The organism is Saccharomonospora sp. NPDC046836 (genome assembly GCF_040645195.1).
Lineage (GTDB): Bacteria > Actinomycetota > Actinomycetes > Mycobacteriales > Pseudonocardiaceae > Prauserella_A.
The window spans coordinates 173,015-288,357 of sequence record NZ_JBEYXW010000005.1 but is presented as its reverse complement, the minus strand read 5'-3'; the positions used below and the strand labels follow the sequence as shown (position 1 = coordinate 288,357).

Here is a 115,343-nt window from a genome sequence, read left to right as displayed (position 1 = left end):
TCCCGGCCAGGGGCGGCCGTGTCCATCTGCTGTGGCTGCTGCACACGATGCTCGCGGCACCGCGGGCCGCCGACGGCAGCGGAACCACTCCCCTCGCCCCTGCTCTGCACGGGCTGCATCGCGGACTGCGCAGGCGCGGGCTCGTCGTCGTGGTCTCCGACTTCCTCGACGACGGCGACTGGGCGACGCCCTTGCGCAGGCTCGCCGCGCGGCATCAGGTGATCGGTGTGGAGATCACCGACCCGCGGGAGCTGGAACTGCCCGACGTCGGGCTGCTCACCGTGCTCGACCCGGAAACGGGGCGGCGCCGCGAGATCGCGACGGGCAGTCGCGCGGTGCGGGAACGGTTCGCCGCGGCGGCCGCCGAGCAGCGCCGCACCGTGCGCGACCGGCTGCGCGGTGCGGGAGTGGCGCACGTGGCGCTGCGTACCGACCGGGACTGGGTCGCCGATCTGGCCAGGCACGTCCACCGGCAACGGCGACTCGCCAACGCACACCGGAGACGGGCATGAGCTTCCTCGCTCCCGGCCGGTTGTGGCTGCTGCTGGGTGTCGCCGCCCTGCTGGGGGCCTACCTGCTGCTGCAACGGCGGCGCAGCCGCTACGCGATGCGGTTCACGAACCTGCCGTTGCTGGAACGGGTCGCCGCGGCGACGCCAGGCTGGCGCAGGCACGTTCCCGCTGGGCTGTTCCTGTCCATGCTCGCGCTGCTCGTCGTCGGCTTCGCACAGCCGACCGACGAGGTCCAGGTGCCGCGAGAGCGCGCGACGGTGCTCGTGGCCGTCGACGTGTCGCTGTCGATGCACGCCACCGACGTCCAGCCGGACCGGCTCGCCGCGGCCCGCGCGGCCGCCGCCGAGTTCGTCGGCTCGCTGCCCCGCGAGTTCAACATCGGGCTGATCGCGTTCGCGGGCAACGCCACCGTCGTGGTGCCGCCCGTGACCGACCGGGACGCGTTGCGCGCCGGGCTGGACCGGCTCGACATCGACAGCACGGGTCTGGCCGGAACCGCGATCGGCGAGGCGATCGCGGCCTCGCTGGAGGCGGTGCGGACCCTGGACGCGCAGGCCGCCGCCGAGCCGCCACCCGCCCGGATCGTGCTGCTCTCCGATGGCGCCAACACGGCAGGGCGCGCACCCGACACGATGGCCGCGGAAGCGGCCGCCGCAGAGATTCCGGTGGACACGATCTCGGTCGGCACCGAGGACGGCGAGGTCGCCATCGGCGGCCAGTGGCAGGGCGTTCCCGTCAACGGCGAGACGCTGCGCGCCGTCGCCGAGCTCACCGGTGGCGCCTACCACGAGGCGGGCACCGCCACGGAGCTGCGCGACGTGTACGCCGACATCGGCAGCTCGGTCGGCTACCGCTCCGAGCAGCGCGACGTGTCCAGCCGGTTCATCGGCTTCGGGCTCGTGCTCGCCCTCGCCACGGCAGGCAGCTCGATGCTCTGGTTCTCCCGGATCCCGTAGAGCGCGTCTGAGGATTGTCCTCCGTGCGAGCGGTGATCCAGATGGATGCATCGCAAGGCGGAGGAGGGAGGCATGACGGAGTCATGGTGACCGACGACAACGCAGCGAGGCGCCATCTGGGCACCGCGCAGCCGGTACGCGATAGTCCTCAGACGCGCTCATAGGAGGCTTGATGACCACGCACCCCACGGGACTCGGCCGGCCCAGCGGGCCGGGGTTCCTGCCCACACCGGCCCCGCCTCCACCGGCCGACGACTCCCCTGACTATCCGTTCGTCCCTCCCCCGCCCGGCGGCGGCCGGCAGCGGCGGTGGCCCCGGCTCCTCGGCGCCGGGCTGCTGGTCGTCGCCGTCTCGGCGGGCACCGGTGCGGTCGCGGGGCGGGCGGCCGCCCCGGACGGCGAGCCCGTCAGCTTCCCGCGCGCCGCGCTCGATCCCGGCAGCGGCGAGGGCCTGGTCGGTATCGCCGAGCAGATCAGGACCGGGGTGGTGTCCATTGCCGCGCCCGGCAGGGGCGGTGTCGCCGGCGGATCGGGGTTCGTGCTCGACGACCGCGCGCACATTCTCACCAACGACCACATCGTGTCCGGCGCCAGGTCGGTCACGGTGACCGGCTCCGACGGCAGCAGGCGGCGCGCGGAGGTCGTCGGCCGCGACCCGCGCAACGACATCGCCGTCCTGCGCGTGGATCCGAGCGGCGCGCTGACGCCGCTGCCGCTGGGCCGGTCCGGCAACGTCCGGGTCGGCGAACAGGTGCTCGCCGCAGGCTCGCCGCTGGGCCTTTCCGGAACGGTCACCTCCGGCATCGTGAGTGCCGTCGAGCGACAGGTCCGTCTCGGCGGGAGCACACAGACCGCCGTGCAGACCGACGCCTCCATCAACCCCGGCAACTCGGGTGGACCACTGGTCAATGCGCGCGGCGAGGTGATCGGGGTCAACACCGCGATCGCCACGTACGAGGGCGGCGGCTCGATCGGCATCGGGTTCGCGATCCCGGTCGACCGCGCCGCCGACGTGGCAGAGCGCCTCATCGCCGGCGGGTGATTGGGATGCGGCTACTGCTGGTGGAAGACGAAGAGGATCTGGCCGAAGCCGTCCAGTTAGGACTGCAGCGGGCGGGGTACGCGGTGGACCACGCGGCGACAGTGGCGGCGGCAGGTGAGCGGCTCGCGGTGAACGCCTACGACCTGCTGCTGCTGGACCTCGCGCTGCCGGACGGTGACGGTTTCACGCTGTGCCGGGCAATCCGCAGCGGTAACGTCGCTGTCGCCGGCGGCACGGACCTGCGTGTGCTCATGCTGACGGCACGCGGGGCGCTGCCCGACCGGGTCCGTGGTCTCGACGACGGCGCCGATGACTACGTGGTGAAGCCGTTCGCGCTGGACGAGCTGCTGGCGCGGGTGCGCGCGCTGCTGCGCAGGGAGACCAGCGGCGCGACGGCGGTGCTGCGGGTCGGCGAGCTGACGCTCGATACCGCACGGCACCGGGCGTGGCGCGGCGAACGGGCGCTGCCGTTGTCCCCCAAGGAGTTCGGCGTGCTTGAGTACCTGATGACCAGGCCAGGGCACGTCGTGTCGACCGAGGAGCTGCTGGAGCATGTGTGGGACGAGAACGTCGACCCGTTCACCCACACCGTGCGCGTGACCATGGGCACCCTGCGCCGCAAGATCGGCAACGGTGACGAGCACGCGATCATCCAGACCGTCGTCGGCCGGGGATACCGGTTACGGGAGGAGTGAGGCGCATGCGCCTTCCGTCGTTCATGCACTCGATCCGGTTCCGGCTGACCGTGCTGTACTCGACACTGCTGTTCGTGCTCGCCGGGGCAGGGCTCGCGGCGACCTACGTGGCGGTGGAGCGCAGCACCAACCCCAAGCCGGTCACCGAGCGGTACGAGGCGGAACTGGTCAAGCGCAAGGCCGATGGCAGCGAGGTGCTGGTCGGCACGATGGAGGTCGCGGCTATCGAGCAGATCGAGTCGGAGGTGAACCTGCGCACGCTGGAGGCCATGCGCAGCTACTCGGCGGCCGCGGTCGGCGGATTGTTCGTCCTCAGCCTCGGTATCGGCTGGGTGCTGTCCGGCCGCGCCCTGCGCCCGGCGCGCTCGATCGCGCATGCCGCAAGGGAAATCCAGGCAACCGACCTGTCCCGCCGGATCCGGCTCGACGGCGCGAAGGACGAACTGCGGGAGCTGTCCGACACCATCGACTCGATGCTGGACCGGCTCGACAAGGCGTTCGGCGCGCAGCGGCAGCTGATCGACGACGCCTCGCACGAGCTGCGCAGCCCGCTCGCGATCATCCGCGCGCATCTGGACGCTTCGCTGAAGTCGCCGCAAGCCACCGACGACGAGCGGGCGAGGGCGGTGGTGGTGATCGACAGGGCGACGGACCGGATGTCGCGGCTGGTCGAGGATCTGCTCGCGACCGCACGTCGGGACACAGAGTCACTCGCCGACACCGACGTCGACCTCGCGACCGTGGCACGCGAAGCCGGTGAGGACTTGGCGGTGCTGGCGAGTGAGCGCGGGCTGCGGCTGACCTTCGCGCTGCGCGGCGGGCTGACGGTGATCGGCGACCACGACGCGCTGCGCCGTGCGGTGGGCAACCTGCTGTCCAATGCGGTGCGGCTCTCGGGTCCGGGCACCGACATCACGATCGGCTGCGGACGCTCGGGTACCTGGCTCTGGCTGGCCGTGGCCGACGCTGGGCCCGGCATCGCCGAAGCCGACCGGCCACGGGTCTTCGACCGGTTCTGGCGCGGCGAGCCGAGTGGCGTACGTGAGCAGGACCGGCACAGTGGCCTGGGGCTGGCGATCGTGCGGCAGATTGTAGAGTCGCACAACGGCAAGGTGGCCCTGTTCTCCGAGCTGGGTACGGGCAGCACGTTCGTGCTCTGGTTCCCCGCGCGCCACAGTGGACAGAACGGAACGCCGCCCGACCTCAATCCTCTGCTGTGACCGCATTGGCTCCCCGCCGGGATCTCTAGCCGGGGGCCGGTGTCAGCACCACGTCCACGAGACGCCGGGGCCGCAGGAACACCGGGCCGATCAGCCCGGACTCGAGCGCCTGGCCGCGTGCGTTGGCGCCGGTGTTGGTCACCCGGATCCGGACCACGTTGTGGCCGGCACGCAGAGCCTGCGTCACATCGGCCCGGTAGGGCGACCACAGCCGGGACCCGGCTTCCACGCCGTTGATGACGATCTCGGCCACCTCGTGCACCTCGCCGAGATCGAGATCCCAGCCCCTTCCTGCCAAGTCCTCCGGATCGAGCGCGATCTCCTTCTCATACCTGGCCGATCCCGAGTGATTGCTGTCCACTTCGGTCCAGGAACCCAGCGGGCGCGCCGTCACCGGCGCTCCTGCGCGGTCGAAGCCGAACGTCCATTCTCCGTCGAGCGGAATCGGGTCGAGCGGGTCGCTCACCTCCACGCTCCCCCGGTACCGGCGGCGGCCGTCCGTCGCGATGACGGTGACAGGGCCGGGTGCGTCTACTCGCACCGTCGCGACCACCTGGCGGCCCTCGGTCCGCACCCGTTCCACCGGCGCCGAGGCCGACACCGCATGCACCGGTTCCCGGGCCGCGCGCAAGACGACCAGCTGCGTGGCCTTCGGTTCAATGCGCAGCGACACGGCGGTGCCGCCCTCACGCCGCCCTGGAAACGCCGCTGACCGCCACACCCCGGCCGGCGCCACGGCGCCGGTGTCCGGGTCCCAGATCTCCGGAACACCCGTCCCGGGCAACGTGGCCGTGACCTCGACGGCCTCCGAACGTTCGTTCATCAGGACGAACGCATCGTCGCCGCCGCGCTCCAGTCGAAGTACCCGCACGTCGGCCATCCGCGGAGTCAGCATCGCCGCAGCGCCTCCCGCCGTCACGACCGCGGCGGCGGCAGCCGCCGGATCGGGCGCCCGATGCGCGGACCCCCGGCCGCCGAACAGCTCGGCAAGCGCGCGACGAAGACCGGCGTGATCACCACCGGCCTCCTGGGTCGGCAACTCGCCGATGGCCACCAACGTGCCACCTCCACGGACGAACCGGCTCAGCGTCTCGACCGCACCGAGCGCCAGGATGGGAGTCTGCGGCAGCACCACGATCCGGTATGCCTGTCGCCCCACCACCAGCCTCGGTCCGCTCGGCCTGGCCGAGGCCACCAGTGCCGGGTCCGCGTCGAGCGCACCTTCGTCGAGGAAGTCGAAATCGACCTGAACGTCTTCGAGAGAATGCGCGGCGCCCCGGAAAGCGTCGTCGATCTCGGCGATCACCTCGGTGTCCTGATAGGTCTCGGCAGCCCGCTGCGGTTGGACGAGCACGGTGCGGGCCTTGGCGGTCGCCCGGCATGCCTCCATGAGCCGCCCAATCCACTCGTTCAGCGGCGCTGAGACCTCCCACCACGGGTTCACCGGCTGGAATGGCGGTGGATACACGATTTGCTTCTCGTCGGTGAAGCTCGCGTGCAGCAACGTGTGGTTCGCCCCGCGCACCGCGAACGCGCCGACCACCTCACGGGTCAGCGCCGGGGTGACCTGCCACCCCGTACCGCCCATCGCCTCCAGATACACCCGCTCGAGTCCGAGCTGGTGTGCCGTGCTCGCCGGCCATCGGGGCAGTGTGCGGTGGTACCCGCGCTGGTAATGGTCGAAGATCAGGTCGGTCCCCGGCACCTGCGACCACTGGTTGGTCGTGTTCAGGTTGCCGGCGCTGCGCACCTGCTCACCCGGGCCGTACTCGTCCCACAGCGGGTTGGAGATGAACTTCAGCCCTCGCTGGGCCACCCATTCGCCCTGGCGGCGGTGGTATGCGGCGGCGAAGCGGTCGGACACCGCGCGCCAGAATACTCCCCGCAGCCGCAGCCCGTCCGCTCCGAGGTCCTCGTGTACCGCGGTGAGCGCGATTCCCGGCCGTGTCCGGAGCCGGTCCAGTTCGTCGTCGAGCGACGGCGACCATGGCACGGTGTTGAAGTGAGCTCTGGCCGAGGCGATGAACGGCTCGTCATCGGCGAAACCGCGCAGCACACTGCCGACGGCCCACGGAAACCGGCGAAGGTACTCACCCGGCACGATGTCGAGGAACTGGCGGACCGCCTCGTCGTCGAGCAGATCCAGATAGTTGCGCCCGAAGCCTCCGCCCTGGGCCAGCTCGCGGAGCGGAAACAGGTCCACTCGCCACTGTCCATCAGGGACGGTCCACATGCCACCGGCGCGGGCGATCTCGGTCAGGTCCACCAGGGAGGCGAGGTCGGACGAGCCTTGCGGCCGGGCCGCAGCGGCGATCAGCGGCGATGGTTCAGCGAGGTCGAATCCGTCCAGCGCCGCGTCAGTGCCGAACTCCTCGGCGTAGAGCACGGCGCCGTCGGCGCCATGCACGGTCAGGCTGTCCCAGGACGAGCGCTGGGACGCCGTGCCGCGCACACCGACCCTTCCCGCGACGAAGACGCCGTCCTCGATCGGCGGCAGCGCTACCTCGTCCACCGACACGTCGATGCGTGGGCCACGGACCGAGACCGTCAGCAGATGGTCGGCCGCCGGGTCGAACCCGTCGACCGGCCGGCCCTTGCGCAGCAGGCTGAACCCGCCGCCCTGCTGCCGCCACACGTCCACTTCGCCGTTGCTGAGCAGGTCGACGAGCAGGCCGTTGGCCGCGTCGGGGCTGCGCACCATCAACCCCGCGGTCGCCCGTTCCACCCGAACCTTCGCCCGCACGTCGTAGTCACGCCACTCGGCACCCGCACGAAGCAGGCGGATGCCGTCGAAGGCAGCCGCATCCACGATTAGCCGTCCCTGCGACACCGAGAGTGCGCGTGCTGCCAACCTCACCGAGCTGCCGCCCACGACCTCGAGGTGCTGATGGCCGACGCCCTTCACACCCAGCTCCGGCCGCGGCGGGTAGACCCGGTCGCCGACGCGTCCGCCGGCAACGACGAATCCACCGGCCCGGCCGCTGGGAAAGTGGCTGTCGTTGAACAACCACACGTGCATGCCCTCGCGCTGGGCCTCGCGCAGGGTGAACTCGATGAGTGTGAACCAGCCTTCGCTGAAGAACTCCGGCCGCAGCGCCGCCGTTTCGAAGGGGAACACCAGCACCTCGTGCACGCCCTTGTCGCGCATGTCGGCAAGCTGGGTGCGGATCAGCTCCTCCGTCACCGTGCCGTTCCAGAACCACAGCACAGTGGGTCTGCTGTCCGGGCGCGGTTCGGCGAACCAGTCGGCCACGAACCCCTCGGGCCGCGCCGGTGTCGCACCGGCCGTCCCAGGCCCGGCAGCGACCGACACCCCCGCGGCAAGCGCGGCGGCGCCTACGAGGGCGAGCACACTCCGCCGGGAGAGTCCGAGATCCCCGCCTGTCGTCACGATGTGGATCCCACCGTGGTCACTGTTGCCGTTCATCGTTCCTCCGGGAAGTGGTTGAGCGCAGAGCGCGGCGCTGCGCACCGCTTGAAACGATTTAAGCCGCCCGCGTGCTTATCCGCAGATCATTCAGGGGCGAACGGGGTGGCGTGCCGTCGGTGTCTAGCCGTCCGAAACGGTGTCGGCCGCGCCTGGACCGGTCTGGCGTTCTCCCTGATACGCGCGGAACGTGTACTGCCCGGAGCCGACCTCGACCCGCACGACACCGTCCACTTCGGAGATACGGCCGATGCCGTCGGCCCGCTCGAGCGACAGGCCGCGTTCGGTGACGGCGTGTCGATCGCGTGCGGGGATGTGGACCGTCGCCGTGGATCCGACGGGAATGGTGACGTTGAGGGTGAGTGTGTTGCCGGTACGTCGCCAGTCGCTGCCGACCACCCCGTACGGCGTCCGCGTCGTCGCCTTGGCCCAGCGAAGCTGTTCGGTGACCGCGGGCGCGATCGTGATGTCGCGGTACCCGGTCTGCTCGGACGCCTGAATACCGGCGACGTGCTGGTAGAACCAGTCGTCGACGGTGCCGAGGAAGTAGTGCCCGCGCGAGCGCGCCTCCAGTGCCCAGTGTTCCCACATCGACGTGGCGCCGTTGTCGATCATGTAGCCCCAGCTCGGATACGCCGTCTGCACGGCGAGTTCGTAGGCCACATCGGGGTAACCGTAGTCCGTCAGCACCGGCAGCAGGTACTTCGTGCCGAGCACGCCGGTGTTGAGCGTCGTGCCCTTGGCACGGACGTCGGTCACGATGCTCGCGGCGACCCGGTCCGCGGTCTCCTCGTCCGGCGCCAGGCCGAATGCGAGTGCGAGCACGTTGTGCGTCTGCCGGTAGCCTCTGTCACCGTCGCCGCGGTAGTACCCCGCGGTGTGGTCGAGGAAAGCGTTGTTGAACGCCTCCTTGACCACGGCAGCCTGTTCGGCGAACCGGGCCGCGTCCGCATCCTTGCCGAGGAAGTCGGCGCTGCGCCGCATCGAGGTGAGCATCGCGTACAGGTAAGCGGTACCCGAGACACGCAGATCCTCGGGAGCGTTGCCGCCGGCCGGGCTCGCCTCAGGGCTCACCCAGTCGCCGAGCCGCGAATCGGGCACGATCCCCGCGGCGGACCGGGTGAACTCCAGCTCCACATAGGACTTCATGCCGTCGTAGTTCTCGCGCAACACCCGGCTGTCCCCGCCGTACTGGTACAGCCACCACGGGATCATCACGTACGCGGAGTGCCACGGCGGCGCCACGCCCCACCGGCCCCAATCGCCGGAACTCGGGGCGATCACCATCGGCCTGCCCTCGACGTCGCGGGTCTCGTGCACATCGCGCATCCACTTCGCGAAAAGCTCGCTCACATCAAGGTTCGTCAGGAACATCTCGGTACCCACGGCGGCATCGCCGGTCCAGCCGTTCTTCTCGAACATCGGCGTATCGGTGGGAATCCCGTGGATGTTGTTCTTCAATGTGTCCACCACCGCACGATGGGTACGGTTCATGATGTCACTGGAACTCTCGAACGAGCCGATCTCCGCGGCGTCGGTGTGCACAACTCTGGCAGTGAACGCGCGCAGCGGAGGTCGCCGATCCCCCGGCCACTCAGTGACCTCGATGTACTGGAATCCCTTGTAGGAGAACCGGGACTCCCACGATTCGCCCCCGGCCACACCGGCCAGGATGAACCGGTCGGTCTGGAAACCTGCCTGGAACCCGCCGTTGTTGCTCGTGTCCACCCGGCCGTCGGCCGTGAGCTTCTCGCCGTAACTCGCGCGAATCGTCGTCCCGGCGGGTCCGGTCGCGGTGAACCGCACCCAACCGGCGATCACGCGGGGGAACTTCACCACATAGGTTCCGGGGACGGGCTCGGTCATTTCTATGGCGGGCAGAGACTCGGTGACACGAATGGGCTGCTGGCGCTGATTGACCAGGACACCACGAGGCCCTGGCACCACGCTCGCCTTCGCCCATGAGCTGTCATCGAAACGCACGGTGTCATAGCCCTGCTGGGCAAGTCGCGCGTCGTACGTCTCACCCGCGTAGAGATCGTCGGACACCGTCGGACCGTCGTCTATCCGCCAGGAGTCGTCGGTCACGAGCCGCTCGACGCGGCCGTTGGCGTACTCGATGTGCAGCAGCGCACGCACGACCGGATCGTCGTGCCACGGCGGCGATTCCCAACGCCACACGTTGCCACCGGTCATGCCGTAGAAGCCACGTCCCAGTTCCATCCCCAGTGCGTTCGTTCCCGGCCGCAACGCCCGCGTGAGGTCGAGGGCGGTGTACTGGACGGTGTCGTCGTAGTCGGTGAACCCGGGAGACAGCACCTCGTCGCTGGCCGGTTTGCCGTTGAGTGAGACATTCGCATAACCGCCCGCGGCGACGTAGAGGGTGGCGTCCTTGACCCGTGAGTCCACTTCGAACACACGCCGCAGCAGCGGCGCGGGACGCGGCTCCCGCGTCGGACGCCGAACCCCTTGCCCCCACGGACCGCTGCCGTACTGTGCCAGCGCCGTGGCCTCCGCCCAGGCGGAGTCGTCGAACGCCGGCTGTGCGAACTCGGCGGGAACGGTCATCGCCGCCTTCCAGTCGGCTCCGGTGGTGAACGTCGAGGTCGTTCCGTCCACATAGGTCATACGTACCACCGCGATCAGACCGGCCGGGCTGCCGGCGTCGTTGGTCGACCGCACCGCGAACACGTTGCGAGCAGGCTCCAGCTCGACCTCGTGGTAACGCGACTGCTGCCAGCCGTTGTTCACGGCGTCGGTCTCCCCGGCCTTCGTGCCGTTGACCCAGAGCTGATACGAGTCATCGGCGGTAATCAGGATCTCCGCTGTGGCCGCGGTTTTCCCGTCCGGGCTGACCCGGGTGGTCCGGAACGCGCGCTCCCCTGCCGGCGCGCCCGACGTCGTCGCGTCCGACGTCCAGATCCACGACGCACCGGCAAAGGTCAGATCCGTAAGCTCGTCCGGCAGTCGCTCGTTGCCGATCCACCTGCTGCCGGCCCAGTCCTGCTCCTCGTACAACCCGGTCCGGAACGTGGAACTCGCCGCACTCGAACCGTGCGTCGTCACCACGTCCACCCGCCAGGTGTAGTCGGTGATTGCTTCCAGCGCCGGACCTTCATAGTCCACATTGGCCGACTCGCTGGACCTGACGACGCCGCTGTCCCACACCTGCCGGCCGGCGTCGGTGACCCGGAGCCGGTACGACACCTGCTCGACTCCTCGTCCACCCGACTCGATGGTCCACGAGAACCGCGGTCGCTCGACGTCGATGCCGATCGGCTGGGCCTTCTTCTCGACAAGGAGGCTGCCCAACCGGACTCCCCTCGCACCGGGATCCTCGGCCACCGCGGGCGAGCCGGTCGCCAGCAGAACCAACGACAAGACGGCGGCCAACCCGGCCCGCCTGGTTCGATGGGCATGGGTTCGGACCGGCAGCGCTGCCGTCACGGGGGCCTCCTCGATTGGAACGTTTCACATCGAGTGTATCCCACAGCGTGTGACGAGCGCCACGAAAAACTTGGGCGAGATCGCCCCGGTCAACAGGCGGTAACCAACTCTAGGGATCAGCTCGATGCAGCCGGGCGATCGGCGTAGACACCGTGCAGCATCCCAGTGGCCTGTCCGATCTCGATGAGATATCCGTCCGGGTCACGGATGTAGCATCGCAACTCGGCCTTGCGGTCGATGGGCTCCGTGAGAAACTCCGCGCCTTTCGCGCGAGCGTCGGCATAGAACGCGGCGATATCGGCCACCCGGATGTTGATGAACGCCGAGACCGGGTCCTCGGGCCGGGGCGGGGTGAGGACAACGTCTGGTTTGTCTGGTGTCGGCCCACCGCCCGGGTTCATGATGATCCAGCTGTTGGCGACCCGGACGACGGCGGGGTTCTCGGCCAGCACCACCTGGCCGCCGAAGATGCTGGCGTAGAACTCTCGCGAGACCGCAACGTCGCGCACGGTCAGGAAGTGCGTCACAACCAGCCCCTCCTGTGGTGCTGGAAAGTCGTCATGGTCCGTCACTCGTGCCTCCTTACGATCGTGTGGCCGCGAGCCGCTGATCGTCCCAGCGGTGTGGATCGACCTCCAATGCGGCGCGGTCCCAGCCGCCAAGGTTCGCGGCGGCTACATAGGTCGTTTCCAGGAATTCGGTCAGCACCTGGTCCGGGTTCGCCGCGTCCGCGACCGTCTCGTATGGCAGCAGGAACTGGTTGAAGTCCCGGCTGTAGAACACCTCGGACGGGCCGACGGGACGCTCGGCGTAGCCGGTGGGTTCGGGGTAGGCATAGGCGTAAAAGGCGCCCTCCTCGCCTCCGCCGGGCCAGAACCCGCAGCTGGCCACCTCGTGCGAGTAGCCCTCGAGATTCACGAACGGTGGGCAGTTCGGGGCGCCACCGGGGTGTGATGGGGCCTTGCGCCCGGAGAACCGGGAACAGGCGAGGTCCATCGCGCCCCAGAAGAAGTGCACCGGGCTGACCTTGCCGGCGAACCGGGACCGGAACTGGACCAGCACGCGGTTCGCCTGCAGAAGCTGCCGCCAGAACAACTGCGCCGCGTTCGGGTCGTAGCTCGTGTGCCGCTGGTCCTCGGCGAACGGGATGGCCCCGGGGACCTCGTTGGGGCTGGGCCATATCGTGGTCCGAACGCCGAGCTCGCTCAGCGTTTCCATGACCTCGGTGTAGAACCTCGCCACCGGTTTCGCCGCCAGGGCCAGCTCTCGCGCATCGCCATCGCTGGTGCGGATGTGCAGCCGATGATCGATGAAGTCGAACTCGATGTCGAATGCCTTGTCCGCGTAGGGAATCGTCGACGTGGTCAACCCCCGCGGGGTGACATACAAGGTGACCTGCCACCAGTGATTGAGCAGTGGCGCGTTGACCAGCCGTACCTTGCCGACGATCTGGGTCCACATATGCAACGTGTCCCGCGTCTCGACCCAGTCCGCGACCCGCAGTCGTGGCCACCCGGTCCGCCGCGTCTTCTGGTCAGTCATCTCGGCTCCCATCAACGACAGCCGGTGCCTTCCACAGGCCATTGTGCTATCGGCTCGCGTGGCAGGGAACCCCTCGCCGCCCCGCCAAACCGCGGGTGAATAAGCCGGCGCATTGCGTGGTGGTGCGAGGCGCTCGCGCGCGAACTGCTGGCCTGAGCAAACGAATCGCTGTGAGATCGTCGTCGTTCAGTGAGCTGAGCGACGACCAGGTCCCGGCACAAGGGCAGCGAACAGGACAGCCACCACGCCGAGGCAGCCGCTGCCCTGCCCGTTGCTGCGCCGGATCTCGAAGTCGCCGCCCGGCTCGATGCCGGGGTGCCGCCGCAGGTAGTGGCGCCCGAGCCGCTCGGCGCCCTCACCTTCGCCGAGCCACGGCGTCTTGTAGCCGCACTCGCCGCACCAGTACCTGAACTTCGCCGGCATCGTGATCCTCTCGTTGCCAGCAAAGTCTTGCCGTTGTCGCCGGTCATCGACCAGGTAGCCCACCGGCCATTCGTGGCCGGTCACGGATCACTAAGATCATCCGGGTTCTACCCCCTGCATGGAGGAACCCCTACGTGGCCAACCGTTTCGGTGTCCTCCTGCGCGATGCGCGGCGGCGAGCCGGCATGACCCAGGACGAGCTGGCCGCACGGTCCGGTGTTGGTGTGCGGACCATTCGCCGGCTCGAGACCGGCAGCGGCACCGATCCGCGCATCGGCACGGTGACGTTGCTCGCCGACGCGCTCGACGTCACCCCTGGTGAACGCCGCGACCTCCTTGCCGCAGCCGATGGCAGGCAACAGGCGCCGCAGTTGGAGTCACCGGAGCCCGCGCCGTCCGTCACGACCGCGCGGCCGCCCCGGCCAGTCGAAGCGCCGACTGTCCCGGCGCCCGGCAGCCTGCCCGCCGTCCCGGCGGAGGTGTCGGAGGCGGCTGACCACCTGGCCAGGGTCATCGCCGCCCGGCTCCAGCGCGAAGAGGAACTGCGCCGCGTGCACGACCCGTTCCCGCTGCCCGTGCGGTGGCGGCAGGCGTCCGAGCACCTTGCCGACCACTGGGACAACATCTGCCGTGTCCCGGTCGGCGTGACCGCCACCCCGCTCGACCTCTCCGGCGAGGTCGGCGACATCGCGAGCGCCTACCGGCGCGTGCCATCGCGGCGGCTGGTGGTGCTGGGCCGCGCGGGCTCGGGCAAGACCGTGCTGACCCTGCGGTTCGTCCTGGACACGATGGCAACGCGGACGCTGGGCGAACCGGTTCCGGTGATCTTCAACATCGGCTCGTGGAACCCGGTCGCGACGCCGTTGCGCACCTGGCTGGTCAAGATGTTGAAGCGCGACCATCCCGGTCTCGCCGCCGCCGCGCCCGGCGGGGCGACGCTGGCGGCCGTGCTGGTCGACACCGGGCGCATCCTGCCCGTGCTCGACGGCTTCGACGAGATCGCCGAGGGCCTGCACCGTTCCGCGCTGGAAACGCTCAACTCCCTGTCCATGCCGCTGCTGCTGACCGGCCGCTTCGACGAGTACGAGCGGGCCGTGACCGCGGTCGACGTGCTGACGTCGGCTGCCGTGGTCGAGCTGACCGACCTCACGCCTGACGACCTCGCGGGCTACCTGCCTCGCACCGCCCGCCGCGTCACCTCCGACGACGGCAGCGGCACCGCGTGGGACACCGTCATCAGCGCATTGCGCGACCACGACAACGCCGAGGCGAGCCCGGCCGCGAACCTTGCCGCCGTGCTCGCGACACCGCTCATGGTCGGCCTCGCCCGCACCGTCTACAGCGACTCACGCGACCGAGACCCGACAGACCTGCTGGACACCACCCGGTTCCCGACGCCGCAGTCCATTGAGGAGCACCTGCTCGACACCTTCGTACCTACCGTCTACAACGGACAGTCAGCAACCGGCCGCTGGAAGTGGGACGCCGACCGCGTGCGACGGTGGCTCGGCTTCCTCGCCAACGACCTCGACCAGCGAGGTACCGGCGACCTCGAATGGTGGCGGATGGGCGGTTCGCTCCGCCGTTCTTCACGTGTCCTACTGGTGACAGCCTTCGTGTGGTTGACGACGGCACTCGTCGACTGGCTGGTCTTCACCCCCATGTTCGCGCTTGTTTTCGGGGCACCGCTGCACTGGCAGCTCGTCGTACTGGACGGGCTTCTCCTCGGCCCGGTCATCGGCGTTCCCTTTGGCCTGCTGTACCTGCTGATGGTGGCCCGCAAGGGCAGGGTCCTCGAACCGACGCGAGTCCGGGTGCGGCTGCTCGACCGATCAAGTCGGCAGCCCGGCTTCCGGCGGAAGGTCGTCACCCGGTTCGCAGCCGGAGCGCTGGGAGGCGCCGCCGCAGGCATCGGCTACGCGTTCGCGCGCGCCTTGATCAGGGCGCTGACCCCGAACTGGACCTCCGCCGTCGACTCCGACCTGTTCGTGCTGGCGACCATCGTCGACGCCGGCATCCTTGCCGTCGTGTTCGGCCTGGCCGCCGGCTTGGTACTGGGACTCGCAGCCACGCTGGAGGCGCCTGCCAACCTCACCACCGCCACCAGCCCTGCGGATCTGCTCGCGGCGAACCGCGCAACCGCACTGCGCCTCACCGGTGTGCTCGCGCTGGCCCTCGCGCTCGCGATCGCCTTCGGCGGCCTGGTCGCCATCGGCGCGCTACAGGCCATCGTGGGGCCGCTGCCCTGGGAGCTGCACTGGAGCCTGGGGTCCGGCCTGCTGATCGGCCTGATGTGTGGGCTGAGCGCCGGCCTGGCCTACCTCGTGACCTTCACCGCGTGGGGGCAGTGGCTTGTCTTCACCCGCTTCCGCCTCCCGCTACTCGGCAGGCTGCCCTGGGCCGTCAGCACACTCCTCGACGACGCCTACCGGCGGGGCGTGCTACGCCAGTCCGGCGCCGTCTACCAGTTCCGCCACGCACGCCTCCAAGAACACCTCGCGAAGGCTCACCGCGCCGGCCACTGAGGCCTTTTCCCTGGTCAACACCACCGGCCACGAATGGCCGCCGCGTGCCCTTCCCAGCTGTCGCCGAGCGCCACGAACATTGGCGAGGCCGACGAAGGCCGGCGAGGCGGAAAGGGGAATCCGGGGTGGCGAGCGAGACGGCAGGGGCACAGCCAGGGGCACAGCCGGAGCCGGTGTCCATGGCCGAGGCATCGGCCGGCATGTGGGACGTGTACTTCGGTCAGCCTGCGCCGCCGGCAGGCGGCGTGAACTGGGAGGCGTACAGCCACGAAGAGCTGTACCAGATGTTGTGGCAGGACGCCGACGTCGCCGACGTCAGCACCATCGCCGCGGAGTGGTCCGAGCACCGGGCCGCGTTGTTCAACCACGCCGAGGTCCTGCGCGAGCAGCGGGCCGCGTTGCTGGAGAGCTGGCAGGGAACGGGGGCCGAGGAGGCCGCGCGCCGGCTCGACGTGCTCGCCGACCGGGTGGAGAAGATATCCGAGCTGGCCCACGCGGGCGAGCAAGCCGCGGAACAGGCGGCTGATGCGCTGGCGAGGGCACGGGGCATGATGCCGCCACCGCCAGGGGACCCTGCCGCGCCGATGACCGACGCGGTGACGAACTGGGCGAACGTCATGGCGCCGCTGGCGAGTGCGCCGTCCTGGTCGAGCCAGCCTGCGTCGCCGCAACCAACCGCGAACCGCACGACGCCGAGTACGTCCACCTCGGACACGAGCAACGCGTTCGGAGCGGTGGGCGGCGCCGGGTTCAGCTTCTACGTCGGTGCCGACTCGACGGACATGCAGAAGCAGCAGGCGATCCGCGCGATGCAGACCTACGAATCCAGCCTGACCAACTCGAGCCAGTTGATCGGCCAAGCGCAGGGCACGATCCCCGCGGCCGCGACCATGCCGAGCAGCGCTACCCGCTCTACCAGCGCGACCGGCAAGACCGCGCGCCGAGACCAGTCGTGGCAGAGCCTCGTCGGTTCCAGCGACGGTGGCCGCGCGACCAACGGCCTGGCAGCGGGCGCTGCCGTTGGCGCGCTCGTCGGCGGGGCCGTCACCGCCGGGATGAGCCCGGGCGCCGGGCTCGGCCCCTCCCCCGTCAACCAGCTGGCACAAGGCATGCGGTTCGGGGCGATGCCGATGCAGGGTGCGCCTGGCGCGATGGCAGCGCAGCTCGCAGCCGAGTCTGCTGCGACGCGCGCGGGTGCGCCCGGCGGGATGGTGCCGCCCGCCACCGGCGCACGCAGCGGATCGGACGACGAGGAGCACGAAAACAACATGCCGACGATCGACCACGAGCTCTTTCCGGCCGAGGAACCGGACAGCGAGGCGGTCATCGGCCTTCCGCTGGAGGACCACCGATGAGCAAGGGGCGCGGAATCGAGATTCAACTGGATCTGCTCGACACGCGGATCACGACGCTGGCCGATCTCGGCGACCTGACCGGCGAGCTCGTGGCCACCGCGAGCCGGCTGGCCGAGCGGCTGCCGATGCTCGGCACCGCGCCACCAGCCGTGCACCTGGCGATGCGGTTGCGTGAGGCGGCGGGCAGCTCCGGCCTCGCAGGCGAGGTCAAGGCCACGGAGCGGGAGGTGCGGGAGTTCCAGCAGCTGCTCGCCGAGGCCAAGAGGAGGTACCAGGATCACGAGACCCAGTCCGGCGAGGACCTGCGTGGCAAAGAAGACTCCGCCGAGGTGTCAGGGCGATCCTCATGACTGTCGAGTTCGGCTTGGCAGAACTCGATCTCCTCGGGGCATACGCGGGGACGAGCTTCCCGTTTCCGCTACGGGTGCCCTCGTTCGGCCGGATCGAGGGCGAGCGCAACGCGTTGCTCGCCGCCGCGGGCCAGGCGTTGTCCGAGCGGGGGCTCGCCACGGACCACGGACCGCTCGGCGTCGCGGCGGACCTGGTCACCGCGCTGCGCGAGCACCGGAACACGGTCGACCTCGTGGTGGTCGGCCCTGACACGGTGATCGGCGTCGTGGCCATGGTCCACGGGCCCCGAGCGGTGGTATGTCGCCAAAAGATTGGTGGCACACCGGGTCCGGTCACCGTTACGCGGGTCGCGGCCGCCGACCTGACCGACGAGTTCGCGAACCAGATCCCGCAGGCCGCGGCCGCGCCGGCAATGCCGATCACGTTGCCTCCCAGAGTTGTCGGTGACGCGACGCGGCTGCTCGAGAACACGGCAGGTACCGCCGCGCCTCGTAAGCGGGTGCGCACCCTCGTCCGGGAACGCGGCGGCGACGAGGCCGCCGTCGACGCACTCGTCAACTTGTTGCCGTCCGTGACCGGGCGCGGGCAGCTCGGTGCCGCGCTCCGGTCGACGGCCGGCGCCGTCGAACGCCCCCTGGAACTGTCCTGGCTGGACAGTCCTCAAGGGAGAGTCAGGGTCGACGACGACGCCCGCGGCTGGGTGAGCATCAACCCGTTGCGGCACAGCGAACTGGTCCGGGTGCTGGGCGAAGCCGCAACGCTCGCCCGCAGCTAGACCCGCAGCTAGACAGAGAGAAGGGACGAACCATGGATCCAGCACAATGGTTGGCCGACTACCGCGACCGGCTCGAACGGGCGGCGCACGGCGCGCGCCAAGCACGCGAGAGCCTGCAGCAAGCCGGTGTGACCGCGAGATCGCCGCGAGGTGAGGTCACCGTGTCGGTGAACGCCGCCGGTGTGCTCGAAGGCGTCGGTCTGACGCCGATGGCGCGCAAGTTCGAAGCCGACGCGCTCGCCGCACTCATCGTCACCACCGCACGCGAAGCCCAGCGACTGGCAGCTGCGCAGATGGCCGAGATCATGGCCGGCTATCTCGGCGACAACGCGGCACTGACGCAGATCACGCAGCATCTGCCCGCGGAGGTCGTGCGATGACCACCCAACCGTCGTACAACGTCGAGCCCGAGCAGTTGCGCGGGCATGCCGGCAGGCTGGCCGCGCACGCCGACCAGCTGTCCTCGATCGGCATGGCATTGCCGGGCGAGATGGGGACATCATCGCTTGGCTCGTTCGCACAGTTCATCACAGTAGGTCTCGAAAACGCGATGACCGAGACCATGGCCGCATTCGAGCACGCCGCATCCACAGTGGACAAAGTGAGCGACGGGATGCGGCGAGCTGCCGATCAGTACCAGAACTCCGACGACGACCACGCCGCCGCCCTCGCCCGCATCGGGGAGGGCATCCGATGAACACGACCACGCCGCAAGCCGATCCCGATGCTCGTGAATCCGAGCCGTCCGTGGTGGAGATCAACACAGCGCTGGCGAACCTGCGGCTTGCCGGAGACTCCGTCGGCGACAAGCAATGGCTGTCGGCCGAGCTCGCGGGAGAGCCCGTCGTCTCGCTCGGCATGCTGGGTTCGACGGCGAGCCCACTGTCCGCCTTGGCCAGTGCGGGGTGCGAGTTCCTCACCCCGATGATCTCGTTCCTCGAGGAGCCGCTCGGCCAGTTGCGTGGCGACCCGGACTCGGTGTCGGGACCCGCCGGTGAGCACGACGGTGCGGCGCAGGGCGCCAACTCTGTTGCCGACGACTATCGCTCCACAGTGGAGAGCGAGACCAGCGAGTGGTCTGGTAGTGCCAAGGACGACTACACCGAAACGGCCACCAAGCTGCTCGACGGCATCCAGTCGATTGCGGAGACAGCCGCAACCAATGCGAAGGCGATGATCGCCGCTGGCGAAGTGGTCGCGCAGGTCGTCGACATCGTCACCCGGCTGATCACCGAGGCCGTCGGTAAGATCGTGCCGATCATGACCGAGGCCATCGCCGCGGCGCCGGCGACGTTCGGGGCGAGCATCGCACAGGCGATCCCGCAGTGCGTGGCGATCGCCGTCGACTACGGCGGGCAGATCGCGGAAAAGCTGGGCGCGCTGCTCGCCAGCGGCGAGAACCTGATGAAACTGATCGAGGGCGCGATCGGCGTACTCGACATCGTCAAGGAAGGGCTCACCGTCATCGGTGACCTGGCAGGCGGCGACTCGTCGGGTTCGCCCTCTACGGAAGCCAGCGATTCCTCCGTGCCAGTAGCGAGCGGCGCCGTGGACGAAAACACGCGCCCGGACGACGAGCCTGGAGAACTCACGAACCCACTGGACGGTGAGTGGACGCCGGTCACGAAGGACCAGACATGACTCGAACACGTGACGGGCTCGGCGTGTTCAAACTTCCCCTGTCGTGTGGCGTCGTGGCGTGGGGGCACGACGGCATGTTGCCGACAGGACACGCGTCGATCACGATGGTCACCGACGACGGCCGGTTCGCGCCGGTAGTGACCAACGCCAACATCGGCGCGCAGAACCCGGCTGCCGTCGACGTTGTCAACGCCGGTCTGTGCGAAGCATGATGACGCGACGGATGAGGCTGGCGGCGCTGGGTGTCGCCTTCGCACTGGTGGGCGTGCTCGGGGTCACCCGTGCGGCGCCGGAAGCGCAGGCGGCGCAGGCAGCGCAGACCTTGACGGCGCCGCCGGTCTTCACCGACAGCCACGGACTGACTGTCCTCGAACAACCGTCGTGGGTGGACGCGAACGAGCGCACGTTCACGTTCGTCATGACGACGAACGAGGTGCCCCGCTACTCGGCGATGGCGGGTCAGGTCTCCGGCGAGCACGTGATCATGGTGACGTTGCCGGAGGGTTACGACTCCTCCGGCGTCACCCGCTATCCGGTGCAGTACCACCTCCACGGCCACCCCGACCGTCCGGACACCCAGCTGAACCAGCAGATGTTCGAGGAGTCCACGGCCGGTGGGGTCCCGCTGATCACGGTGGCGCCCAACGGTTCCGGCCGCGGCTGGTACACGAACTGGGTCAACCCGCCCACCGAGCTCGGTCAGCAGAACTGGGAGAACTTCCACCTCGACCAGGTGATCCCGTTCATCGACGCGAACCTGCGGACGATCGCGACGCGCGACAGCAGGGCGATCTCCGGGCACTCGATGGGCGGCTTCGGGGCGTTCCGCTACGCCGAGAGCAGGCCGGAGCTGTTCGGTTACGTCGGCAGCTTCTCCGGCGGACTCGACCTGCTGAACCAGGGCCAGCGACTGGCGGTGGTCGGCAGCACCCAACTGCCCGGCAGTGGCACGCCGACGGTTCCGCCGGACGCGATCTTCGGAGTGCCAGTGTGGCCATTGGACAGAGTGTGGAACGCGGAAAGCCCCGCACAGCATGTGGAGTCGCTGCGCGGAATGGGCGTGGCGATGTACACCGGCGACGGCGGGAGCCTGGCGGACAACCTCCCGCAGGCCGTGATCGAGAGTGTGGCGCGCGAGACCAATCTGGTCACACGGGACAACCTCGCCGCGGCCGGTATTCCACACACGTTCGTCGACTACGGCGACGGCAGCACGTGGGCGGAAGGTTGCACCGGCAAGCATGCGCAGCCCGCCTGCCTGAAGGCCGACATGAAGCACTTCGTCGGCCTGCTCATGGCGGGACTTCCCACCCGTAGTCCCCATCAGCCCCTGTTCCTGCGACAATGTGGACGAACCTGACGCAGGGCAAGGGGGCAACATGGGGGTTGCGGGTAGGACGATCGTGCTGGTCGCGGCGCTGGCGGCGGTGGTGGCCGGCTGCGACCCGGACACCGGGACTCCGGCACCACCGGCGTCACCGACGCCAACGCCGGTGACACCCGGCACGAACATCGCGCCCGCCGCGTTCGCGCCGGACCACCCCGTGCCGTTCGCCTACGCCCGCGAGGGTGAGCTGACGGTACGGAAGTCCGGCGACTCCGTGGCCAAGATCGATCTTGGCGACGGGGAGACCGTCATCGACACCGGCTGGTCGGCGGACACCACCCGGTTCGTGGCGTTGACCACGAACCGGCTCCTGTCGATCGACACCACGTCCGGCGCCGTGGCGACCGCCGACTGTCCCTGTTGGAGGGTGGCCGTCGCGGCCGATCGCGTGTACGCGCAGCGCGGCTACGGCGCCCGGGAACTGACCGTCTACGACATCGACGACCTGAAACCCGTGGGCACGCTGCGCCCCGACAAGGTCGGTGAACGCGGGATGCTGCAGATCGCCGGCGCGGGCGACCGGCTCATCGCGTTCGCCATCACCGCGGACGGCGCCCGCCCGATGACCGACGTGCTGGTGGTCGATCCCGCGTCCGGAAACAGCCGCACCGTCGGCAAGACCGACCAAATCGGACCACCCGGCGCCGTCGCCTACACGCCGCAGGGCTGGCTCGGGCACCCGATGGTCGCCTACGTGACCAACGCGTCGGCTGGCGCGGACTCCAGCAAGGCGTCCCTGGTCTGGTTCGACCCGGCCAGGGGCGGTCAGCACGTGGTCGACGACACCGCGCTGCGCGCGGTGACCGGCGCCGGCAAAGACGCGAACACGACGTTCGAGCACCTGTGGTGGGGCCGGGACGGCACGCCGCACGTCACCGCCCAGGTGTGGACACCCGATGGCGGCGAGGTCGCCCCGTTGGCGTCCTGGCGTCACGACGGGACCACGTGGCTGCGGACGTCGGAACGGATCTCCGACACCCACTCCTCCAGGACAACGAGCGCTGACATCGCGGAGACGCGGGACATCGACGGCGGCTGGGGACTCGTGTTGTCCCGGGAGGGTACACTGCGCACTGTTCGCGGCGACAAGAACTTCGGCGTGGCCGATGACGTCGAGGAGGTCTGGACACCGCCCGTCACGGTCGCACCCGCCGCGACGTCCGTCACGGTGGTGAACCTGAACGCCGCCATGGGATACCACATGGGCGCGGGTGACCCCGCCGGGACGGACGCCACCGCGGCGGACTTCGCCGACCTGGCCGACGACCTCCTGCGCCAGAACGCCGACATCGCCAACCTGCAGGAGATGGCGAAGCCCGCGGCCGAGCACGTGCAACAGCTACTGGCCGACCGCACCGGGCAGCGCTGGGCGCTGAACTGGGCCACATCCGGCAAGGCGACCTACTACGAGGGCAAGTCAGCCGGTGAGGGCCCACCGGATGGCTACGCCAACGCGCTGGCCGGCAACGCCCAGTTGATCCGCATCGGATACGGCGTCCAAACACAGTCGTCGACGACGGGGGACGCCGGCACGATGCTGGAGCCATCCATGCAGCAACCGGACGATCCCAAGGAGCCGCCCACGGGGCGCTCCTACTGCGGCGTCGCGCTGACCACGGCCGACGGGCGGACGCTGGAGGTGTACGTCACGCACCTCGCCAGGGACAAGGACGCCGAAAGCGTCAAACGGGTTGCCGATATCCGCCAGCTCCAGGAATTCCTGGCGAAGCGGACTGTGCCCGTGGTCCTCACAGGTGACTTCAACGAGAGCATGGACGTCCCCGGCGGCGGGCCGACTGAGTCGGTTATCCGTGCCCTCAACGAGTTCACGACCCGGCAGGGGTTCACCGACGTGGGCAGCGACCTGGGGACGACCAGCAACGAGAAGGGTCCCGCCGCGCAACTGGAGGGCACGCTTCGGATCGACTACATCCTCACCCGCGACCTGCCGACCGTGGACACGATGAAGTTCGTCAGTCACCAGTCCGACCACTGGGGACTCGTGACCACCCTCGTCCCGCCCCGCTAGTCCCACACGCAAGGCGAAACGGTCACCGACCTCACTGGACAGTCGAAGGCACACCTCAAGCGCTTCGGGTCCTGGTCACACGGCTCGAGCTGAATCATGGTCTCGCGCCGGGCGCTCGATGCCGAGGTGGTCGCGCAGGGTCGATCCGGTGTAGTCGCGGCGAAACAGGCCGCGATCCTGCAGAACCGGCACGACCATCCGGACGAACTCTTCGAACGCTCCGGGCAGGTGGGTGGCGGCGAGCACGAATCCGTCGCAGGCCCCCGACTCGAACCACTCCTGCATCTGGTCGGCGACCCCCTCCGGCGTCCCGACGAAGCGCGGCCCCTGCAGCAGCGTGGCGCGGTGCGCGGCGAGGTCGCGCACGGTGACCTCACGGTTCAGATGCCTGCGCACGCCCTCGGCGAGCCCGCGAATCCCGGAGCTGGCACCCATCATCTCATCCGTGACCGGGTCGTCGAGGTCGTGCTTGGCGAAGTCGTAGTTGAGCACCTCGGACAACAGGGCCAGCGACGCACGAGGATGGACGTAGGCGTTGAGGAACAGCTTTTCCTTCTCCTCGGCGATTTCCTGCGTCTCGCCGACCACGGCGTAGGCCATCGGCAACTGCTTGACCGACTCCGGGTCCCGGCCGGAGGCGGCGATGCGTTCCTTCTGGTCCTTGTAGTGCTGTTGCGCCACCGGCAGGCACGGGTCCCCGGTGAAGATCATGTCGGCCCAGTCCGCGGCGAACTGGCGCCCGCGACCGGACGAGCCTGCCTGCAGGATGACCGGGCGTCCCTGCGGGGTCCGCGGGACGGTGAGCGGGCCGCGCACCGAGAAGTACTTTCCGGTGTGGTTGACCTCGTGGACCTTCGCAGCGTCGGCGAACTCTCCGCTCGCCTTGTCCAGGATCAGTGCGTCATCCTCCCAGGAGTCCCACAGCGCAGACACGGCCTCGAGAAACTCGTGCGCGCGGTCATAGCGCTCGTCATGGTCCAGATGGGACTCGAGCCCGAAGTTCTGCGCTTCGGAGTCGTTCACGGAGGTCACCACGTTCCACGCGGCGCGCCCGCCGGACAGGTGGTCCACAGTGGCGAAGGTACGGGCAACGTGGAACGGGTCGTAGTAGGTCGTGGAGTAGGTGGCACCGACGCCGATCCGCTCGGTGGCGCCGATGATCCCGCCGAGTACGGCTGTCAGGTCGAGCTTGACCGGCCGGGCGCCGTAGCGGACGGCGTCGGCGACCGAGTTGCCGTAGACGCCGGGCATCGCGAGCCGGTCGTCGAAGAACACGCAGTCGAACTTGCCAGCTTCGAGAGTGCGTGCGATGTGCTGGTAGTACCCCATGGTCAGGAACCCGAGATCGGCGGACGGGTAGCGCCACGATCCGGAGTAGACAGTCACGTTGCCGGCCTGCATGAAGCCGACCAGGGTCATTTTCCGGGACATCGGTGTTCTCCTTTGTGGTCGATAGGTCAGCGGCCGAGTAGCTCGGCGGTGCGTGCCACTGTCGCGGCGTGGCGCAGGTGGGCGGCATCGACAAGCATCCCGTCGAGGCCGGTGGCTCCCCGGCCGGTGGCCTCGGCCTCGCGGTAGGCCGCGACCACACGGCGTGCGTGGTCGATTTCGTCCGCGGTGGGGGCGAACGCGGTGTTCGCCGGCTCGATCTGAGACGGGTGGATGGCCCACTTTCCCATGTACCCCATGGCAGCAGCGCGGTCGCAGGCCGTCCGGTAGGCGCCGGCGTCCCGGTAGTTCGGGAATGGCGCGTCGATCGCATCGATCCCTGCCGACCTCGCGGCGACGACCACCCGGGCCCGCGCGTAGTGCCAGATGTCACCCGGATACTCGACGAACGGCTCGAAGTTGGTGTCCACCCGCGCGCCCTGCGACGCCGAGAAATCCCCGGCACCGAAGATGATCGCCTCCAGCCGGTCGCTGGCGCGGGCGATCTCCCCCACGTTCTCCAGGCCCTCGGTCTCCTCGATCAACACCTCCAGCCCGATTTGTTTAGACGGCAGGCCAAGGGTTTCCTCGAGCTGCGTGAGCAATACGTCCACCCACCACACGTCCCTGGCCCGGCGCACCTTCGGCACGATGATCACGTCGAGCGCGGACCGGGCCTCGGTGACCACCTCGATCACATCCCCGTAGGCCCACCGGGTGTCCACCCCGTTCATCCGGATCGCGCGCGTCGTGGCCCCCCAGTCCAGCTCGCGCAACGCTTTCGCCGCCTTGCTCCTGGCCGCCCCTCGCTCGGCGGGCGCGCAAGCGTCCTCGAGGTCCAGGAACACCAGATCCGCGGCGGAGGCGGCCGACTTGGCGAACATCCAGTCGTTGCTGGCCGGGGTGGCCAGCTCACTTCGGCGGAGACGCACCGGTCGCGCCACGTCAGATCACTCCCTGCTCGTGCAGTTGCCGACGGCGGTCAGCGGACAGGCCGAGCAGACCGCCGTAGATTTCCTCGTTGTGCTCACCGATCCGCGGGCCCAGATGGCGGACCCGGCCAGGTGTGGCCGAGAACTGCGGGACCGGGCCCTGCACCCGCATCGAGCCCAACTGCGAGTCGGGCACGGACGGGAAAACGCCACGCGCCTGCAACTGTGGATCGGCAAGCAGCTGCTCGGCGTTGTAGACGGGTGCGGCTGCGACCTCGGCTTCCTCGAAGACCGCCATTGCGTCGTCGAGCGTGTGCTCGCCGATCCACTCGGCCATGATCGCGTCGATCTCGGCGGCGTTCTCGAGCCGCTGCTGCGTCTCGGCGAACTTCGGATCGGTGGTGAGATCGGGCCGCCCGACCGCCCGCAGCGCGCGCATCGCGATGGTCGGCGCGCTGCCCGACATCGCCAGCCAATGCCCGTCCTTGGTGAGATAAGTGTTGCGTGGCGCCGAAATATCCCAGCGGTTGCCGGTCCGGCCCGGGATCGTGCCCAGCTGGTCGTAGGTCAGCACCGGCTGCTCCAGCAGCCGGGCCAATGGCTCGATCAGGTTGATGTCGATGAGCTGCCCCGCCGCGCCGTGCACGTCGCGGTGGTAGAGAGCCATCATCACGGCATAGGTCGCGTTGAGGGCCGCCACGCCGTCGGCGAGCATGAACGATGGCAGCGTCGGGGGTCTATCCGGGCTGCCCGTCAGGTGCGCGAACCCGCTCATCGCCTCGCCGAGCGTGCCGAACCCGGGCCGGTCGGACTTCGGCCCGCCGGCACCGTAGCCGGTGATGTGCGCCATCACGAGCTTCGGGTTCACAACGGCGAAGCTTGCGTAGTCCAGGCCCCATTTCCGGAGGGTCGAGGGCCGCAGGTTCATGATCACGACGTCCGCCGCACGGGCGAGATCGCGCAGCAGGTCCCGTCCGGCCTCGTGGCGTAGGTTCAGCGTTGCACATTTCTTGTTGCGCCCCAGGCTTTTCCACATCAGCCCGACGCCGTCCCGCTGCACACCCCACTGGCGCAACGGATCCCCGCCCTCCGGTTGCTCGACCTTGATCACCTCGGCACCGTGCTCGCCGAGCCAGGTCGCCACCAGCGGACCGGCCGCGAGGGTGGCGGCGTCGATCACCCGGATGCCTGCCAGCGGCCCATCGTTCATGTGCGACTCCTTCGTCGAACCGGTGGCGGACGCTGCCCGCCGATGTCGGTCAGGGCCGTGCGGTACCGGGTGGACCCGTCGATCCGGCGAGCCGCAGCTCGGGCGCGACCAGGTGCGGCCCCTGGCTCAGGTCGGGGTCGGCGTCGAGCACGCGGGATAGCAGCTCCGCGGCCTTGCGGGCGAGCCCGGAGTAGGACACCTGGATGGTGGTCAGCGGCGGATCGCTGAGGACGAACCACGCCGGGTCGCCGTAGACGACGAGGGACAGATCGTCGGGAATCCGGCGTCCGCTCCCGTGCACTGCCTCCGCGGCTCCGACGGACAGGGCACCACCACTCACCAGCAGAGCCGAGGGACGCCCCGGTGTCGCGAGCAGCTCCTCCGCACCGATCCGGGCGTTCTCGCGCGTGGGCTCGAGCAGCCGCACCGGCATCCGCCCGGGATCCAGGCCCGCCCGCTCCATCCCCCGGCAGATCCCACGCCACCGGGTGGCACCATTCGACAGCTCACGGGGCGTGCCGAGGTAGGCGATGTCCGTGTGACCCAGCCCCGCGAGATGCAGGACGCCGTCGGTCATCACCTGCTCGTCATCGCTGAACACCCCCGGCGCGCGGATCCCGCAGGCGCGGTGCAACTCGACGACCGGCAGTCCACTGAGGATCTGCCGCGACTCGGCCAGTATCCCGGTGCTCGGCGAGATGATCAGGCCGGCGATCCTGCTGGCCACCAGCTCGCGAAGCTGCTGCAACTCGCGCTCGGGATCATTTCCCGTGATCGTGAGGATCATGTGCGTGCCGTCCCTGGACAGCAGACGCGCGCACTCCGCCGCGACCGCCGAGTACGCCGGCGTGTCGACATACGGGATCACGAACCCCACGAACGCCCGGGTCGTCGAGGCCGACAGCCCCCGCGCGAGCCGGTTCGGCACATAACCTCGCGACTCGGCGTACGCCCGGATCCGTTCCGCCAGCTCTGGACGGACCGATGCGCTGTTGTTGAGTGCCCGCGACACCGTCGCCGTCGACACCCCGAGATCACGGGCCAGATCGACAACCCCGACCGGGCTGCGGCGCGTTCGACCGCCCATGACCGGCTCCTCGTGAATGTAAAGCTTTACATTGCTACCGTCATCCAGTAGAGCACGTTGGTTTCGATTAACGCAACCGCGCATCCGCGTGACGAAGGAGGGTCGGGTCGCTGGTCAAGTCCACATTGGACGTGGCCCGTCAGAGTCGGCCGCCGGTGTGGGCGAGGATTTCGCGAACCCGTTGTTTGGCCAGTTCGCAGTAGGCGCGGGCCGATTCGCGGGCGGCGGGGCGGTCGGCGCGTTCGAACGCCTCCGTCAGGCCCCGTTGCACGTTGATGAACCTCTGCGAGGTGACAGGCGTCGAGCCGAAACTGCGGGTCATCACACTCTTGATGCTCAGACCGCCGAAGGTCGTCGTCAGCAGGCGGTTGTGCGCCAGGCTCACCAGGTACTCGTGGAACGCGTAGTTCGCGTCCAGGTAGCCGTCGAAGTCCACGAACCTGTCTCCCACGAGCAACGCCGCCATCCTCTCGAACCGGGCACGCAGCTCGGCCAGCTCGGCCGGCGTCGACCGGCCGATGCACAGCTCGATCACTCCCAGCTCGATCGCGAGGCGGGCGTCGAACGTCTCGTCCGAGGTCCTGACGTCGAACTGGGTGACGACATATCCCCGGTCCGGGTCGCGGCGCACCAGCCCGTCGGCGGCGAGCCGGGTCAGCGCGTAGAACGCGCCCGCCCGGTCCACCGCCAGCCGCTGCGCCAGGTCCTCGAGCACGATCACCTCGTCCGCCGGATAGACCCGGCTGAGCACCTGCTGCCGCGCCTTGCGGTAGGCGCTGTCGTCGCGGGCGAACTCGAAGCGGCCGAAGTCCCCGCGAAAGTAGGTCAGCGGTTGGCCCGCGCCCGCGGTCGCGGACAGCACGCGGCCGATGAAGACGGTGTGCGTCCCGCCGCCGAACTGCTCGACGACGTCGCATTCGAGGTGCGCCAAGGCATCGGTCAGCACCGGCACGCCCAGCTTTCCGGTGTGGACCCTGACGTCGCGGAACTTGTCGCTGCTCGGCACGGCGAACTGGCGCGCCAGCTCGCTCTGGTTCTCACCGAGCACGTTGACGACGAACGTCCCCGCGCCCGCCACCGCCGCAGCCGTCGGCACCGCGTTGTTGACGCACGCGAGCATCATCGGCGGATCGAGCGACAGCGAGGTCACGGAGCTGGCCGTCATGCCGAACCGCTGGTCGCCGTGTGCGGTGGTCAGCACCGTCACGCCGCTCGCGAGATGCCCGACGACGTGCCGGAACCGTTCCGGGTCGACCGGTCCCGCGCCGTTGAGTTCTGTTCTCTGCCCGCGCGTCATGATTGCCATTGAACAAACCCCGGCACGCACCCGCAGTGACGGTCACCGTGAACTTCGCGCATTCGTGGTGGCGGAGGGCGTTACAGGCCAGGGGAATGACGGAATCAGCCAAGCCGCGGCGGGAAGTTTCACGTCCGCCGACCGGGCCAGGAAACGGGCACATGCCGTTGACTCGGACAGATGATGAACGCAGCGGTCATCGGACTCGGCTGGTGGGGCCGGAAGGTCGTCGGCGACCTACGGGACAGCCCGCACATCCGAGTCTGTCTTGGCGTGGATCCCAGTCCTGACGGCCGTGCCGCGGCCGACGCGCTGGGTGTCGCGGCTGCCACCGACTTCGAGCACGCGCTCGCGGACGAGAAGGTGGATGCCGTCATTCTCTGCACCCCGCACAAGTTCCACGCCGACCAGATCGTCGCGGCCGCGCAGGCGGGCAAAAACGTGTTCTGCGAGAAACCGCTGACGACCACCGGCGCGCACGCCAGGAAGGCCATCGACGCGGTCACCTCGGCAGGCGTGCAGCTCGGCATCGGGCACGAGAAACGGTTCGAACCAGCGGTCGTGGCGCTGCTGAGCAGGTGCGCGGCGGGCGAGTTCGGCACCCCGCTGGTGTTCGAAGGCAACTTCAGCCAGGACAAGTTCCTCGACCTGCCCGCCGACAACTGGCGGCTGTCCGACACCGAGGCGCCGGTCGGCCCCCTCTCGGCGACCGGCATTCACCTCGTCGACCTCGCCATCGCACTGTTCGGGCGCCCGGTGTCGGTGTGGGCCCGGCTCGCGACCCTCGCCACCGGGTTCGCGAACGGCGACACGCTCACCATCACGCTGGCCTTCCCCCGCGGCGAGACGGCGTTGATCACCGCGGTACTCACGACGCCGTTCGCGGGCCGGATCGCGCTGCTGGGCTCGCGGGGCTGGGTGGAGATCCGCGACCGCAACCACCCTGAGCAACCCCAGGGCTGGGATGTGACGACCGTGCACCGCGGCGCGGAGCCGGTCACCACCTTCCAGCCGCCGCACCCGTCGGTGCGGGAGAACATCGAGCAGTTCGCCCGCGCCGCGGCGGGCGAGCTGACCTACCCGGTGACGCTCGACGAGATGCTGGCGAACGTCGAGACCTTCGAGGCCATCACCCGATCGGCCAGGTCTGGGCAGGTCGAGCGGGTCGGCTGAACCCTCGGAGGATGGCCGGATCCACCGTAAGGTGTGGCCGATGGGAGACGACATGACAACGACTGTCGGTGACGTCCTCGCGGCACACGAGTGCCCCTCCGGGCCGCCGGACACCTGGTTCGACGGCCGCCCGCTGCCCGAGTCGGTGCGCGACGCCGCCGACGACTTCGACGTTCCCGCCATGGTGGATGCCGTGGTGGAGCGGTGCAGCACAGCGGTGTTCACCAACCACCGCGACGACGAGGCGTTCATGGCGCGGCTGCGGGCGAGCGTGACGCAGAACGCCTATGCCCTGCAGGACGTGCTCGCCGGGCGCGTCGACCTCGAGGACGTGCGGCTCGACCGGGTACTCGCGTTCGCGACCGTCCAAGCGCAACTGCGCATCCCCCAGAAGTCGATGCAGCGGTCGTACCGGGTCAGCTTCTACACCCAGTGGGAGCTGTGGACCGCGCACCTGCGTGCCCGGATCGAACGCGATGACCTCGGCCGCAACGACGCCCTCGCCGCGCTGGCGCAGCTGACCAGGGTCATCCTGACCTACCAGGACCACGTCGCCTCGAAGGTCGCCGAGACCTACACCCGTGACTACGAGGCGCTGTCCCGAACCAGGGCGCACGTGCGGCAGAACCTCGTCCGCGACATCCTGCGCGGTGACGAGGCGGGGCTGACCGCGTCCGACCTCGCGATCCTGGCCTACCACCTCGACGGCCACCACGTCGCCGTCCTCCTGCCCGACATGGCCGAGGGCGCGGCCACCCAGCTCGCCGACGGGCTGCGGTCGGCCACCAAGGCCTACGAGACCCTGCCGTACCCGCTGGCACTGACCAGCACGGTCGTGTGGCTGTGCCGGCTGGAGCCATGGCATCCGTCCAATCTCGACGCTGTCCACAATGTACTCGACAAGGTCGGCGCAACCGCCTCGATCAGCGACCCGAACATCGGCATCGAGGGGTTCCGTGCCACGCTGCGGCAAACCAGCGAGACGGAACGGGTCCGGGCCGCGTGGGGCGTGCACAACGCGCCCCGGGTGATCAGGTACTCCGACGCAGGCCTGGAGATCCTGCTGCTGCAGAACACCGAACTGGCGCGCGGTTTCGTCCACGCGGAGCTGGGTTCGCTCGCCACCGACACGGCGGAGGCGACGAGGCTGCGCGAGACACTGGAGACCTCGTTCCGGCTCGGCAGTCACGTGGCCACAGCCGAGCACCTGCAGCTACACGAGCACACCGTCCGCAATAGGCTGCAGAAAGCCGAACAGGTACTCGGCCACTCCCTGCAGGAGCGGCGCACCGAGGTGCAGGTCGCGATCCGTCTTGTCCGCCTGCTCGGGAGTTAGGAGTCCAGAGCCAGGAACCGACGCAGCTCGGCGCCGAAGGCGGCGGCGCGCTCGAGGAACGCGGCGTGCTTCCCGTCGAGCCAGGCCAGTTCCGCGCCGGCAATGCGCTCGTGCAGCAGGCGGGCGCCGTCGGTGAACGGAGGAAGGTCCGCCGACCCGCAGACGACCAGCGTCGGCGCGGCGATCACAGCCCCGGTGGTGTCGGCGGTCGCGAGCGCCTCGCAGGCGCGCGCGTAGCTCTCCGGGTCCATCGCGAGGAACCACTCGCGGATACGCGCCGCGACCGGACCTGCCGCGAAGGGCGCCGTGAACCACATCGCGGCCATGGGGTCTGCCAGCTCGGCAAGGCCCCGGTCCCGGGCCATCGCCGCGCGCTCGCGCCACATCCGCCGCATCTGGCCGGGATAGACGGTGACGGTGTCCACGAGCACGAGCCGGTCGACCAGGCCGGGGTACTCGGCCGCGAGGTGCTGCGCGACCAGGCCGCCCAGCGATGCACCCACGACGTGGACGCGTTCGCCGTCGAGCGCGTCGGCCACCACGGCGGCGAAGTCGGCGACGTCCGCACCGCGCGGCAGTGCCGGGGCGCCGCCGTGTCCTGGCAGGTCGATCGCGAAGGACCCGGCGCCGAGGCGAACATCGTCCCAGCAGCGGCTGTCGGTGCCCAGCGGGTGCAGCAACACCGTGCGGCTCATGACGGCAGCTCCGGTGCGCCTGCCGGCGGCGGTGTGCGTGCGACGTTCATGATCATGGCCAATGTCGTGTAGTAGCCTGCCGTGCCCACGACCTCCACGACCTGCTCCTCCCCCAGTTCCGCGACCGCGGCGTCGTATACGTCGTCGGACACCCCGCCGGTCCGTTGCAGCTCGTCGACCAGGTCCCAGACCACACCGACGGCCGTCCTGCCCTGTGGCCTGCGACCCCGACCGACGCTGTCGACGACGTCCGGCGGCAGCCCCGTGGCGAGCGCGATCGGGTGGTGGAAACCCCACTCGAACTGCTGGTCCCACGCCCTGGCCACGGTCAGTATCACCAGCTCCACCAGGTCGTCGTCCACAAGCGAGTCGAACCGCAGGTACTCGCCGACGAGTTGCAGCCGGGTCAGCAGCTCCGGGCTGCGCAGCAGCGGGCCGAACGGCCCGGTCAGCTCGCCGCGCGGTCCGGCGATGAGCCGGTCCGCCGCTGTCTGCTGCGCGTCGGTCAAGTATTCGGGTGGCGGTAGTCGTTCGGTACTCACGCGGCGCCGATCGCGGCGTTCACGGCAGGCATGACCCGCTCGGCCATCAGCTCCATCGAGCGCCGGGCCAGGTGCGGGTCCACCCAGTCCAGTCCGGCGTAGACGAGTTCGCCGAAGTCACCGGTCACCTCACGCAACGCCACGATCTGCTCGGCCACCTGCTCCGGCGTCCCGGTGATGACCAGTTCGGACAGCACGTGGTCGAGGGTGATCTCGTCGTCCGGCTGCTCGCGGTGCGTCTTGAACAGGCCCAGCCTGCCGATCTTGCGCATCTTCGCCAGCACCTTGCCGTAGTAGTACCGGTACGGGCTGTTCTCGGCGTCACGGCCGTAGTCCTCGGCGACCGCCGGGTCGTCGGCGACGAAAATGGTGCGGGCGACCCGCCAGTCGGCGGTGGACACCGGCGCGCCTGCGGACTCCTTGCCCTGCACGTAGTTCGGCCAGTGGGTTGCCACCCACTGGGGCAGCAGGAAGTTCGCCGAGAGCGGGTGGAAGTCCCGCTGTCCCATTGCGACGACCCCCTTCGAAAACGGCGCCACGACGGTGCCGACGATCTCGGGGCGCGGTGACTGGAGCGGCTTGGGCAGCACGCCGACGCCGAGGTCCAGGTCGATCGTCGACTCGGTGGTGACCGCGAAGCGGTTGCCAGGCAGGTCCAGCTTGTAGGGAGGGTCGGACTCCCACACCGCGGTGATGATGTCGATCGCCTCGGCGAACAGCTGGTCGCGGTCCTCGTCGAGGATGCCGAGCACCTCGGCGTCCGACGGCAGCGCGCCGGGGCTGACCCCCAGGATGAAGCGGCCGTCAGCGAGGTGGTCGAACATCGCGGCGTGTGCGGCGACCAGCACCGGATGCTGGTGCGAGAGGTTCGTCGTGCCCGTGGCGAGGCGAATCCGCTCGGTGTCGGAGATCAGCGTGGCCAGGAACAGCAGGCTGTTGGTGATGTTCTCGTGCCGGTCGGTGAGGTGCTCGCCGATGAACGCGTCGTGGAAGCCCAGCCGGTCGGCGAGCACGACCGCCTCGCGGTCCTCTCCCAGCGTCTCCCGCCACGGGCGGCCCAGCGGGTGCAGCGGCATCGAGAAGTAGCCGAGGCGCATGGCATCTCCCTGTATCGTGCGGGGAATCGGTGGCACCAAGTTTTCGTGACCCCACCCCCGCACGCAGTGACGACGCCTGTGAAATCCGCGGGCGCGAGGTGACGCGAGGCAACAGTTCCGCAGGCACAGCCTGCCTTCCCGGGCTCGGGCGTTACGGTCTGCGGCACCGTTCACGACCAAAAATCACGCCACCCGACAGTGCGTCACCACGGCCCTCTATCTCTAATAAGTGACACGAGTCACCCTCCGTAGCGCAGGCAATGAAGCCTCGATGGCTCGCAAGAAAGGGAGGCAATCCCGTGAGAGTCACCAACGGACTGCGGCTCATCGCGGCCACCGTCGCGATCGGACTGATCGCGACCGGCTGCGGAACCGGGCCTGCGGCCAACGCCGGTGGCGAGGTCATCCGTTTCGCGTTCGCCCCGGATCCGGTGTGGGACCTGCTGAAGCAGTCCGGAACGATCCAGAAGTGGGAGGCGGAGCACGGCGTGCGCATCGAGACCAGCACGACGTGGGACGAGTTCACCTACTTCGCGGGCGGGCACGGGGACATCGTGTCGATGTCCACTCAGGAGACCCCGGTCCTCGAGACCGAGACGAAGATCAAAACGGTCACGTTCGGCAAGTACAACTACCAGCGGGTGCCGTTGTTCCGCCGCGCGGGCGACCCCTACGAGACGCTCGCCGACATCCCGAAGGGATCGAAGATCTGCGTGTCCGGTCCCACCTCGAACACGGCGTTCTGGACGCTGGCCGCCAAGGAGATGCACGACCTCGACTACCGCGTCGGCGGCGGCGACTTCCAGCTCATCGTCAACGACCACTTCGTCAACCCGACCAATCTGCTCCGCGGTGACTGTGAGGCGGCGGCGATCATCCCCGAGGCCGCGGTGCCGCAGCTGCGCAAGGGCGAGCTGGAGATCATGTACGACGGGAAGCTGCCCTTCCAGCTCTACCAGGAGTTCGCGCCCGACAGCGACGGAGAGAAACACGTACTGGGCAACAACTTCGTCGCAACCGAGAAGTGGTTCAACGAGAACACCGACCTCGCCGTGGCGTTCCTGGAGCTGTGGCAGACGGGCATCGACATGTGGAAGGAACAGAAGGCGCAGACTGTCGCCCGGTTCCCGCAGCACTTCTCCGTCGAGTCCGATGAGGACATCGAGTACATCACCGAGTTCGTCAGCGGCGACAAGGACTGGTTCGTGGACAACGTGTTCCTCGACGAGGACTGGATCGCCTCGGAAACCGCGATCTGGGAGCTGATGAAGGACCTGAACCCCGACAACCACAACTACCTGGCAGCCGACGCTCCACAGCCGCGATTCGTCGCACTCGAGCCGACCAGCGACTGACCGAGCCGAACGACCCCATCGTCCGGACCCGAAGGAGAGACCGTGACGACCGCAGTAGCCCCCGTGTCCACTGACGGGCCGCGCCGGGTCAGCGAAGAGGAGCTGGCCAGGAGGGCGCGCAGACGACAACGGTTCAAGACCTGGTTCTGGCGACTGGCAGGCTACGCGTTCTTCCTCGGCCTGTGGGAGTTCGCGTCCGGCCGGTTCATGCCCGAGACCCTCCTGCCCGGCCCGTCCGCTGTGTTCGCCACCTTCGGCGACCTGTGGGCGACCGGGAAGGTACCCGACGCGTTCGCCACCACGCTCACCAGGATCGCGATCGGGTTCGCACTGGCGTTCGTGGTCGGTGTGCTCGTCGGCATGCTGATGCAGAACAGGTTTCTCGCCGGGTTCTTCCGGGACGCGGTCACCATCGGCGTCACCACCCCCGGCCTGATCTGGGCGCTGATCACCGCGATCATCTTCGGCAACCGTGAAGCCGGGCCGCTGATCGCGATCGTGCTGACCACATTCGCGATCATCACCGTCAACGTGTCCGAGGGCATCAAGACCCTGCCGACCGACCTGATCGACATGGCCCGCTCGTTCGGCGTCGGTGTGCTCAAACGCAACCGCCACATCGTGATCCCGCACCTGGCGCCGTTCGTCTTCACCGGCGTCCGGTTCGGGTTCTCCATGGCATGGAAGGTGACCGTGCTGACAGAGGTGTTCTCCTCATCCAGCGGCATCGGGTTCGAGATGCGGACGGCGACCCAGCTGTTCCGGCTACCCGAGTTCCTGACCTGGATACTCGCGTTCTACGTGCTGGCCCTGTTCCTGGAGAAGGTCGTCCTCGAGGTCATCGAGCGGCGCTTCTTCGCGTGGCGGAAGACGATCCGGTCATGAGGGCGCGGCGGTTCCTGACCGGCCCGCTGTCCGGCCGGCTCGCCTTTCCGTTGGTGTGCCTCGCGGTGTGGCTGCTGACCGTCGAGCTGGTCACGGCGGTCTGGCCGTTCGCGGTGGACGTCCTGCCGACGCCGTTGCAGGTCGGCGAGTTCATGTGGAACGAGCTGACCGGCGAGACACTCGCTCCACACAACGTGTACGAGACGTTCTGGATCTCCTTGCAGCGCCTGGGGATCGGCATGCTGATCGCGATGGTGATCGGCAGCGTGATCGGCCTCGGCATGGGTCTGTCCACATCGGTCAACGCGTTCTTCAACGACTGGGTGGTCGCGATCCTCGCAATGCCGAACCTGGCGTGGGCACTGTTCTGCAGCCTCGCCTTCGGCTTCGGCGACATCGGCCCGATAGTGACCGTCGTTCTGACCGCAGTGCCATACGTGATCATCAACGTCCGGGAGGGCGTGCGGAACACCCCGAGCGAGCTCTACGACATGGCCGACGCATTCGGAGTGCCCCGCGAGCGGACCATCCGGCACGTGCTCATCCCGTCGCTCATGCCGTTCCTGTTCGCCGCCGGCCGATACGCGTTCGCGCTCGGCTGGAAGGGCCTGGTGGTCGCCGAGGTGTTCGGCGGACAGGACGGCGCGGGCTGGACCATCAAGTTCTGGTACGACGCGCATCGCGCCTACGGTGTGGTCGGCTACGCACTGCTGTTCGTCATCTTCGCCCTGATCTTCGAGAAGCTCCTGTTCGACAAGCTGTCCGACCGGTTCTTCCGGTGGCGGCCCGCCACGTCCGGCGAGGTCGTCGAGGAGCAGTTCACCGCCGCCGACACCGTGGAGGAGTCCCGTCGTGGCTGACATCCTGGTTCAGAACCTGCACAAGGAGTTCGGCGCGGGCGCCGACAAGGTCGTCGCACTCGACGACGTGAGCCTGGACTTCGGCGGGCACGTCTTCGTGTCGGTCGTCGGCGCGTCCGGGTGCGGCAAGTCGACACTGCTGAACATCCTGTCCGGTATCGAGACGCCGACCAACGGGACGGTCTCCATCACCCAGGACGGCAGGCCTGCACGGGCGGGCTACGTGTTCCAGGCGGCGCGGCTGCTGCCGTGGCGGACCGTGCTGGACAACCTGCTGTTCGTCCAGGACGACCGGTCGGCCCAGACCCGTGAGCGCTGCCAGCGGTACCTGGAGATGGTGCAGCTCGGTGACAAGGCGAAGAAGTTCCCCGGCGAGCTGTCCGGCGGCATGCAGCAGCGCGTCGGCATCGCGCGTGCCTTCTCGACCGAGCCGGACGTGCTGTTCATGGACGAACCGTTCAGCCACCTCGACGCGATCACCGCCAGGGTGCTGCGCGCGGAGCTGCACGCCATGTGGCAGGCCACGGGCAAGACGGTGGTGTTCGTGACGCACGACGTGGGCGAGGCGGTCGAGCTGTCCAACCGGATCCTGGTGTTCGCCAAGGGCGGTCGGCTCGCCGAGGACGTCCCGGTCGATCTGCCGTTCCCGCGGGACGTCTCCGACTCCGACGTCGCGCTCGCGAAGGCCGACGTGTTCCGCACCTTCGAACGGATCGGCGCACTGAACCCGGCCTGACGGTGGTGGGCGCGACCGGGTCTCGGCCCGACCGCGCCCCACCGGTCAGACCGCGCGGTTGGCCAGGGTGCCGATCCCGTCGACGGTGATCTCGATGCGGTCGCCCGGCCGCACGTAGCGCGGTGGGTCGAAGCCGATGCCCACACCGGCGGGGGTTCCGGTGGCGATCACGTCACCTGGTTCGAGCGCGACCGCCGCCGAGATCGTCTCGATCAGCGTGGGGATGTCGAAGATCAGGTCGGCGACCGGTGCGGCCTGGCGCTGCTCGCCGTTCACGGTGGTACGGACCCACAGCGCGGTGACGTCCTCGATCTCGTCCCTGGTGACCACGCACGGGCCGATCGGGCAGTACGTCGCCGCGCTCTTGCCGACGAAGAACTGCACATGCCGCTTCTGCAACTCGCGGATCGTCATGTCGTTGACGATCGTGTAGCCGTACACGTGGTCCTCGGCGTCCTCGGCGGCGATCCGGGTCCCACCCGCGCCGATGACGACCGCGAGCTCACCCTCGTAGTCGCTGGTAGCTGTCCGGTCGGCGGAGACGTCGATGTCCTCGCCCGGTCCGATGACCGAGGACAGCGCCTTGGTGAAGATGATCGGCTGGTCGGGTAGCGCCTGCCGCTGGGAGGCGTCGAAGCCGCTGCCGGAGAACTCCGTGGCGTGGTCGACATAGTTCTTGCCGACGCACATGACATTGTTCCTCGGGCGGATCGGCGCCAGCAGGGTCACCTCGGCGGCGTGCAGCGCCGCGGTCACCTCGACGGCCCGTGCCAGCGCCGCCTTGCCCTGTCCGACGAATTCCACCATTGTTTCCGGCAGCCCCGGATCGGCGGCGAAATCGATGACAGCCCCGTCCGGGCGCAGTGCGCCGATTCCCGTGCGATTGTCGTGCCGGAAGGTCACCAGCTTCATTTCTCGTCCTTTCCGAGCGGCGGAATTCCGGCCCGCTCTGCCTCGGTGTTGAGGGCGTCCAGTACGGCGGTGGGAACGTCTACTCCGGCGCGGGCGCTTTCGGCAACCTGGCGTGCCGCCTCGTCACCGGGCAGCCGCAGCGGGCTGCCGTCACGGCTGCCGGAGGACCGCAGCAACTCCAGGTGCCGGGTCAGCTCGGCGAGCACGTCGCCCATCGGGCGGAACAGGTCCGCGCGGAACGCGATGAGTAGCTGGCCGGTGTTGGTCGGCGTGCGCGGGTCGAGGCGGTGGTCGAGGACCTCGTGGGCGAACGCGGCGCCGCCCAGCACCCCGGCGAGCAGGCCGATGGCGATCGTGAGCCCGGAACCCTTGTAACCGCCGATGGGCACGAGGAAGCCGTCGTCGGCCCGGTCCGGGTCGGTGATGGGCTGACCGTCGGCATCCACCACCCACCCGGGCGGCAACGGTGTCCCGGCCTGCCGCGCAACCTTGATCGTCCCGTGCGACGCGGCGGTCGTGGCGATGTCCAGCACGAACGGCGGCCCCCACTCGGTGGGGATCGCGATGGCGAGCGGATTGGGACCGAGCAGTGGCGTGGTCCCGCCCCACGGCGGCATCCCGTTCGCGTTGGCCACCGCCAGGTACAGCCCGACGAGACCGTGCCCGGCGACCATCGCCGGGTACAGCCCCGCCGCGCCGGCGTGGTTGGAGTTGACCGTGCCCACGACCGCGACACCGTTCGCGGCCGCCTTGGCAACGGCCACCTCGGTGGCCAGCGTCATGGCGACCTGCCCGAGCCCGTTGGCGCCGTCGACCTGCGCGGAGACCGGCGTCTCCCGCCGGACCGCGGGCTCGGCGCGCGGGTCGATACCACCGGCCCGCAGACGTTGCAGGTAGGGCGCGGCACGGATCAGTCCGTGCCCCGTGCGCCCGCGCTGATCCGCTTCGACGAGCCGCCGTGCCGTGGTCTCAGCGTGGCGGGCCGGCACGTCCGCGGCTCGGAACAATGCAGCGCAAAAAGACACAAGCTGGTCGCTGGAAAAGCGCATCAGAATGCCCTTCCATCAGTTTCGGAAATTGTCTCTAACACACCTGGTGGTGGCCGGGAGTAATATGCAGAATGGAGGTCATGACTGATGCGGAATCGCCTGCGGAATGGTGGCCGGAACTGGCGCCGGCAATAACGCCCACCGCTGCCACGAAACCACCGTTTCGGGTCGTCGACGTCCACACGCACCTGTCGGTACCTGCGGCAGGCGCCATCGCCGCGCCGTTCTTCCGGCCCGAACTGGAACCGCGCACGCTCTACTCGTCGCCGGAGACCCTGCGCTACAACCGGGAGTACCGCGCGAGCGACCGGCAGACCGGGCAGTTCGAGGACGCCGAGGTCCGGCTGTCCGACATGGACAGACAGGGCGTCGACACGCAAGTGCTCTCCGTGCCGCCGACGGAGTACTTCTACTGGCTCGACGAGGAGCACGCCCTGCGGGCGTGCCGGGTGCAGCACGAGCGGTTCGCCGAGGTGGTCGCGCGGTACCCGGACCGGTTCGCCGCGGTGGCGAACGTGCCGATGAACCACCCGGAGCTGGCCGTCGAGGTCATGCGGGAAGCACGGCGGGACTTCGGTTTCACCGGATTCGAGCTGAGCGCCGACGTCGTCGGGCTCGACCTGGACCACCCGCGGTTCGACGTGGTGTGGGAGGCGGCAGCCGAGCTGGGGATGGTCGCGATCATGCACCCGCAGGGCTTCACGCATGGGCAACGGATGACGGACTACTACCTGGTCAACGTCATGTGCATGCCGTTGGCGTCCACATTGGCCACCACGCGCATGATCCTCGGCGGCGTGTGGGAGCGACACCCCGGCCTGAAGATGATCGTCGTTCACGGCGGCGGCTACCTCCCGTTCTACTTCGCCCGCACCGACCACGCGTTCACGGTGCGTCCCGAGCTGCGCAAGCACATCAGCCGCCCGCCGAGCGACTACCTGCGCGAGCTGTACTTCGACACGAACGTCTTCGAGCCCGGCATGGTGCGCCACCTCGTCTCCGAGTTCGGCGCCGACCATGTGCTGCTGGGCACCGACTACCCGTTCGACATGGGCACCACCGACCCGCTCGGCTTCCTGGCACGGGCCGGACTCGGCGAGGACGAGGCGCGGCAGGTGCTGGGCGGTAACGCCGAACGGCTGCTCAGGCTCTGATCGCCACGGCCTCACCCCTCGCCGCCGACTCGTCGGCGGCGAGGTACACCTCCATGGTCACCCGCGCGAGCCGCGGGTCGACCATGACCGGCCGGTCGTAGGCGACCGCCTCCAGGAAGTGGGTGGTCTCCCGTTCCATGGGGCCGGCGTACACGTGGTCGACGTACTCCCCGGGCATCGTCGACAGCGGGAACCGCACCCCGTCGGCGACCGTGTTGAGCACGATGTCGCGGTGGCTCGCGTCGGCGAGGATCGCGCCGTCGGTGCCGAGCACCTCGATCCAGGTCGTGGACTGGTTCGGATACCCAGGCGGCAGCGACATACCCGCGCCGACGGTGACCACCACTCCGTCATCCATCGTCACGACGAGGTACTGGGTGTCGGGCGAACCGAGGGTTTCCCGGCGCACGCCCCACGCGTTCTGGGAGTAGACCCGTACCGGCCGCCGGTCGCCCAGACACCAGAACGCGAAGTCCAGGTCGTGGGTGGCTTCCATCGCGGCGGGCGACAGCGGGGTCCGCGCACTGATCTTGGCGCCGAGCGAGCGGGTGATGTGCCTGCTCAGCAGAATGCTGGTGACGGTGCCCAGCGTGCCGTCGTCGATCGCCCGCTTGATCATCGCCTGCTTGCTGTTGAACCGCTGCGAGTAGCCGATGGTGAACTTGAGGCGCTGCGACTCGGCGAGCGCGATCAGCTCGTCGGCCTCGGCCAGTGTGAGCGCGATCGGTTTCTCCAGCAGCACGTGCTTGCCTGCCTCGAGCGCGGCCTTCGCCATCGGGTAGTGCAGCGTCTCCGGCGTGGCCGACACCATGATCGCGTCGATCGCCGGGTTCGCGACCAGCTCCGTCCAGTCCTCAGTGGACTTCGCGGGCCCAGCCAGCTCGGCCACCTCGGCCAGCCGCTCCTGGCGGATATCGGCGAGGTGCAGCTCGCCCACCAGCGGGCTGCGTGCGGACGCCACCGCGCGGATCCCGCCACACCACCCGGTGCCGATGACGCCGACGCAGAGTGGACCGGTCATGGGTTCCCTCGCAGTTCTTCCGGGGCGACCGGCAGCGTGACGGGTTTGCCGATGCGGGCGGAGTAATCCATCGCCATGGTAAGCAGGAGGTTCGAATGTCCGTCCCGGACAGTCGCATGTGGAGTACGAACACCCGTGGAGAGCCGGGAGAACCAGGACATGGTCTCCTCCCGCATCGGCCCCCACAGCAGGCCGTCGGACAGGTCGCCCGGTGGATAACTGCCGACGAAGTCGACATGCCGCGGCGCAGGCGCCTCGAACCCCCGGCTGCGGTACCCGGCCGGCTGCGGGTACTCGGAGGCGACGATCACGTCGCGGTGGGTGTCCTCGATGTCGATCGCCCCTGCGGTGCCGACGATGCCGATCTCCAGCCCATAGACCGCACCGGGCCAGACCGACGGCAGGGCCCAGTTGATGTTCATGCTGAACAACGTGCCGTCGTCCATCGTGAAGATGCCGAACGTGCCGTCCTTCGTGCCCAGCTCGCCGAGCACGCGGTCGATCGAGCGGGCGTAGACCTCGACCGGGGTCCTGCCCTCCAGCAGCCACATGCTCATGTCAAGGCTGTGGGTGCCGGAGACGACCATCGGGGTGAGGTTCGCGGTGTCCTTCACCTTGCGCAGCGTCGCCTCTGGCACCATCCGGTTCATGAACGCCCGTGTGGTCACCGAGGTCACCGCACCGATCTGCCCATCCCGCAGGCGCTGCTTGACCGCGAGGAAGCGACGCCGGAACCGCTGCGTGTAGCCGACGACCGCGTCGACGCCGGCAGACTCGATCGCGGCGAGCACGTGCGCCGACTCGACCGGGTCGGTGGCGAGGGGCTTCTCGATGAACAGCGGGTGACCATGCTCGACCGCGCGCAGGATCGGGTCGACGTGCTGGCTCTCGTCGGTCGCGACGATCACTGCCGTCACCTCGGGGTGCCGCAACAGCTCGGCCGTGCCGGTGGTGGCGAAGTCAGCGCGAGTGTCGGCGGCGAGCTGCTTCAGCGTCGGCTCGTGGACGTCGCACAGACCGAGCCAGGTGACCGCCGGATACTCGCGCGCGAGCGCGGCACGGATGCGGCCGACGGTGCCGCAGCCGATGATCGCGAGCCCGATGCCCATCACCGCACCACCCCGAGGAGCCGGGCGGCGTTGCCGCCGGTGATCAGGTCGACCTGCCGCTGGTCCAACCCCGGCATGGCGCCGATCAGCGCCAGCGGATCGCCCTCGCCCATGTCGTACGGGTAGTCGGTACCGAGCAGGACGTGGTCCGCGCCGTACTTGTCGACCAGGTACCTCAGCTGGTCGGGCTCGAACACCATGGTGTCGAAGTAGAACTTGCGCAGGTAGCTGCTCGGCAGCTCGGGCACCCCTTGCCGGACGTCGTCCCTGGCGCGCCAGCCGTGGTCGATCCGGCCCGCGTAGGCAGGCAGGTAACCGCCGCCGTGCACGACGACCAGCTTCAGGTCGGGATGCCGTTCGAGGACACCGTCGAAGATCAGGTGCGCGGTGGCGAGCGTCGCCTCGAACGCGTGCCCGATGATGTTGACGAAGTTGTGGCCCTGCAACCGTTGCGGGTGTGTGTGGCCCTGGGTGTGGATGACGACGACGGCGCCGAGCCGCGCCACCTCCGCCCAGAACGGGTCGAGCCGCTCGGCCGAGATCTCCTCCCCCTCCACGTGGGTACCGATCTCGATGCCCCGCATGCCCAGTTCGGTGACGAGATAACGCAACTCCGTCACGGCGGCCTCGGTGTCCTGCAACGGGACCGTGCCGAGCGGGAGGAACCGGTCCGGGTGGGCGGAGGTCGCCTCGACCAGCTCCTCGTTCACGATCCGCGCGACCTTGGCGCCCAGCTCCGGATCGGCCCAGTAGTAGAACTGGTACACCGCGACGGCGACCGCCTGGATGTCCACCCCCATCCGGTCCATGTCCGCGAGCCGCACATCCAGCAGGTCCATCTTGGGTCTGATCGTCGCGAGCTGTCGCTCGTTCACCGCCCGCGTGACGGCGTCACCGTGCCCGAGCGCCACCTTGCCTGCGGCACGCGCAGCGTCCCGCATCAGCTCGGCGGCAGGCCCGCACTCGCGGTGACAGTGGATGTCGACGACGGGCCCGTCGTCGCGGCGCACTGTGGTCATCAGCGTCCTCCCTGGTCAGCCCGGCCACACACCGACGCTAGAGAGATCGACTGGGGGCAACAATGTGCCTTTCCGTCAGTTTCCGCCGCGCCGGATGCCAGCCGACGCGGTTCAGTGCAGGAGTTTCAGCCCCACCACACAGGCCACGATCCCGCCGAGGAGCAGGATCTTGGCTACCGATACGGCTTCCGCTCCTGACCACATGCCATAGGCGACGGTCAGGCAGGCCCCAATCCCCACCCACACCGCGTATGCGGTGCCGGTTGGCAGCTCCCGCATCGCGTAGGCCAGACCCAGCATGCTGGCGATGAGCGCGACACCGAACACCAGCGATGGAACCAACCGGGAAAGCCCCGCGGACTTGCCCAGTGCAGTGGCCCATACGGCTTCCAGAACACCCGACACGACAAGAACTGCCCACGACATGATGTGCACCTCAAGCGCCGTCTTGTCGCTGACCGGGTACGGCACATCCTCGTCCGGGGTTCCTCTACGGAGGTACCTGGGTCCGATTATGGCACATCGCCGCGCGGCTTCCAGAAGTATCCTATTAGGACAAATAGTCGGCCTGCCCTGTCCGGTTGCTGCCAGCCCGACCGTAAGCTCGCCCATCCGGTCGATACTGTGAGCATGACTACGTCTCAGAACGGCGCCAGGCGGCGGGAGCAGGCGCGCGCCCGGGGATGGCTGTTCTCGCTGGCCTCGATCCTCCTCTGGGAGGCCGTGCTCACGCTGGTCGTCCTCGTGGCCGCCGGTCCTCCTGACCCGGATGGGCTCTACTACTCGTTTGGCCCCGCGCTTGTCATCGTCGCCCTGTTCGGCACTCCGCTGACCTACCTGGTCGGCTGGCGTCGTCCGCGGCCGTTCTATCAGCTGGTGTTGTTCGCGCTGCCGGTCTTCCTGATCTGCCTGGGACTCACCCAGTACGCGTGACGGCCTCCGCCGCATGGGCGGAGGCCGTCATCGGAGACCGTCACCCCATAGCGACGTGGCTGCCGGGGGCCGGTGCGGCCGGCCGCAGCCAGGCGTTGACGTCGGGGCGGAACAGGTGAACGATCACGAGCACCGCCAGGGAGATCCCGACGATGCCTTGGGGGGACCCCTGGACAAGCGCCACGACGCCACTGATCACTGTGAGCACCTCGAGCACCGTCACCACAGCCCTCGCCCCTGGCACACGCCGGCCCAGCAGCACCGCGGACACGATCACGACCACAGCGATGGCCAGCGATCCGTAACCCAGTAGGTACTGCAGCAGCGCCGCGGAGCGTCCGTGCTCGGCGGCCTCCGCCGCGAAGTACACCAGCATGACTCCGGTGGCGACGTTGGAAAGCACCTGAAGCGTCAGGATTCCCAGCGAGATCTTCAACGAGAACGGCATCCGCGGTCGCTGTGTGGTCTGTTCCATGTCTCAAGTCCTTCAGCTCGTGTGTCCGGTTGGTTCCACGATGCTGGGCGGCGGATGAGGTTTTGATGACACGTCGCGGTCGTGCGCTGCGCTAACCTCGCCCGGGTGCGCGTACTGGTGGCGGAGGACGACGAGAACCTGAGGGTCGCGGTAGAGGCGGCCCTGCGGGGCGCGGGGCTCGCCGTCGACACGGCCGCCGATCTTCCGGAGGCCGACGAGGCGCTCGGCGTCAACACCTACGACTGCGTGGTCTTCGACCGGATGCTGCCAGCCGGCGACGCGCTGCCCTACGTCGAGCACCGCAGGCAGGCGGGCTGGGCGGTGCCGGTTCTCTTCCTCACCGCACGTGACACGGTGCGCGACCGCATAGCCGGGCTCGCGTGGGCCGACGACTATCTGGTCAAGCCATTCGCGGTGCCGGAGCTCGTCGTCAGGGTGCGCAGCCTGTGCCGCCGAGGTGGCCTGCCCGCCCCGCCGCTGCTGCGGTGGCGGGATCTCGAGCTCGACGTCGGCCGGCACGAGGCCCGGCGCGGCGGCACCGGACTACGCCTGACTCGAAAGGAGTTCATCGTCCTCGAACGGCTCGTCGCCGCGGCGGGCGGCGCGGTGAGCAGGGCCGAGCTGATCGCCGCCGCCTGGGACGAGTTCGTGCCGCCGGCGTCGAACGTGCTGGACGTACTGATCACCCAGCTGCGACGGAAACTGGGCCCGCCGCCTGTGCTGCACACCGTGCGCGGCGTCGGGTACCTCCTGGGGGATCCGGCGGCACGCGCTCAGAACCGCTGACCGCTCTCGATAGCGGCGAGCACGTCGTCGGCGGTGAGCCTGCGCAGCTCGGCGGCGTCCGGTATCCGGCCGAGCCGGCGCAGCCGCCCGGACTGTTCCTTACGGATCGACTCGAACAACCGCCGCGCGTCACGGGCGTTACCGAAGCCCGGTTCGCCGGAGATCCGGCCGAAGTAGGCGGCGAGTGCGGGTTCGGACCGCGGGGCCAGCTCGTAGTCGCCGGCCGTCACCATCCGGCCGATGATGCCGACCAGTTCGTCCGGGCGGTAGTCCTCGAATTCGACGGTCTTCGCGAACCGTGACGACAGCCCAGGATTGGCCGCGAGGAACTGGCGCATCTCCACCGTGTACCCCGCGACGATCACCGCGATCTCCTCGCGATGGTCCTCCATCAGCTTCACCAGCGTGTCGATGGCCTCCTGGCCGAAGTCGCCGCCGGAGCCCGACTGCCGGGCCAGCGTGTACGCCTCGTCGATGAACAGAACGCCGCCAAGTGCCTGCTCGAACACCCCGGCGGTCTTCTCGGCCGTGTGGCCGATGTACTGCCCGACCAGGTCGCGTCGCGACACCTCGCGGAACTCGCCGCGGGGCAGCACACCGAGCTCACGCAGGAGCTTGCCGTAGGTGCGTGCCACCGTCGTCTTACCTGTGCCAGGCGCACCGGCGAAGATCAGGTGATGGCTGAGCGTTCCGGTCGCCAGCCCCGCTTGCGCGCGCCACGAGTTCACCTGGATCTCGTCGACCAGCGCACGTACCTCGGTCTTCACGCCGGGCAGCCCCACCATGCCGGTCAGCTCCGCGAGCAGGCCTTCGAGCGGTCCGGAACCGTTGGCGGCGCCGCTGGGGCCGACCACGACCTTCGCCGTCGCCGTGGCGGCGAGCCGGATGGCCGGCTCGGCGGTGCCGGTGACGTCGCATGCCTCGATCGTGCCTCCACAGTGGGGCCCCACATCGATGCCGACGCCGAGCGCGTCGCTGACGGACAGGTGACGCAGCACGGGCGCTCCGCGATGCGCCACCGCGATCCCGGACTGGCTCGTACGGGACACCCGGCAGTTCTCCACAACCGGGCGCGCGTGCTGGTAGATGTAGAAACCGCGCTGGCCGCAACCGGCGACCGTGCACGACCGGATCACGGGGTCGGCGCCGAGTCCGACGATCACGCCGTCCGCGGCGATGTCGCCGATCGTGACGTTCTCGACGACCCCAGAAGTGCCTTCCAGCACCAGCCCGTGTTCGGCTCCCGTGATGGTGACGTCCTTAATGGACAGCGGTCCCGGCCCGCGGACCGCCACCCCCGGCCCGCGCTCGGCGCGCACCGTGCAGCTGGACAGGATCAGCTCCGCGTTCTCAACCTGGATGGCCGCCGCGTCGCCCGCGCGCACCGTGAGGCCGTGCAACGCCAGCACGCCCCCACGGGCACGCAGCACGGGCACGTCGGCGCCGCTGCCGTCGAGGACCACCTCCGCGCCCGCGGCCGCGCGCAGGGTGAGGCTGCGGTCGAGCAGCTCGAGCGTCTCGGCGTACGTGCCCGCCGAGATGGACACACAAGCGCCGTCCGGCGCGCCGAGCACCGCGTCGCCGACGGTGGAGTAGGCGCCGTGCCCGCCGGGATCGACCAGGATGGTACGCCCAGTGGGCAGGGCCTTGCCCGTCGCGGTTTCAGTCATCGGCCTCCCCTTCCAGCCAGCCGCGGTCGGCGGCCTTGGCTCCTGCCTGGAACCGGCTGCGCGCACCGAGCCGGTCCATCAGGCTCGACACCATGCGGCGCACGGTGCGCACCGAAACGCCGAGCGCGGCCGCCGCGGACTCATCCGTACAGCCCGTCGACAGCAGCGAGAGCAGGTCCCGGTCCCGCCCGTCCAGCCCGGCCGGCCGTGGCCGCGGGTTCGCGGCCAGTGGCACGGCCGACGGCCACAGGCACTCGACGAGCTCGGTGATCGTCCCGACGACGCTCGGCAGCCTGAACACGGCGACGTCGTCGTGTCCGCCCTGCCGTTCGACGGGCACGATGGCGAATGCGCGATCGACGACCAGCGCCTCGACGGGAACAGCGGGCATCGTACGGATCTCCGCGCCGTCCTGCGCGAGTTGCGCGAGGCGATGCGCGACCCCGGCCGCGATCCGCGCCTGGTCGGGGAGCAGCATCCGGTACCGGACGCCGCGCCGCAGGTTGGCGTGGTCAATCCGGCGGAACGCCGCCACCGGATCGCCGGGTGCCCCGGACAGCGAGCTGACGACGAGCACCTCCCGCTGGGCGGCGGCCAGCTTCGCCGTCACCCGCGCATGCCGTGACACCGGCTGGCACGACGCGTGCCCCTGGAGGACCGCGAGCCGCGGTGGCGCCTCGCGCAGTTCAGGCGGCGACTGGGTCATCACGGGTTTCCTCCGATCGGCAACGACGCGGCGACCGCCGCGGCGTGTTGGTTGTCCATCCGCTCGAGGCGGATCCCGGGTGGCGGCGTCCGCAGCAGCCACCCGGTCGCCACGTCGACGGCCGCGTCGGTTGTCGCGGCCACGCGAACCACCGCGGCGTACTCGGGCACGGTGACCGAAACGGTGCAGGCAGTCCCGGGGACGGCCGCGAGCACGCGGTGCAGCAGGTGCACGCGGGCCATTGGTGAGCGCGGTCCGAGGCCGGAAAGGCGAATGCCGGCCTGCGCGATCGGCCCTGCGCGCCAGTACCGCCTGTCCTCGCGGATCGCTCCCCTGCCCGGCCCAGTGTGGGTCAGCGCCGCGAGGGTCGCGAGCACCTCGCGCTCGGTCAACGCGGTCAGTGTCCCGACCGCGATGCCCGTGCCTCTGATCCTGCGGTGCAGTTTGCGCACGGCGTTGCTCACGGCGACGAGCAGCTCCGCGTCATCCGCGAAACCCGGTTCGCGCAACGCCCTGACGACCAGCCACGCGCGGGCCTGGTCTGTCTGTTGTGGACCGCGGTGCACCACGAGCTGGAACCGGAGGGCAGGCTGTCCCGGCTCAGTCGCGCCGGTGGTGTCAGCGAGCGCGACGCCCGACAACGCGAACTCGGCGAGCGCGGCGGCACCCACATCGGCGGGCCTCAGCACGGCGACGAGCTCCTCGGCGCGGCTGACGACACCCGAGGGCGTTCCGGCGAGTACCGCGGTGCGCGCACTTGCCCCTCGGGCCAGAATCCGGAGCAGCATGCGCGCGCCGTCGGCGCCGGGCAGGTCACGCTCGCGACGGCGCAGCACCAGTAGCACCCGCTGCGCGAGCTCGTCGGACAGCCACTGTCCGCGCACGCGCACCGCCGTGCACGCCAGCAGCGCCACCGCCGCCGGCACGAGGACGGTGACCACCGGCCACGGCCTGCCGACCGCGAGGAACACGAGCACGAGGGCGAGCTGCCAGCAGACGATGCGGAGCACCGGAAGGTCGAGCGGTTCCCGGCGCGGCGGCCGCTCGCCCGGTGGCGATACGGGCAGCGCCTGCCCTGCCTGCTGGGCATGTTGCACCGGGAAGGGCGCCGTGGCGGCTTCCGGACGGTCCTGAACTGCCGCGGCCGGCCGCGCGACCGGTCGTCGCTGCGCGGTGGCATGGACCGCGGCGGCGACAGTGGCGACCGGTCGCTCCACGGCGCGCGTCTTACCCGTCGCGACGGGCTCCGGTCTCGTCTGACCGCCCGCCGCGGCGAGGTCCTGTTGTTCCCGCACGGTCATCGCCGGTCCCTTCACGCCACTCGCGCAGTGGGTTCGGGCAGGCTCGCCGGCGCGCACGTCCGGCATCGCGCGGCGGAGTGGCTCACGAGCCGGTGGCGGCCATATCGACCAACCGCGCGCGCGTCGAGCAGGCTCACATCGACGAGCGCCTCCAGCACGAGCCGCGCGGCCCCAGGCGCACGACCGAGCACTCGGGCGGCGGCGGCGAGGTCGAACTCGGCGGGCAGGCCGCCGAGCGCGGTCAGCGCCGACCGCTGCTCGCCGGGCAGGCCCTGGACAGTCACGGCCAAGGCCCGCCGGTAGCCGCTCGCGCACGCGAGTACCTGGCACGGGCCACCGCCGAGTTCCTCGGCCAGCGACCGCACCGACCACAACGGACGCGTGGCGAGCCGGTCCGCGACATCCCGGATCACCGCGGGAATCCCGCCGAAGCACCGCACGAGCGTCTCGATCGGTCCGCCCTCCACTTCTACGGCGCCCGCGACCGTCCGCTCCTCCACGGCCGCGCGGAACATCGTCATCGCGTCGGCCTGCGCGAGCGGGCCGAGCGCGATCCGCACCGCGCCGTCGACGTGCCAGTCGCGGTGACGGGTGGTGACGAGCGTCAGGCTGCCGGAGCCCGCGGGCAACAGCGGCGCGACCTGGCCGAGCCCGTCGGCGTCATCCAGCACCAGCAGCACGCGCCGGCGTGCGAGCTGGGACCGCCACAGTGCGGCGCGCTCGGCCAGCGTGTCCGGGACGAATGGGTCGGCGACGCCGACGCGGTGCAGCAGGCGGGCAAGGAGGTCCGCGGGGGCGAGGCCGTGCAGGTCGAGGAAGAACTGACCGTCAGGGAACGCGTCGGCGAGCCCGTGGGCGGCATGCACCGCGAGCGCGGTCTTGCCCACGCCGGGCATACCGTCCACGAGCACCACTCCCCCGCGGACTCGCCGGACGGCCGCGAGCTCCATGGTGCGTGCCACGAACCGGCCTGCGCCACGCGGCAGCTCGCGTCGCGGCTCGGTGATCGCGGTGGCTACGCCGGCCTCACCGAGTACCTCGCGGTACGCCGCGGCGAGCTCGCGGCCCGGGCAGACGCCGAGCTCCGTCGCCAGTACGTGCCTGGCGCGGGAATAGGCACGCAACGCCTCCGTGCGCCTGCCCTGCGCGTGCAGCGCGCACACCACGCCGGCCCACGCCCCCTCACGCAGCGGATCGTCGTCGATGAGCGCGGTCAAGGTGCGTATCGCCTCGTCGGTGCGGCCAAGCGCGAGCTGCGCCGCCCCGAGGTCCTCCCGCAACCGGCCGTGCAGCTCAATGAGCCTGCCCGACTCGTCCTCGGCACTCGGCACACCTTCGTACGGGCGACCACGCCACAACTCCAGCGCCGCGCCGAGCTCGTCGATCGCGGTGGCGAACTCGCCCTCGTCCGCCGCCGCGCGCGCCCGCGCGGCATGCTCGGCGACGCGGCTCGCGTCGAGCTCCCCTGGCAGCACCCGCAGCCGGTAGCGGCCAGGCGCGCTCTCGATGCGCGGCCGGCCGCCGTCCGCGGACAGCAGACGCCGCAGCTGCCACACGTAGGTCTTCAGGTTGGCTTCGGCGGAGGCGGGCGCGACCGCTTCGTGCCATGTTGCGTCTATCAGCGTGGCACTCGTGACCCACGCGTTAGGGTGCTGCAACAGCGTCGCCAGCACGGTCGTGGCCTTGCCACGGCCGAGCCGGTGGACGTCCCCGTCACGGCCGTGCACCTCCAACGGCCCCAGAACATGGAAGAACATGCGACCGACGATCGCGGCACGAACATGAGGTTCCGATGACAGCGACAACGCGAGTGCTGGTGGTCGAGGACAACGAGGACATGCGCGTGGCGGTGGCGGCGGAGCTTCGGGCGCAGGGGTTTCAGGTCGACGAGGCCGCAGACCTGGCAGCGGCCGAGGCCGCGCTCACCAGAGGAGACCCCGACTGCGCGGTGTTCGATCGCATGCTGCCTGACGGCGACGCGGTCGCCTACGTGGGACGGCGCAGACAGGATGGCTGGACGGTGCCCGTCCTCTTCCTCACGGCCCGTGACACCGTCGCCGACCGGGTCACGGGTTTCGAGCACGGCGGCGACGACTATCTCGTGAAGCCGTTCGCCGTCCCCGAGATGACGGCCAGGGTCACCGCGTTGTGCCGCCGCCAGGGCGAGCGTCGGTCGCCGGTGCTGCGCCACTCCGACCTCGAAGTGGACAGCGCGCGACGACAGGTCCGGCGCGGCGGTGTGCTGCTCACGTTGAGCGACAAGGAGTTCGCCATCCTCGAGTACCTGATGGCCCGCCCGGAGCAGGCTGTCACCCGCAGCGAGCTGATCGACCACTGCTGGGACACCAGCAACGATCCGATGTCCAATGTGGTCGACGTGGTCGTCCGCCGGTTGCGCGCGAAGCTGCGGGAGCCCGAGCTGATCCACACGGTGCGCGGTGTCGGCTACCGCTTCGGTGACGCGCGGAGCAGCTCGTGACCACGTCGGCCGCCGTCCGGTTGCGGCGGCTGCGCTGGCTGCTGACGGTGCTGTTCACAGCCCTCAACGCAGCCGGGCTGGTTGTGCTCGCGTGGCTGTTCATAGAGCAGGACCGCGAGGCGGGTGAGCTGCGGATGGACGCGGAGCTCAAGCAGGTGACCGCGGCGGTGCTGCGGCTCGTGCAGCGCACCGGCGACACGGGGATCACCACGGGGTACATCGGCAGCGACCAGATCGACACCAGCTGCCCCGAGTTCGCCGTACTGCCGGCCGGTGCCGGCGAGTTCGACCCGCATTTCAGCAAGCGTGACTGTGTCTCCGAGGACCGGGCGTATCTGTACGGACTCGCCAGGGACGCAGCCGCCAGCGGCAGGTTCATCGAAGGCTACGTGCCCGGCCGCGACGGCGACCTCGTGCGGGTCGTCGCCCAGCCCTTCCTCAACGCGTCCGGCCAGTACGCGGGGGCGGTCGTCGCGACGAGCGACCCGAGTGCGTCGCTGGCCCAGCACCGGAACGTGGTGCTGTGGGTGATCGGCGGCTGCCTGCTCCTGGTGAGTGCGCTGGCCGTGACCGGACATCTGCTCTCCGGCCGGGCGATCCGGCCCGCGGCGGCAGCGCTGGAACAGCAGGAGGTGCTGCTCGCCGAGACCGCGCACGACCTTCGGACACCGGTCGCGGCGCTGCGGGCGCTGGCCGAGACGGCGTGGCGCAACCCCGCTGCGCGGCCGGACCTGCTGCCACGCACGGTGCGGCTCGCGGCCAGGATGGGCACGATCATCGACGACCTGCTCGTGCGGGCACGCCTCGCTGCCGGCGTCGAGGTGCTCGCGATGCAACCGGTCTGGCTCGACCAGATCGTCACGGCCGTGGTCGAGGAGACCCCCGCCGACGGCGCGCAGGTCACGGTCATCGCGACGCCGACGAAGGTGAACGCCGACCCCGGTCTGGTCCAGCGTGCGGTCGGCAACCTCCTCAACAACGCGATCCGGTACGGTCGCCAGCCTGGCGCCCCCGCGATCGTGCACATCACCGTGGCAGGCGGGCGAGTGACGGTGGCCGACCACGGCCCGGGCATCGATCCGTCGGTCGCGGAGGAGAGCTTCGACCGGTTCAGCAGCGGCGGCGGCTCCAGTGGTCTCGGCCTGTCGATCGTGCGCTGGACCGCGCAGGCACACGGTGGATTCCTGCGCGTCTACAACGCACAACACGGCGGCGCCATCTTCGAGCTGACCTTCCCGCCGATCCCCTAGGTCCAGTCCTCCCGGTGTTCGTGTACCCAATCTGGACCCGAGATGTACCGGGATCTCCTATGCTGACTCCGTGACGGGGAGCAAGCTGCGGCATCGCCTTCCGGTGGCACTGCTCGTGGCCGCCACCGCGGCCACGGTGATGCTCGCGGTGTCGGGCGCCACCGAACCCGTGCGAGGGCTGGATTTCGCCCAGTCAGGGCACTGGGTCGCGAATCCGGATCTCGACATCGTCTTCCACGTCAACGGCGCCGCCAAGACAGTGGATGCGCAGGCGCCGATGATGATCGACCCGGGCGATTTGGTCTACCAAGGTGACACCAGCGCGTACGTCGTGGGTGACTCCCGGATCAGGGAGTTCGGCAAGTCCACCTTGGAAGTCGAGCGCACCATCATCCCGCCGACCGGCGAACGGCCGGTGGGCGTCGAGGCCGACGGCGGCCCGTATCTCGTCTATCGCGAGGCCGGAACCGTGATCCGGCTCGGCGAGCAGCCGACGAGGATCAGCGCGGGCCAGGGACTCGGAAACCCGGTCGTCACAACCGACGGCACCCTCTGGCTGCATCGGCGTGCCTCGGGCGTGCTGTGCAAACTGGCCAAGGGTACGGACCAGGTGTCGTGCCCCGCCGTCACCCCGCGAGGGCACAGCGGCGAGCTGACCGTTGTGGACGGGCAGGCGGCGTTTGTCGACACCACCGAGGACACTGTGCGTGCGGTGCTCGACGAGGAGCTCGGCGATCCCGTCAACATCGGCCTCGACGTGCCTGGCACCGCGGCGATCGGCACCACCGACGCGGGCGGACGCATCCCCATTCTCGATCCCGGCAAGCAGGAACTGCACCTCGTCGACGGCCGGGGCATTGCCACACCCGCCCCGCCGGCCACCCCGCTGACGATCGACCTGCCCGACGGCGAGTACGCGAAACCCGAGACCAGCGGCGACTCTGTCGTGCTGCTCGATCTCGAGAGCAACTCCGTGCGCACGTACACCAGCGACGGCAGGCAACAGGGCGTCACGCCGGTCCCACCCGAGACCGGGGAGCCGAGGCTCACGCGCGGTGAGGACGCGCGCGTGTACGTCGACGGCGACAAGGGACGGCACGTGATGGTGGTCGATGAGGGGGGCGAGACAAGTCAGATTCCCCTTGTCGGCGACGAGAACCCCGAGAGCCAGAACCCGCCGCAGGCGCCGCCGCCCGAGCGACCCGAGGACACGCGGGAAGAGAACCCGCCCCCCGCTTCACCGCCTCCCTCCCCGCCCGACCGGCAGGTGATCGCGGACGAGCCGACCGCGCAACCGGAACCCGAGCAGCCACCGCCTGCGCAACCCGAGCCCCGGCAGCCGAGCCCGCAGCCACCTCCCGCGCCCCCACCACCGCCGCCGCCCCTGCCGGCGAGCCCGCCCGGGGTCGCCGCCAACATCTCTGCCACCCACCAGACTGGCGGCGACACGGTACGGGTCACGTGGGGTGCCGCCGATCCCAACGGCGCACCCGTGACGGCGTACCACGTTGCGTGGCAGCCGGTCACCGGCGCAGGAAGCGAGACACTAGCGGGCAACGCACGCACGACTGTCCTTTCCGGACTACAGAAGGGCGTCACCTACACCGTCACGGTCGTCGCAGAGAACCGTGCTGGGCGCGGCGCCGTGGCGAGCACAACGGTCGTGATCCCGGCGCAGACCATCACGATCTCGCGCGGCGAGCCGAGTGAATACAACGGCTGTGGCCCTCCGTGTCACAAGATCCGCATCGTGGCGACCGGGCTCGAACCCAACACCAGGTACGACTTCAACCCCTATTCCAACGCCCCAGGCTGGGGAAACCCAGGCTCCGGCTGGGAAACCGACGAGGACGGCAACGTGGACTTCGAGAACATCGACTTCGGCGAACCCGGCTACGAGGTCTGGGTCGAGATCGAAGGGACCGGCCTGGTGTCCAACCGCTACCTCTGGCCGGACGAATGAGCACGCGGGCGAGCGAGGTCGGCAGGCTGATCTCGAACAATGTGCAGCAGGTCATCCGCGGTAAGCCCGAGCTGGTGCGCTTCGCGGTGGCCGCTCTGCTGGCCGAGGGACACCTGCTGATCGAGGACGTGCCGGGCCTGGGCAAGACGACGCTGGCGCGGTGCATCGCACGCAGCATCGGGGGCGAGTGGAGCCGCATCCAGTTCACCCCTGACCTGTTACCTGGCGACATCACCGGCGTCACCGTCTACCACCAGAAGGACGAGGAGTTCACGTTCCACCGCGGGAGCGTGTTCGCGAACATCGTGGTGGCCGATGAGGTCAACCGTGGCACACCCAAGACACAGTCGGCACTGCTGGAGGTGATGTCGGAACGGCGGGTGACCGTCGACGGCGTCACCCACGAGGCACCACGCCCGTTTCTCGTCGTCGCCACGCAGAACCCGATCGAAATGGAGGGCACCTACCGCCTCCCCGAAGCGCAGCTCGACCGGTTCCTGATGCGACTGTCCGTTGGCTATCCGGACGTCGCCTCGGAGGTTCTGGTGATCATGAGCGACTGCGCCGGGGTCACCGCCGACGACCTTCCTGCCGTGGTGGACATCGCGACGCTGCGCGGGGCCATTGAGGACGTTCGCCAGTCTCACATCGACCAGGCTGTCGTGGAATACGCCGCCAGGCTCACTGCGGCCACCCGCGACCACGTGGCCGTGCGGTTCGGTGCCAGCCCACGCGGCAGCATCGCGCTCGTCCGTACCGGTCAGGCGCTCGCCGCGATGGCAGGGCGCGGTTTCGTCACACCGGATGATGTCAAGAACGTCGCCAAGCCGGTACTCGCCCACCGGTTGATTCTGACGGCGGAGGCGGAACTGAGCCAGCGCACCGCCGACGAGATCATCGACGAGGTCCTCGCCGCGACGCCCGCGCCCGCGGTCAACGCGGCCACCAGGTGACACCGTGCGGCCGACCAGGCGAGGCATCGCGATGCTCGTTCTCTGCGTACTGTTGGTCGCGTTCGGACAGTGGGCGGGGTATCCCCTGCTGCGAGCGCTGGGCGGCATCCTGCTGGCGGCGGTGCTCGCGGCCGTCGCGCTCACCGCGCGCCCCGTACGCGTGACGGTGACGCGTTCCGTTTACCCGGACCGCGTCGAGCGCGGCAAGCCCGCGCTCGCGCGGCTACGCGTGCGCAACCCAACGTCCCATCGCCAACCGGCGTTCCTCGCCACGGACAAGGCGGCCGACGCGGCGCAGACCGTGCGAATCCGCCCGTCGCCACCGCGCGCGGAGTCGACCTATCACTACGAGCTTGCGACTCCGGTTCGCGGCGAGCTGACCGTCGGGCCGCTGTTGCTGCTCCGGGTCGATCCGTTCGGGCTCGCCACCAACCGGCTGCCCACGGGCGACACCGCGATCCTCAGGGTGTACCCGCGCCAGTTTCCCGCTCGGGCGCTCGTGGGCGCGCACCCCCGGCACCACCACGAGGGTGTCACCACCAACGAGACATTGCGCGGTTCGATCGACCTGCGTGACGTGCGGGAGTACGTGCCAGGGGACGAGGTCCGGCACCTCCACTGGAAGGCGACCGCCCGCACAGGCCGGTTGATGGTGCGCGATCTGGCCGACCCTCAGCAGCCGCGGTTCACCGTCCTGCTCGACACGCGGCGGGGCTCGCTGGAGCCGGACACGTTCGAGGAAGCCGTCGATCTCGCGGCGTCCCTGCTGGGCTCGTCGGCCAGGGCAGGACAGCACACCAGGCTCGTCACCTCCTCTGGGCTCGACATGCCGACTCCCGGCGGGAACCAGGCCTCGCGCAGCCTGCTCGACGAGCTCTGCGTGCTTCGGCAAAGCGGCGGCGTGCGCGACGCGGTCATGCCCCCAGCGCTGGCCGCGAGCCGCGGCTTCGGCGGCTGCATCGCGGTCGTCACCTCGCCGGGCCCCGAGCTGACGTCGATGGCGTGGCTGCGGCAACGCTACTCGTCGATCTTCGTGTTCGTGCTCGGCGGTAGCGGCCGCGAGGCTCACGCGGTGGCGGGAGCCCGGATGCTTGGTGCAGACAACGCCGCGCACGCCGTGCGCCGGTGGAACGAGGTGCTCGGTTGACGTCCTCCCCCACCTTGGTGCCCGGTCGAGCACCGCTGCCCACCGTGTTCGTCGCGCTGGCGGCCGTGGTCGCCGGGCTGCTGTTCGCCCCAGTCTTCGGCCTGTGGCCGCTGGTGGTCCCACTGCTCGTCCCGGCTGCGGTAGCACTCGCGATCGCGGTGCTCGCGTCGCGCCGCGAGGCGCTCGTGCCGTGGCGGCCGGTGCTCGCACTGCTCGGCGGCCTGCTCGGCGTTGTCGAGACGACGCTGCTGTCCACAACGGTCGCTGGCATTCCTACCGGTAGCACAGCACGCGCGCTCTTCTCCGGGATGACCGACTCGTGGCACCTCGCGCTCCAGTCGACCTGGCCTGCACACCCGGAGCCCGCGCTGATGCTGTTCGTGCCGCTGCTGGTGCTGCTCGCGTGCGTGCTGGGCGTGGAATTCCTGTACCGCTGGGGGACCTTTCCCGCGCTGGCACCGAGTTTCGCGGTGCTCGTGCTCAGCCAGTTCTACAGCGCCACAACAGGCGTGGCGGCGGCGCTGGCCGCGCTCGCCTACGCGGCCGCGGCAGGGGCGCTGTTCATCGCCACGAGACCTGAGCGCGTGTCCACGGGGCGGCGGCTGTCGTCGGCGCTGCTGGTGGCCACACCGCCCGTGGTACTCGCGGTGATCGGCGCAGTGGTCGGCGGTGTCGTCCTGCCCAGTAAAGAGGCCAGGTACACACTCCAGGATGAGCAGTTCGCGCCGCTGTCGGCCAGCAGTGTCACCAACCCGCTGGACCTGCTTTCCCACCGGCTGACCCATCCGGACATTCCGGTGTTCACAGTGGATGGAGCAAGCACCGTGGACCGGTGGCCGGTCGTCGTGCTGACCGGGTTCGACGGCGTGAACTGGACTCCGGGATCCGACTACCGCAAGCTCGGCTCGTCGCTGGCTCCCAGCTCCGAGATCACGGTCGAGGTCGAGCGGCACACAGCTCGGATCAGCGGTACCCGGCTCGACGGCCCGTGGCTACCGAGCCAGCCGTCGCCCGCCGGGGTCGCCGGGATCCGATCGCTGGTCGAGCAAGGACAGGGCTCGCTCCTGGCGCCGGACGTGCCACGGCCTGCCGCATACACGCTGAGCTGGTGGGAACCTCAGGTGAGCCGCGACGACCTCGCGGACGCGGCCGTCGACCGGGACCTCGCCGGGGCATCAGGCGGCGTCGGGCGGGTCCCGGAGGGCATCGCCGAACTGGCCGATCGGGCTGCGCCCGCGCGGCCGACCTTCCGGACCGCGGTGGCACTGGCGGACTTCCTGCGCACGGAGTACCGCGTGGCGACAGGGCAGAACCTGCCCGCCGGACATTCCTGGGTGCAGCTGCGAAAGTTCCTGCTCGACAGCAAGCGCGGCACCAGCGAGCAGTTCGCGGCCGCGTACGTCGCGCTGGCAAGGATGAAAGGCATTCCGGCGCGGCTCGTCGTGGGGTTCCGCGCGCCGGCGGACCGCGACGGCGGACAGTACACGGTCCGCAACGGCGATGCGCTGGCCTGGCCGGAAGTCGCCGTCGAGGGCGTCGGCTGGGTACCACTCGACCCGACCGGTGCGGCCACCCCGGCGGGCGCAGCGCCTGCCCGTAGCCTCGCGGGGACCGCCGAGGAGGTGCGGACGTCGTTGCCCGAGCGTGACGAACTCCGCGACGCGCCCGTGGCGCCCGAGATCGCCGCGACGAGTTCCGGTCACGGCCGCGCCTGGTCGATCCCGGGGTGGATGCTGCTCGCGGTACCGGCAGCCGCGGTGCTGGCCTGGTTGACGGGTGTGCCGCTGGCGAAGGCGTTGCGCGCTCGCAGGCGCAGGCGAAGGCCAGGCGCGGGTGCCGTGATCGGCGCGTGGGAGGAGGCGCGGGACGCGTTGCGCGCCCATGGGGTCCCCGTATCAGCAGGCATGACCGTGCGGGACCTGACGACGGCGGCCGCGGCCGAGCAAGCACTCGACGGCGAGGCAAGGGAGGGCCTGCGGTCACTGGGCGCCACCGTGGACGTCGCGCTGTGGTCTGGTACCGAGCCGCGGCCGGAAAGCGGGATGCTGGCGTGGGCGGCGGTCCGAACGGTGCGCAAAGGCCTCGCCCGACGAGGCCTGCGAGCGCGCATCCGCGCGGCGGTGAACCACGCTCCGCTGCGTGCGCCACGCTGAGCCGCTACATCTTGCAGGTGGCGTTGTGGATCGGCTTCGACTGGCTGGTGTACACCCCCGCGCTGTTCGCGCCCTGGATCTGGAAGCAGTACCCCTTCACCGGGTCGACCTCGATCCGGTACTCGGTCGCCCGCTGCACGAAGATCGTGCGCTGTTCCTCCCCCTCAGCCGCGACAACGATCGCGTAGTCGAGCGGTTCGCTGCTGCTCCAGGACAACTCGACGTAGTTGCCCTTGTCTACGGGGTCGGCGAATTCGAGATGCACGGGCGGGGCGCTGGGCGCGGCCGGGGCGCGTTCTTCGCTGCGTTGCGGAGCGCCGCGCACATCGAGCTGTGCAGGTTGGTTCAGCAGCAGGACGACCACCGCGACGGCCAGTACCGCCAGCGCCCCGACCGCGGCGAGCACGAGGCCGGTCCTCGGTGTCGTGCGTGGCCGGTCGTTCGGCCCGAACTGGACGAGCAGCTGACCGCGCGGCGGACCGGGCGGCATGGCAGAGACAGCGAGCGGGACAGGCGCCGCAGCAGGGACGGGAGCGCGCTGAGGCGGCGTTGACGCCGCGACGGCGCGCCCGAAGTCGTCGAACGCGGGTTCGGCATGCGCGGGCCCTGTCACGGCGCCGATCCTGGCGGCCACGGTCGCGGCGTCCAAGGGACGCGCGTCAGGGTTCTTCGCCAGCAGCGCCGAGACGAGCTGCCCGAGCCCGGCTGGCAGGTCGGGCCGCTGCAGCGGAGTCAGGTCACCACTGAGTGTCCGAAGCAGTCGCTCGTCCGCCTGTTCCCCGGGGCGTCCTTGGTACGGCGAGGAACCCGAGACAGCGAAGTACAGCACCGCGCCCAAACCGTAGAGGTCGGTCCGCTCATCGCGGGCACCGTCGCGCACGGTCTCCGGCGCGAGGAAGTCGGCCGCACCAGTGACGTCGCCGGCGAACGCGTTCCGCATAGCGAGTCCGAAGTCGGCGAGCACCGGCTCCCCCGAAGGGTGGAACAGGACGTTGCCCGGCGTGACACCCCCATGCACGATGCCCGCCGCGTGCGCTGCCGCCAGCGCGGTCGCCAGCCCGCTGCCCAGCGCCAGCGTGTCGGCGATCGTGAGCGGCCCGAACGAGTCGACCAGCTCCGGCAGTGACTGCGCGCACAGCTCCATCCGCAGCGCGCAGCGGCCGTCGGACAGTTCCTCGACGCGATCGGCCACGAGCACGTGTGCACGGGTGCGTACCTCGGCGAGGCTGCGCAGCTCGGCGTCGAGCTCACCACGCGTACGCCGGTCGATGCGCCCGGGATAGACCTTCAGCGCGAATGCCGTTCCCGTGTGTTCGTCAACGCCCGCGAAGACCGTGGCGACCGGGCCATCGCCAAGGGGAACCAGCTCGTCGCTTCCGGAAAGCATCGTCATCGCACTGGTCATTGTGGCATCCCGTCGTGTCCGCTAGCTGCCGTCCCGGTTCCGCCGCCGTCCTCGCGCGGTCATCGTAAGCAGCGATGACCTCCACGGTGGGTTCAGCGGCCGTTTGCTGCCACCGCCTCACTTCGCCGAAGGGACTCAGCGGATGACGACCACGCCCCTCGCCAGGGTGACCATCGACGCGCCTGCCCGGCGGATCGACCTCGCGCTGCCGGAGCGGTCGACCGTGGCCGAGCTCCTTCCCGGGCTGTTGCGGCGCGCGGGCGAGAACCTGCCCGACGACGGGGTGACCGACGGTGGCTGGCTGTTGCGGCGCACCGACGGCACCGCCCTCGAACTCGGCAAGACGCTGGGCACCAGCGCCGTGCGCGACGGCGATGTGCTGCACCTCGTACCGCGGCGTCTACATTGGCCGGAGCTGGAGTACGACGATCTCGCCGACACGATCGCCCAGGGCACCGGCCGTACCGGCCGCCTGTGGGGCCCGGCGCACACGCGAACCGCGGGGCTCGCGACGGGCGGGTTCGCTGCCCTGCTGGCGTTGCTGGCTGTGGCGCGGGCGGGACCACCGTGGAACGCGGCGGCGTGGGTCGCGCTCGGATTCGGCGTGGTGCTGCTGCTGGCCGGCACCGTGCTGGCGAGGGCAGTTGGCGACGCGAGCGCGGGTGCCGCCGTCGCCGCGCCGGCGCTGCCGTTCTCATTCGTGGGCGGCGCCCTGCTGCTCGGGACCGGACCACAACCCGCCTGGTTCGGAGCGCCGCACGTGCTCGCGGGCTGCTCGGCGCTCCTGATCGCGTCCGTACTGGGTTATCTGGGCGTGGTCGACCGTGCCGAACTGTTCCTCGCCGGCATCACCGCGAGCGCCATGGGTGCGCTCGGGTCGTGGCTGGCGACACTCGACGCGCTGGACGGCGTGGACGGCGCCGCCGTGGCCGCCACAGTGGTGCTGCTCTTCTCCCCTCTGTTCGGTCCGCTGTCGATCCGGCTGGGCAGGGTGCCGATGCCGGTGCTCCCCCGCACGACCGCCGACCTCGTGCGCGACGACCCGCAGCCATCACGCCATGCGGTCTACGCCGCCGTGCTCCGCGCGGAGCAGCTGCTGACCGGCATGATCACCGGTGCCACCACCGTCGCCGTGCTGTGCCTGTTCGTCGTCGCGCAGGAGGCGAGCACGTCGGTGATCGTGCTGCTGTCCATGCTCTCGGTGGGCTTCTGCCTGCGCGCCCGCCTGTACCCGGCGCTACGGCACCGGGCGCCGCTGCTGCTCACCGGGGTGTTCTGCGCGGGCGCACTCGCGGCGGGCCCAGTGCTGGCCGCACCCGGGAACGTGCTCGCCGTCACCGCGCCCGCGCTGCTGGTCGTGAGCGGCCTCGCCGTGACGGCCGGACTGACCCACAGCGGGCGGTTGCCCAGCCCCTTCTTCGGCCGGTACGCGGAGCTGCTCGAGGTGGCGATCGTGCTGGCCTGCGTACCCGTGCTGTGCGCGGTGCTCGGCTTGTACGGGTTCATGCGCGGACTCGGAGGCTGACCCATGACGTCCAAACGCGACCTACTGCAGGCGCACCAGTTCCTCGCCCAGCGCGCGATCTCGGCGCTGGTCACCCGCGACCCCGACCCGGAACAGCCCCCGTTTCGCCGGCCCGGCGGCGCCGCGCTCGGCAGCATCGTGCTCGGCGGGCTCGCCCTGGTCGCGGTCGCCGTGTTCGGACTGATCAACCCCGGTGGCAACTCGACGTGGCGCGACCGGCCCTCGGTGATCGTCGCCAAGGAGACCGGGGCACGGTACGTCTACCTGGACGGGGTGCTGCACCCGGTGACGAACTACGTGTCGGCACTGCTCGCGCTGGGCGAGCACGCCGAGACGCTGTCGGTGTCGAGCGACTCGCTGGCGGGCGTGCCACGCGGGCCGAGGATCGGGATCCCGGACGCACCCGACGCGCTGCCTGCCAAGGAGAATCTGCTCACGGGTGGCTGGAGCATCTGCTCCCGGCCCGTACCGGACGACACCGGGTCCACAACGGACGAATCCGTCCTGCTGGTCGGCGAGGGCGCGCGCGGCGGCAGACCGCTGGGCGAGGATGCCGTGCTGGTGGAAGTCACTGACAGCGGCGAGCAGTACCTGATCGCCGGTGGCTACCGGCACCGCATCGACCACCCCGACACGGTGGCCGCCGGGCTCTCGCTACAGGCCGAACCCAAGGCCAGGACCAGCATGCCGCTCGTGGACCTCCTCCCGGCCGGCGAGCCGATCTCGCCGATCCGGCTGGCCGGCACGGGCTCGCGCTCGACGGCGGTGCCGAACCGGGACGACCTGCGTGTGGGACAGCTGCTCGTCGTCGAGACCTCCGGGGGCACCGAGCACTACCTCGCGGACACCGACCGGCTGCGGCCCATCTCCCCGTTGCAGTACGACCTGCAGCGTGCCGATCCACGGACCAGGGAGGCCTACGGGGCGGGTGCTCCTTCTGGCATCCCGCTCGATCCCGCCGCGGTCGCAAGCGCCCGGCTGGACCCGGCGGGCGACGCCGGCCCTGCTGCGGCACCCCGCGTGCGGCCGCGGTTTGCCGGCGGCGACACACTCTGCGCGACGTACGAGCCGGGTACCCCGACACCGACGATCAACATCGATGCCCGGCTACCGGATTCCACGGCGCTCCCGACCGCGGGCCGTACGGCACGCGGCATGCCGATGGCGGATGCGATCCACGTCGAGCCGGGCCGTGCCGCGCTGGTTGAGGCGATGCCGAGTCCGGACGCCTACGCCGGAACGCTCGTGCTGGTCACCGATCAAGGCGAGGCCTTCCCGCTCGCGGGCCGGGAGGTGCTGGGCATTCTCGGCTACGGCGATGCCCGTCCCGCCCGGTTGCCGGCCGGCATCGTCGGCAGGGTGCCGATGGGCAGCGGGCTCGACCCTGCCGCGGTGCTGGCAGGCTAGAGCCCGCTGCTCAGCTGTCGGCCGGTGGCGGTGGAACGAGGAACATCTCGTCGGGCAGCTCGTCCCGCACCGGCTCCGCGGGTGGGAGCGCGGCGCGGCGGGGCTGCCAGCGTGTACGACGCCCACGCATCAGCACGAAGGCCGCGACCGCCCCCAGCACCGCCGCCGCGACGGTCACAACGGCCGCGACCCGCGACGTCGAGGTGCTGCCGTCCCACCATGCGGCGGCGCGCAGCTCCGCGGCGTCGGCCACGGGGCGCTCGACCGGCGGAACGGAGGCCGGCGGCGCGTCGACGAGACCGTCGGTCACCGCGCGATAAGGGTTGACCAGCCCGGCGCCGTAGGCCGCGCTGTCGCGGCCGCCGGGAGCAGGGGTCGCCGTGGCGAGAATCCGCTCGACCACCTGCTCGGCCGACAGCTCTGGCCACACCGACCGCACGAGCGCGGCCGTCGCCGCGACGAACGGCGCCGCGAAGCTGGTGCCGTCGTGGTACTGATGCCCGCCCACGCGCGCCGCCGCGAGCACTCCCCCGCCCGGCGCCACGATGTCCACCTGTGGCCCGATCTGGGAGCTGGGCAGCCGTGCCCCGGTCATGTCGACCGCGCCCACCCCGAGCACCCCGTCGTACCCGGCCGGGTAGGTCGGCGGGCCGGGGGTCGTGCCTTCCTGGGCGTTGCCCACGGCTGCCACGACGACCACGTCCTTGGCCTGCGCGTGCCGGACCGCGTCACGCACGAAACGATTGTCGAGGCTGCCCGCGACGGACAGGTTGATGACGTCGGCACCGTTGTCGGCCGCGTACCAGATGCCACGGGCCAGCACCTCCGGGTCGATGGCCTGCGTGCCACCCTCGCCGGTCGCGTCGCTCTCGCTGACGCGGACAGGAAGAATTGTGGTGTCGGGCGCCAGACCGGTGAAGCCGACGCCGTCGGCTGGCTGCGCGGCGATGATACTCGCCACGGCTGTGCCATGCGAGACGCAGTCGAAGCTGCCCGGTAGGTCGCCGACAAGGAAGAAGTCCTGTCCGCGCAGCACTTTTCCGGCTTTACCGAGCTGCGGGTGGTCACCGTCCACACCGGAGTCCACGACAGCGACGACGACACCGCTGCCCGTGGCCTGCTGCCGCACGGCGTGCGCGTCGAGTGTGCGCTGGGCCCAGGGCAGTTCGCTGACCGACGGACTCGCCGGGTCAGGGTTGGCACAGGCCCCTGGTGGCGGTGCGGCGAACGCGACACCGGTGCTGGAACCGACGACGGCCGCCGCGAACGCGGCGGCCGTCGTCACAGTGCTGAGTCGGCGCATGGCGCTACTCGAGCGGGTCGCGGCCGTCTGTACCGGCCAGGCGGTTGACAACGCCGGTGCCCTGGGTGTCGACGGCCCGGTAGTCGGTAACGCAGCCGAGCACGTCGTCGCACAGCGCCCCGTAGGCGGTGGGGATGCCGTCAGCCCTCGTCGTCAGCTTCTCCGCAAGCGGCACGTACTTCTCGAGGAAGGCCTGCGCGATCAGGTCGCTGCCCACCCCGGCCTGGCTGGCCCGCAACGCCTCCTTACGCTTCGCCCACACGCTGGCGAAGTCGTCGCCGGCCGCACGCAGCCGGTTGATGTTCAGCGTGACCGCATCGGGGTCCATGTCGTAGTCGGCCATCACTGTTCTCCCTCGATCTTCTTGTCGAGCTGGTGGATGAACGCATCGGTATGGACATCGGTGTTCGCGAGCTTCGCGTTGGGCGGCAGGTACTCGCGGGTGATCTCGAACAGGTCCTCGCGCGACCGCGCGACCGCGTCCTTGATGGTGTCCACAATAGATTCCGCGAGCGCCTTGGAGTCCGTTGCCCGGTAGATCCGGGGATCGAGGTACAGCTCCGCCAGCTCACCCCTGCCGACAACCGTGGCGCTGATCAGTCCGTCCGGCGAGTCCGCGGTGGCCTCGATGTCAGCGATCCTGGTCCTGATCTCGAGGAGATCATCGCGCAGCTTCTCGTATCCCGCCTTCCGCGCGGCGGCGTCTATCATCGGTCGTCTCATGGCTCTCTCCCTTCCGTGCTCAGCTGTTCTCGCCCGAGGCCCGGGTGTGCCGTGGCGCTGGGCGCGGTTGGGGCTCCCGCGGCTGGTCGGTTTGCTGTTCGTCGCGCTGTTCGCCTTCCGGCGTGCGGATGCCGCGCACGAACTCCTGGAAATCTCCGACGAGGCCACCGAAGTCGCCGCGCGTGCTGGTCAGCGCGAGCTCGACGATCACGCGCCGACGTGGCTCGGCGACGTCCCGCAGCTCCAGATACACCTGGCACTGCACGAGATCGACCGGGTTCCCGTTGACGGTCGTCGCGATATCTAGCCGCTGGGTAAGTCCGGGTGCTTGCTCCGTGCCGACCAGTGTCCGGTCGGCGACGTGAACGACTGCGCTCCGCTCCAGCCTGTCCACCGACTCGTCGGCGATCGCCGGGAGGTCGGCGTGGTCGTCGCGGTAGTCGCCGCTGATAGTGATGTTGCCGATGAATCCCTCGACCTGCCCCGGAGCCAGCGCGGCGAACGCGACGCCGGGGGCGCCGACCTCGTCGGGTGGGGCTGCCCGCCAGCCTTCCGGCAGGCTGAACTCGATCGGCACAGGCAATGTCGCTGCCATGTCTCATTCCTCTCAGATCGCCGCTGTCAGACTCGGCCGTAGCCGTTGTCGGTCCAGAAGTCCCCGATGGCGTTGCCGACGTAACCCAGTGACGCTTCCGCACTGTCCACAAAGGAATCCGTATAGCTTCCGATCGTGTCGGCCGCGTCGCCGAGGGTATCCGCAACGGCGGCGGGGTCGATCGTGATCTCGCCGGAGACCTTACCGCCGATTCCCAACGCGGCGCCGACTTCACCACCGATGGTGAACTTCCCGTCTTTCATCCCGAAAGTCGCATTCGCGCCGGCCCCGATACCCACCCAGCCTTCGGCGCTGCCCCCGGCACCGATGCCGCCGACATCGACGTTCCCGTTGAAACCGGCCTTGCCGCCGGCAAAGGCCTCGCCTCCGAGACTGAAGCCCTCGTGGTTCAGTATGGCCTCGCCACCGGCCTCGACGCCCACCGAGGCCTGCGCGTCGCCGCTCGCTTCGGCGATGCCGAGGCTGGCCTTCCCCTCGCCGTTCCAGCGACCGAGGTACGCGCCCCCCTGCGCCTGCGCGGACAGCCCGTCAAGACCGGCCGTCGCGCTCGCCACTCCCTCCGCGGAGGGCCCTTCCAGCGTGCTGCTTCCGGAGGCCGTTAGATCACCCGCCGACAGCTCACCGGACGCGGTGACCTCACCCGCGCTGACACTGCCACCAGTTTCTGCCATGGCTTCCGGGGGGTCCTCGCCGAAGATCTGCCGCATAGCCTCGGAGCCGCGTTCGATCGCTTGGCTGGCGCCCCTGGCCGTCTCCTGAACCACGCGTTCTTCCGCGACCTCGCGCTCACCGACCGGCAGGCTTCCCGCCAGCTCGAACAGTGGCCGATTGCGCTCGACCTCGCTGTCCCACTCCGCGACCACCTGCTCACCGATGTCGGCGCCCTGCGCTACCCGCTCCGCGAGATCACGCAGCTCATCGCCGGTCGCCCGTGCCTCATCGGCCGCGCTGTTGCCCCGCTCTGCCGCCTGCGTGCCGGGCTCGTCCGTCCAATCCGGCTCCATGGAACGGACAGCGCCAGCGCCCTCATCGCCTGCCTGCTGTCCCTCCTGGGCGGAAGAGCCGAGCTCGTCGGCCATCGAACGCATCGCGTCGGGGTTGACGTCCGGCCGTTCCGTCCCTTGACCGGCCACCCGCCGCTCGAACTCGTCCGGCGTCCCTGCCTGCTGCTCACCGTCGGCGGCGCCATCCTGTCCGGGCTGTTGCTCCTGTTCGCTGCTCTGTTCCTGTTCCCCGGTCTGCTCCTGATCATCCGCGGGCTCCTGCTGCCCGTCCACCGGTTGGTCGCCCTCCTGGGCCTGCCCGCCATCGGCAGGCGAGTCGCCCGGCTCTTCCGCGGGCGGTGCAGCTTCCGGTGCCTCCGCTTCTTGTGGCGCCTCCGCGTCGCCGCCTTCCTCCGGCGGGGCTGGCTCGCCACCATCGGCCGGGGCTTCCTCGCCACCACCGTCGCCAGCGTCATCGCCGCCGCCGTCGGCCGGCGCCGGTTCGGAGCTCTCCGGCTCCGCAGGCGCTGGCTCGGCGGGTGCCGGCTCGGCGGGTGCCGGTTCGGCAGGCGCTGGCTCCGCGGGCGCCGAGCCGCTCTCTCCTGGTTCGTCGGCCATGCTCAGTTCTCCTTGGACAGTGGACCGATATCTCGCCGAACTCGATTGTCACGAGCCGAAGGCACGATTCGCGGCCGTTGACCTGTTCCGGTCAGCCTCGATCGCTACCTGGCCTCCGAACAGGCACTGGCCGAAGCACAACAGGCCATCAGCGAGCCCGCGCTTCGAAGGCTCGTCGAGAACACGTGATCACTCCGTCTCCCTGATCACGAATCGATCCCCGTCGCTGAGATTGCTCGTTTGGTGTCCGATGGTCGATCCGGCACTGCGGTTGTCCGAGCGCGGTATGTGCTTCACGCTGGCGCCCGCTCCGCCCTCCTCGGTCATCGCCAACGGATACTCGTCCCGGTCATGCCTGGGCAGGCCAACCTCCCAGCCGTACGGTATGCCGCGCAAGGATGCGTTCCGACGGGACTTGGCCTCATCCCTCTCGACCGTGAGCGGGTCCAGCTTGGGCTCACCAGGCGTGTAATGGTTACCCGACCAGATCTTGCCGTCGCGTGCCTCGTTGATGTGCTGCAGCGAATGCTGATGCCGCTCCGTGTCCAGGTACACCTCCAGCGGAGGATCCTGGCCGTCCAAGGCTCGCGCCGTCTTATAAGCCTCGTTCCGTAGCCATGAGCCGGCGTTGAGCACGCCGTCTGCAGCCTGGCCGCCGAGCCACTCGGACATCTCCGGCGTAACCACGTCGGCAACGGCCTCGATCGTATCGTTTCCGGTCACGTCACTCAGCCATTTGGACGCGCGGTCGACGATATTCGCAGTGGTCTCCACCATGCTCCCGGCCGCCTCGTCGACCGTCCGGCTCGTGAGGCTCGCAAGGTTTCCTCCTGCGCGCAAGGAAGCGGCGTCGGGGACCTCCGACCCGGGTCCTTGCCCCCTGGCCCCGTTTCCGCGCTGGGCGGGCACTTCCGCCGGGCCGCCCGCCTGCGTCCCGGCTACCTCGAGTTGCTGCCCTCGCTGCCTGACGTTGTCCGCGGCGGCCGCGTAGCGTTGCTGGTTCTCGTTGGCGGTCTGGGCGACGAGACGCCGCCGGACGAGATCGCGCTCCGCTTCCGGAAGCAGCGCCTGCCCGATCGCGTCCTGGCTCTCCGCCTGCCCGATGGCCGCCTGCCCGTCCTGCCTCGCCCTGGCGATCTCGTCGGCGCTCGCGGTCGCGTGCTCGCTCATCGCCTTGGCGTCGGCGGCCGCCGCCTCGGCCTCTGTGGCCGATGCGGCCGCGCGGTCGCGGGTCGCGTTGCCGGCCGGATCGCGCCAGTCAGGCTGGGTCGCGCTCGCAAAGCGCTCCGCCTCGTCACGTGCTCCCTGGGCATCGTCGCCGGCCTGCCTCCACGAGTCACCGATTTCGTAGAGCCGGTCCGGCGGCCCCGGCGGCGGCGCCTGCGCGTTCACCTCGTCGGCGAAGTCGCTGTGCTCCCCCTCCTGACCGTCGGCGCCAGCCGGCTGCCCCGCGCTGCCTGGTTCTCCCTGCTCCGGAGTGGAGTCTCCGCCCTCGGCCGGCGCTGCCTGCTCCTCCGGCCCAACATCGTCCGATGTGGACTGTTGATCCGTTCGCTCCTCGGTTGCGGGAGCCTCTGCAGGCGGATCCCCTTCCATCGGCGCGCTCTCCGGCTGGGTCCTCTCCTCCGCGGGTTCCTCCGACGGTGCGGGTTCAGGATCCCTTGCTGGGGCGTCGCTCTCTGGCGGCGATGCCCCGCTGTTCTCCGCCGGAGCGCTCTCCTCCGCTGGGGCCGGCGATGCGTCACTCTCCGCCGGTGCGGGCGCTTCGGCTTCGGGCGGCGCACTACCTCCACTGTCGGCAGCGGGTGGTTCGGCCATCGTGCCCCCCTCGATCATCACCCCGTTCGGTCGTCAGCCCATCGTCTGCCACCATGGGTGAGCGTGGAGCATCGTGACCTGTTCCGGTCACCGCGGAAAAGCAGCCACAGCACAAGAAGATGTCCCGGTGCACTCGCGTGCACCGGGACATCGTCGGCGTTCGGCCGTCACATACCCGAACCGAGCCGCCCGCAGGAACGCTGCACCGCTGCCATGTTCTCGTGGTTACAGCTCTGCACGCCCTGGTTCATCGCCTGCATCAGGTCCTGTCCGGCAGCCATCACCTGCTGGCAGGCTTTACTGATCTCGGCGAACTGACCACCCGCCTGGTCGAGCCAGTCGGCCTGCGTCATTCCCGAGGCCTGCCCCCAGGAGTCGATCGACTGCTGGACACCGTTGACACAGCCGTTCATGTTGGCCGACAGGGCATCCAACGCGCCGAACATCGCAAGTTTACGAGTCATGAGTCACTCCCTTTTGTCCTCGACACGGTCCGGTCAGATGGCGCGGAGCAGCCCGGCGAACGCGTAGGTCTCACCCGAGGAGTCGCCCCCGCCGCCACTTCCGCCGCCACCACCGTCGCCATCGCCATCGCCGTCACCCTTGTCGTCGCTGCCGTCGTCACCCCTGTCGGAGTCCCCGTCGCCGAAGTCGAAGCCCGAGTCGCCGCCGAGGCCGAGATCGGACCCGAAACCGCCACCAAGACCGCCGAACCCGCTCATCCCTCCGCCGCCGAACCCGCGGTCCTCGACGCCGTTGAAGCACGCGGCACCCTGCTGATCGGCATCGATGTAGTCGTTCATGGCGAACCTGGTGTCCCCGCCCAGCTTCTCGAGCTTCTGACACAGGTTGCGAATCGCCATGTCCCATTTCTTGTGCGCTACGAGCAGCGCCTGGGACTGCTCCATGTTCCACCGCGCGGGAATCACGGAGTTCACTTCGCTCTCGAGTCTGCCGCGGTTCCCTTCGATCTCCTGAACGACCACCGTTGCCATCTGGACCACACGGGCCAGTGTGTCTGTGTCGGCGTCCATCCCGCCACCAGCGAACACAGCCTTCTCCTTCCATTCCTACGGCTTGCGCCGTCCTGTGCCCGCTGATCCAGAGTGGAGTGCGGACACGAACCGAGCTAACCGCGTTCGCGCGGCGGACAGACTCGTACGGCACGTTCCTGCCACGGGGCCGCGCCCGACGGGGCCCGCCGGGAGAATCGCTGACATCGGAACTCTCGCGAAGGGGTTGGGGATGGGCGCCGTCGTCGTACGCAGGCCGGTTCGCAGGCCCGCTCCGGAATCCCCCACGGGCGAGCTCATCCTGGACTCGCCGCCCGAGATCCCGCGCCCGGGCGGCCGGCAGTGGACGCAGCTGCTCATGGTGATCCCGATGATCGCCATGATGGCGGCGATGATGCTGCTGTTCTCCGGGAGCTTCGGCGGCAGCTCGAGCACGCTGCGGCTGGTGGTCATGGGGCTGTTCGGCGTCGGAATGCTCGGGATGCTCGGGATCGCACTGCTCAACTCGTCCGGACCGAGCAAACGGGAGATGGGATTGCAGCGGCGGGACTTCCTCCGCCATCTGGGACAGCACCGCCTACGCCTCACCCGAGCCATCCACCGCCAGCGGGATGCCCTGGTCTACCTGCATCCGGAACCGGCGGCGCTGCTGTCACTCGTCGCGAGCTACCGGCTGTGGGAACGCCGTCCTGCCGACGCGGACTTCGGGGTGGCGCGGATCGGCACCGGGCCACAGCGCCCGGCGATCACGCTCGTCCCGCCCGAGGCCAAGCCCCTGGAACAGCTGGAACCGCTGTCCGCGCTCGCGCTGCGCCGTTTCCTCACCACTTACACGGCCATCCCCGGGCTGCCACTCGCCATGGCCGTCAACGGTTTCAGCCGGATCTATATCCGCGGCGACCGCGCCCGCTCGGTGGCGCTGGTGCGCGCGATTCTCTCGCAACTCGCGTCGCTACAGACACCCGACGACCTCCGCATCGCAGCCTGCCCGAGCACCGTCACACACGCGCAATGGGACTGGCTCAAGTGGCTGCCGCACGCACTCCATCCGGAAAGGACGGACGCCGTCGGCCCGCTGAGGCTCGTCGCACCGTCGATCGTCTCGATCGAGGCGATGATCGACGACCTCCTGGGCAACCGGAGGCGTTTCGATGCCTCGGTCGACAACCGCGACACCCTGCCCCACGTCGTAGTGGTCGTGGACGGCGGGTCGACCGCGGGCTCCGACAGCGTACTGGCCGAAGGCGGGCGCGAAGGTGTCACGGTCATCGACGTCGGAGGGACGCCGCCGCGCGCGCTCGACCCGGCCACCATCGTTCTCCATGTCGGCCACGACGGCGCGCTCGCCAGCGAGACCATCGAGGGCACGGTCGACCTGGGCTGGGCCGACGCGCTCGACGTGCCCGCTGCAGAAGGCCTCGCCCGCCAGCTGGCACCGCTGCGAGCAAGCGCGGGCAGGCGTGGCGACGCACCGATGAGCACAGACCTCGACCTCGCCGAGCTTCTCGACATCGGCGACCCGCGCACGTTCGACCCGACAGGAACCTGGATCCAAAGGCCGACCAAGGACCGGCTGCGGATCCGGTTCGGCATCCGCACCGACGGGACGCCCGTAGAGCTGGACTTCAAGGAGTCCGCTCTGGACGGTATGGGGCCGCACGGCCTGCTCATCGGCGCGACAGGTTCAGGCAAGAGTGAGCTGCTGCGCACCATCGTGCTCGCGCTCGCCGTGTCGCACCCGCCGAGCTCGCTGAACTTCGCGCTCGTCGACTTCAAGGGCGGCGCCACGTTCGGCACACTCGACAAGCTGCCGCACACGAGTGCCGTCATCACCAACCTCGCCGACGAGCTGCATCTCGTGGACCGGATGACCGACGCGATCAACGGTGAGCTGCTGCGAAGGCAGGAGCTGCTGCGGGCGGCGGGCAACTTCTCCTCGCTGCGCGAGTACGAGCGGGCCAGGGCGACCGGCGCTCCCCTGCCCGAGGTGCCCACCCTCCTCGTGATCTGCGACGAGTTCAGCGAACTACTGTCGGCCAAACCGGACTTCATCGACATGTTCGTCCAGATCGGACGTGTCGGCCGGTCGCTGGGCGTGCATCTCCTGCTGGCCAGTCAGCGCCTCGACGAAGGCCGGCTGCGGGGCCTCGAGACGCATCTGTCGTATCGCATCGGCTTGCGTACCTTCTCCGAGATGGAGAGCCGGACCGTGCTCGGCGCCGGCGACGCGTTCAAGCTGCCACGCGCGCCCGGGCACGGATTCCTCAAGTCCGACAACGATTCTCTGATCCGGTTCCGCTCCGCCTACGTCTCCGGCGCGCATCGCGCACCCAAGGCGGGGCTGGTCGGCGCGAGTGACGACAGCGCGCCCGACCTGCTCACCTACTCGACACAGTATCTCGCGCCCGCGCTCGAGCGCGACGACTCCGACGAGGAACCGCGCGACACGGAGGAGCCCGTCGGCGAGAGCCTGCTCGACATCATCGTCGAGCGCATGCGCGGCCGCGGCACACCGGCTCATCAGGTCTGGCTGCCACCGCTGGACACGTCGCCGGCGCTCGACCAGCTCCTGCCGAAACTGGTCCACGACGACGACCGTGGCTTCGGCTCGGCACACGAACGGTTGGCCGGCGGTCTGCGTGCGATCATCGGTGTCGTCGACCGGCCACTGGAGCAGCGCCGCGACCCGCTCGTGCTCGAACTGTCCGGATCGGCCGGTCACGTGCTGGTGATCGGAGGGCCACAGTCGGGCAAGAGCACCGCGCTGCGGTCGATCATCACCAGCCTCGCTCTGACCCACACGCCACACGAGGTGCAGTTCTACTGCCTTGACTTCGGCGGTGGGACGCTCAACTCCGTTCGCGATCTTCCCCACGTCGGCGGGGTCGCGGGCAGGCAGAACATCCCGGCGGTGCGCAGGACGATCGCCGAGATCAGGACCCTGATCGCACAACGGGAACGCGCGTTCGCCGAACACGACATCGACGGAATGGCTGCCTACCGCCGGCTACGGAAGGAGCGCGACAGCGGCGACCACTGGGGTGATGTGTTCCTGGTCATCGACGGCTGGTCCACTGTGCGCACCGAGTTCGAGGATTTGGAGGCCGTGGTCGCCGACATCGCGGCACGCGGCCTGTCCTACGGCGTCCACCTGGTGGTGTCGGCGGCACGGGCGTTCGACCTGCGCATGAACATCAGGGACCTGTTCGGCAGCAAGCTCGAGCTGCACATCGGCGATCCGGTGGACAGCATCGTCGACAGAGCCTCGGCGATCAAGGTTCCCGAGGACAAGCCGGGGCGCGGCGTCACGATGACCAAGCACCAGCTGCTGATCGCATTGCCCCGTGTCGACGGCGTCGACGATCCCGCAGATCTCGCGGACGGCCTGCGCGAGCTGGTGCGCACGGTGTCGTCGGCCTGGCAGGGCCCACCCGCGCGACCGGTGCGCCTGCTGCCCGCCACGTTGCCGTACAACGAGCTCGCCGGCGCCCACGACGCCGCGAAACACCACCTGGCCGTCGGCATCGCGGAGCACGATCTCCGGCCCGTACGGCTGGACTTCGCCTCGGACCCGCACCTCGTGCTCCTCGGCGACACCGAGTCGGGCAAGACGACGTTCCTCCGTGCGCTGGCCCGCGCCATCACCGACACCTACGATCCCAGGCAGGCGAGGGTGATCGTGGTCGACCACCGGCGCGGCCTGCTCGGCGACGTCGAATCGGAACACCTCATCGGTTACGGCACCGACCGAGACTCGACGTCCCTCCTGATGCGACAGGTCGCCGAGGAGATGACTGTCCGGCTGCCCGGGAAGAAGGTCACGCCGGACCAGTTGCGCGACCGGAGTTGGTGGCAGGGTCCCGAGCTGTTCGTTTTGATCGACGACTACGACCTCGTGGCCAGCCAGCTGGACAACCCGTTACTGCCCATTGTGGACTTCCTGCCGCAGGGGCGCGACATCGGCCTGCACATCGTGCTGGCGCGGCGCACCGGCGGGGCGAGCCGGGCACTGTTCGAGCCGTTCGTCTCACGGCTACGGGACATCGGCTCGCCGGGCCTGCTCATGTCCGGCGACAAGGACGAGGGTCCGCTGTGGGGCGGGCTCAAGCCCGAGGTGCTCCCGCCAGGCAGAGCGTGGCTGGCGCGTAGGCGGCACGCACCACAGCTCGTGCAGCTCGCCTGGCTGCCCACGAACGAACACCGATGATCGGAGAACCCATGTGCGAGGCACGGCACGCAATGCACGGAGACCCGGAGGCCATGCGGCAGTTCGCCGAACGGCTCGCCGCGCTCAGCGCCCCCGAAACGATCGTCCCGCCACCGCCGACCCAGGTGTGCGAAGGCGGTTCGCAGGCGTGCGCGGCGTTCTCGGCCGCCGACGTACTCGCGACGCTGACACTCACCGACTTCCTCACGGAAACCGGCGAGGCGATCGCGACACTCCGGGCGGCCGCCGTGGTGGCGGCCGAGGATTACCTGACCACCGACCGGGCCGGTGCGCAGGCCGTGACGGGCGCGGTTGTCGGCGTCGTCCTCGTGGAGAAATGAGACATGGACGGAATGGACTACACACGCCTGCCCGCCATGGTCCAGTTCGCCGTGGGCGACGTGGAAGCGCACAACCATCTGGCGCGCGTCGAACGAGCGAGCCGGATGTGGCGTGCCATCGCGGACGAGCTGACCGCGCTCTCCGACTCGCTGCGGCGTGAGCTCGACTGCCTGCGGGAGAGCTGGCCGGACGCCACCGGCGTCGAGTTCGTCCGCCAAGCCACGCGGCGTCAAGCCGCGGTCGAGGAGACTCTCGCCAGGATTGTCGAGCACCAGCCGTGGCTGGCCCTCGACGACCTCGCCAGGCAGCTCCTACTGACCCGCGCGCGGCTCACCGGCACCGCGGAGCAGGCGACAGAGGGCGCCGAGTACGAGGGTGCCGTCCATCTGACCGAGCTCGACCACTACTTCCTGGCCGCCGCCGACGCGGTGCTCCGCGCCGCGGGCAGCGATCAGCGTGTGGCCGGGATCCACGCCCCCACAACGGGTTCCCGCGGCGACGGGTGTTGTACGGAAGCCGCCGTCGCCGAACCCACACTCGCCGCCGCCGGACCTGGCGCGTTGCCCTCGATGACGCTGGCACCCGGCGCCGGGTCACCACTGCCACCGGGCAGTCTCTCGATACCTGGTCTCGTCGCAGTCCCGCCCGGCTCCTCGGCCTACGGCACTCCGCGCGGTAGCGCCGGCTCCTCGGGGGCCTCGCCCGCGCGCGCGGGCGGGGTCTTCGACCCGAGCACGCTCGCAGGTGGCGAGCTCGACGCGGGCGGGACCGGTCCGGGCGCCGTGTCAGCGGGTTCGCTGCCGGACACGACAGGCCCAGACCTCCCGCCGCGGATCGAACAGGCCGCGAAGCCTGTGTCGCTGTCGGGACCGCCATCCGCCCCGGAGGCGCCGCAACCGCCGGCGGCCCCCGCACCCGGCAGCGCGGGACCGTCTGCGGGCTCCGGCTCCGGCCGGATGATCCCGCCCATGATGATGATGCCGATGGCACCCGGCGCCGGCCGGACGGCGGGAAAGCGCAACGGACCCGCCCGTTCCCTCGATGACAGCGAGCGCACGTCGAAGAGGCCGGCGGGCGCACCCGGCGTGCCCGCACGGCTTCGCGGCAGGTCCGCTCTTGCCGACCCAGCGGCGGGCGGCTTTCGTCCGATCGCGATGTCCAGCACGAAGCGCGGCATGCCGGAGCCTGCCGAACAGGTGCTCGACCGCGAGGTCTGGCAGGTCGCGAACCCCGGTGCCGCCTCCCCGTTGAAGCCGGACCCCGTCGAGGAACCGCCGATGCGACGCCGCCGACGGCATTGACCCGGTCCGCCAGCATGAATCCGACAGAACCTGGACATCACCATCGAACAGGTCCTGACCGACAACGCGCCGGCAGCGAGGAGTACCTAACGGAACGCTGCCGCCCAGGTCGATGTCGCCATCGCGCTGTCCGCCCGCCACCGGGCGATCCGGACCAGAAGCTCGTCCCGGGTGGCCCGGTGGCCGGGGTCGTCCCACAGATCGGTTTCCTCGTACGGGTCCTCGACGAGGTCGAACAGCTGACCTTCGTCGGGATCGAGGTACTCGACCAGTTTCCAGCGGCCGTCGAACACCATCGTCATCAGCGCGGTACCGGAGAGGATGCGGTCGCGGGCGTGCTCGGAGAACACGAGTTCGCGCCCGGCCCACTCGCCCTCCCTCAGCGCCGGAACCAGTGACTCGGCCTCCATCCACGCCGGAGGCTCGAGGCCGGCCAGCTCCAGGATCGTCGGACCGATGTCCATCAGCGAGGTCAGGCCGTCCCGCCGCCGCCCTGCCGTCACCCCAGCGCCTGGCCCCCAGACGATCAGCGGGACATGCACGCTTGGCTCGTACATCGTCCACTTCTGACTGTGGCCGTGGTCGTTGAGGCAGTCGCCGTGGTCGGAGGTGAACACGATCACCGTCCGGTCCAGCACCCCTCGCCGCTCCAATGTGTCGACGATCCGGCCCACCTGCTCGTCGATCATCGTGACGTTGGCGGCGTAGTGCCTGCGCTGGCGGCGTAACTGCTCCTCGGACGGGTCCGCGAGGTGGACGATCGCGTCGTGGTCGACCGCCTGATGGTGTTCGCGCAGCTGCCGCAGGGCGGACGGCTGGGCCGCCAGGTCCTCGGGTGTCCGATGCGGCATCGGGACCTCCCGGTCGCGGTAAGGGCCCAGTGCCTCCGGAGTCGGGTCGTAGGGCGGGTGCGGACCGGGAAACCCGACCTGCAGGAAGAACGGGTCGTCACCACGCCAGCGGTCCAGCCACATCGTCGCCAGCCCGCCCACGAACGCGTCGGCGTGCAGGTCCGCCGGGGGCTCCCACTCGAAGGCACCGAGCCGGTCGGCGTAGTCGTCGCGCTCGGCGTAGGTGACCCGGCTCGGCTTGCGCACCCCGCACGCCCACAACGCCTTGTCCCAGGTGTCGAGATAGAACGGCAACCGCGGGGTGTCGCGGTCCTTGTTCTCCACGACGTGCCGCTCGTGGAAGCCGACCGAGGCCTCGTAGGGGTAGGTGTGCATCTTGCCGACGTTCACACAGCGGTAGCCGGAGTCGGCGAGCTGCTCGACCCAGGAGTGGTGCCACGGCTCGTCGTTGCGCAGCACGCCGGTGGTGTGCGGGTACAACCCCGAGAACAGACTCGCCCGGGAGGGGGCGCACGACGGCGACGTCACGTAGCTGCGGGTGAACGCGACACCGCCCTCGACAAGGCGGTCCAGGTTCGGGGTGTCGACCCACGTGTGACCGAGGGTCGCGATCGTGTCGAAGCGCTGCTGGTCGGTGATGATCAGGACGACGTTCGGGCGGCTGTCGGACTGCTGGGTGCTGCTCTGTACCGGGATCCGGCTCGCGGACATCGGCTACCTCCGGGTGACGGGTCGGGTGAGGGGCGGGAGCGTGCGGGTCAGGACGCCGGGCATGCGGCGACCTCGCGCTCGAACCGCTCGCGCAACGGGTCCCCGGACTCGGCCATCCAGGCCCGCATCCGTTCCCGGTAGTCCTCGACAACCGCCCGGTACGCCGGGTCGGCACTGAGATCGGCCAAGGAATGCGGGTCCGCCTTCAGGTCGTAGAGCTCCTCCGGTGCGCGCTGGAGGTAGAAGGTGCGACGGCGGACGACCGCGGGGTCGTCGGAGTCCTGCATGGCCGGCCAGGACAGCCCGTCCATGTTCTCCGCTCGGTACTCCCGCGTCCCGTCGGACCAGGCGTTCCAGATGTAGCCGTAGCGGGAGTCCTGTGCGCAGCGCATCTCGTAGCGGCGCTTGGCCGAGGTTTCGTGGAAGACGGTGAACACGGTCTCGTCCGGCGTCCGCTCGCCGCGCACCGCCGCGCGCAGGCTCCGGCCGGTCGCGCCCTCGGGCACCGCGATTCCTGCCGCCTCGCAGAAGGTGGGGAGCAGGTCCAGCATCGTGATCCGGGCGGTGTCCTGGACGGTGCCCGGTGTCGTCACCCCCGGCCAGACCAGCACGAACGGGGTCCTTGTGCTCTGCAGGTAGCAGTTCGCCTTGGCGAACGGGAAGGCCATGCCGTTGTCGGACAGGAACGCGATCAGCGTGTTCTCCTCCTGGCCCGCCTCGCGCACCGCGTCCAGCACAGCGCCGACCACCTGGTCGCAGCGGCGTACCGAGGCCAGGTACTGCGCGTACTCGGTGCGGACGCCGTCGACGTCGGGCAGGAAGCCAGGCAGCGGGTGCTCGCCGGGGGCCGGAACCACGTCGGGGTCCGGATAGTCGTCGACAGCGTCGCCGAACTTCTCCCGCTCGGCCACGCTGCCGTGGAACGGGCGGTGCGGGTCGTGCATGTTGGCCATCAGGAACCAGGGCCGGTCCTCGGCCCGCGCGCGGGCCAGGAACTCCGCCGCCGATGCCCGGTACCGCTGCGGGTCCCGCCCCATACCCAGGTCGGCCATGTCGCGCTGGTGGTCCCAGCCGAAGCGCTCGACCGGCGCCAGGTGGGTGACCTTGCCGAGGATGCCGAGCACGTACCCGGCTTCCCGCAGACCGTCGGTGAGCACCGGGACGCCGTCGTGGATCGGCTCGAAGCCCTCGGCGCCGTTGCTGTGCGGATACCGCCCGGTCATGATCGCCGACCGGCTCGGCTGGCAGACCGCGGCGACGACGTGCGCGTCGGTGAAGATCGTGCCGGCGTCGGCAAGTGCGTCGAGGTTCGGGGTGAGGCCTGCAGGCCCGCCGAACCGGCCTGGACTGCGCGCGTCCATGTCGTCGACGGTGATCAGCAGGATGTTCGGACGGCCGCGGTCGGGTGCGGTCATGTGTAGTGCGACACCTCCAGTGCGAGTGTGGCTGCACCTCGGACGCTGGCGGACTCGCTGTGGTGCGCGGGCTCCAGCCGGAGGTCCTCGCGCAGCAACGGGAAGATCCGTTCCCGGGTGAGCTCACGGATGCGGGTGATGGTCGATCCGGGGGCCTCGGCGACAATGCCGCCGACGAGCACCAGATCGGGGGTGAACAGGTTGACGACGGTGGCCAGCGCGCTCGCGAGATGGCGGACGACGTCGGTCTCGATCTCGACGGCGGCCGGGTCACCCTCGGCGGCGAGCCGGTGCAACCCGGCGAGCACGGCGGTGCCGTCCGGCACCGCCGCCGCGTGCCCCGCACGCCGCAGCCGGGCGCGCAGGTAGGGCTCGGCCACCATCGTCTCCAGGCAGCCACGGGCGCCGCACCGGCAGAGCTCGCCGTCCTCGACGACCCGGGTGTGCCCGAGGAAGGCCTCACCGGCCGGTCCGCCGGTGTAGCTGGCGTTCCCGGCGGGCGCCACGCCCAGCCCGACGCCCTGCCGGACGTAGAGGTAGGCGATGCCGTTGCCCGCGCGCTCGCCGTACCGGGCCTCCGCGAGCGCCATCAGCCTGACGTGGTGGTCCACCACGACCGGCACCTCGAGCTTCCGCTCCAGGTGGTCGGCGATCGGGACGTCGCGCCAGCCGAGGTTGAGAGTCAGCCGGTTGATCCGCCTTGCCTCGTCGACGGCACCGGGGATACCCACGGCGACGCCGATGCACGGGGCACCGTCGTCCTTGGCGACCATGCGCTCGATCTCGGCGGCGATCAGGTCCAGTACGTCCGAAGGCTGGGCCGTGACGTCGAACGGTACGGAGTGGACTGTGCGCACCCGCGACTCGGCGTCGGCCAGGCCGAGGCGGATCGTCCCGTACTCGATCTGGACACCGCAGACGGTCACCGCGTCGGCCGACGGGGTGAGTGTGACCGATGGCCTGCCCATCCGCGGCTCCGCGGCAACGCTCTCCCGCAGCAGCCCCTTGTCGACCATGGTCCCGACGGCCTTGCTGATAGTCGCCTGCGACAGCCCGGTGATCTCGGAGATCCGGGTCCGGGAGGACGGCCCGGCCTCCCGCAGGGTGCGCAGCACGGCGGCCTCGTAGGGACCGCGCGACCGGCCGCGACTGAGCATGGCCACACCAGTCTCCTTTCCCTCGCACCGTAGCGACGCGAGTGACTGTAGCAGCAACATACTTCTCAACGGAAAAAAAGAACAACCAGCACAGAGGGGTGCTTGAAGGCGGCTCCGTCCGAGAGGACTTGACGAAGACCAAGACCTGCATTACTTTCTGCGCCGCAGAAAGTAATCGAAATCGTCCCGACCTCAACGACGAGGAGGCTCATGCGAGCCCCTGCCCCACCGCCCCGGCCCGGCAGCCGGCTGCGGCTGATCGTTGCGATCGTCGCCATCGTCGCGACGATCAGTTCGTGCACCTCGGCGCGGAACCTGCAGAACACGCAGGGCACGCGGATCGACGGCGGCACCTTGACCTTCGCCATCGCGCTGGACGCCCTGCCCTCGGGTCTGTTCCAGACCCTGGCGCGCAACAACCCGTGGATCGAGAACGTCTTCCAGCCGCTGGTCCGGCTCGACCAGGAGACCCGCGCCGTGCAGCCGGTCCTCGCCACCTCGGTGACGGTCTCCCCGGACGGCCGGCAGGCCACGATCACCCTGCGCGAGGGCGTCACCTTCCACACAGGACGGACGTTGACCGCGGACGACGTCAAGTTCACCTTCGAGACCACGGCCACCCCGAAAGCCGGCTCGAACCTCGGGTACGTGCCACGGGCGTTCTCCTCGATCGCCGTCGACAGCCCGACCCAGCTGACCGTGACCATGGCGCAGCCGCTGGGCGATGCCCTGTTCGACTACCTGAACCAGACCCCGATCGTCGATCCGCAGACCTACTCAGGGGTGGCCGACGGCACCCAGCTCGTGGGGACCGGGCCGTTCCGGTTCGCCGAGTGGCAGCCGGGCGCCGGGTTCACCCTGGAGCGCTACGACGGCTACTGGAACCGCGAGGCCGTGCAGCTGGAGCGGATCGAGTACGTCGTCACCTCCGACGCGACCGCGTTGCTGTCCGCGCTCCGCAGCGGGCGCGCCCAGCTGGCGTGGGGGCTGACACCGTCGGACGCCCGGCCGTACTTCGGCGACCAGCGGTACCGGATCATCGACGCGGGCGGGACAGTGTTCCCGTTGGGGCTCAACACGACAACCGCGCCGCTGGACGACAAGCGGGTCCGGCAGGCCATCGGCTACGCCCTGGACCGGCAGCGGATCCGCGACCAGGTCTTCGGCGGCACCGGCGAGGTGTCCTCGCTGCCGTGGCTGCTCGGCACCCCGGGGGTGCCGCAGGCACAGGTCGACCACTTCGGGTACGACCCCGACCGGGCTCGCGCGATGATCGCCGAGGCGGGCGCCACCGGCGCCCGGATCCCGATCACCTACGGCGCGAACCCGACCGTACGAGCCATCTTCGAGATCGTCGCCAACAACCTGCGGGCTGCCGGTCTCGACCCGGTCGGCGTGGCCGTCGACCAGCCGACCTTCCAGTCAGGGCAGAACGACGGCGAACTCGGTGCGGCGTTCCTGTCACTGCACTCCCAGGTGGTGCTGAGCCCGGTCACGATGATCGACTCGATTCCGGTGCTGCGGGACGGCAACCCGTCGAAGGCCGACGACAGCGAGTTCGAAGCCCGCAAGGCAGCGCTTCGGACGGCCGCGGCGACCGGGCAAGGCGCGAGCGAAGCCCTGGTCCGGCTCGGTGACTACCTCCTCGACCAGGCGTTCCTGCACCCACTTGTGCAGGCCCCGGAAATCCTGGTGACCTCCATCAAAAGCGGCGACGTGAGCACCACGATGCGTGGCGTCGTGCTGCTCGAGAACGCCTACGTGACGGGCTGAGTGATGATCCGTTTCCTCATCGGCAAGTTGCCCTCGTTCCTGCTGGTCGGCTTCGTCAGCTCGATCATCGCCTTCGCGCTCCCGCGGCTGGCCCCCGGCGACCCGGCAGTGGTCCTCGCCGGGTCGGACGCCACGCCCGAGATGGTCGCCGAGATCCGCAGCCAGCTCGGCCTCGACGAGCCCCTGTGGTTGCAGTACTTCAGCTGGATCGGCGGCGTGCTCCGCGGCGACCTCGGACAGTCCTACATCCTCAGCCGCCCGGTCACCGAGCTGATCGCGGGCCGGCTGGAAAGCACCATCGAGCTCGCCGTGCTGGCCACCATCATCATGATCGTGGTCGGGCTGGCGCTGGGCGTGCTCGGCGGCTCGCCGCGGTCGAAGGTCGCCCGCTCGGTGCTGGACGTGTTCAACACCGTCTTCCTCGCGATCCCGCCGTTCCTGACCGGCCTGCTGCTGATCCTGCTGCTCGGACTGGCCATCCCGCTGCTGCCGGTCAGCGGCGAGGTCGCCCTGCTGGACAACCCCGAGCTCGGCATCCAGTACCTGATCCTGCCCGCGGTCGCGCTCGCCCTGCCACAGGCCGCGGTCGTCGCCCGGCTGTTGCAGACCTCGATGCTCACCGCCCGCGGGGAGGACTTCGTCGACCTCGCCAGGGCCAAGGGCGCCCGCCCCGGCCGGATCACCCGCAAGCACGTACTGCGCAACAGCCTCGGCACCGTCGTCGTGGTCATCGGGCTGCGGATCGGCGACCTGCTCGGCGGCGCGATCGTCGTCGAGGCGATCTTCGCCCGCAACGGGCTGGGCACGCTCGCGGTGTCCGCCGTGCAGTCCCGCGACTACCTCGTGGTCCAGGCCCTGATCCTCGGTGCGGTGCTCATCGCGGTCGTGATGCAGCTGCTCTCCGAGATCGTCCTGGCCGCACTCGACCCCCGCGTCCGGCTGGGAGGCTGACCGATGACGACAGACCCTGCCGCACTACCCGCGACCGTGGACCCCGCACCGGCCCGCGTTCCCGGAGCGCGCTATCTGCGGGCGTTCCGCTCGGCCCGTGGCATGATCGCCGCGGTACTGGTGCTCGCCCTCGCCGCGCTCGCGGCGCTGGCCCCGGTGCTGTTCCCCGGCGGATACGACGAGCAGACCCCGAACGCGCTGCTGCCGATGTCGTTCGCTCACCCGTTCGGCACCGATGAGCTGGGCCGGGACATCTTCGTGCGCAGCATCTACGGGCTTCGTACCGACCTGGCGCTGGTCGCTCTCGCGGTCCCGATCGCGATGGTGATCGGGACGTTCCTCGGCCTGCTCGGCGCGATCGCCGGCTGGCTGGGGACCGTCACCCAGCGCATGCTCGACATCATCGTCGGGTTCCCCGGCCTGATCCTGGGTATCTCGGTGGTGCTGGTGGTGGGCACCGGTTTCACGGGCCTGGTGATCTCGATCGTGCTGATCGGTCTGCCGACGTTCGGCAGGCTGGCCCGCCAGGTGCTGCTGACCCAGCAGAACCGCGAGTACGTGCTCGCCGCGCGCACACTGGGCATCCGGCGCTCGCGGATCATGGTGCGGCACATCCTGCCGAACACCCTCGACCCGATCATGGTCCAGGGCTCGGTGTTCATCGTGCACGCCGTGTTCCTCGAGGCCGGGCTGAGCATCGTCGGCCTCGGCATCCAGCCACCGGAGCCGTCGCTCGGATCGCTGCTCAACCTGGGCATGCGCTACGTCGAGCAGGCCCCCACCTACATCATCGGGCCGATCCTGATCCTCCTGCTGCTCGCGCTGGCGTTCAGCCTCCTGACCGACGCTCTCAACGAGGCGGTGAACCGCACGTGACCACCACGACGCAGACTCCTCCCACTCCCCTGATCGACGTCCGCGGACTGACCGTGCACTTCCCGACCGAACGCGGCACCGTGCGCGCGGTCAACGACGTCTCGTGGCAGCTGCGCGAGGGCGAGATCCTCGGCATCGTCGGCGAGTCCGGCTCCGGCAAGTCGGTCACCGCCCGCGCGATCATGGGCATGCTGCGCGCACCCGGCCGGGTCGACAGCGGCGTGGTGGAGCTCGCCGGGCGTGACCTGCTGACGCTGTCCGAACTGCAGCTGTGTGAGGTCCGCGGCCGGGAGCTGGCCATGGTCTTCCAAGATCCGCAGGCCGCGCTGAACCCGACGATGCGGGTCGGTGACCAGATCGCCGAGGCGCTCCTGGTACACGGCGTGGACCGCACCAAAGCCCGTGCCCGCGCGAAGGAGCTGCTCACCCGGGTCGGCATCCCGGACGTCGACCGCACCGTCGACCTCTACCCGCACGAGTTCTCCGGCGGAATGCGCCAGCGGGTGGTGATCGCGATCGCGCTGGCCAACGAACCCCGGCTGCTGATCGCCGACGAACCGACCACCGCGCTGGACGTCACCATCCAGGCCCAGATCCTCGAACTGCTGGTGGAGCTGCGCCGCGAGCTCGGCATCGCCATCGTGATGATCACCCACGACATGGGCGTCGTCGCCGAGCTGTGCGACCGGATGCTGGTGATGTACGGCGGGCGGGTCGTCGAGTCCGGCCCGGTGGCCGAGGTGTTCGCCGCGCCACGGCACCCGTACACGCACGCCCTGCTGAACGCGGTACCGCGGGCCGATGCCGACGGCGAGGCCCTGCCCGCGATCCCCGGTTCACCACCGGACCCGGCGCGGCTGCCGTCCGGCTGCGCGTTCCACCCGCGGTGCGCGGTCGCCGAGGAGCGTTGCCGCACCGAGCGTCCGGAGCTCACCGCCGACGGCGACGGGCGGACCGCCGCCTGCTGGGTCAGCGAGCGCGGCGGCGCGGTGACCGTGCTGCCCACCCCGACCGTGCGGAGTCGCATCGCGACGGAGCGCGCCGAGCCGATCCTGCGGGTGACCGACCTGGTCACCGACGTCGGCTCGCGCTCGCGGGGACTGTTCGGCCGGACCCCGCCGGTCTACGCGGTCAACGGGATCTCACTCGAGGTCGCCGCCGGCGAGACACTCGGGCTGGTCGGCGAGTCCGGCTGTGGGAAGTCCACATTGTCCCGCACGATCGTCGGGATCAACCGGCCGGCCAGCGGCCGGATCGTCGTCGACGGCCACGACGTCACCGCGATGCGCCCGCGCGACCTGGCGACGATCTCCGCCAACGTGCAGTACGTGTTCCAGGACCCCTACGCCTCACTGAACCCGCGACGCACCATCGGCCAGTCGTTGGAGGAGGCGCTCGGCGTGGCCGGGGTGACGGGCGCCGCGGCGCGGCGCCGTGCGGCCGAGCTCGTGGAGCGGGTCGGGCTCAACAAGGGGCAGCTCGACCGCTACCCGCACGCGTTCTCCGGCGGGCAGCGCCAGCGCGTCGGGATCGCCAGGGCACTGGCGGCGGAGCCGAAGATGCTGATCTGCGACGAGCCGGTGTCCGCGCTGGACGTGTCGATCCAGGCGCAGATCATCAACCTGCTGGAGGACCTGCGCAACGATCTCGGGCTGGGCTACCTGTTCATCGCGCATGACCTCGGCGTCGTGCGGCACCTGTCGGACCGGGTGGCGGTGATGTACCTGGGCCGGATCGTGGAGACCGGATCGGCCAAGGACGTGTACGAGAAGCCGCAGCACCCCTACACCCGGGCGTTGCTGTCGTCGACACCCGAGCCCGAGGTCGGCCCGCGGCGACGGGAGCGCATCGTCCTCACCGGGGACATGCCCAGCCCGGCGTCCCCGCCCAGCGGCTGCGCCTTCCGCACCCGCTGTCCGATCGGCCCGCTGCACCGCGACGACCGCAGCAGGTGCGCCGAGGAACCACCGACGCTGGCCAGGACGCCGACCGGTCAGCTGGCCGCCTGCCACTTCCCCGGAGAGCTCTGAGAGGTGCCCGTGCCGACCGATCGACCCGCGAACGTCGTCGTCGTACTGGCCGACGACCTCGGCTACTCCGACCTTGGCGCGTTCGGCGGGGAGATCCGCACCCCGAACCTCGACGCACTGGCCCGCGACGGGGTGCGGATGACGTCGTTCTACAACACCGCCCGGTGCAGCCCGTCCCGCGCCAGCCTGCTGACCGGGCGCGACCCGCACGAGACCGGCATCGGCGTGCTCACCGACGACGAGCGCCCGCACGGCTATCCCGGGTCGCTGAGCACGGCTGTGCCCACCGTGGCCGAGCACCTGTCCGCGGCCGGGTACCGGACCTGCCTGTCCGGCAAGTGGCACCTGTCCAGCGACACCGCCACGCCGAACGACACCTGGCCGACCCGCCGCGGCTTCGACGAGTTCTACGGCATCCTCGCCGGCGCCGACGACTACTTCCACCCGCGCGGGCTCTTCCACGGCGAGCAGCGGCAGGAGATCCCCGGTGAGGGCTTCTACCTCACCGACGCGATCAGCGACCACGCGGTCCGTTTCGTCGAGACCTGCACCCGCGGTTCGGACCCCTTCTTCCTCTACCTGGCCTACACGGCTCCGCACTGGCCACTGCACGCACCCGAGGACGTCGTCCGCCGCTACGAGCGGCAGTACCTCGCCGGCTGGGACACGTTGCGGGACGGGCGCCTTGCCCGCATGCGTGAGCTCGGCCTGCTCGGCGACGAGTCACCGCTGACACCACGGGACGCGGGCGAGCGACCGTGGAACGCGGTCCCCGACCGGGAGTGGGAGGCGCGCCGCATGGCCGTCTACGCCGCACAGATCGAGATCATGGACGCGGGCATCGGCCGGGTCGTCGAGGCGCTGCGCGCGGCGGACGCGCTGGACGACACGCTGATCGTGTTCCTGTCCGACAACGGCGGGTGCGCCGAGGAGCTCCCGCCGCCGGACGCGGTGCACTTCCGGGCGCGCCAGCCCGCACACACCCCGGACGGCAGGCCGATGCGGCTGGGCAACGAACCGTCGATCGTCCCCGGCCCCGCCGACACGTTCGCCAGCTATGGCCGGGCGTGGGCGAACCTGTCCAACAGCCCGTTCCGGCTGTACAAGCGGTGGGTGCACGAGGGCGGGATCTCCACGCCTCTGATCGCGCACTGGCCGGCGGGCGGCCTCGCCGGCGGCACCGTCGTGTCCCGGCCGTTCCAGCTCACCGACATCGCACCGACCCTGGCCGAGGTCGCGGGCACCGGGCCGTTGGAGTCCCGCGGGGAGTCCATGGTGGACACCTGGCGAGGCGGCCCGACCGACGAGGACCGGACGCTGTACTGGGAGCACATCGGCAACGCCGCGATCCGGCACGGCTCGCTGAAGCTCGTCCGGACCGCGGGTGGTCCCTGGGAGCTCTACGACCTCGACGTCGACCGCTCGGAGCTGCACGATCTCGCGCCCGGCCGGCCCGACGACGTCGAACGTCTCGCCGCCCGGTGGCAGGCCTGGGCCGACCGCACGGGCGTCATTCCCTGGCCCTACTCCCCCGCCGCATCCCGTACGACGACGAACAGTGAAGGACGATGACCTCCTCTACCCGGCGACCCAACGTCGTCATGATCCTCACCGACGACCACGCCTCGCACTCCATCGGCGCATACGGGTCACTGGTCAACTCCACACCACGGATCGACGAGATCGGGAGCGAGGGATGGCGGTTCGACAACTGCTTCGCCACCAACGCGCTCTGCTCCCCGAGCCGGGCAAGCATCCTCACCGGCACCTACAGCCACGTCAACGGTGTCTCCACATTGGTCACCCCGATCGACGCGAGCCAGCCGACGTTCGTCTCGCAGCTGCGCGCGAACGGCTACCGCACGGCGATGTTCGGGAAGTGGCACATGGGCGACGGCGACGGCCACGACCCGCAGAACTTCGACCACTGGGATGTACTGATCGAGCAGGGCGAGTACTGGAACCCACGGTTCCTCTCCGCCGCGGGTCTGCGCACCGTCGAGGGCTACGCCACGGACATCATCACCGACCTCGCCCTGGAGTGGGTGGAATCGCTCGACGGGGACGACCCGTGGTGTGTGCTGATCTACCACAAGGCGCCGCACCGGCCGTGGGAACCCAAGCCGGAGCACGCCGCCCGCTACGGCGACCCGGTACCGCTCCCGCCGACGTTCTTCGACGACCTGTCGACCCGCAGCTCGTCGGCGCGGCGTGCGCTGATGCGGATCGCGGACTGCCTCAACACGGAGGACCTCAAGGTCGACCCGCCAGAAGGGCTGACGTACGAGCAGCTGGCGGTGTGGAAGTACCAGCGCTTCATGGAGGACTACCTGGCCTGTGTGGACAGTGTGGACGAGAACGTCGGCCGGGTGATCGACTTCCTGCGGGCACGTGGCGAGTTCGCGGACACGCTGCTGATGTACGCGTCCGACCAGGGCTTCTTCCTCGGTGACCACGGCTGGTTCGACAAGCGGTTCATGTACGAGGAGTCGCTGCGGATGCCGATGCTGCTCAGCTATCCGGCGCGGGTTGGCACCGGCGTGCACGACGGCATCGTCACCAACGTCGACTTCGCACAGACCATCCTGGAGGCGGCTGGGGTGGCCTCGCACCCGCGGATGCAGGGGCGCAGCTTCTGGAACGACATCAGCGGAGAGGCGCCCGCTCCCCCACCGGCCGCTGGCATGTACTACCGCTACTGGGAACATGACGACGTCTTCCACCACGCGCCCGCTCACTACGGGTACCGGGACGACCGGTACAAGATCATCTATTACTACAACGACGGACAGGGCGTCGCCGGGACAGGGCCGTTCGTGTACCCCGGGGAGTGGGAGCTGTTCGACCTGGAGGCCGACCCCCAGGAGCTCCGCAACGTCTACGACGACCCCGCGTACAAGGAGATCCGCGAGGAGCTGACGGTGCGCATGTGGGCCGAGCAGCAGCGGCTCGGCGACCTCCCGCATCCGAGCCAGCCGGTGCCCGACGGAGTGTCCGGGACGCGGGCATGACCACCGGCGGCAACCGGCACGCGATCGAGCAGTGCGCGGTGCCGGCGCAGACCTTCCGGATGGGCGACGCCAGCGGCGACGCACGGTGGACGGACGGCGAGGGGCCGGTGCACCCGGTGACGCTGGACGCCTTCCGGATCGACGCCACGACGGTCACCAACGCCGATTTCGCCCGGTTCGCCGCCGACACCGGTTACGTGACAGAGGCCGAATCGTTCGGTTTCTCCGCGGTCTTCCACCTCGCCGTGACGGCACCCGACGGCGCGATCATGGGACGCGTCCGTGGCACCCCGTGGTGGCTCGGGGTACGCGGGGCTGACTGGCGGCGTCCCGGTGGGCCCGGATCGACGATCGACGCTCTCGACGACCACCCCGTCGTGCACGTGAGCTGGAACGACGCCAATGCCTACTGCGCATGGGCCGGCCGCGCCCTCCCCACGGAGGCCCAGTGGGAGTGCGCGTCGCGCGCGGGGCACGACGGGCTCCGCTACCCGTGGGGTGACGACCTTGACGCGCCGCACCGGTGCAACATCTGGCAGGGCCGGTTCCCGGTCGAGAACACGCTCGACGACGGCCACCTCACCACCGCGCCGGTCCGCACCTACCGGCCCAACGAATACGGCCTGTGGCAGACCGTCGGCAACGTCTGGGAGTGGTGCGCCGACTGGTGGAACGAGACCACCTACGAGAGAGGCCCCGTGACGTCGCCGTCCGGGCCGTCCGCCGGGATCGCGAAGGTGACCCGCGGTGGTTCCTACCTGTGCCACGAGTCGTACTGCGACCGGTACCGGAACTCGGCGCGGTCGTCGAACACGCCGGACTCGTCGGCGGGCAACATCGGGTTCCGGACGGTCGCGCGATGACCTCCGATCGGGCGCAGACGGACCGGCGGTTTCCGGCACGGCTGTTCCGGCATGGGGCCGAACCAGACCCCAGGTTCACGCTTGCGAACGAGCGCACGTTCCTGGCCTGGATCCGCACCGCCCTTGCCCTCATCGCCGGCGGCGTCGCCCTCGAAGCCCTCGGGCTCGACCTGCACCCCGGCTACCGCCTCGCTGCCGCGATCGTGCTCATTGCCGCCGGGCTCGTCACCCCGCTGCTGGCGTGGGCGGGTTGGTACACCACGGAGCGGGCGCTGCGGCACTCCCGCCCACTCCCCGCCCCGGTGCTGGCGCTGCCCACTGCGCTGGCGATCGTGATCGCCGCTGCCCTCGTGGCATTGGCCGTCCTGAACAGGTGACGCGCCACCACGTCGGCACGGTTTTCGACCCCGGCCTGCAACCAGAACGCACTGGCCTCGCCTGGCGGCGCACCGGTATCGCCCTCGCCACCGCATCGCTGATCGCCCTCCGCGTCCTCCCGGACGCCGGCGGCACCTGGTGGCTGCTGCTGCCCGGCCTGGCGGGCCTCGGAGTCGCGATCGGGGTACTGGCTGCGGCCGAACGCCGGTACCGACGCACTCACCGGCAGCTCACCGGCCACCCTCGGCGACTGGTCGGAGGGGGACGGATCCTGCTCGCCACAGCGCTGGCCACCGGGCTGCTCGCGGCAGCGGCGCTCACGTACGTGATCGGTCGCTCGTGACGGGTTGCCGCAGGATCGTTCTGAGCTTGGCGGGCGCTGTCCGGCGGGCGTCGCTGAGGTAGATCTCGTGATGGTCACCGTTGAAGGTGAGGCCGTTGGCGGGGAGATAGTGGTTGTGGAGGCGGTCCAGGGTAGGCGTTTCGTCGTCGTAGGAGCCGATGTGCAGGATCTGGACGCAGGTCCCCTCGACGAGGGTGCACAGCCGGACGGCTGCGAGTGCGGGGTTTTCCTTCTTCTTCGCGACGTTGTCGACGGCAGCATGGACCAGGTCGTCGGTGATCCAGTCCGGCTGGCTGATCATCATGGTCCACGCCCAGTCTTCCTTGCGCCGCTTGACGAACACGGTGGGGTCGTCCGCTCGCCACAGTCCCTCCAGCGGGGCGACCACGAAGTCTCGGCCGAGGGTCCTCTTGCTGGCGAACTTCAGTGCGTACGCCACGCCGTACAGGGCTTCGACCGCCTGCGCGTAGGCGGAGGAGGTGTTCGGATCCCCTCGGCCGTCGACCACGACATACCGGAACGCGGGCACGTCGACAACCGTGAACTCCTTCGACGGCGGTGAGTAGAGCTCTCGGTGGGTCTTCTTGATGTCGTACTTGTCCATCGCGGTCTCCTTGGTGAGCGCGCCCTTATGGCGAACGAAGATCAATCCACGGTTCAATGGGTCAGACAGAACCGGCATCGAGATCGGAGCCCCATCGTGGCCGAAGACCGTGACATCGAACGTTTCTACTCGACCCCCGAGGTCGTCGCCAAGCTGCGACGCCTCGCCGACGCACTCGAGGCCGAGAGCCCGTTCCGGATCCAGATCGCCGGCGAGCGGATCCGCGTCCCCGCTCGTGCCGAGTTCTCCATCGAACACGAGCGGGGCGACGGCGAGGAGGAGATCGAGTTCCAGCTCAAGTGGAAGCTGAGCGATGACAGCGACTCCGACGAGACCGACGAGCCCCTCGTCTGACCGAGCCCGAGAGGCACTAGCCGATCTCCCGGAGTTCCTTGTCCTTGCCCTCGTGCGCCGCGAGTACGGCGATCCCGGTGACCGCGGACAGTGCCATCCAGGCGACCGCGACCAGCCACAGCGATCCTCCGGCCGCGAGGATCAACGCCGCCGCGAGCATGGGTGTGAACCCGGCCCCGAGCGTTGCAGCTGTCTGGTACCCGATGGACGTGCCGCTGTAGCGGATGCGCGTCGGGTACAGCTCGGCCGCGAAGGCACCGTAGGGCCCTGCCGTGAACCCCTGGATCACGCTGAGTCCAAGGAACAGCGCCAGGAACAGGGCCCACACCTGTCCGGACTCGAGGAGCAGCATGATCGGGTACGCCAGGACGACCGCACCCACCGCACCGCCGAGCATGACCCGCTTGCGGCCGATCCGGTCGCTGAGTCGCGCCGCCACAATGATCATCACGATGGTGGTCACCCCGGCCAGCGCTTTGACATTGAGGACGGACGTCGGCGAGATGGTCGCCTGGTTGACGGCATAGGAGATGGCCCACACACCCATCAGGCCCTGCGCCGCCTGGCCCGCGATGCCTGCGCCCACCGAGATCAGGAAGTTCCGGGGGTACCGGGTGAGCACCTCGACGGCCGGCGCCTTCGGTGCTCGTGCCTTTCCGGCGAGTTCGGTGAACACCGCCGACTCCGCCACCTTCAACCGGATGAGCAGGCCGATCGCTACGAGTACAGCGCTGAGCAGGAACGGAATCCGCCAGCCCCAGGCGAGGAAGTCCTCCTGCGGCAGCAATGATGCCGCACTCAGCACGAGCGTGGCGACAATCGCCCCGGCGGGCGCGCCCAGGTAGGCGAAGGATGCGGCGAATCCCCTGTTGCGCTTGTGTGCGCGTTCGAACGCCAGCAACATCGCGCCACCCCATTCGCCACCGACGGCGATCCCCTGCAACATGCGCAACAGGACGAGCAGCAGCGGTGCCGCGACGCCGATCTGTGCCTGAGTGGGCAGGAGGCCGATCAGCACGCTCACCACACCCATCAGCAGAAGCGTGACCACCAGCATCGACTTGCGGCCGAGCCGGTCGCCGAGGTGACCGAAGATGATCCCGCCCAATGGACGGGCCAGGTATCCGGCGGCGAGGGTGCCGAACGACAACATCTGTGCGACACCGTCGCCGACACCGGTGAAGAACACCTTGTCGAACACGATGCTCGCGGCGGTCGCGTACAGGACGAAGTCGTAGTACTCGATGGCCGTGCCGATAAAGCTCGATGCCAGGATGCGACGCATCTCGCGGCGCTCGGTTGTCGTTTCCTGCGCGGAGTTCGCCGTGGTCATGGGCACGCCTCCGGAGTGGTGACGGTCAGCGCTGCCTTCGCCGGTGCGACGGGAAGGACGTCGAGGTCCTCGGGTATGTACAGCGGGCCGCTGAAGGTCTCCGCGGCCGCCAGCCACGACTCACGAGGCGCGTCCGCGGGAACCAGATGGTGCAGAGCCAACGCGCCGACGCCGGCGCGCTCGGCGATCCGACCGGCTTGCCGCGGCGTCGTGTGTGCGCGGCGATGATGGTCCATTGTGGCCTTGAGCATCGCCGAATCCGTGTAGCGGCTCGCGATCAGGTCCAGGTCGATCGCCTCGTGAAGCAGCAGGTCGGTGCCTCGGGCCAGCCGCTCGAGGTTGGCACATGGTGCGGTGTCGCCGGAAACGGTCACGGAACCGTTCGCTGTGTCGAAGCGGAACGCGAACGCCGGAGCCATGGGTGGGTGTGCCACCAGGATCGCCGTCACCGCAACGCGGTCGTCCTGGAACACCGTGAACGGCTCCATGTCCGGGGCGACAGCGGAATCCGCATCGAAACCGGTGCCGGGAGGCAGCGCGATGTCATGCACGTCGAAATGTTCCGACGGCGGGCGAGCGAGCGAATCGAAGATCCGGTCGTTGATGTCGGTGGCGTAGGCAGCGCAGAGCTGCTGGATCATGTCCACGGTGCCCGGGGTCGGATTCGACGGCGCCACCGCCTGCGGTGTTGCGGTGGCGTGCTGGGACACGGGCGGCAACCCGCCCCGCCTGCCGGGTCCGTGTACCGCGATCGGTCCGGCACTGGCGTTCTTACGCTCGAACTGGCCGAACAGCAGCAGCGCAGGCAGGTCGACGACGTGGTCGGAGTGCAGATGGGTGAGGAACAGCCCGCGGACCTGGTTCATCCGAAGACCGGCCCGGGCGAGCTGGGATCCGGTGCCCTGCCCGCAGTCCACCAGGTACACGGCGCCGTCGACGACGACCGCCGTGCTGATGCCGCTGCGGGACGTTCCGTCGGGAGTGCCCCACCAGCGTGGGCCTCCGGCGGTTCCCAGGGTCACAACCCGGGTGCCCTGGTGCGGTGCGAGATCGGTCATGGCACTCCCTTGTGTCATGTGGTGTGGTCTGCGGATCACGCTCGCATCCGGCTGGCCCTATGTAAATTTGAATCTTTTGCGTAAAGCCCTAAGTTGTGCTTATGAGGGACGTCACGCTGCGCCAGCTCGAGTACTTCGTCGCCGTCGCCGAGGAGCAGTCGATCACCCGCGCCGCGCTGAGATGCCACGTCACCCAGGCCGCGATCAGCCAGGCGTTGAAGGAACTGGAGACCGTGCTCGGCGTGCAGCTGCTGATCCGGCGCACGGCCAAGGGCCTGCACCTGACACCGACCGGCCGCGCGGTCGCGACCCGCAGCCGTACGGTGCTCGGCGGGGTCAGGAGCCTGGTGAGCACGGCGGACGGGACCGCGGAGCGCGGAACGTATACGGTCGGCTGTTTTCCGACGCTGTCGCCGCTCATCATTCCCGGGATAGCCGAGTTCATCGCCCACAACTACCCGGGGGTTCGGCTCGAGATCGTCGAGGACACCGCACCCGAGATCCAGGAACGGATGATGCGCGGACAGGCGGACCTCTGTTTCATCTACGAGGCACAGCGGCACCCCGAGGTGAGCACGATTCTCCTGCGGGAACGCCACTTCCGGGTCGCGGTGGCAGCCGACCACCCCCTAGCCACACGCGACGTGGTGAGCGTGACCGACCTGGCGGACTATCCGTACGCGTTGCTGAATCTGGACCCGGCCACCTATCTCAACGAGGCGATGCTGCGCAGGTTCGGCGTCGTGCCCACCATCGTCTACCGCAGCACCAGCGTCCAAACCATCCGTTCCATCGTGGGCCGCGGACTGGCATGCGCATTGCTCATGCAGGAGGTGGAGGAAAGCGACGAAGGGCGCCCACTACGGTTCCTGCCCATCGCCGAGGACCTGGGCACCAACTCGCTCCTCGCCGCACTGCCACGCGGCGTTCGACCATCACCCCTCACCACAGCAGTGATCGAACACTGCCAGTCGGCCATCGAGGCCTGACGCCTGCTGTTTGTATGTCCCTAGTGATCGAGCACGGGCATCGAACAGCCACACCACATTCTACAGCGAGCGGAGCGGCAACGAAGGAATCGTTGCCAATGATGTTCCCGCGAGCCGGTGTTATCGCCCGGCTTCTTCGCGTCCGAGGGCCGTGGATTGACAAACGCCCTTAACCGCAACTTCTGATTTGCCGAATGGAAGCCCCATCGCCGCCGAATTTGTTTATATCAACGGACGGCGAGCTTATCGGATCCCAACGGAGAAAGTAGGTCCACCAGATAGCAACCTAGCGCGTCGCCCACGCTCCCACTGTGCCACGTAGCGTTCAGTCAATTCTCCGAGGAGCGGCAAGCGTAAACTGGCGCCCAACTAACGGAGAGGTGCTCGCCGCCCAAGCCCCTGATCTACACGAGGCGTTGCAGCGCGCCAAGAACGACGGTCTGACCCACCTCGTCTTGGACGACAAGCTGTTCTCCACCGACAGGCTCGGCGAGCAGACCACCAGCATCAAGGGCGAACAGATCGACGCCTGGTACTCCGGCAAACACCGCGAGCCTGGCGGCAACGTCCAAGCGCTGATGGAACCCGACGGGTTCCCCCTGTGGCTCTCCGAGGTCGAACCCGGCTCCACCCACGACATCACCGCAGCCCGAGAACATGTTCTCGGCGCCTTGTACTGGGCCTACTCGCATCTCGACCTGCCCACTCTGGCCGACGGCGGCTACACCGGAGCTGGCATCGGCGTGCACACACCGTTCAAACAACCCGCCGACAACCAGGTGCTCGATGTGGACAACCGCACCTACAACACTCTGCTCCGCGGGCTGCGCTGCCTGGGCGAACGCGCCTTCGCGCTATTGGTCGGCCGCTGGCGGGCACTCCGCCACATCACCACCAGCCCACGCAAGATCGGCACCATCGCCAAAGCCGCGCTCGTCCTCACCCATTTCGAACACGGCCGACTGACCTGAAAGTCAGTGAGATCACTTCACTGGACGCCGCGTCTCCAATGCCTATTACGTGAGATCTTTTAACATCCTCCAAGCTCGGTGTCGCACCTTTTGCGATGCCCAATCGGATTCACTCACCATAGCCAGCAGATCCCGATACTCGACAATGTTCATGCAAATAATCCAACCAAGAGCCAAAGATACCCAATAATCACTCTTCGCCCTCAAAGCAGCATATGGGATTCTTTGCAAGCTGAATTTATCTTCAAAGAAGCCCATAGGTCGACCATGGAGTCGGTCACAATCTGACAATTCTTGACGTATATCACTTAAGCTTTGCTCAAGTAAAGGAAGTAGAAAGATTGGAGTCTCGGAATCTACTTCTCGCTGCGGGCGTTCTCGCGTACCAATGTATACATCCGCACCATCGACTAAACCCACATATTTGGAAGGATCCAAAGCCAGCACTGGCAGCCAGCTAGAATCCCCACTTGGTGTGGGAGACATCAAGACCGTATCCTTTCATCACATCGACGAACTGTGCCCTGAGCTCGGGCGTCCATCTGTCACCATAGTGCCCGCTAACTTCGTCTGTTGCCAACTTTCCGCCATCGACCCACATCCATGTGCCTCCTAGGACCCGATCTTCGTCAGCCCCAATACTCCTAGCAAGCTTCTGATGCGGACTACCGTCTATCCCGAGGTGGCGCGCTGGCTTACCAACAGCAAACCTATTTCTCGTCGGATCAAAAACGAACTCACGTCCACCACTTGGAACGTAATTTCGCAAAGCGGCAGTCGACTTTGTCCTGCTACTTACTTCAATGCAGTAACTCATCCACGATTTGCTCGACCGGCACCAGCAGCCGAGACCGGGCCGTAATAGCCCGAATCCGGTCTCGGGCATGCTGGACCGCCCGACGTGCTGGCCATCGAGCGAGGAAGACCAGATGCGCCGACCGGGGAGTCCGCCCGCGCACCAGCCGGTTATGGAAGCCCAGGAAGTCCAGTCCCTGTCCCCCTTCGGCCAATTGCACGATGCGGGTCTTGGCTGCTTTGGGCTTCAACCCAAGCTCGCCCAACAAGACCGTCAACCGCCCAAGGGCGGCTTCGGCTTGTTCCCGTGACTGGCACATCACGACCAGGTCGTCGCAGTAGCGCACGAGCACGCCGTGCTCGCCTGTGTCCCATGCCCGGTCCATCCGGTGCAGGTACACGTTGCACAGCAACGGAGACGCCGGACCACCTTGCGGGGTTCCGGACGCCTGGCGGCGCACTACTCCGTCCTCCATCACTCCCGCGCGCAGCATCACCCGCAGCAGCTTGAGGATCCCTTGATCGCTGACGCGTTCCTCGACCGCTTGCATCAACTTCCCGTGCGGAATCGCCGAAAAACAATCAGCGATGTCCGTCTCCACCACCCGCCGCTTGCCCTTCCACGCCTCATCAATGAGGACTTGCAAGGCATCGTGCGCCGAACGTTTCGGGCGGAACCCGAAGCTACACGGCAGAAAATCAGCCTCGAAGATCGGCTCGAGCACGATCTTCACCGCGGCTTGCACGACACGGTCCCGGACCGCAGGAATCGACAGCGGACGCCGCTCATTCGTTCCCGGCTTGGGAATCAACACCCGCCGGGTCGGGACCAGGGTGCCGTCCACGATCGCCACCGAATCCACCCGGCGCTTGCGCACCGGTGCCAGCAGCAGACCCAGGCTGTCGATCGCTCGATACGCCGCTGAGTGCGACACCTCGAACAACGGTCCGCCCGACTCTCAGATGGGTTACGACACATCGCTTAGTGATGCGGCGGCCGACCAGGCGGCGTTGAAATCTATCCGAACTCGGAGTAAGGTCGTCGTTCGTTGTACGTCGGTTGAGTCGGGGACGGCTGACCATTCGCATCGACTCGGCGATTCAGCAGTTCTATCGATAGATTCGATCAAGCCTTTCGGGACTATTTGCAACATTTGCTATATAAAGCCCGAAATCAAAGTCCTCATCTTCGATAAATGGCGTCGAATCCAGCTCCGTCGGAACAGGACCCTCTTCGAGAGGATAATGCACAACAACACTGTCTTCACTTGATTCTCGCACAATAGTCAGCGACCGATTGAGTCCGGAGCCAGAGTGCACGACGGAAACACCGGTTTGAACTCCTAGCCAGAAATGATAATTCCCGACCTCAAGGACTACATCATCATCTTCTCGATATAGTACAGCCAGAATATCACCTAGCTGACCAAACGCGCCGTCAACCTTTTTCGAACCAGGGGAAGATTCCACCTCCTCCATTGTTTTTGTCTCCGGATGATACGCCACAACTCGATTGTATTGACGAAAAGACCTCAATATCATATCTGATCCTTCCCGAGTCCAAGATCGCGACCACCTGAACGCGAGGCCGATTCGATGATATCGAGCCACGATTTCCCACGCTCACGCAGGTAGTCGACACTAGGACCAAGTGGGTCGCCATATTTTTCAATGTTTCTCGGATATATTTTATCCAGCATATACTGTGGGGTCAAATCCTTATACTTCACACCTATGGACCGGCGCTCAGCATGCAGTTTTCGGGCGACGAATTCCTCTGAAAGGCCGAAGGCAAGCATCAGGGCACCCTTGTCCTTCAAGCCTTCAAGTGCGGCGATGTATTCGTGTCTGATTGAATAATCAATCTCGTTTTTCTGGGTTACACTTCCACATTGCCATATTTGCGCGGTTGGACTGCCGTCGGCACGTCTGTCCCCTCCAGTAGCGCAAGCGCCGTCAAGTTGTCCCGTGGCAGGGGGCAGTTGGCCCGACTGCCCTGCATTGTTCTGGGCATCTTCTGGCTGGTAGGGCTGGTCGCCTGCGCTGTCGGAGGGTAGGAGGATGCCGAGGTCGATGCCGGGGGCGTTGTTTGCGGCTTCTATGAGCCGGGCGATGCTGTCTGCGATGGTGCCGAACGTGGGTGGGCGTACGTGTGGCGTGTTGGCCCGGTTTTCCAGCATCTTGCGCCGGGCTTCTTCAATTGCACGCCGGAGTCGCTCGGCCGCGGCTGCGGCATCCAGCCACGCGTTGGTACCGCCGCCACCACCGCTGCTCCAAGGCGTACCGGTCGAGGGGCCGCAGGATCCACAGCCGGTGTTTCCGGGCCCGGTTGGTCCAGTTGGTGGTCGCCATCCGCCGATACCACCGCGAGTGCGCAGGCCGAGGGCCTCGTTGACCTGGCTGACGTTGCCGTACACCGACGACCAAACCCAGACTTCAGGGCCTCTGGTCGATGTTCACGCTTCGGAGGACTCGCGGTCGGCCTGCCGAACACGCTCCCGAATATTCGTCCCGCCCAACCGATGGCCCGACCGATGTGTGGAGCTATTCGAGCCCCGACAGCAATGGCTCCTGGGATTGCGGGCGCGCAGACGGGCAGGCAGTAGCCGCTGGGGTCGGTGTTGGTTAGCGGGTTGCCAGCGCCGTAGGCGTGGCGGTTGGCGTTCAGTAGGTCGCGGGGGTCGAGGGCGGCGGTGTCGCGGCTGGTGAAGGTGCCGGTGGTGGGGTTGTACCAGCGGGCGCCCATGTTGACGTTGCCGCTACCCGGGTCGGTGTACTGGTGCTGGTAGCCCAACGCCGGCTGGGTGCCCGTCTGGTCGGTGACCCGACCGAACGGGCTGTACGTGCGCGAACCCGCAGGGACACCAGTCGCCGGGTTGATCAGTCCAATGAGGTCGGTATGCAGATCCGTCCACGCCACACCCCCGGCACCGGGCTGACCGGCGCCGAGCATCGTGCCATCAGGGGTATAGGTATAGGCCGTGGTGCCATCAGAGACGACATCGATGCCGGTGCCGGAGTAGGCCAGTGTGGTGCCGCCGCTGGCGATGAGGCGGTTGAGGCCGTCGTAGGTGTTCGTGGTGGTGCCGTCGGTGACGAGTTCGTCGAAGGCGTTGAACTCAACAGCGGTGGTGGTGCCATCGGTGGTTCGGGAGGCGAGGGTGCCGCGCGAGGTGTAGGCGTAGGTGGTGTCTGCTTTGGACAGTAGTTGGTTGCGTTCGTTGTAGGTGGCGGTGTCCGGGCCGTCGCGGGTGAGGTTCCCGGCGGGGTCCCAGCCGTACTCGTGGACGGTGGTGCCGTTGTCCCAGGCGATGAGCCGCCCGGCCTGGTCGTAGTCGTAGGAGTTGTCCCCCGCCCCGGCGATACCGGTGGTGCTCTTCGAGATCAGCCGGTCTTCGTAGTCGTAGTCGTAGGCGATGGACGCGGTGATCGTGGTGTCGGGGGCGGTGATGGTGTCGGTGGCGAGGCGGCCGAGCCCGTCGTAGGTGTAGGTGCGGTTGGCGTTGCCGACGCCGTAGCCTGTGCTGGTGAGCCGCCCCGCATCGTCATACCCGTAGCCGGCGGTGACACCGCTGAGGGGGTCGGTGGCAGTGGCCAGCCGGCCGGCCAGGTCGTAGGTGTAGGCGGCGGTGCCGGCAGAAGTGGTGGCGCTGGCCTGTTGGCCGTCGTCGTCCCAGGTGGAGCCGGTGTCGCCGGAGGGACCCGACGCGGTGGCCAGGTTGCCGCGGTCGTCGTAGCTGTAGGTGTTGGTGCCACCGGGGGCGGACACACCGGTGAGGCGGCCGGCGGGGTCGTAGGTGAACTCCCGGTCCGGGGTGACCGCCGTGGCGCCGGTGCCGGTCTGCTTGGTGATGTTGCCCAGCGGGTCGTAGGTGTTGGCGATCGCGACGCCACCCGGTTTGCGCAGCGACGCCAGCCGCCCGGCGGCGTCGTAGATCGCGGTGTAGGTACGGTCCGCGGCGTTCGGGGTCTGGTCGGTGGCGGGTTCTACGGTCGACTCGGGCAGACCCCAGGCGTTCGCGGTGAACACGGTGGCGTGGCCGTCCCCGTCGGTGGCCCTGGTGATGTTGCCCGCCCGGTCATAGCCGTAGCTCGTGACGATCGACTCGGTGCCTGTGACGGGGCGAGTGATCGAGGTGAGCTGGTTCAGCGCGTCGTAGGTGCTGGTCGTGGTGACATCGAGGGAGTCGGTGACGCTGGTCTGGTTCCCGGCGCGGTCGTAGCCGAACGCGCGTGTCCGCTGCACCGCACCGCTGGGGTCGGTATCGGCCTGAGCGGTGAGGCGCCCGGCCTGGTCGTAGCTGGTCTTGGTGCCCCGGGCGGTCGGGTCGGTGACCGTCAGCGGGCGTCCGGCGCCGTCGTAGGTGCTGGTGGTGGTGTTGCCCAGCCCGTCGGTGGTGGTGAGCGGATTGCCGAGGTCGTCATAGGTGGCCTCGGTGACCCGCCCGCTGGGGCTGGTCACGGTAGCCAGGTTGCCGAGGTCGTCGTAGGTGTAGCGGGTGGTGAGATTGCGGGTGGGGGCGGGCACGGTCTCGACGACGGTGCCGGTGACTTGCCGGCCGAGTTGGTCGTAGGTCGCGTAGGTCTGCGCGCCGTTGGGGTCGCTGACCGACAGCTGTTCGCCGAGCGGGGTGTAGGTGGCGATCCAGGTGCCGCCAGCCTGCCCGTAGAGCGCGGGTGGGTCGGTTTGGCGGCGCTGGTTGCCGAGTTCGTCGTAGCCGTAGGTGGTGGTGTTGCCCAACGCGTCGGTGGCTGACACGACCCGGCCGGCAGGGTCGTAGTCGGTCTTGGCCACCGCGGGGATGGGGTCGGTGGCGCCGGGTGGGGTGTAGTCGGGCAGTCGCAGCTCGGTGGGGCGCCCGGCCAGGTCGTAGGTGGTGTGGGTGAGGTTGCCGCGAGGATCACGCAGGTCGACGGTTTCGCCGAAGGTGTTGAACCCGGTCGTGGTCACCGGGGACACGGTCTCGGCGGGTTGGCCGTTGGTTTCGGCGGCGACCGGAGGAGCGGTGACCACGGCCTGCTGGCCGAGGGCGTCGTAGGTGTAATGGGTGGTGTAGGCGGCGGGGTCCGCGCCGGTCGCGGTGCCGCGGGGGTCCACTGTGGATGTGACGAGCCCCGCCTGGTCACGGTTGATGCGGGCAACGAGGGCTTCGCTGCCGGTGTGGACCGTCTGGCTGGTCTCCCGGCCGAGCGGGTCGTAGGAGGCCTCGATGTCGGTGTGCACGGTGCCGTCGGCGTTTCGGCCGATGGTGCGGGTGGGGTTGTCCAGCGCGTCGAAGGTGGTGCTCGTGGAGCGCAGGACAGTGGTGTCGTCACGGTCGGTCGTGGTGACCGCGCGCCCGGCCGGGTCATAGGTGGTCTCGGTGGAGTAGCGCCGGTCGCCGGTGAACTCCCACGTGGTCTGCCCGGCCCCGTTGTAGAGGTAGCCGGCCAGCAGCAGGTCCCGCGGCTGCTCGCTGTCGGGGTCGGTGTAGGCCTCGAGGTGTTCGGTGGCGAGCAGGTTGTCGTCGAAGTAGGTGTAGCGGGTGGTGCGCCCCACCGCGTCGGTGACGCTGGCCAACCGGCCCGCGGGGTCATAAGCCCGCGACTCGAGGACCATGTCGCGGGCAGGCTGCCCGTCACCGGTGAAGCCCTTCACCGTACGGGTCGCCAACTGGTGGTGGGCGGTGGTGTAGGTGGTGCTGAACTCGGTCCCGACCGGATCAATGGCGCGCACCACCGCGCCGAAGGCGTCGTACTCCGTGGTCGTGACCCCACCGGCCGGATCGGTGACGGTGTGCACCCGGCCGTGGGCGTCGTAGGTGTAACTGGTGGTGCGAGCGTCGTCGCTGCCGACCGCATCGTCCACAGTGGTCGAGCCGACCGTACCGTCCGGGTTGTAGACATGGGTGGTGCGCTGCTGGTGCGCCGCGCCGGTGACGGCGTTGTTCACCGGCGGATCGAGCTGCTCGACCAGTCGGCCCACACCGTCGTAGCGGTAACGCGTCGTGGCCGAGCCGGTGGCGTCCGAGATGGTGGTCTGTTCGGTGACCCAGCCGATGTCGTCGTAGGTGGTGTCGGTGACCAGGCCCGCGGGATCGGTGACCTGGGCGACGTCACCGGTCGCGGTGTAGGTGTAGCGGGTCACGCCGCCCGCCGGGTCGGTGACCGACTTCAGCAGCCACGCTGGCTGGGTCCCGCCACCCACGGCGGGTTCGGTGCCGTCGGTGTAGCGGTAGGTGGTGCTGCGCTGCATCCCGCCGGTGGCGCCGGGTGCCAGCACCTCGGCGACGAGACCGTTGCCGTGCAGGATGTGGCGGGTGGCGTAGGTGTCGTCGGTGGCCGAGGTCGATCGCGCGTCCCGCCTGTGGGTAACCGTGTCGTTGCGCGGGTCCAGCGGATCGTCGGGGTTGAGGAAGTAGCTGCGATAGCTGGTGTAGCAGGCCTCGACACCGCTGTCGCGGCAACTGGTCGCCGACAGCTGGTTACCCCGCTCGGCGTTGACATAGGTGGTGGCGTTGTCGTTCTCGTCGGTCACCCGGTGCACGAAACCGCCGGTGTCGTAGGCGAACACCTTCGTCCCGCCGTTCGGCGCAGTGGTGGACACCAGTCGGCCACCGCGGGTCGGATCGTAGGTGTAGGTGGTGTCCTCTTCCGCCGGGTCGGTCAACACCACCGACGTTGCGGTTGTGCGAGCCGCGTAGTGCGCGGAGACGCTGGCCGAGTCCAGCGGCCTCTGGTAGATCGCGACCTCACCGATCTGTCCGTCGAAATAGGACCATTCCGCCGACGGTCGAGCCGGATACGCGGTGCTGCTGAAATAGCCTGCCCCGATGTGCTCGATACGGTCGATGTTGCGGATCAGCCCGCTGGCGGTGGCGACGAGGTTGCCGTCCAGGTACAGCCATTGCGTCTCCCCGTCGCCGGAGAGCACGACGTGGTGCCACTCGCCGTCGTTCACCTCGGCTTCGGTGCTCATGGCGCCGTAGGTGCCGTTCCAGAAGTTGCCGCGCAGCTTGCCGTCGGTGCCCACGTACAGCACCGCCATGTTGCCGGCTGTGGGCGTGGTTCCTGGCAGGTCGAACCCGGTCCCGTAGAGCACACCGCCTGCGGTGGACGTGGTCTGGAACCACATCTCCACCGCAACCCGGGTCCGCCCGCGGACCTGGCTGTACGGCAGGCGCAACGAACTGCTGCTGCCGTTGAACTCCACCGCGCCCGCGCCGCGCATCACCGGGTCGGCGCCGAGGGTGACGTCGTTGTAGGTGGCCCCGCCCATCGTGAGATTGACCTCGGCGTGCTGCGCCGTATCGGCCTCCTCGAGGCCCCACAGGCTGTGCACCCCGGTCGCCCGCAGCTCGTTGATGAAGCCCTCGCGGCTGCCGCGTGCCCCGTACTCGCGGGTGACATCCGCGGCTGTGATCGCCCGTTGATGCAGCGCGACCTGCGCGATCGAACCCTCGAAATAGGCCCAGTCGCGGGTGCCGATCTGCGGCCATGCCTGGTTCTTCGTCCATCCCGTACCCACGAACGTGTGCGTTCGGTGGCTGAAGATCTCCCCGGCCAGGCTGCCCACCGACGCGCCGTCCAGGTAGAGGGTTTGCGTATCGACATCGCCAGTGAGCACCACATGATGCCACGCCCCGTCGTTCACCCGGTTCGGCGTGACGATCCCGGGCACGGTGTTCTGCCAGAAATGCCCATACAGCTTGCATCCGTGCCGACATACAGGATCGGCATCGACCCGCCCGACGACGGCTGCCCCGGCTGATGATCCGCGATGGAGAACAACACGCCACCCGCGGTGGACGTGGTCCTGAACCACATCTCGACCGACATCTGCCGCGACCCGCGAACCGTGTCGTCAGGCAGCTGAACATAGCTCGCGGCGCCATCGAACGAGCGCGCCGAACCGGTCGGGAACGGCCCACTCGTCCTGCTCCCCGTCCCTCGGTGGTAGGTGCCGCGCCGCAACACCGTTTGCCCGTCGGCGCTGGTGCCTTCGGTCTCCCGCATCCGCCAATGCGCGTTCGGATTCGACTCCCGCACTGCGGTGCCGTAACGGAAGCCGTCACCCTCCACTGTGGGCTTTGACACCTGATGAGTGCCGCCGTCGGCGTCGGTGTAAGCCGTCACCCGGTCGTCGGCCTTGTCGTAGGTCAGGTTTGCGGCCACCGCCCCGCCTGGGCGGGTGATGCTGGTCAGCACATCCGACGCTGACCTGGCCGCGTAGTGCTCGGCCACCACACTCGCACCCAGCGGATGCTGATAGAACGCGGCCTCGGCGATCTGACCGGTGAAATAACTCCAGGTCCCTGCCGGCTTGGCCGGCCACGCCCGGTCATTCACCGCCCCCACACCGATGAAGTTGTACGGGTCGATGTTCACCAAGGTTCCGGACTGGGTGCCGACCGCGGCCCCGTCCAGATAGAGCGTCTGCGTGTCGTAGGCCGCCGAAAGCACCACATGGTGCCACTGGTCGTCGTTCACCGCGTTCGGACTGACAATCCCGGTGACCTGCGAGTTCCAGAAATGCCCATGCAACTTGCCATCCGTGCCCACATACAGCACCGGCATCGACCCGCCCGGGTTCGCCGCACCGGGCAGATAGTTGCTCGTCGAGAACAGCACCCCCGCTGTCGTGGTCTTGAACCACAGCTCCACCGACGCATACGCGGAGTTGCGCACCAGATCGTCGGGAACCTGCACATAGCTCGACGAACCATCGAAACCGGCCGCGGTCGTTGGGCTACCCGTCAACGGACCCGGCTGTCCAAACGCGACATCCGATGCCGTGCCGTCAATGTTGCCCCAGAAACCAGGAACCTCGCTGGCCGCCGTTGGGCCCTCGGACTCGGCCAGTCGCCAGTAACCGCGCGGGTTACCGTCCATCGCGACCGTGCGATAGTGCGAACCGGGCTCGTAGGCGTGGCTCGCGCATGCATCCGTCGGATCGCACACCTCGACAAGCCGGTCACCGTCATAGCGGTAGATCCAGGTCAGCGCAGGGTCAGAATCCGTGTGCACACTGGTGACGTGACCACCGATCCAGGTGAAGACCAGTGAACGGCCGGACGTGGCGTCGGTCGCCGCGCTCAGTTTGCCGTTGTCGTAGGTGAGGTTCTGTGCCCGCCCGACAGCGTCGGTGATGGTCGTCAACCGGCCGCTGGCGTCGAAGGTGTAGCGCTTGCCGCCCTTGAGCCGCAGCGTCCACCCACCCCCGGTGTTCGCGACCAGGGTGGTGTGCTCCCCCGCCGGCGCGACGAACGCACCGTCCGGGTTGCGGCCGAAGCGGGCCTGCCGCCCGTCCGGATAGGTGACCACGACATTGCCCGAACCGTCCGAGTCAGGCACGATCCGGCTGTCGAACTGTGTCGCCCAGCCCGACCCGAAAGTCAACCCCGCACGTGGATCCAGACTGTTGTAGGTCCGAGTTACGGCCAACGCCGGCCCGATCGCCGTGACCGAGGCATCGGTCACCCGGGTCGAGTAGTTCCCCACACCAGGGTCGACACCATTACCGGTCGACGCCAGATGGCTGGTGATCGCAGGCTGCGGCACCCGGGTGGACAAATAGGCGCCCAGCGTCCACAAGCTCGTCGCCTGACCGTCGCTGACCTGTCCATACCAGACGTAGGTCTTGCTCCACTGCAGCGTGCCCGCTGGCACAACCCACCGCGGCGAGCTCTGCCACCCGGTTTCCGTGCAGTTTGCGCCCTTCTCATCACAGATTTTGAACTTGTACTGCAGGCCCGTGCCCGGGTAGGTGTCACGGTCACGGCCCGTCAGCGCCAGCGTCGGCCTCAATGTCGTCGAGTTGAAGTTGCTGGGTGGTGACATCGACCCCACCACCGGGGTCTGATTACCGATGGTGAACCACACCGATTGCGACATCGGCACGCTGTTCCACGAGAACCGCGTCACCCCGCGCAGCCCCATGTCCCACTGGATGCGGTACCTACCAGGCTGGAGCGACTTCAGGGTCGCGTTCACTGTCACCGACTGACCCGGCGCGACGTTGCGCGGCATCTTCGTCCACGCCGCGTTCGTCTCATACGGCAACTCGGTGCCCGACGCGTTCCAGATCCGGTAGCCCAGCTCGTAACCAGTCGACGGCGTCCAGGTGTCCTTGCCCCGGTTGGTCACCGTCACCTGCATCGTGCCGTCTTCGGTCGAGGTGACCATCTTGGTCATCGCGCCGATCCGGTAATCAGACCAGTACGGTGTATACGTCACCGCGAGGTAAGGCGGGTTCGCCGACGCCGCACTCGCGAACTTCTTCCACCCGTAGGAGTCCGTTGTGGACGCCCGCACCGTCAGGCCGTGGTTGGCCGCACCGTGCGTCCACCCGTGCACGAGCGAGCGCCCTGCCTCGCCGAGGTTGATGTCCACCCACCGCGGCCCGCACGATCCACTGTGCCCGAATGCGAACGACTTCTCCCCAATCTTGCTCCCATACGACGGCCCGGGGTAAATCTTGTTCCCGCTGACCGACCAGCCCTGCGTCACCGGATGCACCGTCACCGCACGCGGACTGCAGGAGTACGACCACGTCTCATACATCCACAACCGCGCACCCAGCACATACTGGCCCGCCAACTGCGACGACACGGAGTCGAACTTCAGATACGCGGCAGACTTGTTACCGCCACCGTTGTAGGTCCCCACGCTCAGGTTCGGATCACCGGAGTTATCCGCATTGAACGGTGACTGCACAAACGTCGACCCATTGCTGTTCCGGTTCACTGTCGGGTCAACCTTCACCGGAAAGACCCGCTCCGGATCGGCAAGCCAGTCTTCGTCCACGTGCACCCGCAGCACCGGGCTCGCCGCATCGCCGACCAGCTCGTAGCTCACCCCGTACGAGCGAGCTCCCTCACCCGACAGCGGATCGACCTTGGAGTCCTCCATGAACCCCGGCGGGATCACACCCTGAACCACACCCTCCGGGTCCTTGAGCAACACCGAGCCCTCGTCCAAGCTCGCGGTCATGCCCTGCAGGTGCAGTGGGAACTCCCACACCGTCGGCGCGTCCGCCGACTTGAGAATGATCAGCTCCTTCGCACCGCCCGGCGTGGCTTGCACCTGCAGATCCGCCCCAGGGCGCACCTCGGGATAGGTCACCGAGTCGCCGGCCACATCACCCTGCACCGGCTCGGCATCCGCGACACCAAAGGCAAAGGTGCGTCCCTCACCGAGCCCCACCGACACCATCGCATCGCTGCCCGCGACCGCCGCGAACTGCTTCGGCTCCGACTCGGCCTTCGTGCGCCACACGTTCTCATCCGGGACCAGCGTCGAGTCGATCTTGTCCCAGGTCCCGTCTTCCGCACGGAAGAACTGCCTCCCCTGGTACGCACGCAACGTCTTCGTGCCATCCGCGTTAGCGAAGACCTGCAGATCCGGCGCCCCCTCAGCCGGCAACTCCCGACTCGTCGCCGAATCAAACCCGGCCGGCTCTTCTTCCGGTTCCGGCTCCCCGACCTCGACCGCGGTCTCCTGCACCGGCGCATCGACAATCGGCGGCGATGGCAGTTGCTCGTCCTCCACCAAGCCATCCGCCGGCGCAGCATCATGCTCCCCGACTCGCACCGTCGCATCCGTCGCCGACGACGGGACCTCATGACTCCGCCCCTCGGCAGAACCCCACTCCTGCCGAGGAATCTCCCCCACCGCCGCACTCACACCACCCGGCCACGGCGTCGCCACCACCAAACCTGCCGCCACCGCCACAATCAGCAGCACCACCAAGCAGCGAGACCAACGCGACACCGAACGGCGCACCACGACGGAACCGCCTCAGCACAAAACAACGGACGCACAAAATGCGCCCGCCGAAACCATGAATAACCCGGAAAAGACCACGCTCAAGCAAAGCGCCGAACAACAGCGCCACGCCCGAACGCGCACACGCAACCTATCCGGACAAACCCGATAACCAGTATTTCAGTGACCAAACTGTGACACCAGTGCCACGAAGATCACGTCACCAGCCCAACCAGAAAAACGAAAGTATTAATCAGTTTGGAGCAGCTATAACGCGCTAGGAAGGAACACAATCAACCATTCCGGCGAGACGAGCACCACTTTGGCCAGCTGTTCACCAGACAGATGGCGTGTTGGAAATTGCCTTCCCAGAGGACGTGGGTGACGTTCTACCACTGTTCGCGTTCGCGGCTAGAACATGGAGAGCCGACGGCAAGTTGCGCACGGTATATCCGAATGCGCCTTCAATGGCCGCAGGATCAGACCCACTCGCTGACCAGTAATTCACGACCTTACAGTCTCACCCCATGCCGATTGGAGACTGTCCGGGACATAGTATTCCCCAGCTACATCTTCATCTAGCATTACAACAATATTGTTCGGCATGTAGCTAAGGATACGACCGTCGATTTCACCCAGAGCAACGACCAGCGAGCAACCATTAGACATTTCGATCCGGAACGACCACGGCCTAACGGAGGAATCGTAGCTATACACATGAAACGAGACACCGATTTTATCTACCGGATATCCGACGATTCTCGACCACTCCCGCCGCCCGCTGACTTCAACCAGGTCTACAAGCTTATTCGGGCGAAGTTCCTCTAAACGATCTAGCGTAAAAGCCAGACCTTCCCGACTACCTGGCGTCGCCCACGATAGTTCCAGGACTAGCCCAGAGTCAGTTACCAGTTCGACTCCCATATCCACTTCATGTACATGATCGAGCTCAGTATCTCCTTGCCAAATTACACCAGCTGGAACAGAATATCGCACACGCAATATTCGTTCGCCGACAAGATTTCTCACCAGGCTCACAAGCCTGGGATCATCGATTCGATGAAGCGTCGCCGGCTCAATCTTTAACATTAGAACTCCCCAAAGTACCAAAACCGCCCGGAATGAAACATTCACACCCGCCTTTTGAACCGCCACCGTTATTGGTCACGCGCCGAGTTCCAGTCATCTAAGCCTGCCGGCTAAAAGTTCCCTGCCTACATGCTCTAGTACTAACGACCGGCATGAGTTTAGCCGCCTGTGGTGGGTCGCCCGCCAGTTGCCGAGGGACGTCAAAACCGGTGAGCAACCATTGTCAACTGCAACGTCACTCGCTCCAGTTGTATCTCCGTCGCAGGCGAGTTCGTGCTAGGACCTGGGCGTCGGTGCTGACGACAGTGGAGTGTCCAAGTCTTTCTCGGACCATTCAAGGCTCTACGCAACATCAGCCTCTGCCCCTGGAAGATCGGCAGCATCGTCAAAGCCGCCCTCGTCATCCTCCACGTCGAACACGACCGCACAACATGATCACCCAGAGCGATGAACCGTTACGCGGAAAGGCTCATTGCCCCGGCCTCGCGCCCAAGTATGGCGTGCATCCGGTTGTTCCCGAGATCGCGAGACAGCTGCTACCGGGTTTCCGTTTGCTGCGGGCATGGCGACCTTGGTCAAGCGCAGTGGCGTGATCGGCGGCCCCGCAGGCCTTAATATTCATTTTCATGTCCAATTTTGCAATAACGCGGTCGACACTGGCGCTTCAGTCTTCAATTACCGGATTGCAAGGCGGCAAGAACGGATCGAGCCGATTTTCGATGCGACCTCGCGCAAGGACTCTCACTTTAAACGCATTTGACCCCGGGGAGACCGGCATCTCGTCATCCCTTTCATAGAGCAGGCCCCATGAGCCAGGAAGGGACGACGCAATCAGCTCAAGAAGGCTGTCCACCGGATCTGACGAATCGCGCTTCCTGTTGAGGAAACCAGTCATAGTAAGAAACGCTTGACCGTTCGGATACCTCAGGTCAATCGAAACAGAAGGCGTCCAAGTCGTCCGATCGATCAGCTCCCTAACTCGCTCAACCTCACGGGCATTCATGGCGAAATCAGCTTCTTCCGTCGACAGGTCGAGGCCAAACCACCCATGAAACTCGTACACCCTCACCACCCAGGAGATCTAGATCGATTACAGGATCAATTCCGCATCGTACCCTATCCCCGCAATACCTAGATCACGCCTGACCCTGGGAACCGTTAGCTGGAAATACGAACTCAGCACGAACTCGCCTGCCAAGCGCGCGGTGACGTACACAGCATCGAGATAGACGGTCGCGCGCAAAAGGGCTGGGATTGCTCCAGGGCCTCTCGCGGGTCGATGCCACGAATAAGCACCATCATCATCGCCTTGGAATCCGCCGAAGACTCGAATGTTTCTGACAACTGCCTTACCAATATTGTCCATTACCTCGATAATCGTCAGGTAGAGATGTAGGTCACCTGGCGGGATCACCAGTTTTGCATAGAACTGATCCAGCGCCGTGGCCATCTCCTTCGCCGTGAGGTTCCTCCCCTGAGTCAGGGCCTCCAGCACATCGGACTGCCTATCGACAAGAAGTTCTAAAACACACGATTGGCTCGAGGACGTTTCCCTTATGGACGAACCCTGTTCTCGGGAACATTGGTCTTCGCGCAACGCTGACCGAAGCCCGGCCTGGTCGCAACGGCACGAGAATCGGTGCCGTAGCAAGCCAAGGGTGACTGACACACCCGTACCTTGGATACGGCGGCCAGCCCTCGGGGCTGTCTTTCCGGTCCTCCTGGCAACCGTAGACGGTGCGGTCACCGGCTGGATCGCTTCGGTGCCACGGCGGCTCCTTGACAGCATGGTGCGCCTCTGTTACGGGTGATGAGTAAGGCCCATAAGTACAGACCCTCATCGGCTCACGACGGTCTCCCGCTCCATGCGCGACAGCTTCTCCGGATTGCGCACAGTGTAGATCCCGGTGATCAAGCCGTCCTCGACGCGCAGTGTCAGGACGCTGTCGATCTCCCCGTCCAGCCGGAGCATCAAAGCCGGCCAGCCGTTGACGTGGATGGGATCGACCGACAACGCAGCGCCGACCCGGCTCAGGCCGGCGGCGAACAGCCGAATCACCCGGTCGGCTCCCACGACCGGCTTCGGGATCGCCTGCTTGACCCCGCCACCGTCGGCCAGTGCGACGACGTCCGGCGCGAGAAGGTCGACCAGCCGCTGCAGGTCGCCGGTTTCGACCGCCCGCTGGAAGGCCGCCGTCACGGTTCGCGTCTCGGCCGGTGAAGCGACACTGCGGGGTCGCCGCTCGGCGACGTGGGATCGGGCTCGGTGGGCGATCTGGCGTACCGCGGCCTGGGTCTTGCCTACTGCTTCGGCGATCTCGTCGTACTCGAGATCGAACACCTCACGTAGCACGAATACCGCCCGCTCCGTCGGCGCGAGCGTCTCCAGCACCAGCAGCATCGCCGTCGAGATGCTGTCGGCCAACTCGACGTCCTCGGCGACGTCCGGCGTAGTCAGTAGCGGTTCGGGGAGCCAGGAACCTACGTAGGTCTCCTTGCGCCGGCCGAGTGTGCGCAAGCGGGTAAGCGCCTGCCGCGTCGTGATCCTCACCAGATACGCACGCTGGTCCCGCACCGTGGCGAGGTCGACGCCAGCCCAGCGCAGCCAGGTCTCCTGGAGGACGTCCTCCGCGTCCGCCGCCGAGCCGAGCATTTCGTAGGCGACGGTGAAAAGCAGGTTGCGGTGGGTGACGAACGCCTCCGTCGCGGGGTCCGGGCTGGGCTGGGCCATGTAGTGCTCCTGTCGCTTCTCGCGGCCGTGTCCACCCACCAGACGCCGGCCCCCACGGTTCTGTGACACAGCATCTCGCGCGGTGTCAGCGCCGGGTGGTCAGGGTCCATCGGGAACCTCATCGAGTGGTACGGCTGGTACGCCTACACCGCGTTCAGCATCAGCACTTCGGCCCGCCACCACGGCGCGTGGTGGGCGGGCCGAAACTCGGGTGACGTCAACCGGCCGGCCGACCGACCCCGGACTGCGCCGCGGCCTTGTGGATCCGGCTTCGTTCCCGTGCGTCGATCACGCCATCGGCGACGAGCCTGTTCAGGATGTCGCGCACGTGTCGCAGGAACGCGCCGTGCGTTTCCCAGTCGCGCTCGTCCTTGATGAGGTCGTTGATCGTGCAGCCGTCCTCGGTTACGCGGTTGGGTACGCCGCTGTCGACCTCGCCGACGACGACCGTCTCACGTTGATCCGGCTCCGGGCACACCGGCGGATCCAGCTCGGTGATCCACACGTCCCGGAACTCGACGTCGGAACCGTTGTGATGGTTCTGGAAGCCGATGTGCCCCTCCAGCGCCCGGCTCCCGTCACCGGTGTAGGTGTTCACCACCTGGCCGTTGAGGATGACGGTGTACGTGTGCCCGACCGCCCGGATCTCGTAGGTGTTCCATTCACCGACGGGCTTGGCGAGCAGGTCGGTGATGGTCGCGAAGTTGTAGATCGAGCCGGTCTTCTGTGGGTCACCACCGGCCGGGTTGTCCTCGATCTGCACCTCATAACCCCGCACACTGTCGTCCGGCTGACGCACCCACGGCCCCTGCCAGTCCCACGGCGCCGGGAAGCGCACGAACACGCCGGAGTTGTCGGTCGGGTTGTTCACTCGGTACTGCAACTTCAGATGGAAGTCGCCGAACGCCTGCGGCGTGTACCAGAGCAGTCCACCGGAGCCGCGGCTCATCAGGGTGCAGTCCGGGGTCACGGCGAAGGATCCGGTTCCCGCCAGCTGCCAGCCGTCGAGCGTCTGACCGTCCCACAGGGCAGTGAAGCCTTCGGGCGCCTCCGGTGCCGGGCACACCTGCGGCTCGACGTCGCCGAGACGGAACCAGTCGAACGAAGCGTCCACGACCGGGATGTTGGGGTTGCCGTCCCCACCCGACAGCGCCACCATCCCGACGTTCCACGGCGTGGTCCCGCCCAGCACGTATGGGCGACCCAGCGGAATCCACCGCTGCCCGTCCGCCGAGTACGAGGCCGTGACCTGGGTCCCGTCGCTGACCAGCCTCAGGTCGAAGGTCGCCGGGAAGTCGGCTGGCAGCGTCGTGTAGTCGGTGCCGGTATTACGTTCCTGTCCATTTGCGACACTGTAGAACGACATCCGCTTGCTGCCGTCCGGACGAGCCATCACCACGGCCTTGGCGAAGTCCTTGTCGTCGGCGTGGAGCACCATCCCGGCCTGCTGGAAGGCGGTCGTCGCGTCGATGCTGACGCGGGTGGTGGCCTGCCATGCCCCGTCCGGCGCCGGCCGCATGATCAGGTTCCTGGCGTCGGCCCGCGCGGAGCTCAGCTCGCCGTGTGCCGTCGGCAGCACGAGCTGCCCATCGGCCACGCTGTACCCCTCCGGATTGTGGCGCACGATCGACGACCAGCAGCCGATATCGAGACTGTCGCCGCCGAACTCGTCCACACCGCTGTCGCGGCATTCCGGTGCCGGTGCTGTGACCGTGATCCGCACGCCGGTGGTGCTGGTCCGGCCCTCGGCATCGGTCGCGGTGAGCACGGCGAGGTACTCGCCCGGTTCGGTGTAGGTGTGCGTGGCGTTCGCGCCCTCCGCGGTCGTGTCGTCACCGAAGTCCCAGGAGTAATCGGTGATCTCGGCGCCCTCCGGGCTGGTCGCCGTGCCCGTGAACGACACCTCCAGCGGTGCCGTGCCCTGCACCGGTGTCGCCTCGACGCTGACCTGGGGACCGCTGCGGTCCGTCACGCCGTCACCGTTGAACCGCAACCAGTCCAACGCCAGCAGGTC

At 68.7% G+C, this 115,343-nt stretch carries 98 protein-coding genes, 2 pseudogenes and 1 riboswitch (2 of these 101 running past the window's edge); of the genes and pseudogenes, 48 read left to right on the top strand and 52 right to left on the bottom strand.

Translation table 11 applies throughout. The features are described 5' to 3' along the window. From ABZ863_RS09625 to ABZ863_RS09605, 5 genes are all read left to right on the top strand, one after another. Window positions 1–512 carry the 3' portion of a DUF58 domain-containing protein gene (locus ABZ863_RS09625; RefSeq protein ID WP_358533058.1) on the top strand. Its footprint begins 409 nt before the window's first position, so only the last 512 of its 921 coding nucleotides appear in the window; its start codon lies beyond the left edge, outside the window; it ends in the stop codon at window positions 510–512. After that, the gene (locus ABZ863_RS09620) at window positions 509–1,468 is read left to right on the top strand and encodes a VWA domain-containing protein (RefSeq protein WP_358533056.1); all 960 of its coding nucleotides are present in this window, start codon (window positions 509–511) and stop codon (window positions 1,466–1,468) included. The genes ABZ863_RS09625 and ABZ863_RS09620 overlap by 4 nt, the downstream gene beginning before the upstream one ends. A 172-nt stretch (window positions 1,469–1,640) precedes the next feature. Further along, window positions 1,641–2,510 carry a trypsin-like peptidase domain-containing protein gene (locus ABZ863_RS09615; RefSeq protein WP_358533053.1) on the top strand — a complete coding sequence of 290 codons (870 nt, stop codon included), beginning with the start codon at window positions 1,641–1,643 and terminating at the stop codon, window positions 2,508–2,510. A 5-nt stretch (window positions 2,511–2,515) separates the two neighbouring features. Next, entirely contained in the window at window positions 2,516–3,205 is a 690-nt protein-coding gene (locus ABZ863_RS09610; protein ID WP_358533051.1) for a response regulator transcription factor, read from the top strand. A 5-nt stretch (window positions 3,206–3,210) separates the two neighbouring features. After that, on the top strand, window positions 3,211–4,425 hold the full coding sequence (locus ABZ863_RS09605) for a HAMP domain-containing sensor histidine kinase (RefSeq protein WP_358533048.1): 1,215 nt from the start codon (window positions 3,211–3,213) through the stop codon (window positions 4,423–4,425). Window positions 4,426–4,450: 25 nt separating this feature from the next. Here ABZ863_RS09605 and ABZ863_RS09600 read toward each other — a convergent pair whose 3' ends face one another. The 5 genes from ABZ863_RS09600 to ABZ863_RS09580 all read right to left on the bottom strand — a co-directional run bounded on the left by ABZ863_RS09600 (window position 4,451) and on the right by ABZ863_RS09580 (window position 13,264). Beyond that, window positions 4,451–7,852, bottom strand: coding sequence for a glycosylhydrolase-like jelly roll fold domain-containing protein (locus ABZ863_RS09600; protein WP_358533045.1), 3,402 nt, complete (start codon window positions 7,850–7,852; stop codon window positions 4,451–4,453). Between the two features lie 123 nt (window positions 7,853–7,975). After that, a complete protein-coding gene (locus tag ABZ863_RS09595) occupies window positions 7,976–11,299 on the bottom strand; it encodes a family 78 glycoside hydrolase catalytic domain (protein WP_358533042.1) in 3,324 nt (1,107 codons plus the stop codon). A gap of 116 nt (window positions 11,300–11,415) precedes the next feature. Next, window positions 11,416–11,871: a VOC family protein gene (locus ABZ863_RS09590; protein WP_358533040.1), complete on the bottom strand. Its 456-nt coding sequence runs from the start codon at window positions 11,869–11,871 to the stop codon at window positions 11,416–11,418. Between the two features lie 10 nt (window positions 11,872–11,881). Then, window positions 11,882–12,841, bottom strand: a complete 960-nt coding sequence (locus tag ABZ863_RS09585; RefSeq protein ID WP_358533037.1) for a DUF5996 family protein — start codon at window positions 12,839–12,841, stop codon at window positions 11,882–11,884. Between the two features lie 186 nt (window positions 12,842–13,027). Then, on the bottom strand, window positions 13,028–13,264 hold the full coding sequence (locus tag ABZ863_RS09580; protein WP_358533034.1) for a hypothetical protein: 237 nt from the start codon (window positions 13,262–13,264) through the stop codon (window positions 13,028–13,030). Between the two features lie 134 nt (window positions 13,265–13,398). Between ABZ863_RS09580 and ABZ863_RS09575 the strand changes: the two genes are divergently transcribed. The 10 genes from ABZ863_RS09575 (at window position 13,399) to ABZ863_RS09530 (ending at window position 23,327) form a co-directional block, all read left to right on the top strand. Next, window positions 13,399–15,789 (top strand): helix-turn-helix domain-containing protein, encoded by a 2,391-nt coding sequence (locus ABZ863_RS09575; protein ID WP_358533031.1) that lies wholly within the window; start codon window positions 13,399–13,401, stop codon window positions 15,787–15,789. A 125-nt stretch (window positions 15,790–15,914) separates the two neighbouring features. Next, window positions 15,915–17,144 (top strand): hypothetical protein, encoded by a 1,230-nt coding sequence (locus ABZ863_RS09570; protein WP_358533028.1) that lies wholly within the window; start codon window positions 15,915–15,917, stop codon window positions 17,142–17,144. Then, window positions 17,141–17,494, top strand: coding sequence for a hypothetical protein (locus ABZ863_RS09565; RefSeq protein WP_358533025.1), 354 nt, complete (start codon window positions 17,141–17,143; stop codon window positions 17,492–17,494). Before ABZ863_RS09570 ends, ABZ863_RS09565 begins: the two co-directional genes overlap by 4 nt. Then, entirely contained in the window at window positions 17,491–18,270 is a 780-nt protein-coding gene (locus ABZ863_RS09560; protein ID WP_358533022.1) for an ESX secretion-associated protein EspG, read from the top strand. Before ABZ863_RS09565 ends, ABZ863_RS09560 begins: the two co-directional genes overlap by 4 nt. Before the next feature lie 32 nt (window positions 18,271–18,302). Further along, complete coding sequence (locus ABZ863_RS09555) at window positions 18,303–18,650, top strand: YbaB/EbfC family nucleoid-associated protein (protein WP_358533019.1); 348 nt, start codon at window positions 18,303–18,305, stop codon at window positions 18,648–18,650. Then, window positions 18,647–18,967: a type VII secretion target gene (locus ABZ863_RS09550; RefSeq protein WP_358533016.1), complete on the top strand. Its 321-nt coding sequence runs from the start codon at window positions 18,647–18,649 to the stop codon at window positions 18,965–18,967. Before ABZ863_RS09555 ends, ABZ863_RS09550 begins: the two co-directional genes overlap by 4 nt. After that, window positions 18,964–19,911 carry a hypothetical protein gene (locus tag ABZ863_RS09545; RefSeq protein WP_358533013.1) on the top strand — a complete coding sequence of 316 codons (948 nt, stop codon included), beginning with the start codon at window positions 18,964–18,966 and terminating at the stop codon, window positions 19,909–19,911. The genes ABZ863_RS09550 and ABZ863_RS09545 overlap by 4 nt, the downstream gene beginning before the upstream one ends. Further along, the gene (locus ABZ863_RS09540; RefSeq protein WP_358533011.1) at window positions 19,908–20,123 is read left to right on the top strand and encodes a hypothetical protein; all 216 of its coding nucleotides are present in this window, start codon (window positions 19,908–19,910) and stop codon (window positions 20,121–20,123) included. Before ABZ863_RS09545 ends, ABZ863_RS09540 begins: the two co-directional genes overlap by 4 nt. Then, the gene (locus ABZ863_RS09535; protein ID WP_358533009.1) at window positions 20,120–21,271 is read left to right on the top strand and encodes an alpha/beta hydrolase-fold protein; all 1,152 of its coding nucleotides are present in this window, start codon (window positions 20,120–20,122) and stop codon (window positions 21,269–21,271) included. The genes ABZ863_RS09540 and ABZ863_RS09535 overlap by 4 nt, the downstream gene beginning before the upstream one ends. A 19-nt stretch (window positions 21,272–21,290) precedes the next feature. After that, window positions 21,291–23,327, top strand: coding sequence for an endonuclease/exonuclease/phosphatase family protein (locus tag ABZ863_RS09530; RefSeq protein ID WP_358533007.1), 2,037 nt, complete (start codon window positions 21,291–21,293; stop codon window positions 23,325–23,327). Between the two features lie 75 nt (window positions 23,328–23,402). Here the strand turns inward: ABZ863_RS09530 and ABZ863_RS09525 are convergent, their stop codons facing one another. From ABZ863_RS09525 to ABZ863_RS09505, 5 genes are all read right to left on the bottom strand, one after another. Next, window positions 23,403–24,758 (bottom strand): LLM class flavin-dependent oxidoreductase, encoded by a 1,356-nt coding sequence (locus ABZ863_RS09525; RefSeq protein ID WP_358533004.1) that lies wholly within the window; start codon window positions 24,756–24,758, stop codon window positions 23,403–23,405. Between the two features lie 26 nt (window positions 24,759–24,784). After that, the gene (locus ABZ863_RS09520) at window positions 24,785–25,699 is read right to left on the bottom strand and encodes a CoA ester lyase (protein ID WP_358533002.1); all 915 of its coding nucleotides are present in this window, start codon (window positions 25,697–25,699) and stop codon (window positions 24,785–24,787) included. 1 nt (window position 25,700) lies between these two features. Beyond that, window positions 25,701–26,897: a CoA transferase gene (locus ABZ863_RS09515; protein ID WP_358532999.1), complete on the bottom strand. Its 1,197-nt coding sequence runs from the start codon at window positions 26,895–26,897 to the stop codon at window positions 25,701–25,703. Window positions 26,898–26,946: 49 nt separating this feature from the next. Then, entirely contained in the window at window positions 26,947–27,984 is a 1,038-nt protein-coding gene (locus ABZ863_RS09510; RefSeq protein WP_358532996.1) for a LacI family DNA-binding transcriptional regulator, read from the bottom strand. A 139-nt stretch (window positions 27,985–28,123) separates the two neighbouring features. Further along, window positions 28,124–29,281 (bottom strand): flavin reductase, encoded by a 1,158-nt coding sequence (locus ABZ863_RS09505; RefSeq protein ID WP_358532993.1) that lies wholly within the window; start codon window positions 29,279–29,281, stop codon window positions 28,124–28,126. 180 nt (window positions 29,282–29,461) lie between these two features. Between ABZ863_RS09505 and ABZ863_RS09500 the strand changes: the two genes are divergently transcribed. Beyond that, window positions 29,462–30,454 carry a Gfo/Idh/MocA family oxidoreductase gene (locus ABZ863_RS09500; RefSeq protein WP_358532991.1) on the top strand — a complete coding sequence of 331 codons (993 nt, stop codon included), beginning with the start codon at window positions 29,462–29,464 and terminating at the stop codon, window positions 30,452–30,454. A 52-nt stretch (window positions 30,455–30,506) separates the two neighbouring features. After that, window positions 30,507–31,790 (top strand): helix-turn-helix domain-containing protein, encoded by a 1,284-nt coding sequence (locus tag ABZ863_RS09495; protein WP_358532988.1) that lies wholly within the window; start codon window positions 30,507–30,509, stop codon window positions 31,788–31,790. Here the strand turns inward: ABZ863_RS09495 and ABZ863_RS09490 are convergent. From ABZ863_RS09490 to ABZ863_RS09480, 3 genes are read right to left on the bottom strand one after another with little or no spacing between them, the layout of a single operon-like run. After that, on the bottom strand, window positions 31,787–32,485 hold the full coding sequence (locus ABZ863_RS09490; RefSeq protein ID WP_358532985.1) for an alpha/beta fold hydrolase: 699 nt from the start codon (window positions 32,483–32,485) through the stop codon (window positions 31,787–31,789). The two genes, ABZ863_RS09495 and ABZ863_RS09490, sit on opposite strands and share 4 nt — an antisense overlap. Next, window positions 32,482–33,027 carry a carboxymuconolactone decarboxylase family protein gene (locus tag ABZ863_RS09485; protein WP_358532982.1) on the bottom strand — a complete coding sequence of 182 codons (546 nt, stop codon included), beginning with the start codon at window positions 33,025–33,027 and terminating at the stop codon, window positions 32,482–32,484. Before ABZ863_RS09485 ends, ABZ863_RS09490 begins: the two co-directional genes overlap by 4 nt. Further along, complete coding sequence (locus tag ABZ863_RS09480) at window positions 33,024–34,124, bottom strand: LLM class flavin-dependent oxidoreductase (RefSeq protein ID WP_358532979.1); 1,101 nt, start codon at window positions 34,122–34,124, stop codon at window positions 33,024–33,026. Before ABZ863_RS09480 ends, ABZ863_RS09485 begins: the two co-directional genes overlap by 4 nt. Before the next feature lie 299 nt (window positions 34,125–34,423). Here ABZ863_RS09480 and ABZ863_RS09475 point away from each other — a divergent pair, with 299 nt between their 5' ends. Genes ABZ863_RS09475 through ABZ863_RS09460 form a run of 4 tightly spaced genes read left to right on the top strand, consistent with a single transcriptional unit; the run spans window position 34,424 to window position 37,960 of the window. Then, complete coding sequence (locus ABZ863_RS09475; RefSeq protein WP_358532976.1) at window positions 34,424–35,479, top strand: hypothetical protein; 1,056 nt, start codon at window positions 34,424–34,426, stop codon at window positions 35,477–35,479. A gap of 42 nt (window positions 35,480–35,521) precedes the next feature. Next, window positions 35,522–36,364 (top strand): ABC transporter permease, encoded by an 843-nt coding sequence (locus ABZ863_RS09470; RefSeq protein ID WP_358532973.1) that lies wholly within the window; start codon window positions 35,522–35,524, stop codon window positions 36,362–36,364. After that, on the top strand, window positions 36,361–37,224 hold the full coding sequence (locus ABZ863_RS09465) for an ABC transporter permease (protein WP_358532968.1): 864 nt from the start codon (window positions 36,361–36,363) through the stop codon (window positions 37,222–37,224). Before ABZ863_RS09470 ends, ABZ863_RS09465 begins: the two co-directional genes overlap by 4 nt. After that, window positions 37,217–37,960 carry an ABC transporter ATP-binding protein gene (locus tag ABZ863_RS09460; protein ID WP_358532965.1) on the top strand — a complete coding sequence of 248 codons (744 nt, stop codon included), beginning with the start codon at window positions 37,217–37,219 and terminating at the stop codon, window positions 37,958–37,960. The genes ABZ863_RS09465 and ABZ863_RS09460 overlap by 8 nt, the downstream gene beginning before the upstream one ends. 45 nt (window positions 37,961–38,005) lie before the next feature. Here ABZ863_RS09460 and ABZ863_RS09455 read toward each other — a convergent pair whose 3' ends face one another. Further along, complete coding sequence (locus ABZ863_RS09455) at window positions 38,006–38,872, bottom strand: fumarylacetoacetate hydrolase family protein (protein ID WP_358532963.1); 867 nt, start codon at window positions 38,870–38,872, stop codon at window positions 38,006–38,008. Beyond that, entirely contained in the window at window positions 38,869–39,921 is a 1,053-nt protein-coding gene (locus ABZ863_RS09450) for an Ldh family oxidoreductase (protein ID WP_358532961.1), read from the bottom strand. Before ABZ863_RS09450 ends, ABZ863_RS09455 begins: the two co-directional genes overlap by 4 nt. 80 nt (window positions 39,922–40,001) lie before the next feature. Here ABZ863_RS09450 and ABZ863_RS09445 point away from each other — a divergent pair, with 80 nt between their 5' ends. After that, the gene (locus tag ABZ863_RS09445; RefSeq protein ID WP_358532958.1) at window positions 40,002–41,075 is read left to right on the top strand and encodes an amidohydrolase family protein; all 1,074 of its coding nucleotides are present in this window, start codon (window positions 40,002–40,004) and stop codon (window positions 41,073–41,075) included. Here ABZ863_RS09445 and ABZ863_RS09440 read toward each other — a convergent pair. The 4 genes from ABZ863_RS09440 to ABZ863_RS09425 all read right to left on the bottom strand — a co-directional run bounded on the left by ABZ863_RS09440 (window position 41,065) and on the right by ABZ863_RS09425 (window position 44,650). Further along, window positions 41,065–42,096: a Gfo/Idh/MocA family oxidoreductase gene (locus ABZ863_RS09440; RefSeq protein WP_358532956.1), complete on the bottom strand. Its 1,032-nt coding sequence runs from the start codon at window positions 42,094–42,096 to the stop codon at window positions 41,065–41,067. The genes ABZ863_RS09445 and ABZ863_RS09440 overlap by 11 nt on opposite strands. After that, a complete protein-coding gene (locus ABZ863_RS09435) occupies window positions 42,093–43,205 on the bottom strand; it encodes a Gfo/Idh/MocA family oxidoreductase (protein ID WP_358532954.1) in 1,113 nt (370 codons plus the stop codon). The genes ABZ863_RS09440 and ABZ863_RS09435 overlap by 4 nt, the downstream gene beginning before the upstream one ends. Beyond that, a complete protein-coding gene (locus ABZ863_RS09430; RefSeq protein ID WP_358532951.1) occupies window positions 43,205–44,224 on the bottom strand; it encodes an amidohydrolase family protein in 1,020 nt (339 codons plus the stop codon). The genes ABZ863_RS09435 and ABZ863_RS09430 overlap by 1 nt, the downstream gene beginning before the upstream one ends. Window positions 44,225–44,335: 111 nt before the next feature. After that, window positions 44,336–44,650: an SMR family transporter gene (locus ABZ863_RS09425; RefSeq protein ID WP_358532948.1), complete on the bottom strand. Its 315-nt coding sequence runs from the start codon at window positions 44,648–44,650 to the stop codon at window positions 44,336–44,338. Between the two features lie 11 nt (window positions 44,651–44,661). Beyond that, window positions 44,662–44,728, bottom strand: a riboswitch (guanidine-III (ykkC-III) riboswitch). A 126-nt stretch (window positions 44,729–44,854) separates the two neighbouring features. Between ABZ863_RS09425 and ABZ863_RS09420 the strand changes: the two genes are divergently transcribed. Beyond that, window positions 44,855–45,157: a hypothetical protein gene (locus ABZ863_RS09420; RefSeq protein ID WP_358532945.1), complete on the top strand. Its 303-nt coding sequence runs from the start codon at window positions 44,855–44,857 to the stop codon at window positions 45,155–45,157. A 40-nt stretch (window positions 45,158–45,197) separates the two neighbouring features. Here ABZ863_RS09420 and ABZ863_RS09415 read toward each other — a convergent pair whose 3' ends face one another. Continuing rightward, window positions 45,198–45,632: a hypothetical protein gene (locus tag ABZ863_RS09415; protein WP_358532942.1), complete on the bottom strand. Its 435-nt coding sequence runs from the start codon at window positions 45,630–45,632 to the stop codon at window positions 45,198–45,200. A 105-nt stretch (window positions 45,633–45,737) separates the two neighbouring features. Between ABZ863_RS09415 and ABZ863_RS09410 the strand changes: the two genes are divergently transcribed. Then, window positions 45,738–46,418: a response regulator transcription factor gene (locus ABZ863_RS09410; protein WP_358532939.1), complete on the top strand. Its 681-nt coding sequence runs from the start codon at window positions 45,738–45,740 to the stop codon at window positions 46,416–46,418. Here the strand turns inward: ABZ863_RS09410 and ABZ863_RS09405 are convergent. Genes ABZ863_RS09405 through ABZ863_RS09390 form a run of 4 tightly spaced genes read right to left on the bottom strand, consistent with a single transcriptional unit; the run spans window position 46,406 to window position 51,852 of the window. Further along, window positions 46,406–48,088: a right-handed parallel beta-helix repeat-containing protein gene (locus ABZ863_RS09405; RefSeq protein WP_358532936.1), complete on the bottom strand. Its 1,683-nt coding sequence runs from the start codon at window positions 48,086–48,088 to the stop codon at window positions 46,406–46,408. The genes ABZ863_RS09410 and ABZ863_RS09405 overlap by 13 nt on opposite strands. Continuing rightward, window positions 48,081–48,794 (bottom strand): helix-turn-helix transcriptional regulator, encoded by a 714-nt coding sequence (locus ABZ863_RS09400; RefSeq protein ID WP_358532933.1) that lies wholly within the window; start codon window positions 48,792–48,794, stop codon window positions 48,081–48,083. The genes ABZ863_RS09405 and ABZ863_RS09400 overlap by 8 nt, the downstream gene beginning before the upstream one ends. Then, complete coding sequence (locus ABZ863_RS09395) at window positions 48,794–50,095, bottom strand: hypothetical protein (RefSeq protein WP_358532930.1); 1,302 nt, start codon at window positions 50,093–50,095, stop codon at window positions 48,794–48,796. The genes ABZ863_RS09400 and ABZ863_RS09395 overlap by 1 nt, the downstream gene beginning before the upstream one ends. A gap of 11 nt (window positions 50,096–50,106) precedes the next feature. Next, a complete protein-coding gene (locus tag ABZ863_RS09390) occupies window positions 50,107–51,852 on the bottom strand; it encodes a transcriptional regulator (RefSeq protein WP_358532927.1) in 1,746 nt (581 codons plus the stop codon). Window positions 51,853–51,887: 35 nt separating this feature from the next. Between ABZ863_RS09390 and ABZ863_RS09385 the strand changes: the two genes are divergently transcribed. From ABZ863_RS09385 to ABZ863_RS09360, 6 genes are all read left to right on the top strand, one after another. Continuing rightward, window positions 51,888–52,574: a response regulator transcription factor gene (locus ABZ863_RS09385; protein WP_358532924.1), complete on the top strand. Its 687-nt coding sequence runs from the start codon at window positions 51,888–51,890 to the stop codon at window positions 52,572–52,574. Further along, on the top strand, window positions 52,571–53,824 hold the full coding sequence (locus ABZ863_RS09380) for a HAMP domain-containing sensor histidine kinase (protein ID WP_358532921.1): 1,254 nt from the start codon (window positions 52,571–52,573) through the stop codon (window positions 53,822–53,824). The genes ABZ863_RS09385 and ABZ863_RS09380 overlap by 4 nt, the downstream gene beginning before the upstream one ends. Before the next feature lie 70 nt (window positions 53,825–53,894). Continuing rightward, on the top strand, window positions 53,895–55,787 hold the full coding sequence (locus ABZ863_RS09375; protein ID WP_358532918.1) for a fibronectin type III domain-containing protein: 1,893 nt from the start codon (window positions 53,895–53,897) through the stop codon (window positions 55,785–55,787). Continuing rightward, a complete protein-coding gene (locus tag ABZ863_RS09370; RefSeq protein WP_358532915.1) occupies window positions 55,784–56,740 on the top strand; it encodes a MoxR family ATPase in 957 nt (318 codons plus the stop codon). The genes ABZ863_RS09375 and ABZ863_RS09370 overlap by 4 nt, the downstream gene beginning before the upstream one ends. A gap of 4 nt (window positions 56,741–56,744) precedes the next feature. Then, window positions 56,745–57,887 (top strand): DUF58 domain-containing protein, encoded by a 1,143-nt coding sequence (locus ABZ863_RS09365; protein ID WP_358532912.1) that lies wholly within the window; start codon window positions 56,745–56,747, stop codon window positions 57,885–57,887. Continuing rightward, window positions 57,884–60,040, top strand: coding sequence for a transglutaminase-like domain-containing protein (locus ABZ863_RS09360; RefSeq protein WP_358532909.1), 2,157 nt, complete (start codon window positions 57,884–57,886; stop codon window positions 60,038–60,040). Before ABZ863_RS09365 ends, ABZ863_RS09360 begins: the two co-directional genes overlap by 4 nt. Before the next feature lie 4 nt (window positions 60,041–60,044). Here the strand turns inward: ABZ863_RS09360 and ABZ863_RS09355 are convergent, their stop codons facing one another. Then, window positions 60,045–61,445 carry a protein kinase gene (locus tag ABZ863_RS09355; protein WP_358532906.1) on the bottom strand — a complete coding sequence of 467 codons (1,401 nt, stop codon included), beginning with the start codon at window positions 61,443–61,445 and terminating at the stop codon, window positions 60,045–60,047. Window positions 61,446–61,587: 142 nt separating this feature from the next. Between ABZ863_RS09355 and eccD the strand changes: the two genes are divergently transcribed. Both eccD and eccB read left to right on the top strand, forming a co-directional pair. Then, window positions 61,588–62,970 (top strand): type VII secretion integral membrane protein EccD, encoded by a 1,383-nt coding sequence (eccD, locus tag ABZ863_RS09350; protein WP_358532903.1) that lies wholly within the window; start codon window positions 61,588–61,590, stop codon window positions 62,968–62,970. 3 nt (window positions 62,971–62,973) lie between these two features. Beyond that, on the top strand, window positions 62,974–64,377 hold the full coding sequence (gene eccB / locus ABZ863_RS09345) for a type VII secretion protein EccB (protein ID WP_358532900.1): 1,404 nt from the start codon (window positions 62,974–62,976) through the stop codon (window positions 64,375–64,377). A 10-nt stretch (window positions 64,378–64,387) separates the two neighbouring features. Here eccB and mycP read toward each other — a convergent pair whose 3' ends face one another. The 8 genes from mycP to ABZ863_RS09305 all read right to left on the bottom strand — a co-directional run bounded on the left by mycP (window position 64,388) and on the right by ABZ863_RS09305 (window position 71,472). Further along, complete coding sequence (mycP, locus tag ABZ863_RS09340) at window positions 64,388–65,680, bottom strand: type VII secretion-associated serine protease mycosin (RefSeq protein WP_358532897.1); 1,293 nt, start codon at window positions 65,678–65,680, stop codon at window positions 64,388–64,390. 4 nt (window positions 65,681–65,684) lie between these two features. Continuing rightward, window positions 65,685–66,023 (bottom strand): hypothetical protein, encoded by a 339-nt coding sequence (locus ABZ863_RS09335; RefSeq protein ID WP_358532894.1) that lies wholly within the window; start codon window positions 66,021–66,023, stop codon window positions 65,685–65,687. Then, window positions 66,023–66,403 (bottom strand): YbaB/EbfC family nucleoid-associated protein, encoded by a 381-nt coding sequence (locus tag ABZ863_RS09330; protein ID WP_358532891.1) that lies wholly within the window; start codon window positions 66,401–66,403, stop codon window positions 66,023–66,025. Before ABZ863_RS09330 ends, ABZ863_RS09335 begins: the two co-directional genes overlap by 1 nt. A 19-nt stretch (window positions 66,404–66,422) precedes the next feature. After that, window positions 66,423–66,998, bottom strand: a complete 576-nt coding sequence (locus ABZ863_RS09325; RefSeq protein ID WP_358532888.1) for a hypothetical protein — start codon at window positions 66,996–66,998, stop codon at window positions 66,423–66,425. Window positions 66,999–67,024: 26 nt separating this feature from the next. Further along, on the bottom strand, window positions 67,025–68,620 hold the full coding sequence (locus tag ABZ863_RS09320) for a hypothetical protein (RefSeq protein WP_358532885.1): 1,596 nt from the start codon (window positions 68,618–68,620) through the stop codon (window positions 67,025–67,027). Window positions 68,621–68,809: 189 nt separating this feature from the next. Continuing rightward, window positions 68,810–70,216: a NucA/NucB deoxyribonuclease domain-containing protein gene (locus tag ABZ863_RS09315; RefSeq protein WP_358532882.1), complete on the bottom strand. Its 1,407-nt coding sequence runs from the start codon at window positions 70,214–70,216 to the stop codon at window positions 68,810–68,812. A 389-nt stretch (window positions 70,217–70,605) separates the two neighbouring features. Continuing rightward, the gene (locus tag ABZ863_RS09310) at window positions 70,606–70,902 is read right to left on the bottom strand and encodes a hypothetical protein (protein WP_358532879.1); all 297 of its coding nucleotides are present in this window, start codon (window positions 70,900–70,902) and stop codon (window positions 70,606–70,608) included. Between the two features lie 33 nt (window positions 70,903–70,935). Further along, a complete protein-coding gene (locus ABZ863_RS09305; protein WP_358532876.1) occupies window positions 70,936–71,472 on the bottom strand; it encodes a hypothetical protein in 537 nt (178 codons plus the stop codon). Between the two features lie 211 nt (window positions 71,473–71,683). Here ABZ863_RS09305 and eccCa point away from each other — a divergent pair, with 211 nt between their 5' ends. The 3 genes from eccCa to ABZ863_RS09290 are packed head-to-tail and all read left to right on the top strand — an operon-like array spanning window position 71,684 to window position 77,301. Further along, window positions 71,684–75,658 carry a type VII secretion protein EccCa gene (gene eccCa / locus ABZ863_RS09300; protein WP_358532873.1) on the top strand — a complete coding sequence of 1,325 codons (3,975 nt, stop codon included), beginning with the start codon at window positions 71,684–71,686 and terminating at the stop codon, window positions 75,656–75,658. Continuing rightward, window positions 75,655–75,999: a hypothetical protein gene (locus ABZ863_RS09295; RefSeq protein WP_358532870.1), complete on the top strand. Its 345-nt coding sequence runs from the start codon at window positions 75,655–75,657 to the stop codon at window positions 75,997–75,999. The genes eccCa and ABZ863_RS09295 overlap by 4 nt, the downstream gene beginning before the upstream one ends. Before the next feature lie 3 nt (window positions 76,000–76,002). After that, window positions 76,003–77,301 (top strand): hypothetical protein, encoded by a 1,299-nt coding sequence (locus ABZ863_RS09290; protein ID WP_358532866.1) that lies wholly within the window; start codon window positions 76,003–76,005, stop codon window positions 77,299–77,301. An 86-nt stretch (window positions 77,302–77,387) separates the two neighbouring features. Here ABZ863_RS09290 and ABZ863_RS09285 read toward each other — a convergent pair whose 3' ends face one another. Genes ABZ863_RS09285 through ABZ863_RS09275 form a run of 3 tightly spaced genes read right to left on the bottom strand, consistent with a single transcriptional unit; the run spans window position 77,388 to window position 81,435 of the window. Then, window positions 77,388–78,863 (bottom strand): sulfatase-like hydrolase/transferase, encoded by a 1,476-nt coding sequence (locus ABZ863_RS09285; RefSeq protein WP_358532863.1) that lies wholly within the window; start codon window positions 78,861–78,863, stop codon window positions 77,388–77,390. Window positions 78,864–78,910: 47 nt separating this feature from the next. Beyond that, a complete protein-coding gene (locus ABZ863_RS09280; protein WP_358532860.1) occupies window positions 78,911–80,278 on the bottom strand; it encodes a sulfatase in 1,368 nt (455 codons plus the stop codon). Continuing rightward, window positions 80,275–81,435: an ROK family transcriptional regulator gene (locus ABZ863_RS09275; RefSeq protein ID WP_358533175.1), complete on the bottom strand. Its 1,161-nt coding sequence runs from the start codon at window positions 81,433–81,435 to the stop codon at window positions 80,275–80,277. Before ABZ863_RS09275 ends, ABZ863_RS09280 begins: the two co-directional genes overlap by 4 nt. Window positions 81,436–81,645: 210 nt before the next feature. On the opposite strand from ABZ863_RS09275, the gene ABZ863_RS09270 reads away from it, so the two are divergent. From ABZ863_RS09270 to ABZ863_RS09230, 9 genes are read left to right on the top strand one after another with little or no spacing between them, the layout of a single operon-like run. Further along, entirely contained in the window at window positions 81,646–83,208 is a 1,563-nt protein-coding gene (locus tag ABZ863_RS09270) for an ABC transporter substrate-binding protein (protein ID WP_358532857.1), read from the top strand. A gap of 3 nt (window positions 83,209–83,211) precedes the next feature. Next, window positions 83,212–84,159 (top strand): ABC transporter permease, encoded by a 948-nt coding sequence (locus ABZ863_RS09265; RefSeq protein ID WP_358533172.1) that lies wholly within the window; start codon window positions 83,212–83,214, stop codon window positions 84,157–84,159. A 3-nt stretch (window positions 84,160–84,162) separates the two neighbouring features. Continuing rightward, entirely contained in the window at window positions 84,163–85,035 is an 873-nt protein-coding gene (locus tag ABZ863_RS09260; protein WP_358532854.1) for an ABC transporter permease, read from the top strand. Then, on the top strand, window positions 85,032–87,065 hold the full coding sequence (locus tag ABZ863_RS09255; RefSeq protein WP_358532851.1) for an ABC transporter ATP-binding protein: 2,034 nt from the start codon (window positions 85,032–85,034) through the stop codon (window positions 87,063–87,065). Before ABZ863_RS09260 ends, ABZ863_RS09255 begins: the two co-directional genes overlap by 4 nt. 9 nt (window positions 87,066–87,074) lie before the next feature. After that, window positions 87,075–88,637, top strand: a complete 1,563-nt coding sequence (locus ABZ863_RS09250; protein WP_358532848.1) for an arylsulfatase — start codon at window positions 87,075–87,077, stop codon at window positions 88,635–88,637. Then, window positions 88,634–90,076: a sulfatase gene (locus tag ABZ863_RS09245; RefSeq protein WP_358532845.1), complete on the top strand. Its 1,443-nt coding sequence runs from the start codon at window positions 88,634–88,636 to the stop codon at window positions 90,074–90,076. Before ABZ863_RS09250 ends, ABZ863_RS09245 begins: the two co-directional genes overlap by 4 nt. Then, entirely contained in the window at window positions 90,073–90,939 is an 867-nt protein-coding gene (locus ABZ863_RS09240) for a formylglycine-generating enzyme family protein (RefSeq protein WP_358532842.1), read from the top strand. Before ABZ863_RS09245 ends, ABZ863_RS09240 begins: the two co-directional genes overlap by 4 nt. Next, entirely contained in the window at window positions 90,936–91,316 is a 381-nt protein-coding gene (locus ABZ863_RS09235) for a DUF202 domain-containing protein (protein ID WP_358532839.1), read from the top strand. Before ABZ863_RS09240 ends, ABZ863_RS09235 begins: the two co-directional genes overlap by 4 nt. Continuing rightward, on the top strand, window positions 91,313–91,660 hold the full coding sequence (locus tag ABZ863_RS09230; protein ID WP_358532836.1) for a DUF202 domain-containing protein: 348 nt from the start codon (window positions 91,313–91,315) through the stop codon (window positions 91,658–91,660). Before ABZ863_RS09235 ends, ABZ863_RS09230 begins: the two co-directional genes overlap by 4 nt. Here ABZ863_RS09230 and ABZ863_RS09225 read toward each other — a convergent pair. Continuing rightward, a complete protein-coding gene (locus ABZ863_RS09225) occupies window positions 91,635–92,264 on the bottom strand; it encodes a GyrI-like domain-containing protein (RefSeq protein WP_358532833.1) in 630 nt (209 codons plus the stop codon). The two genes, ABZ863_RS09230 and ABZ863_RS09225, sit on opposite strands and share 26 nt — an antisense overlap. A gap of 93 nt (window positions 92,265–92,357) precedes the next feature. Here ABZ863_RS09225 and ABZ863_RS09220 point away from each other — a divergent pair, with 93 nt between their 5' ends. Further along, window positions 92,358–92,618 (top strand): amphi-Trp domain-containing protein, encoded by a 261-nt coding sequence (locus tag ABZ863_RS09220; RefSeq protein WP_358533169.1) that lies wholly within the window; start codon window positions 92,358–92,360, stop codon window positions 92,616–92,618. Window positions 92,619–92,634: 16 nt separating this feature from the next. On the opposite strand, the gene ABZ863_RS09215 is transcribed toward ABZ863_RS09220, so the two are convergent. Both ABZ863_RS09215 and ABZ863_RS09210 read right to left on the bottom strand, forming a co-directional pair. Continuing rightward, window positions 92,635–93,951: an MFS transporter gene (locus ABZ863_RS09215; protein WP_358532830.1), complete on the bottom strand. Its 1,317-nt coding sequence runs from the start codon at window positions 93,949–93,951 to the stop codon at window positions 92,635–92,637. Then, complete coding sequence (locus ABZ863_RS09210) at window positions 93,948–95,009, bottom strand: MBL fold metallo-hydrolase (RefSeq protein WP_358532827.1); 1,062 nt, start codon at window positions 95,007–95,009, stop codon at window positions 93,948–93,950. Before ABZ863_RS09210 ends, ABZ863_RS09215 begins: the two co-directional genes overlap by 4 nt. Window positions 95,010–95,110: 101 nt before the next feature. Here ABZ863_RS09210 and ABZ863_RS09205 point away from each other — a divergent pair, with 101 nt between their 5' ends. Next, the gene (locus ABZ863_RS09205) at window positions 95,111–95,998 is read left to right on the top strand and encodes a LysR family transcriptional regulator (RefSeq protein ID WP_358532824.1); all 888 of its coding nucleotides are present in this window, start codon (window positions 95,111–95,113) and stop codon (window positions 95,996–95,998) included. 380 nt (window positions 95,999–96,378) lie between these two features. Further along, window positions 96,379–96,969 (top strand): transposase family protein, encoded by a 591-nt coding sequence (locus ABZ863_RS09200; RefSeq protein WP_358532821.1) that lies wholly within the window; start codon window positions 96,379–96,381, stop codon window positions 96,967–96,969. 45 nt (window positions 96,970–97,014) lie between these two features. Here ABZ863_RS09200 and ABZ863_RS09195 read toward each other — a convergent pair whose 3' ends face one another. The 9 genes and pseudogenes from ABZ863_RS09195 to ABZ863_RS09155 all read right to left on the bottom strand — a co-directional run bounded on the left by ABZ863_RS09195 (window position 97,015) and on the right by ABZ863_RS09155 (window position 110,598). Beyond that, window positions 97,015–97,455 (bottom strand): hypothetical protein, encoded by a 441-nt coding sequence (locus tag ABZ863_RS09195; RefSeq protein ID WP_358533187.1) that lies wholly within the window; start codon window positions 97,453–97,455, stop codon window positions 97,015–97,017. Then, entirely contained in the window at window positions 97,427–97,786 is a 360-nt protein-coding gene (locus tag ABZ863_RS09190) for a polymorphic toxin type 43 domain-containing protein (protein WP_358532818.1), read from the bottom strand. The genes ABZ863_RS09195 and ABZ863_RS09190 overlap by 29 nt, the downstream gene beginning before the upstream one ends. Then, window positions 97,770–98,579 carry a reverse transcriptase domain-containing protein gene (locus ABZ863_RS09185; RefSeq protein ID WP_358533166.1) on the bottom strand — a complete coding sequence of 270 codons (810 nt, stop codon included), beginning with the start codon at window positions 98,577–98,579 and terminating at the stop codon, window positions 97,770–97,772. The genes ABZ863_RS09190 and ABZ863_RS09185 overlap by 17 nt, the downstream gene beginning before the upstream one ends. A 3-nt stretch (window positions 98,580–98,582) precedes the next feature. After that, window positions 98,583–98,711 (bottom strand): annotated as a pseudogene (locus ABZ863_RS09180) (IS5/IS1182 family transposase); the annotation flags it as partial. 163 nt (window positions 98,712–98,874) lie between these two features. Further along, complete coding sequence (locus ABZ863_RS09175) at window positions 98,875–99,270, bottom strand: hypothetical protein (RefSeq protein WP_358532815.1); 396 nt, start codon at window positions 99,268–99,270, stop codon at window positions 98,875–98,877. Between the two features lie 32 nt (window positions 99,271–99,302). Further along, the gene (locus ABZ863_RS09170; RefSeq protein WP_358532812.1) at window positions 99,303–99,944 is read right to left on the bottom strand and encodes a hypothetical protein; all 642 of its coding nucleotides are present in this window, start codon (window positions 99,942–99,944) and stop codon (window positions 99,303–99,305) included. Beyond that, window positions 99,863–105,424 (bottom strand): LamG-like jellyroll fold domain-containing protein, encoded by a 5,562-nt coding sequence (locus ABZ863_RS09165; RefSeq protein ID WP_358532809.1) that lies wholly within the window; start codon window positions 105,422–105,424, stop codon window positions 99,863–99,865. Before ABZ863_RS09165 ends, ABZ863_RS09170 begins: the two co-directional genes overlap by 82 nt. After that, a complete protein-coding gene (locus ABZ863_RS09160) occupies window positions 105,394–109,293 on the bottom strand; it encodes a DNRLRE domain-containing protein (RefSeq protein WP_358532806.1) in 3,900 nt (1,299 codons plus the stop codon). The genes ABZ863_RS09165 and ABZ863_RS09160 overlap by 31 nt, the downstream gene beginning before the upstream one ends. 720 nt (window positions 109,294–110,013) lie before the next feature. Next, entirely contained in the window at window positions 110,014–110,598 is a 585-nt protein-coding gene (locus ABZ863_RS09155) for a hypothetical protein (RefSeq protein WP_358532804.1), read from the bottom strand. A 333-nt stretch (window positions 110,599–110,931) separates the two neighbouring features. Between ABZ863_RS09155 and ABZ863_RS09150 the strand changes: the two are divergent. Then, window positions 110,932–111,033 (top strand): annotated as a pseudogene (locus tag ABZ863_RS09150) (IS5/IS1182 family transposase); the annotation flags it as partial. Window positions 111,034–111,262: 229 nt separating this feature from the next. On the opposite strand, the gene ABZ863_RS09145 reads toward ABZ863_RS09150, so the two are convergent. From ABZ863_RS09145 to ABZ863_RS09130, 4 genes are all read right to left on the bottom strand, one after another. Next, window positions 111,263–111,661 (bottom strand): Imm7 family immunity protein, encoded by a 399-nt coding sequence (locus ABZ863_RS09145; protein ID WP_358532801.1) that lies wholly within the window; start codon window positions 111,659–111,661, stop codon window positions 111,263–111,265. Window positions 111,662–111,688: 27 nt separating this feature from the next. Continuing rightward, a complete protein-coding gene (locus ABZ863_RS09140) occupies window positions 111,689–112,048 on the bottom strand; it encodes a hypothetical protein (RefSeq protein WP_358532798.1) in 360 nt (119 codons plus the stop codon). Window positions 112,049–112,435: 387 nt separating this feature from the next. Next, entirely contained in the window at window positions 112,436–113,329 is an 894-nt protein-coding gene (locus ABZ863_RS09135; RefSeq protein WP_358532795.1) for an RNA polymerase sigma-70 factor, read from the bottom strand. A 217-nt stretch (window positions 113,330–113,546) separates the two neighbouring features. After that, window positions 113,547–115,343, bottom strand: the end of a protein-coding gene (locus ABZ863_RS09130) for a ThuA domain-containing protein (protein ID WP_358532792.1). Its footprint extends 3,162 nt past the window's final position; 1,797 of the gene's 4,959 nt are visible here — the last part of the coding sequence; the start codon falls outside the window, past its right edge; its stop codon occupies window positions 113,547–113,549.

Excerpts from the sequence above, each read along its gene's own strand:
- ABZ863_RS09620 (WP_358533056.1), top strand. The coding sequence starts at position 509 with ATGAGCTTCCTCGCTCCCGGCCGGTTGTGGCTGCTGCTGGGTGTCGCC.
- ABZ863_RS09615 (WP_358533053.1), top strand. The coding sequence starts at position 1,641 with ATGACCACGCACCCCACGGGACTCGGCCGGCCCAGCGGGCCGGGGTTC.
- ABZ863_RS09610 (WP_358533051.1), top strand. The coding sequence starts at position 2,516 with ATGCGGCTACTGCTGGTGGAAGACGAAGAGGATCTGGCCGAAGCCGTC.
- ABZ863_RS09605 (WP_358533048.1), top strand. The coding sequence starts at position 3,211 with ATGCGCCTTCCGTCGTTCATGCACTCGATCCGGTTCCGGCTGACCGTG.
- ABZ863_RS09600 (WP_358533045.1), bottom strand. The coding sequence starts at position 7,852 with ATGAACGGCAACAGTGACCACGGTGGGATCCACATCGTGACGACAGGC.
- ABZ863_RS09585 (WP_358533037.1), bottom strand. The coding sequence starts at position 12,841 with ATGACTGACCAGAAGACGCGGCGGACCGGGTGGCCACGACTGCGGGTC.
- ABZ863_RS09580 (WP_358533034.1), bottom strand. The coding sequence starts at position 13,264 with ATGCCGGCGAAGTTCAGGTACTGGTGCGGCGAGTGCGGCTACAAGACG.
- ABZ863_RS09565 (WP_358533025.1), top strand. The coding sequence starts at position 17,141 with ATGAGCAAGGGGCGCGGAATCGAGATTCAACTGGATCTGCTCGACACG.
- ABZ863_RS09560 (WP_358533022.1), top strand. The coding sequence starts at position 17,491 with ATGACTGTCGAGTTCGGCTTGGCAGAACTCGATCTCCTCGGGGCATAC.
- ABZ863_RS09555 (WP_358533019.1), top strand. The coding sequence starts at position 18,303 with ATGGATCCAGCACAATGGTTGGCCGACTACCGCGACCGGCTCGAACGG.
- ABZ863_RS09550 (WP_358533016.1), top strand. The coding sequence starts at position 18,647 with ATGACCACCCAACCGTCGTACAACGTCGAGCCCGAGCAGTTGCGCGGG.
- ABZ863_RS09545 (WP_358533013.1), top strand. The coding sequence starts at position 18,964 with ATGAACACGACCACGCCGCAAGCCGATCCCGATGCTCGTGAATCCGAG.
- ABZ863_RS09540 (WP_358533011.1), top strand. The coding sequence starts at position 19,908 with ATGACTCGAACACGTGACGGGCTCGGCGTGTTCAAACTTCCCCTGTCG.
- ABZ863_RS09535 (WP_358533009.1), top strand. The coding sequence starts at position 20,120 with ATGATGACGCGACGGATGAGGCTGGCGGCGCTGGGTGTCGCCTTCGCA.
- ABZ863_RS09530 (WP_358533007.1), top strand. The coding sequence starts at position 21,291 with ATGGGGGTTGCGGGTAGGACGATCGTGCTGGTCGCGGCGCTGGCGGCG.
- ABZ863_RS09525 (WP_358533004.1), bottom strand. The coding sequence starts at position 24,758 with ATGTCCCGGAAAATGACCCTGGTCGGCTTCATGCAGGCCGGCAACGTG.
- ABZ863_RS09515 (WP_358532999.1), bottom strand. The coding sequence starts at position 26,897 with ATGAACGATGGGCCGCTGGCAGGCATCCGGGTGATCGACGCCGCCACC.
- ABZ863_RS09510 (WP_358532996.1), bottom strand. The coding sequence starts at position 27,984 with ATGGGCGGTCGAACGCGCCGCAGCCCGGTCGGGGTTGTCGATCTGGCC.
- ABZ863_RS09505 (WP_358532993.1), bottom strand. The coding sequence starts at position 29,281 with ATGACGCGCGGGCAGAGAACAGAACTCAACGGCGCGGGACCGGTCGAC.
- ABZ863_RS09500 (WP_358532991.1), top strand. The coding sequence starts at position 29,462 with ATGATGAACGCAGCGGTCATCGGACTCGGCTGGTGGGGCCGGAAGGTC.
- ABZ863_RS09495 (WP_358532988.1), top strand. The coding sequence starts at position 30,507 with ATGACAACGACTGTCGGTGACGTCCTCGCGGCACACGAGTGCCCCTCC.
- ABZ863_RS09490 (WP_358532985.1), bottom strand. The coding sequence starts at position 32,485 with ATGAGCCGCACGGTGTTGCTGCACCCGCTGGGCACCGACAGCCGCTGC.
- ABZ863_RS09480 (WP_358532979.1), bottom strand. The coding sequence starts at position 34,124 with ATGCGCCTCGGCTACTTCTCGATGCCGCTGCACCCGCTGGGCCGCCCG.
- ABZ863_RS09465 (WP_358532968.1), top strand. The coding sequence starts at position 36,361 with ATGAGGGCGCGGCGGTTCCTGACCGGCCCGCTGTCCGGCCGGCTCGCC.
- ABZ863_RS09455 (WP_358532963.1), bottom strand. The coding sequence starts at position 38,872 with ATGAAGCTGGTGACCTTCCGGCACGACAATCGCACGGGAATCGGCGCA.
- ABZ863_RS09450 (WP_358532961.1), bottom strand. The coding sequence starts at position 39,921 with ATGCGCTTTTCCAGCGACCAGCTTGTGTCTTTTTGCGCTGCATTGTTC.
- ABZ863_RS09445 (WP_358532958.1), top strand. The coding sequence starts at position 40,002 with ATGACTGATGCGGAATCGCCTGCGGAATGGTGGCCGGAACTGGCGCCG.
- ABZ863_RS09440 (WP_358532956.1), bottom strand. The coding sequence starts at position 42,096 with ATGACCGGTCCACTCTGCGTCGGCGTCATCGGCACCGGGTGGTGTGGC.
- ABZ863_RS09435 (WP_358532954.1), bottom strand. The coding sequence starts at position 43,205 with ATGGGCATCGGGCTCGCGATCATCGGCTGCGGCACCGTCGGCCGCATC.
- ABZ863_RS09430 (WP_358532951.1), bottom strand. The coding sequence starts at position 44,224 with ATGACCACAGTGCGCCGCGACGACGGGCCCGTCGTCGACATCCACTGT.
- ABZ863_RS09425 (WP_358532948.1), bottom strand. The coding sequence starts at position 44,650 with ATGTCGTGGGCAGTTCTTGTCGTGTCGGGTGTTCTGGAAGCCGTATGG.
- ABZ863_RS09420 (WP_358532945.1), top strand. The coding sequence starts at position 44,855 with ATGACTACGTCTCAGAACGGCGCCAGGCGGCGGGAGCAGGCGCGCGCC.
- ABZ863_RS09415 (WP_358532942.1), bottom strand. The coding sequence starts at position 45,632 with ATGGAACAGACCACACAGCGACCGCGGATGCCGTTCTCGTTGAAGATC.
- ABZ863_RS09405 (WP_358532936.1), bottom strand. The coding sequence starts at position 48,088 with ATGACTGAAACCGCGACGGGCAAGGCCCTGCCCACTGGGCGTACCATC.
- ABZ863_RS09400 (WP_358532933.1), bottom strand. The coding sequence starts at position 48,794 with ATGACCCAGTCGCCGCCTGAACTGCGCGAGGCGCCACCGCGGCTCGCG.
- ABZ863_RS09395 (WP_358532930.1), bottom strand. The coding sequence starts at position 50,095 with ATGACCGTGCGGGAACAACAGGACCTCGCCGCGGCGGGCGGTCAGACG.
- ABZ863_RS09390 (WP_358532927.1), bottom strand. The coding sequence starts at position 51,852 with ATGTTCTTCCATGTTCTGGGGCCGTTGGAGGTGCACGGCCGTGACGGG.
- ABZ863_RS09385 (WP_358532924.1), top strand. The coding sequence starts at position 51,888 with ATGACAGCGACAACGCGAGTGCTGGTGGTCGAGGACAACGAGGACATG.
- ABZ863_RS09370 (WP_358532915.1), top strand. The coding sequence starts at position 55,784 with ATGAGCACGCGGGCGAGCGAGGTCGGCAGGCTGATCTCGAACAATGTG.
- ABZ863_RS09355 (WP_358532906.1), bottom strand. The coding sequence starts at position 61,445 with ATGACCAGTGCGATGACGATGCTTTCCGGAAGCGACGAGCTGGTTCCC.
- eccD (WP_358532903.1), top strand. The coding sequence starts at position 61,588 with ATGACGACCACGCCCCTCGCCAGGGTGACCATCGACGCGCCTGCCCGG.
- eccB (WP_358532900.1), top strand. The coding sequence starts at position 62,974 with ATGACGTCCAAACGCGACCTACTGCAGGCGCACCAGTTCCTCGCCCAG.
- mycP (WP_358532897.1), bottom strand. The coding sequence starts at position 65,680 with ATGCGCCGACTCAGCACTGTGACGACGGCCGCCGCGTTCGCGGCGGCC.
- ABZ863_RS09335 (WP_358532894.1), bottom strand. The coding sequence starts at position 66,023 with ATGGCCGACTACGACATGGACCCCGATGCGGTCACGCTGAACATCAAC.
- ABZ863_RS09330 (WP_358532891.1), bottom strand. The coding sequence starts at position 66,403 with ATGAGACGACCGATGATAGACGCCGCCGCGCGGAAGGCGGGATACGAG.
- ABZ863_RS09325 (WP_358532888.1), bottom strand. The coding sequence starts at position 66,998 with ATGGCAGCGACATTGCCTGTGCCGATCGAGTTCAGCCTGCCGGAAGGC.
- ABZ863_RS09320 (WP_358532885.1), bottom strand. The coding sequence starts at position 68,620 with ATGGCCGACGAACCAGGAGAGAGCGGCTCGGCGCCCGCGGAGCCAGCG.
- ABZ863_RS09315 (WP_358532882.1), bottom strand. The coding sequence starts at position 70,216 with ATGGAAGGGGATCCGCCTGCAGAGGCTCCCGCAACCGAGGAGCGAACG.
- ABZ863_RS09310 (WP_358532879.1), bottom strand. The coding sequence starts at position 70,902 with ATGACTCGTAAACTTGCGATGTTCGGCGCGTTGGATGCCCTGTCGGCC.
- ABZ863_RS09305 (WP_358532876.1), bottom strand. The coding sequence starts at position 71,472 with ATGGACGCCGACACAGACACACTGGCCCGTGTGGTCCAGATGGCAACG.
- eccCa (WP_358532873.1), top strand. The coding sequence starts at position 71,684 with ATGGGCGCCGTCGTCGTACGCAGGCCGGTTCGCAGGCCCGCTCCGGAA.
- ABZ863_RS09295 (WP_358532870.1), top strand. The coding sequence starts at position 75,655 with ATGATCGGAGAACCCATGTGCGAGGCACGGCACGCAATGCACGGAGAC.
- ABZ863_RS09290 (WP_358532866.1), top strand. The coding sequence starts at position 76,003 with ATGGACGGAATGGACTACACACGCCTGCCCGCCATGGTCCAGTTCGCC.
- ABZ863_RS09285 (WP_358532863.1), bottom strand. The coding sequence starts at position 78,863 with ATGTCCGCGAGCCGGATCCCGGTACAGAGCAGCACCCAGCAGTCCGAC.
- ABZ863_RS09280 (WP_358532860.1), bottom strand. The coding sequence starts at position 80,278 with ATGACCGCACCCGACCGCGGCCGTCCGAACATCCTGCTGATCACCGTC.
- ABZ863_RS09275 (WP_358533175.1), bottom strand. The coding sequence starts at position 81,435 with ATGCTCAGTCGCGGCCGGTCGCGCGGTCCCTACGAGGCCGCCGTGCTG.
- ABZ863_RS09270 (WP_358532857.1), top strand. The coding sequence starts at position 81,646 with ATGCGAGCCCCTGCCCCACCGCCCCGGCCCGGCAGCCGGCTGCGGCTG.
- ABZ863_RS09265 (WP_358533172.1), top strand. The coding sequence starts at position 83,212 with ATGATCCGTTTCCTCATCGGCAAGTTGCCCTCGTTCCTGCTGGTCGGC.
- ABZ863_RS09260 (WP_358532854.1), top strand. The coding sequence starts at position 84,163 with ATGACGACAGACCCTGCCGCACTACCCGCGACCGTGGACCCCGCACCG.
- ABZ863_RS09245 (WP_358532845.1), top strand. The coding sequence starts at position 88,634 with ATGACCTCCTCTACCCGGCGACCCAACGTCGTCATGATCCTCACCGAC.
- ABZ863_RS09240 (WP_358532842.1), top strand. The coding sequence starts at position 90,073 with ATGACCACCGGCGGCAACCGGCACGCGATCGAGCAGTGCGCGGTGCCG.
- ABZ863_RS09235 (WP_358532839.1), top strand. The coding sequence starts at position 90,936 with ATGACCTCCGATCGGGCGCAGACGGACCGGCGGTTTCCGGCACGGCTG.
- ABZ863_RS09225 (WP_358532833.1), bottom strand. The coding sequence starts at position 92,264 with ATGGACAAGTACGACATCAAGAAGACCCACCGAGAGCTCTACTCACCG.
- ABZ863_RS09215 (WP_358532830.1), bottom strand. The coding sequence starts at position 93,951 with ATGACCACGGCGAACTCCGCGCAGGAAACGACAACCGAGCGCCGCGAG.
- ABZ863_RS09210 (WP_358532827.1), bottom strand. The coding sequence starts at position 95,009 with ATGACCGATCTCGCACCGCACCAGGGCACCCGGGTTGTGACCCTGGGA.
- ABZ863_RS09205 (WP_358532824.1), top strand. The coding sequence starts at position 95,111 with ATGAGGGACGTCACGCTGCGCCAGCTCGAGTACTTCGTCGCCGTCGCC.
- ABZ863_RS09195 (WP_358533187.1), bottom strand. The coding sequence starts at position 97,455 with ATGTCTCCCACACCAAGTGGGGATTCTAGCTGGCTGCCAGTGCTGGCT.
- ABZ863_RS09190 (WP_358532818.1), bottom strand. The coding sequence starts at position 97,786 with ATGAGTTACTGCATTGAAGTAAGTAGCAGGACAAAGTCGACTGCCGCT.
- ABZ863_RS09170 (WP_358532812.1), bottom strand. The coding sequence starts at position 99,944 with ATGCTGGAAAACCGGGCCAACACGCCACACGTACGCCCACCCACGTTC.
- ABZ863_RS09155 (WP_358532804.1), bottom strand. The coding sequence starts at position 110,598 with ATGTTAAAGATTGAGCCGGCGACGCTTCATCGAATCGATGATCCCAGG.
- ABZ863_RS09140 (WP_358532798.1), bottom strand. The coding sequence starts at position 112,048 with ATGGCCACGGCGCTGGATCAGTTCTATGCAAAACTGGTGATCCCGCCA.
- ABZ863_RS09135 (WP_358532795.1), bottom strand. The coding sequence starts at position 113,329 with ATGGCCCAGCCCAGCCCGGACCCCGCGACGGAGGCGTTCGTCACCCAC.